We start from the raw sequence: 99,243 nt of genomic DNA on the forward strand, positions 1-99,243 counted from the left end.
AGTTCGGCCTCGGCGCCGGCCTCTGGACCCGCGACATCAACCGCGCCTACCGCATGGGCCGCGCCATCAAGGCCGGTCGCGTGTGGACCAACTGCTACCACCTGTACCCGGCGCACGCCGCGTTCGGCGGCTACAAGAAGTCCGGCGTCGGCCGTGAAACCCACAAAATGATGCTCGACCACTATCAGCAGACCAAAAACCTGCTGGTGAGCTACGACATCAATCCGCTGGGCTTCTTCTAATCGCGTAACGGCTATTCGCCAGCAAGCCGGCTCCTACAGACCGCGTAAACCTGTAGGAGCCGGCTTGCTGGCGATGGCGCCCTATATGACACAACACCAAAGGCTGGCCGCTCTGGCACGGGCCTTGCGTACCCGTCATTCGGCATTTACCCCAACCCGTCGTACCCGAAAGTCCAAAAGATCGAACAATAAAAAATAGAGAGGACTTATGACTACTTCTTCCACACAGCTCAAACCCACACTCGGCACCCTGCATTTATGGGGCATTGCCGTCGGCCTGGTGATTTCCGGCGAGTACTTCGGCTGGAGTTACGGCTGGGGCACCGCAGGCACGCTGGGTTTTCTCGTCACCGCGCTGATGGTGGCGACGATGTACACCTGCTTCATTTTCAGCTTCACCGAACTGACGACGGCGATTCCCCACGCTGGCGGGCCGTTTGCCTACAGCCGCCGGGCCTTTGGTGAAAAAGGCGGATTGATCGCCGGCATCGCCACCCTGATCGAATTCGTTTTCGCACCGCCGGCCATCGCCATGGCCATCGGCGCCTACCTCAACGTGCAATACCCGGAACTGGACCCGAAGATCGCCGCCGTTGGCGCCTATTTCGTGTTCATGGGTCTGAACATCCTCGGCGTCAGCATCGCGGCCACCTTCGAGTTGGTCGTCACCGTGCTGGCGGTCGCAGAACTGCTGGTGTTCATGGGAGTGGTCGCGCCAGGCTTCAGCTTCAGCAACTTCGTGCTCAATGGCTGGTCGGGCGCCAATGAGTTCACGATGGCCTCGATTCCCGGCATTTTTGCCGCCATTCCCTTTGCGATCTGGTTCTTCCTCGCCATCGAAGGCGCTGCCATGGCCGCCGAAGAAGCCAAGGATCCGAAACGCACCATCCCCAGGGCCTACGTCAGCGGCATTCTGACCCTGGTGTTCCTGGCCATCGGCGTGATGGTCATGGCGGGCGGCGTCGGAGACTGGCGTCAACTCTCGAACATCAACGATCCACTGCCCCAGGCGATGAAAGCCGTGGTTGGCAATAATTCGACCTGGATGCACATGCTGGTATGGATCGGCCTGTTCGGCCTGGTGGCAAGTTTCCACGGGATCATTCTTGGTTACTCACGGCAGTTTTTCGCCCTGGCTCGCGCTGGTTACCTGCCAAAGGGCCTGGCCAAACTCTCGCGTTTCCAGACGCCGCACCGGGCGATCCTGGCGGGTGGCGTGATCGGCATTGCAGCCATCTACAGCGATGGCCTGGTCAATCTGCAAGGCATGACCCTGACGGCGGCGATGATCACCATGTCGGTATTCGGTGCCATCGTGATGTACATCATCAGTATGCTGAGCCTGTTCAAGTTGCGTAAAACCGAACCGAACCTGGAACGCACCTTCCGCGCACCCGGTTATCCGATCGTACCGGGGATCGCGCTGTTTCTGGCGGTGGTGTGCCTGGTGGCGATGGCGTGGTTCAACACCGTGATCGGCCTGGTTTTCCTCGGCTTCATGGTTGCCGGTTACCTGTACTTCCAGTTGACCGCCAAGCAACGGTCCGAGGCACCGGCGGACGCTATGCTCGAAGGTATCTAGATGCACCGGCACCGGGATTTTTGCCGGTGCCTGCCTAATCAAGGTGCACGCAGTCGTGAATTGAAGACTTGAACATAACAGGAGGACACCGCCCCATGGCCGCATTCGCCCATACCGTCGGCGCCCAGACTTACCGCTTCGACAACCTCAAGGAAGTGATGGCCAAGGCCAGTCCGGCGCGCTCCGGCGATTTCCTGGCTGGCGTCGCCGCGCTCAACGATGGCGAGCGGGTGGCCGCACAGATGGCGTTGGCCGACACTCCGCTGAGCCACTTCCTGCAGGAAGCACTGATTCCCTACGAATCCGATGAAGTCACCCGGCTGATCATCGATACCCACGACAAACAAGCCTTCGCGGTCGTCAGCCATCTCACCGTCGGCGGCTTTCGTGACTGGCTGCTCAGCGATGCCGCCGACGAACAGGTCCTGCGCGCCCTCGCACCCGGCCTGACGCCGGAAATGGTTGCCGCGGTCTCGAAGATCATGCGCGTGCAGGACCTGGTACTGGTGGCGCAGAAAATCCGCGTGGTCACGCAGTTTCGCGGCACCCTGGGCCTGCGCGGTCGACTGTCCACCCGCCTGCAACCGAATCACCCCACCGACGAACCGGCCGGCATCGCCGCGAGCATTCTCGACGGCCTGCTGCATGGCAATGGCGACGCCATGATCGGCATCAACCCGGCCACCGACAGCATCGCCTCGATCTGCGCCATGCTGGAAATGCTCGACGCGATCATCCAGCGCTACGAGATTCCGACCCAGGCTTGCGTACTGACCCATGTCACCACGTCGATCGAAGCGGTCAATCGCGGCGTACCGCTGGACCTGGTGTTCCAGTCGATCGCCGGCACCGAAGCGGCCAATGCCAGTTTCGGCATCAACCTGAGTCTCTTGAAGGAAGGCCATGAGGCCGGTTTGAGCCTGAATCGCGGCACGCTGGGCCGCAACCTCATGTATTTCGAAACCGGCCAGGGCAGCGCCCTGTCGGCCAACGCCCACCATGGCGTCGATCAACAAACCTGCGAAACACGCGCCTATGCCGTTGCGCGTCATTTCAACCCGTTCCTGGTCAACACCGTCGTCGGCTTCATCGGCCCGGAATACCTGTACAACGGCAAGCAGATCATCCGTGCCGGCCTGGAAGACCACTTCTGCGGCAAATTGCTCGGTGTGCCCATGGGTTGCGACATCTGTTACACCAACCATGCCGAAGCCGACCAGGACGATATGGACACCCTGCTGACCTTGCTGGGCGTCGCCGGGATCAACTTCATCATGGGCATCCCGGGTTCCGACGACATCATGCTCAACTACCAGACCACCTCGTTCCATGATGCGCTCTACGCCAGGCAAACACTGGGGCTGAAGCCCGCGCCGGAGTTCGAGCAGTGGCTGGCGAAAATGGGCATCTTCACTCAATCGGACGGCCGGGTTCTCTTCGGCGACAGCCTGCCACCGGCCTTTCGACAGGCCCTGGCGCAATTGGGATGAGTCACGACATGGATAAATTACCCTTCGATCCGCACAACCCATGGCTGGAACTACGGCGACTGACACCGGCGCGAATTGCCCTGGGCCGAACCGGCACCAGCATTCCCACGCGCGCCCAACTGGACTTCCAATACGCCCACGCCCAGGCGCGGGATGCGGTGCACCTGCCGTTCGATCATGCAGCACTCGGTTCACAACTGACCGAGCGCGGGCGCGAAAGCCTTCTGCTGCACAGCGCGGCGATCGACCGCAACAGCTACCTGCAACGCCCGGACCTGGGGCGAAAGTTGAGTGAGGCGTCGACAAAGACCCTGCGCGAATACACTTCGGCACACCCTGGCGGGGTCGACCTGGTGATCGTCATCGCCGACGGACTGTCGGCATTGGCCGTTCATCGCCATACACTGCCCTTTTTGGCACGCCTGGATGAACAGATTGCAGCCGAAGGCTGGACGGTAGCGCCGGTGATACTGGTGGAACAGGGGCGCGTGGCGGTCGCTGATGAAATCGGTGAGTTGCTGGGTGCAAAAATGACCGTGATCCTCATCGGCGAACGCCCCGGCCTCAGCTCCCCGGACAGCCTGGGGTTATATTTCACCTACAATCCCAAGGTCGGTCTTACGGATGCTTACCGTAATTGCATCTCCAACGTGCGGCTCGAAGGCTTGAGTTACGGCATGGCGGCGCACCGCCTGCTGTACTTGATGCGCGAAGCCTGCCGGCGGCAGTTGTCAGGGGTCAATCTGAAGGACGAAGCGCAGGTTCAGACATTGGAGTCGGACGCAGGAACCGACATGAAAAGCAATTTCCTGCTCGACCCGCCGAAGGCCTGAACCGCTTCCGCATTGCACATTCGTACCAGTTTCAGGCAGGATCGTTGCACGGCCGCCAAGGGTTTCCCATCGCCGTCAGAGATGCAAGACAGCCACTTGAAGACGAGACCTACCATGCGGATTATTCAAGCGACCCTCGAACACCTGGACCTGCTGACCCCGTTGTTCGTCAAATATCGCGAGTTTTATGGCTCCCTGCCGTATCCGGACTCGTCGCGAGCGTTCCTCGAAAAACGCCTGCGTCGCAAGGAGTCGGTGATCTACCTGGCGCTGTCCGATGACGACAGCAACAAACTGATGGGTTTTTGCCAGCTGTACCCGAGCTTCTCCTCGTTGTCCCTCAAGCGCGTTTGGATCCTCAACGACATTTATGTCGCCGAAGACGCGCGCCGCCAGTTGGTCGCCGACAACCTGATCCGTACCGCGAAAAAAATGGCCAAGGAAACCAATGCCGTACGCATGCGTGTTTCCACCAGCAGCAACAATGAAGTCGCGCAGAAAACCTACGAGTCCATCGGATTCAAGGAAGATACCGAATTCAAGAACTACGTGCTGCCGATCAGCGACGAACTCTGAATCACCTGCACCCTGCTCGCGATGGCATCGACTGGATTACACTGGTCCAACGAGGCAACGGCATCGCGAGCAGGCTCGCTCCCACCTGATCGTTATCAAACATCAGCCCTGCGATGACATTCCCCGCTACAATCTCGACGCGATTTTCACCACTCGCCTCGTATAATCCCGATATTCCCGGCTTGTAAGAAAAACTACCCCTATCCGTAGTCTTACGCGAAGTCATCCGCACAGGCCTGCCGAGTCGGGCCGTCACCACAGGTGCTATCCATGGATTTCAACCCGATCGACATCGTCCTGCATCTGGACGTGTACCTCGACATGCTTGTAGCCAACTACGGGGCATGGATCTACGCCATTCTGTTCATGGTCATCTTTTGTGAAACGGGCCTTGTGGTCATGCCCTTCCTGCCGGGCGATTCCCTGCTGTTCATCGCCGGCGCCGTGGCGGCCGGTGGCGGCATGGACCCGGTACTGCTCGGCGGCCTGCTGATGCTGGCGGCGATTCTGGGCGACAGTACCAACTACATCATCGGACGAACGGCGGGTGAAAAACTGTTCAGCAATCCGAACTCGAAGATCTTCCGCCGCGACTACCTGCAACAAACCCACGACTTCTACGACAAGCATGGCGGCAAAACCGTGACCCTGGCGCGCTTCCTGCCCATCATCCGTACCTTTGCGCCCTTCGTCGCCGGTGTGGGGAAAATGCCCTACCCGCGCTTCTTTGCCTTCAGTGTGCTGGGTACCATCCTGTGGGTCGGCGGCCTGGTGACGCTTGGTTATTTCTTCGGCAATGTGCCGTTCATCAAGAAGAACCTGTCGCTGCTGATCGTGGGCATCATCCTGCTCTCGCTGGTGCCGATGATCATTGGCATGGTGCGTGGCCGCCTGGGCGGTTCAAGCTCAAAAGCCGAATCGCGCTGACACGATGTGGTCTCTGAGCGCCTGGCGTCGCCAGCGCACCCTGGCAAAGCACCCGATTGCCGATGACATGTGGCAACGGGTGCGCCATCACCTGAGCTTTCTCGATGGCATCAGTGCAGCCGAAGACCAATGGCTGCGCGAAGCCTGCGTACTGTTCCTTGAAGACAAACACCTGACCGCCCTGCCCGGCGTCGAACTGCATCAGGAGCAGCGCTTGCTGCTCGCTGCCCAGGCGCAACTGCCGTTGCTGAACCTCGGCGACCTGAACTGGTATCAGGGCTTCCACGAAATCATTCTCTACCCTGACGACTTCCTCAGCCCCCAGCGCCATCGCGATGCCAGCGGCGTCGAGCACGAATGGGACGGTGAACACAGCGGTGAAGCCTGGCAACAAGGCCCGATCATTCTTGCCTGGCCCGGTGTGATGGCCAGTGGCGGTTGGGAAGGCTATAACCTGGTGATCCACGAACTGGCGCACAAACTCGACATGCTCAATGGCGTCGCCAACGGCCTGCCGCCGTTGCACCCGGACATGCGCGTCAGTGACTGGGCCAGCGTCATGCAAGAGGCCTACGACGACCTCGACCGGCAACTGGAACGCAATCCCGATGCCGAAACGGCCATCGACCCCTATGCCGCCGAAAACCCTGCCGAGTTCTTCGCCGTCACCAGCGAATACTTCTTCAGTGCCCCGGATTTGCTGCACGAAGCTTATCCACAGGTGTATCAACAGTTGAAGTTGTTCTATCGCCAGGACCCGCTGGCGAGGCTGAAGCAACTTCAGGCGCATGACCCTGTCTATCAGGCACACCAGTGAGCGCCATACGACTTCTGGTACATGGCGTCGACCCAGGAATATGCCTATAATCGCCGCCACTTTTTGGTCAATCCGGCCAAGTGTTTCTGGTCAACTAACGGGGGCAACGCCCAATGAGCTACAGCAAGATTCCGGCTGGCAAAGACCTGCCGAACGACATCTACGTCGCGATCGAGATTCCGGCCAACCACGCGCCGATCAAATACGAAATCGACAAAGACAGCGATTGCCTGTTCGTTGACCGTTTCATGGCCACCCCAATGTTCTACCCGGCCAACTACGGTTACATCCCGAACACCCTGGCTGATGACGGTGATCCCCTCGACGTGCTGGTCGTGACCCCTTACCCGGTTGCTCCAGGTTCGGTGATCCGCGCCCGTCCGGTGGGCATCCTGAACATGACCGACGACGGCGGCGGCGATGCCAAAGTCATCGCAGTCCCACACGACAAGCTGTCCCAGCTGTACGTCGATGTGAAGGAATACACCGACCTGCCAGCCCTGCTGATTCAGCAGATCGAGCACTTCTTCGCGAACTACAAAGATCTCGAAAAAGGCAAATGGGTGAAAATCGAAGGCTGGGCCGGCGCAGACGCCGCTCGCGACGCCATCACCAAGTCGGTTGCGGCCTACAAAGGCTAAGCCCGGCTGCAGCCTTTAGCTGCAAGCGGCAAGAAAAACCCCGGTTGATCCGGGGTTTTTTGTGGGCGCCTGATTCGCACGCCAAACATCCCGTTTAAACAAATTCAATCTCGGTTTTTTCTCGTTTAAAATTCCCCGGGAACGTCTTACATCCCGTCGTAAATTTCCCTCGAAATTTGAACGAGGCGTTTATTCAAACCCTTACCAGCCGCCAGTAGACTCGTGTTCATGAAAAAGAACACTAGCGGCCCACGCTTCAAGGCGCTCCTCGAAGCAGCGAGCATCACGACCACCGGATTTGCCGAATTCCTGGATACGGCTCCGCAAAATGTACATAACTGGTACACCCGCGGCGTGCCCGCTCATTGCATGGAAGAGGTCGCCAGAAAGCTCTCCGTCAGCAGCAACTGGCTGAAAACCGGCGAAGGCTCGAAAGATGCCCAGCACCTGCGTCTGCTCGACGAGTCCGGCAACACCTTCGATGCCCAGACCATCCGCGGTATCTACACGGTCATCGAGCCTGTCGACGTAGAGCTGCCGCTCTACAAGGAAGCTGTCACCGCCCCTGGCTCGAACAAAACCCACGTCATACAAGACGCCGAGCAATCCATCCGGCTGCCCCGCAGCCACCTTGACTCCCTGGAAATCAACCACGCTGACGCCATTTGTGCCCTCATGAGCGGCAACAGCATGGGAGAGAAAATTGAAGACGGTTCGACCCTGGCGATTGACCGTGGCCTGACCCAGATTGTCGATGGCGAGATCTACGCCATCGAACATGACGGCATGCTGCGCATCAAGTACCTGCACCGACTACCGGGCAACTCCCTGCGCCTGCGCAGCCACAACCGCGCCGAGTACCCGGATGAAATCTTCAGGGCCGCACAAATCGAAGAGCAGAACATCAGGGTACTGGGCTGGGTGTTCTGGTGGTCGACCCTGAACAAACGGCGGCCGGCGGTACCGTTTCTTTAAGCGTTCCAGAATGCCCGTCGGCCACCCACCCGAGTGGCCGAGCGGCTCTGCGCGGCACTTCCCGCTGGGAATTTGCGTCAAACCTGCGTATGCTGCGCCCCACATTTGCGCATCAACCCGCCTCGCGGCTCTGATCGCACTGACCTGGCAGATGATTTTCTCCCCAGGTCCCACAGCCGGACGCAAGATCCGGGTGTACGTTTTGAAGGCTGGCGCGGTTTACCAAAAATGATCCAAGCCAGTCCCCGAGAAGCCGGCCACAAGCCGGCTTTTTAATGCCTCAAAGAAAGTGATTCAAAAAATCACTCAGCCTCTTGCGCATTCAGCGCATAAAACTCCTGGAGCTTGGCTTGCAACAGCTTCTTGTCCGGCAACTGAGTGTGGTACTCCGCGATCAAGGCAGGCGACAGTGATCGGTTCAGGGCGTACTCGACGATTTCGTCCTCTTTGCTCGCGCACAGCAATACCCCGAGCGCCGGGTTTTCGTGTGTCTTGCGGACATTGCGGTCCAACGCTTCAAGGTAAAAATCCATCTTCCCCAGGTATTCCGGCTCGAAGCGCCCGACCTTGAGTTCGATTGCCACCAGGCAGTTCAGCCCACGGTGGAAGAACAACAGATCCAGCGCAAAGTCCCGCCCACCTACCTGCAACGGATATTGCGAACCCACAAAGCAGAAGTCCCTGCCCAGTTCGATCAGAAAATCCCTGAGCTTGTGCAGCAGGCCACCATGCAAATCCATCTCTGCATGGCCACGCTCCAGAGCCAGAAACTCGACCACATAGGCATCCTTGAACACGTCCAGGGCCTGGGGATGAATTTGTCTCAGCGGTGCTGACACTTTTGCCGGGCTGACCACTGAACGTTCAAACAGAGCCGCCTTGAACTGACGCTCCAGTTCGCGGCTCGACCATTTTTCCTGGATTGCCATGCGCAGGTAAAACTCACGCTCCTCCGGGTGTTTGCTCTGGTTGAGAATGATCATGTTGTGTGTCCAAGGCAATTGTCTCAGCAGTGCTGAGACTTTTACGTCATGCCTGTACGCTTCGAAAAATTGACGCATACGAAACAAATTAGGCCGGGTGAAGCCCCTCAGTCCGGGCTGAGTACGAGCGAGGTGAGTGGCCAATCGAGCCACCACCCCATCCCCCCACTCCGCTGCTTCAATTTTTCGACTGATGTAGGCCCCTACCTGCCAGTGCAACTCGATCAGTTCGGTGTTGACCGCCTGCATGGCGCGTTGTCGCGCAGTCACAATCAGTTGGGTGATTTCGTTGAAAGCAGAATCGAGAGAGGTATCGCTACGAAGATCATTCACGTCAGGGCATTTCCATGTCGGTTGCAGGGCCCTTTTAACTACTCCTGATACCGGCGCAGGAACATTCACGATGTATTTCTGCATGAAACAACGCGAACAAGCCTCCATCTCGCCCAGAGAACACTTGCCAAGCCAAAATGGCCGATGCTAAATCCACCCCGTCCAAAGACCGCTACCCTTACCCCGGAAGAAGCTCTGTCGGTCGGACTTCGCTTTCAAGCTCAACGGGAACCTTCGCAATGGATCTGCACATCCCGACCCTGCTGGTAGTCTCGGTCTTCGTTTTTATTCTGATGGGTTTGTTGACCTGTCATGCCTGGTGGCGTGAAACCCGTGAGCGTCCGCTGGCTTATCTGGGTGCCATGATGTTGCTCGCCGCCCTGGGTGTGGTGCTGGTCAGCTGGCGTGGGCGCGGGGTCGACTTTGTCCCGCTGATTTTCGGCAACGTGGCCCTGTTGCTGAGCGCCGCAATGAACTGGACGGCCATGCGCGTACTGGTCGGGCGCGCGCCGTCGGTGCCGGGAATCGTTGCCGGCGCAGGCATCTGGCTGATCCTCTGCCTGATTCCGGCGTTCTATGACGCCATGCCTGTGCGCGTCGTGGTGTATTCCCTTCTGGCGGCCGGCTATGGCGTGCTGACAGCCTCGGAGTTCTGGCGCAACCGTCAGAGCCTTGATGTCGCGTACATGCCCGCGCTGGTTCTGACCCTGTTGCATACCGCTTTCTATCTCGTGCGCAGTGTGATCGACAAGAGCTTGCCGCTGGATCAGGCCCTGTCGGGCGTCGGCGAGGGTGTGCGGTTTTTCTCCTTCATGCTGTTCGAATCCATGCTCTATGTCATAGGCATTGCTTATGTGACGCTGGCCATGGTCAAGGAGCGCACCGAGCTCAAATTCAAGGCGGCGGCATTCTGTGATTCGCTCACCGGGATCGGTAACCGGCGCGCCTTCATGTCCCACGGGGAGCGTTTGCTGGCGGATAGCCAACGCCGAACGGAGTCTGTCGCCCTGCTGTTGTGCGACCTGGATCACTTCAAGCGCTTGAACGATAGCTTCGGCCATCCAGCGGGGGATCAGGCGCTGATCGCGTTCAGCCAGATTCTGACGGGCAATCTGCGCCATCACGATGTATTCGGTCGCATCGGCGGAGAAGAGTTTGCCTGTCTGCTCAAAGGGGCGGATGAGCGGGAGGCGGTTCAGGTTGCCGAACGTATCCGCCAGGCGTTTTCCCGGCTGTCGATGCTGGAGCCGGGGATGCTCAGTGTCAGCATCGGCGTCGTCACCACCCGCGAGGCGGGCTACGACCTTTCGAGCCTGCTTTCACAGGCCGATGAAGCCCTGTATGGCGCCAAGGATCACGGGCGCAATCGAGTGCAAACCCTGCGCAAGTTGTACCTCAACCTCACGGATAACTGAACGACTTCACCAACGTCAACTCCCCGACCGCGCGCATCGGCACCAGGAACGTCTCCATTTTCTCGCTCGGCGTTCCTTCTTCGGTAATCACCGTCACCTGCGCGGTGGTCAGCGGTTGGACCGCGTCTTCCTGCCCTTCTTCATCACTGCTGTAGCCACCGCCGAAGTAGTTCACATAAACCAGATACTGCCCCTTGATCGGTGCGGGCATGGCGAAGATTTCCGGACCATAGCCGGTGGTGACGTCGACGTCGAGCGCGGCGCCGTTGGGGGCGACGCGGTCGCCGTACCAGATGTGCGCACCGTCGGGAGTGATCAGGTGCAGGTCGAGGTCGGTGCCGTCGCTGTCCCACGCCAGCAATACTCGCAATTTGGCCGGGGTGGCGCCGCCGCTGCTGTTGAGGAACTGCGTGCGTTTACGTTGTTGGCCATCCGGGCTGCGAACTTCGACGCTGTTGCTGCCGTTGGGGAATGAGAACGGGCGATCGAAACGGCCGGCTGGGTCGATCTTCAGGGGCATGCTGACGCCGTTGACGATCAAGCGACCGGGCTCAGCGGATTTGGGCGTGGCTTTGATCTGCCCACTGATGCGAGCGGTGTTGGCCTGCCCTGCCGGAGTATTCACCGACGAGGCCGGGTAGTTGACGACCTGCCGGAAACTTTCCCCTTCACCTTCGGATGCTCCGGTGCGCCAGCCGCCTGCGGGGGTGTCGAGTTTGACGCTGTCAGCCGCCATCAACGATGGCAACGCCATCAGCGAACAGAAAAACAGCAAGACCTGTGGATAACGGAGTTTCATGGTCTATTCCAGCAAGAGGTGGCGGGCGAGCCCTTCGATGTAGGTTTCATCCTGGCCGTTGGGGTGTGCCTCGAAGGCCAGGTGCAGGTATTCGTGGGTCAGGTCGAGGCGGTCTTGCAGCGTCAGCACACCGCGCACATAGATGCGCTGGCGTTCGCGGTCGACATAGGGGCGGCCGAAGGCCAGGCGGCACACGGCGAAGGTGCTGACTTCGTTGTAGCCGGTTTCGCTTTCAAGCTGCGGGCGCCAGCCGCGCCGTTGCTTGTGCAGCCAGTCTTGTGCGGCGGGCAACGCTTCGCAGGACGCGACCGGGTTGTCCCAGCGACTGAGGCTGGCGCGCGGGTAGGCGTGCAGCAGGATGGCGTCGTAACGCTGGCCGGCGCGGGCCTGCTCGACGGCTTGCTGCCAGGACAGTTTGTCCGGGCCGGGTTGATCGGAATGGTAGGTCACGGTACTGCCGGCCAAGACCAGGTCGCTGGTCCACGCGGCGATGTCGCGAGCCCCGGGTGACGCCGGACGCGGTGCGACGCGCTGACGGTTGCTGCTGTCGTCGATGCTCAGGCAATCGCCACTGCGCGTGGCGTTTTGCAGCAGGTATGTACGAATGGCCACGGCCAGGGCTTTGGCGGCTTCGACCGGTTCGGCGCTGGCTTCGCGCTGGAGAACCCGGGCGACGTATTCTTCGCGATCCAGCCGGGCGACGAGCTTGTCGTTGAGCAGAAACAGTTCGCCGTCGCTGTGGATATCCAGCGCATTGCCGTTGGCGAATTCAACACGATAGTCACCCTGCAATGCTCCGGAAGTCACCGCCGCGCCCCCTGACAGCACGCGCCGAAGCGGATAGCGCGAGAACAGATCGACTTCTACGCACCTCCCCGCCTCCACAGGCCATGCAACAGGAAGCACCGTCGACATTGCTTGCGCGTAATCACTTAGTACCCGCTGACTGGTGCCACGCCCGCCGGCCCAGACCGGTGTACCGTCCGCCGTCCAACCGGCAAACCCGCCCTGACGCGATGTTGCATCCTGATCCGCCAGCCAGCTCCAGGTCTTCACCCGCAGGCGGCTGCCGAGCTCGCCGACGACATGGCCGTCGGCGGCATTGAGCACCACATCGAGTAACACACGCCGGGCTTGATCCTGTGCCGGCAGCACCGCCAGCACCTTCAACAGCTCTGCTACCGAAACCCGCGTAGCCGGTTGCAACGAAGGCAAATCCAGCAACCATGGCGGCGCCTGCCGCGTCTGCCAATAGGCTCGCCAGTCGCCATCACTGATGCCCAGTCGCGTGGGTTCGAAATACAGACCGCATGACTTCACCAACGCCTGATCACGTTCGATCCTGCCGCCCGCCGTGCAGCAATACATCTCTTCCTTCGATTGGCCACGACATTCATACGCCGGCTCTCGGGCGCCGGTGTCCACCAGCCAGGCGTAGACGAATATCTTCCACACACTGCCCAGCGGCGTCTGCAAGGTCTGCGGCAACGGCTCGCGGGCGATCACCTGCGTTCGGCTCAGGGACAACAAATCGCCCTTGAAGGCAAGGCGCAAAGGCTCGTCCTGCGCTGTCGCCAGCGCAGGGAGCAAACACAGCAGCCAACCCATCAGCAGCCTGTGCACGTCAGTGAACCGTGACCTGGCCGAGGGCTGCCTTTTGCTCCATGGCCTGATGTTGCGGCGCATAGACCTGAGTGAAACGCACCGGCGGCAAGTTGAACTGGCCCTTCTGCGAGAAACGCACCAAGTGCCGCAAGCGCAATTCGCCACTCAAGGCATCGACCGGAACGGCATAAGCCATTTGCCCCGGCTCGAAACGCGCCTTCTCCAGCGCCGTCGGCTCGGTACCGTCCTTGCCCATGAGCTTGATGCCCCAGGTCGTGCGCTCGACATCGGCGCCCGGTGGCAACGGCACTTCCAGCAGGCCGTAGCGCAACGGTTTGGTGGCTTTGCTGGTGACGATCACTTCATCGAGATAGAGGTTGTCGCTGGACAACGGGGCGTTGCCGACCGCTTCGAGTTTGAAGGTGAAGGCCTCGTCCCCCGGCACCAGTCGCGACAGGCGACGGGTGATGGTCACAGCCATCGGATCGACCGCCGGCTGCTGGCTGCGATAGCTCAATGCCGCGCGCAGCGGACGCTCTTGCGCACCGGCCAGGGTCAATACCGCCGGCACTGGCGCAGGCCCCTGCCACGTCCAGTACATCTCACCAGACACCCCGTACTGCTTCTTCCAGCCTTCACCCGGCGCCAATGCAATGGTGGGCGATGCCTGCTCGATGCTGCGTTGCAGCCAGGTCAACGCCAATGCACGTTCCAGGGTCGATTGCTGCGGCAACAGACGTTGCAGCAAGGCCTGGGCGTGAGCCTGATCGATGGGTTGCAGCGACAGGTTCAGCGCTTCGGCAAACGGCTGGGAACTGACCGCCAGGCGCTGCTGCGCATCGCTCAGTTGCCGATTGAACGCATCCGGCAACGCGACCTTCACTTGCCTGGCCAGCGATGCCGTCAGCACGCGTGCGGCCGCCAGCCCCAAGGTTGAATCCGGATCGCTCATGACCAGGCTGTCTTCGCCGCCTTCCATCAGGTTCGCCGCCGTGCCCTCGCCCGCTTTCGCCAGGTCGTCCATCAAGCCGCTGAGCAAGGTGTTGACCGGCAACTGCATCTGCCTGGCGAACGACAGGATCAGCGCCCGCTGCAGCAGCGGCGTGTTCTTCGCCTGCTTGGCGTAGACCTCCAGCACCCGCTGCCAATGCTCCGGCGGCAGGCTCAGTTCCAGCACTTGGCTGGCGTGCCAGTCGGCGTAATAGGCGTAGGCGGTGAGAAATGCATCCGGCTCGCCGTCCATGCCCCACCAGGTGAAACTCGCCGAAGGACCGGCCATTTGCACCAGGCGCAGGCGACTGTTTTGCATGATCAGGCGCAGGCGATCGCGGATCTGCGGATTCGCCGCCAGCGTCGGGTAAGCAATGCTCAACGGCAACAGACGACTGGCGGTCTGCTCGACGCCACCGTAGGGGTAGCTCAACAGGTCGTCGAGAGCCGAACGGAACAACGCTTGCGGACTGTCATCCAGGCGCAGGCGGATATCACTGGCGTCTGCCGGCAACGTCAGCGGCGTATCGCCCTCGGCCACATCAAGACTCTGCGACTGCGTCACCTGCCACCCTTCCCCGCTGGCGCTCAGGCGCACCGTCAACGCGTCAGCGGTTTTGCCGTCCTGCACCAGTTCGGCGCTCCACTCGCCATTGGCCAGTTCAAAGGCCGGCAACGGGAGGTAGTTGATGCCGCTGTTGAGGGTCACAGGTACGCGCTGTTCGTTGCCGGCGTAATGGGTCACCAGTTCGGCCTTGAGCGGTTTCTCGGCCTGGTTGAAAGCGAACACGCCGAGGTCCGGTTTGTCGCCAGCGCGGAATCGAGTCGGACCGCTCCACTTCAGGTACAGCGGTTTTTCCGAGCGTACGAATTGCTTCTTCTGCCCGACCTGACCGTCATCGGCGATGGCCCTGGCGGTGATGCGCCAGCGGGTCAGGGAGTCCGGCATCTTGAAGGTGAAGCGGGTTTTGCCGTTGGCATCGCTCAGCAATTCCGGTTGCCAGGCTGCCGTGTCGACATCCTCACGACGCGGCCGCTCCAGCACCTTCACCCCGCGTTCACTGCGATTGGCCTTGCCCGGCGCACCGGGGCTGCCTGGCAAGGCGACGTCATAGCTGATGAACGACAAACTGGCGCTGGTGCGCACGTTGTTGCGCCGTGGGTGATAGAAAAACTGGTCGATGCTTGGCGCGACTTCCGGTTGCAGCACGTAGACCATTTCATCGACCACGCTGACCGTCAGGTGCGCGGGAATCGCTTTGCCGGCGAACCGGGTGGTCAGGTCCACCGAGACGGTTTCACCCGGTTGATAGTTTTCTTTGTCGGTGGCGATCACAACGTCGATCTGTGGCGTGACTACCTTGATGCCGGCGTTCTGGAAACTGTATTGGCCGCCCTTGGTGTACAGCACCGAGAAGGTCAGGTTCGGCGCGAAACCGTCCTTCACCGGGATGCGCGCGCGGTACTGGGTATCGCTGAGCTTTTCCATTTTCAGCCAGTCGCCGCCCCTGGACAGCAGCGCAGTCGCTTCGACCTTGTCGCGCTCCAGGGACAGCAGCGCATCGCTCACGGGTTCCGGGAAAGTGATCAGCGCCAGCGCTTCATCGCCAGCAATGTACTCGGGTTTGTCGAGGACGATTTCCACGGTACCGGGTACGGCTTTGACACCTTCACCGGTTACCGAATGGCCGGTGGCGCCAACCACCCGGCCATGATCATCCTTGAGCGTCAGGTTGTAGGTGCCCGGCCGGTCGAAGGCCAGGGTGAAGCCCTTGTCGGTTGCCGCGAGCTTGCCTTCGCCGGTGCTCTGGTCTTCCAGGCGCACCCAGGCGTAACTGCCGGGCGAAACGGCTTGGGCCTGCTCGCCCTCACGGGTGTAGCTGAAGGCAACCTTGTCACCCACCGCGCTGAAACGTTGAGGCGCGCTCAAGCGGAAATTCGCCGCGCCACGGTCGATGAGGATTTCCTTGGTGGTTTTCACGCGATAGGCTGCACCGTCGCTGGCAAACACCGTGAGCATGTAGCGACTCGGCTTGTCCGCTGCCGGCAAGTCAAGGGACGCATTGCCCTTGGCATCGGTGGTCAATTCGGTGCTGGTCAGCTCCACCGGAAATTGCCCGAGGTATTGCAGTTCGTTGTCGACCATCGACAGCTGCTGGGCACGCAGGCTCAGGCTCAACTTCGCATTGGCCACCGGCTTGCCGTCCGGGTACAGCAGCACCAGGTTGCCCTTGACCGGTTCGCCGGTACGGTAATCCTGCTTGGCCAGATTGAGCGAAATCTCGAAGTGCGGCTTGATGTACTCAGCCACCCGGAAGGCGCTGCTGTAGGCCTGATCCTTGTAGTTGAAACGCAGTTCATATCCACCGGCCACGGCGTTATCGGGCAGCTGGAATCGGCCCTGGGTGCCAGCCTTGGAATCGAGTTTCAGATCGAGGGATTGCAGCGCCGTACCGGTCGCATCCAGCACGGTCACGTTGACATCGGCTGCACTTGGCTGCACCGAGTCCCGGGCATTCTTGAATTCACGGCCGACGATTTTCAGTGACACCCAATCCCCCGGTCGATACAGCGGCCGGTCGGTGAAGGCATAGAGTTTGGTGTCGTAGATTTCACTGTCGTAGTAGAAATTCTCGGAGACGAACACCCCGCCCTCTTCGTCCTCGCCGATCACGAACGAACGTTCGGGGCTGACGTGTTTCAGGCGCAGCAAGCCGTCGGTATCGGTGGCGCCGCTGCTCATCACGCCGAGGCCATCGGTCCACAGCACATTGACCTTCGGCACCGAACTGCCTTCGTGTTTGCGCGCAGCCCACACCAGCAATTCGTCACCGGCGATCTTGCTCACCGCCACGGTGTTGGAGACGAACACCATGGTGGTCGCGCGGTACTTGCCGATCAGCGCTTCCACCAGATACAGGCCCGGTTTGAGATTGCCCAACGGGATGTACACGTTGCCCGGCGCGACGCTGACGAACTCGCTGGAAGACCCGGCCAGGTTCACCCCGGCTGGTGGCTGGATCGGCTTGGCCTGCCACAACGGATAGCGGAACTGGCTGACCACCGGCAAGCCCGGTATCAGCGCGAATTGCGGCTGCGCATCGTAGGGCGTTGGCGCGGCCATCGCATTGCCCATCTTCAGTTCCGGCACTTCCTCGGTGACTTGTTTACGCGACTCGTAGGAAAACGCCCGCTGCATCACCCGACGGGATTTGCGGTACCAGTTGTCCCACAGGTACGCGAGCGTGTTGGACAGGCCTTCACCCTTGAACTGGCCATCGCTGACCACCCGATGCAGGTTCTTCTGGCGTTTGAGAAAATCCAGCGGTTTGTCGATGCGGTACACGCGAATGTCGGCGCCGCCGTAGGGTTCCATGCGAAACCGGCGATAGTCGCGGCCCGGCGCTTCGAGTCGGACCATCGCCTGTTCATCGCTGGCAAAACTGCTGTCGGCCAGCAGGAAAAAACTCTCGCCGGCTACCGGCGTATAGCCGCTCGGTGCGACCGTGTCTTCGGCGTTGACCACTGAAAATGGCAGCACCAGCAACAACAGCAGAGGCAGAAAACGCAGCATGCGGGCACCGGTCATTGGGAGAGAAAATTCAGTCGATAGAGGCCGATGAAGTTGGGGTTGGCTGCGTCGGGTATCCATCGGGTGTCCTTCCATGTCATGAGTTGCTGCAGGCTTGCCGAACGCATGCCGTTGTCGGTGGGGGTGCTGGTGCCGGTGTGGTAGGCGATGTAACGGCCCATCCAGATCATCAGGTGCTGGTCGTCGCCCTGATCGAAAAACATCAGGTCGCCGGGGCGCGCCTGTGACACGTCGCGACTGACCAGGTGGCTGTTGAACTGGATCAATTTGATTGCGTTGACGTACGGCCCGACCTTGCCTGCGCCCTGCTGCCATTGCCGGGCGAGACCACGCTGGGCATCGCTCAATTGCAGCTCCGGCGGCAGGTAACGATTGGTCAGGCCATTGCTGCGCAGCCATTTGTCGTCATGGACTTTCAGCGCTTCGTTGGCGGCGAAACGCACCAGTCCCGCGCAGTCCTGCTGATACCAGCGCGGGCTCGGGCCCTGGCTCAGTTGCTCTTGGGCGATGCGCACGAACCAGGCGCGGAACACCTGGGATTGCTGTGGGTCGAGCGAAGGTGCCTCGACAGCGCGGGCGCCCGCGCTCAGCAACAGCGCCAGCAGGCCAAGACTGCGGATCAATGCCGTCACAGCGCTTTCCACTCCAGCGGCAGCCACTGCCAGTGGCCGTCTGGCTCGGTGCCTTCGGGCAAGGTCAGGGCGTATTTGCCGTAACCGCCAAGCTTGCGCAGTTTCGGGATCAGATAGGTTTGCGCGGCGTTGTAGAACACCGGCTCCATGTCCTGGGGCAGGCTGTCGAGGGTTTCCTGCTGCATCAGTTGCGCCATGGAATCGGGGCCGAAATAAATCGGCATCAGCAGGTCTTTGGGCACCACGTCGGCCATCGGTGGGAAGCGCTTGTCGAGGGTGCCGAGGGCCTTGTCCACCAGCTTGTCGTCGAGGGAAAACAGCAGCGTCGAGCCATGGCGCGCGAGGCTGACCTTCATGAACGCCTTGCCGGTGATGGCGTCAGGGTCTGACGCCTCCTTGGCCGCATAAGGACCGAAATTGGAGCTGACCTGGCGTTGCCACTGGTGGCTCTGCCCTGCCTGGTTTTCCACCACCGGGAAGGCACCTTCCTCGACGTTGCCCTCGTGGGCACCGACCATCGAGCCGAACAGGCTGCCCAGATCCCCATCGAGCTTGCCGGTGTCGTCATCGTTCAGGCTGGCCACCAGCAAGGGGGTGTACAGGCGTGAATCGGCATACCAGCACAGGCCCGCCGCGCCGGCCATGTGCTCGGTCAACGCCTGGGCCACCTGCTCCTGCGCACCGAGTTTCACCAGCAGCGGTTTCTGTTGTTCGGCCGCCAGCGGCAACGCCACGCAAGCACTGGCCCCCATGGGCATGGCTTGCCAGATCGGCTTGAAATCGAAGTCCGGCTGACTTTCCAGTTCATCCATGGCCAGGAAGCTGTGCCAGCCCTTGTCATCCATATCGAAACGCAGCCCGGCGAAGTTCGGGATAAAACGCTGGTAACCCATGGCCAGCACGCTGGCATTCACCGACAGGCGCTGCTTCACCTCCGGCGGGCGAGGCGGCAGGCCGAAGGCTTCGGGAAACAGTTTTTCGCCGTTGAGCAACGCGGCAATGGCCGTGGTCGACACGCCGCCCGGTTCTTGCGTTGCACCGTTTTGTGGATCGTAGAGTTTCACCGGATTGGACAGCACCACCAGCTTGTCGCCATGGGATGCGAACAGCAGCGCCTTGCTGGCGTTGTAATTGAGTTGATAGAGCGCCACGTCGTCGCTGCCGACCTTCACGTCAGCCACCTTGCTCAGCTGCGAGTCGTCCAGCGCCACTTTGGCCAGCGGTTCCAGCACCTTGGCCAGCCCGCCGCGATCCATCACCAGCAGAAAATCCTTGAGCCGGCCATCCGCACCGCGCCACAACGCCACGTCGGCAGGCTGATCGAATAACTGCTCGATCAAGCTGTCCTGCAGTTTCAGGTCATGTTCGTAGATGATCCGCCGCAGGCTGCCGATCAAGCCCAGGCGATCGGCGTGGGTTTCGTAATAGAAGACGAAATCTTCGGTCAGGGTTTCCTTGAGGAACGGCACTGCCAACAAGTCCTTGGGCAACTGGCTCAGGGAATGGGTTTCCAGCAGGCCATCCGGGCGACTCATGCCCAGTTTGTCACTGGCCAACGCAGGCGCCGGGGCCTTGGGCTTGTGCATGAACCACCCCATGCCGCCGGCCACGGCCGCGACCAGGCATAACCCGATCAGCAGCGTCGGCCAATGCAATGAAGCTTTGGCCGGCGCTGCGCCAGCGGCTGGAGTAACAGTGTTATCACTCATGTTCACAAAACCCGAATTTCATCCGTGGAGCGGGATGCTTAGTAGTTGAAAGTCTTGACCAGCAGCAGGTCGCCGATTGCGCGCAGGGGCACGATGAAGGTCTCGCGTTTTTCATCGACGGTGTTTTCGTTGAGCACCAGGTTGATCTGCGAGGTAATCACCTCGTTCTGGTTGCTGGTCTCATCGAAGTTATAGCCGCCGCTGCCAAAGTTGCCCCAATAGTTCACGTAAACCAGATAGGTGCCACGCAGGGGGGCGGTCATGGTGAACATTTCCGGCCCCGGGCCATCGACGCCGTCAGGGTCGAGGCCGCCGCCATTGGTCAAGGCCGGGCGCGACCAGAAGGCATGCTGGCCATCGGGCGTGACGATGTGCAGATCGAGTTCGGCCTTCGGGTCATCCCACCCCAGCACCACGCGAATCTTCGCCGGAGTGCGCAGGTTGTTGGCTTCATAGAATTGAACGCGCTTGAGCGACTGGCCTTGGGCGCTGCGGATTTCCACGCTGTTGGAACCGGCACCAAAGGCATAGGGCCGGGCAAAACGCCCTTGCTCGTCGGTATAGAGATTCAGCGGATTGCCGTTGACTGCCAGGGTGTGCGGCCCACGCTGGGTGCCCAAGGCCTTCAGTTGGCCTTCGATCATCGTGCGATTGCGCTGCACACCCCGATCAATCGGCGGTGTGGGATAGGCGACTTGCGGGTTTTCGCTCCGGTCCAGCAGACCGTTGTAACGCCAGCCACCCACCGGCTCCGACAGCTCGGCATTCGGCGCGGCCAGCATCACAGGCGCGAAAACCAGCCCGGTCAGCAGCAAAAGAAATGAGCGCATGCGACGCCTCCTGCCATGCATGACGAAACCTTGCGCCTGATCCTGAGCGCGTTACAGGTGTGAATACTGCGTTTCGTCTGAAAGACCCGTGACTGTCGGGTCGTAGATGGCGCGAAGGTTAGCCAGTTGGGTGTTTTTTAACAATCGGACGAATCCGAAATTGCTGCAGCAGTCTCGGTAACGGGTGGACGGTGAGCCGAATAGCGATGTTATTCGGCTCACGAAATGAGCCGAATAATCCATAGACGCCACCCCGCTCATTTGCCCATGAACCCCCTATCTGCTAGTGTCGCGCCGGTTTAACGTCAACCGGAAATCGCCGCCATGGCCCGCAAAAAAGCTGCACTGGATTTCGAACAGTCCCTCGCCGACCTGCAAACGCTGGTGGAGCGTCTGGAGAATGGCGAATTGTCGCTGGAGGACTCGCTGGCCGCTTTCGAGCAAGGCATCGGTCTGACCCGCGATTGCCAGGCGGCGCTGGCCCAGGCCGAGCAAAAGGTTCAGGTGCTGCTCGAGCGTGATGGCGAGTTGGCCGAGGAACCCTTCGAAGCGGACCAGCCAGAATGATTGCAGCGTACTCGGCGACCAGCCAGGCCCGCGTCAATGCGGCTCTGGAAACCCTGTTCACGGCACCCGGCCCGGAGCTGGCGCGGTTGTACGAGGCCATGCGCTACAGCGTGATGAACGGCGGCAAACGCGTGCGTCCACTGCTGGCCTACGCCGCGTGCGAAGCCTTGGGTGGCCAGCCTGAACAAGCCAACGGCGCGGCCTGTGCGGTAGAACTGATCCACGCCTATTCGCTGGTGCATGACGACTTGCCGGCGATGGACGATGACGATCTGCGCCGTGGCCAGCCGACCACCCACAAGAAATTCGATGAAGCCTGCGCGATCCTTGCCGGCGACGGTTTGCAGAGCCTGGCCTTCAGCGCCCTGCTCGATCCGCGCCTGAGCGCCCCGGATGCCGAAATCCGCCTGCAAATGGTCGGCGCCCTGGCACTGGCGGCAGGCCCGGCGGGCATGGTCGGCGGCCAGGCCATCGACCTCGGCTCGGTCGGCCTCAAGCTTGACCAGAAAGCCCTGGAGTACATGCACCGGCACAAGACCGGTGCGCTGATCGAAGCCAGCGTCAAGCTCGGCGCCCTGGCCAGTGGCCGAGCCGAGAAAGACGAGCTGAAATCCCTGCAGGCTTATGCACAGGCCATCGGCCTGGCCTTCCAGGTGCAGGACGACATTCTCGACGTCGAAAGCGATACCGCAACCCTGGGCAAACGCCAGGGCGCCGACATTGCCCGGGACAAACCGACCTACCCGGCCCTGCTCGGCCTCGACGCCGCCAAGGCCTATGCCTTGGAGCTGCGCGACCAGGCCCTGCACGCGCTGCGACCGTTTGACGCGGCGGCCGAGCCATTGCGTGATCTGGCCCGGTATATCGTCGATCGCCGCAGCTGACGGCGAATCCGCCAAAAAGGACCAACGCGTGGGCAGGGGACGATGCATCAGGTAAACTGCCGCATCTTTTATACCTATAACGATTCGCCTGATGCCCACGACGTTTCATGAGATTCCCCGCAAGCGCCCGACCACGCCCCTGCTCGACCGCGCGAACACGCCGGACGGCCTGCGCCGGTTAGGCGAAGCCGAGCTGGAAACCCTGGCCGATGAGTTGCGCCTGGAATTGCTCTACACGGTCGGCCAGACCGGTGGGCATTTCGGTGCAGGCCTGGGCGTGATCGAGCTGACCATCGCGCTGCATTACGTCTTCGACACCCCGGACGACCGGCTGGTGTGGGACGTGGGTCATCAGGCTTATCCGCACAAGATCCTCACCGGTCGTCGCGAGCGCATGGGCACCCTGCGCCAGAAGGACGGCATCGCAGCCTTCCCGCGCCGCTCCGAGAGCGAGTACGACACCTTTGGCGTCGGCCACTCCAGCACCTCGATCAGTGCCGCGCTGGGCATGGCGATCGCCGCCCGCCTGCAGAACAGTGACCGCAAGGCCATCGCGGTGATCGGCGACGGCGCGTTGACCGCGGGCATGGCGTTCGAGGCGCTCAACCATGCGCCGGAAGTGGACGCCAACATGCTGGTGATCCTCAACGACAACGACATGTCGATCTCGCGCAACGTCGGCGGCCTGTCGAACTATCTGGCGAAGATCCTTTCCAGTCGCACCTACGCAAGCATGCGCGAAGGCAGCAAAAAGGTCCTGTCGCGCCTGCCCGGTGCCTGGGAAATCGCCCGTCGTACCGAAGAATACGCAAAAGGCATGCTGGTTCCCGGCACGCTGTTCGAAGAGCTGGGCTGGAACTACATCGGCCCGATCGATGGCCACGACCTGCCAACCCTGATTGCCACGCTGCGCAACATGCGCGACCTGAAAGGTCCGCAGTTCCTGCACATCGTCACCAAGAAAGGCAAAGGCTTCGCCCCGGCGGAAGTCGACCCGATCGGTTACCACGCCATCACCAAACTCGAACCGCTGGACGCCCCGGCTGCCGCGCCGAAAAAGGCCAGCGGGCCGAAATATTCCGGTGTGTTCGGCGAATGGCTGTGCGACATGGCGGCTGCCGATCCGCGCCTGGTCGGGATTACCCCGGCGATGAAGGAAGGCTCGGACCTGGTCGCTTTCAGCGAACGGTTCCCGCTGCGTTACTTCGACGTGGCCATTGCCGAGCAGCACGCCGTCACCCTCGCGGCCGGCATGGCCTGCGAAGGCGCCAAACCCGTGGTGGCGATTTATTCGACCTTCCTGCAGCGCGGTTATGACCAGTTGGTGCATGACGTCGCGGTGCAGAACCTCGACGTACTGTTCGCCATCGACCGCGCAGGCCTGGTGGGCGAAGACGGTCCGACCCACGCCGGCAGTTTCGATCTTTCGTACCTGCGCTGCATCCCCGGCATGCTGGTGATGACCCCGAGCGATGAAAACGAGCTGCGCAAAATGCTTACCACCGGTCACCTGTATGAAGGTCCGGCGGCGGTGCGTTACCCACGCGGCAACGGCCCGAACGCGACCATCGAGAAAGACCTCGAGCCGATCGAGATCGGCAAGGGCGTAGTTCGCCGCCAGGGCAGCAAAGTCGCCTTGCTGGTGTTCGGCGTGCAACTAGCCGAAGCGCTGAAAGTCGCCGAGACGCTGGATGCAACCGTGGTCGACATGCGTTTCGTCAAACCGCTGGATGAAGCACTGGTTCGCGAAATCGCCGGCAGTCATGAGCTGTTGGTCACTGTCGAGGAAAACGCGATCATGGGCGGCGCCGGTGGCGCGGTCAGCGAATTCCTCGCCCGCGAAAACATCCTCAAGTCGATGTTGCACCTCGGCTTGCCGGACATTTACGTCGAACACGCCAAACCTGCGCAAATGCTGGCCGAGTGTGGGCTGGATGAAGCCGGGATCGAGGCCTCGATCCGCGAACGCCTGCAACTGCTCAACCGCTAAACACACTATCCCTGTGGGAGCGGGCTTGCCCGCGAAGAGGCCGGCACATCCAACATCAATGTTGAGTGTGCCGACGCCTTCGCGGGCAAGCCCGCTCCCACAGTGTTTTGTGGGCCTCTCAAAATTGTATTCGCCTCAAAGCACCATCGGACTACCCATGAAGTTCTCCCGCCTCGCCCTCCCCCTATTCCTGCTGCCCACCACCCATGCCCTCGCCGACACCTTCGAGCGCGACCAGGCCCTGAAGCTGCCCGACGTGCTGATCAGCGCCAACCGCCAGGTGGAGGCGCGCAACGACAGCAGCGCCGCCAATACCGTGTTCACCCGCGAAGACATCGATCGCCTGCAACCCGATAGCGTCACCGACCTGCTGCGCCGGGTGCCGGGCGTGCAGGTTTCGCAGACCGGCGGACGCGGCAGTCTTCCGGGGGTGTACATCCGCGGCACCCAGTCGGCCCAGAGCCTGGTGCTGGTGGACGGCCAGCGCATCGGCAGCTCGACCTCCGGTGACAGCAACCTGCAACACATCAACATCGAGCAGGTCGAGCGCGTGGAAGTGCTGCGCGGCTCCCGTTCGGTGATTTACGGCAGCGATGCGATTGGCGGGGTGATCCAGATCTTCACCCGTCGTGGCGGCGAGCAGGGTCTGCAACCTCGACTGCACACGGGCTTTGGCAGCAACCAAACCTGGGAGCGCAGCCTTGGCCTGTCCGGTGGTGATGAGCGAACCCGCTTCAACCTCGGCGCCAGCCTCGATGAAACCGCCGGGATCGATCGTACCCACGAGTCATACCCCAGCGACGGCGACCATGACGAATACCGCAACAAGTCGCTCAGCCTGAGCCTGAGCCACGCCTTGAGCGATGACATCGAGATCGGCGCCAACGTGCTGGATAACCGCGGCAAGAGCGAGTTCGACAACCCGTTCGGCCGCTTCGACATGAATACGTTCGAGTCGGTCCAGCAACAGCCCTACAGCGAATTCGATGTGAGCAGCGTCAGTAGCCATGTCGATGCACGGGTCAACGATCTCTGGAAAACCCGCATTGATTTCGGCCACAGCGAAAACCGCGAGAAGACCCTCGACAAGCTCAGCGATGAACGCGCGGTGTTCAACACCTACCGCGACTCGGTGACCTGGCAGAACGACCTGACGCTCAACGAGCGCAACAGCCTGATGCTGGGGGGCGACTGGTACGAGGACCGGATCAACAGCACCACGGCGTTCGACGAAGACAGCCGCTGGAACCGCGCCGCATTCATCCAGCATCGCTATCAGGCCGACAGCTTTTCCACGGAACTGGGCCTGCGCCACGACGACAACCAGCAGTTCGGCAGCCAGAACACCTGGAGCGGCACCTTCACCCTGCCGCTGAACCCGGACAACGAAGTGCTGCTGACCTACAGCGAAGGCTTCCGCGCACCGACGTTCAACGATCTGTATTACCCGGACTTCAGCAACCCGGACCTGAAGCCTGAAACCTCGAAAAGCTACGAGCTGCAATGGCGCAGTCAATTGACCGAGAGCAGCCGCCTGGAGACGTCGCTGTATCGCACCGACCTTGAAGACGCGATCATCTTAAGCAGCAACTCACGCCCCGAAAACGTTGCCTCGGCGCGGATCAACGGTTTCGAAGCGACACTCAAGCAAGAACTGTTCGACTGGCAGAGTAATCTCGGCGTGGCGATCATCGACCCGCGCGACCGTGACTCGGGCCACACCCTGGCCCGTCGTGCACGGCGTACCCTGAGCTGGGACCTGGATCGACAGTTCGATCGCCTGGGCCTCGGCGCCAGTTGGCAAGCCATCAGCAGCAGCTACGACGACCTGAACAATCAACAGCCGTTGGGGGGCTATGCGTTGCTGGGGTTACGTAGCAGTTGGCAGCTCAATCGTGAAGTCAGGCTGGACCTGAAGGTCGATAACCTGCTGGACAAGGGTTACAGCCGGACGCTGTACAGCTACCAGGGCAGCCAGTACGGGTATCGCGAAGAAGGTCGGGCGTGGATGTTCGGGGTGACCTGGACGCCGGGGATCTAAAGCCCCACTCGATCATTTGTGGCGAGGGGGCTTGGCGGATCGCCGCACCGTCCCGTTCGACTGCGCAGCAGTCGCAATCACTGCTGAGCGGATCAATCAGAAAGATCGCAGTGCTTGTTTTTTGGGGCCGCTTCGCAGCCCAACGGGGGCAAGCCCCCTCGCCACAGGTCAGCGATCGGGCGCGATCAACCGGCACAGCTTGGCAGTGGCCTCGATCATCTGCCCGCTCGGCCGCTCCAGGCCTTTGTCCGTTACCAGACGCAATTGCCCTTGCTCCACCGCCGCCACCTGCGGCCAGGCTTTCCACGCATCGAGCTGCGCCTGATCGCTGGCCAGAATCACCTCGGGATTACGCTGCAACACGGCTTCCACGCTGACTTGCGGTGCCGGCGGTTTCAGGTCGGCAAACACGTTTTGCGCACCGCAAACCTGCAGCGCATCGCTGATGATCTGCTCACCGCCGACGGTGTACAGCGGCCGATCCCAGACCTGATAGAACACTCGTAGCGGTTCGTCCCGTCGATAGCGTTGGCGCAGTTCGTCCAGTCGTCGACGCAGATCGCTGGCCAATGCAATCCCGCGTTCAGGTCGCCCGAGTTGAGCGGCAATGACCTCGATCTGCGCGGTGAGCTGGCCCAGGCTATGGGGTTCGACGACGTAGGTGGGAATGTTCAGGCGCTTGAGCTGGTCGCGCTGGGCCGGGCCGACGCTGCCGGGCCATAGCAGCAACAGATCGGGCTTCAGGCTGAGCAGTCGCTCCATGTCCAACTGGCCATAACGGCCAACGGAGGGCAATCCGTTGAGTTCTGCAGGCCGCTCACCGGCGTCCAGCACACCGACCAGGAGATCGGCGGAACCCAGTTCGACGACTATTTCCGAGAGCGACGGTGCCAGGCTGACAACTCGCTCGACCGCGATGGCCGAGGGGCTGGCGGCCAGCAGCAAAACCGCCAGCCAGAGCGCGCGCATCAACCGAGTTGACGCGGAATACGGTAGAGGTAGAACAGCACGGCGGTCGACAGCGCCAGCAACATCAACGGCACGGCTTCAAGACCGACGAACACCGCCAGGGCACCGATCCACGCCGGCAGGCCGGCGGCCAGGAACGCCGCACGACGTTTCGCCGCCAGGCTGATCCACGCGCCAGGTTCTTCAGCGGTATCGAGGGCTTTCTGGGTGGCGATCAGTGCGTGTTTGTAGGCGCCGAAAAACTTCAGGCTGACAAACATCGAGGCGACCCCGGCGATGAACAACGGCATCGCCAGAACCGGCAGGATGGCTTCGCTCTGGCCGAACACCGCGTTGATCACAAACAGCGGCAACAGGGCCAGGGCCAGGTATTGCCACCAACTGACGGACAGTCGCCGCCGAACCTGACCGCGGGTCACGCCCGGTCTACCTCGCCCTGATGTTCATTGCCCATCATGTGGTCGAGTTTGCTGGCCTTGGTTGCCAGGTAGAGTCGGTTGTGCGGGTTGTGGCCGGTATGCAGCGGCACGCGTTCGGCGACCGCGATACCCATGTCGGTCAAGGCTTTGACCTTGCGTGGGTTGTTGGTCATCAGGCGCAAGGACTTCACGCCCAGGTGCTCCAGCATCGGCAGGCACATGGCGTAGTCACGCTGGTCGGCGGCAAAGCCCAGGCGCTCGTTGGCTTCGACGGTATCGGCGCCACCGTCCTGCAACTCATAGGCGCGGATCTTGTTCAGCAGGCCAATGCCACGACCTTCCTGACGCAAGTACAGCAGTACGCCACGACCTTCACGGGCGATGGCCTGCAAAGCGGCCTCCAGTTGCGAGCCGCAGTCGCAACGCTGGCTGAACAGGGCGTCGCCCGTCAGGCATTCGGAGTGCAACCGGCCGAGTACCGGGGCACCGTCGTCGAACTCACCCAGGCTCAGCACAACGTGCTCGCGGCCAGTGCCTTCATCGAGAAAGCCATGCATGGTGAATTGCGCAAAAGGCGTTGGCAGCTTGGAAGCGGCGACAAAAACGACAGGCACCGGTGTGCTCCTGATCTAAAAGTTCTGAAGATTCGCAGAGCCGGCATTGTAACAGCAGGTTCCAAGCGACGCTTAGGCTGAATTATCGGCGATAACTATCAAATAGTTTGATATTCGCCCTGAAGACGCTCCCACAAGGTTCTGTGTCGGTCATTGGATCCGGGAAGCATTCGAATCAAACGGATACGGCTGTTTCCAGCGTTCGAAGATCGGTTTCAACTCGCCGCTTTTGACCAACTGCTCCATGCGCTGATCGAACAGGGTCATCAGGCTACGCGCCTTCGACGTTTTGGCAAAGCACAGGTACAGCGGCAGCTCGGCGATATGGGTGCTGCGCAACTGTGAAGGATCTTTGGCACGGTTGCGCACGTAATCGACTTCGGTCTGCGCATCGATGTAAAAGTCGGCGCGGTTGTGGGTCAGCATCGACACGATGCCGGTACGCCGCAACACCTCGTCAAAGTGGCGCACATTGGGCAGGTAATCCTGATAATCGTAGCCGCGGACCCAGGCCAGTCGATAATTGCCCAGGGTTTCCGGGGTCGGCACCGGACTGCTCGCCAGGCCCAGGGCATAGATGTGATCGGTGTCGAAGTTCCAGTGGGGATAAAGCACACCCTCTGACTCGTCGCGATAGGAACCGACGCAGGCATCGACTTCACCCCGCTCGGCAAGGCCCAGCGAACGCAGGTAGGGCTCGGTGCGGATGTCGACCTTGACGCCCGCCGGCTCGAACACCTGTCGCAGCACGTCCCAGCCCAGTCCATGACCGTCGGCGGCGGTGTAGTCTTCCCAGTCTTCACTGGCCAGATGAATCACCGACGGCGGCGTGGCACTCCCTCCTCCCGCCTGGGCAAAGGAGCAAAACATCGAGAACGCCATCACCATCAATCCACGTAGAACCATCCCTGCTTCCCTCGATTAACAGTTGTGCTGGTCAACACCTGGAAACCCCGTTCAGGCGAAAAACCAAACCAGCCCCTGCATCGCCAACCAGGCGAAAACTCCTGCCAGGACATCATCGAGCATGATGCCGACACCACCATGTACGTGCCGGTCAATCCAGCGAATCGGCCACGGCTTGAGGATATCGAAGAAGCGGAACATCAAGAAACCCGCCAGCAACCACTGCCAACCTTCCGGCACCAGCCACAGGGTGATCCACATCCCGACCATCTCGTCCCAGACGATGCCTTCATGGTCGTGTACCCGCAAATCGTCGGCCACTTTGCCGCACAGCCAGAAACCGAACAGCATGGTGATGCCCAGCATCAGCCAGTATCCCCAGTCGGGCAGCATCTGCCACAACGGGATAAAGGGTAGCGCAACCAACGACCCCCAAGTGCCGGGCGCCTTTGGCAAGGTGCCCGAGCCGAAGCCGAACGCCAGGAAATGCCATGGATTGCGCCAGACCGACGGCGGTACGAATTCCGCCGGGACCTGTTTGGGATGATCTGTCACGGTGACTCCCGAAAATGTTGATAACCCCGGGTTTGCGGGGTGATGTCTTTGCCATCGGCGTCCAGCAGCGTCACACCTTGCCCCGCTACCACCCGCCCAATCACATGGATCGGCCAGCCATCGGCCAGCAACAGCGGCAACTCGACGGACGGTAGGGTGAAGGCCAGGACGTAATCGTCGCCGCCACTCAGGGCCGCGACCTGTGCCTGCGATCGGCCGAGAAAGTCGACCAGGCTCTGCGACAGCGGCAAACGCTCCCGTTCGACTTCGATGGCGACCTTCGAGGCCAGCGCGATATGCCCGCAATCGGCCAGCAGGCCGTCGGAGATATCCATCGCCGAAGTGGCCTTGCCCCGCAGCGCCTGACCCAGGCCGAGCTGCGGTTGCGGCGACCAGTAATGCGCCAGCAACGGCTCGGCAATGCTCGCGTCGGCCGTGCGCTGACCGAGCACCAAGGGCAAGGCACCGGCGGCATTGCCCAACTCGCCACCGACGCACAGCAGATCGCCCGGCCGTGCGCCGCTGCGGGTCAACGCCAGGCCACTCGGTACGCGACCGAACACGGTCATGGTCAGGCTCAATGGCCCCCGGGTGGTGTCGCCGCCCACCAGCGCCACGCCACAGCTTTGCGCCATCTGGTTCAAACCACGGGCGTAGGCTTGCAGCCAATCGGCGGTCACCGTCGGCAAGGTCAGGGCAAGGGTAAAGGCAATCGGGGTGGCGCCCATGGCGGCCAGATCGCTGACGGCCACGGCCAGCGAGCGCTGACCGAGCAGAAACGGATCGCAGGGGTCGGCGAAATGCACACCGGCCACCAGCGTATCGGTAGAAATCGCCAACTGCTCCCCAGGGGGAACCGCCAGCAAGGCGCAGTCATCGCCAATCCCGAGGGCAACGCCTTCGCCGCCCTGCGCACAAGGCGCGGCGGCGAAGAAATTGCGGATCAGCTCAAACTCGCCCATCGCAGTTTCAAGCGCTGGTTAGCGCTTGAACGCCTTCACTTCAGCTTCACGCAGACGTGGCGCCAGTTTGTCGAGCACACCGTTGACGAACTTGTGGCCGTCGGTGGAACCGAAGACCTTGGCCAGTTCGATACCTTCGTTGATCACAACGCGGTACGGCACGTCGACGCGCTTGAGCAGTTCCCAGGTGGACAGGCGCAGAACCGCCAGTTCAACCGGGTCGAGCTCTTCGATGGTCAGATCGAGGCAAGGCGTGAGGGCGGTATCGATTTCGCTCTTGAACTGCGGAACCCCGTGCAGGATTTCGCGAAAGTACGCGCCATCGACATCGCTGAAATCGTTATCGACCCGGAACTGCGCTTCGATTTCGTTCAGCGATTGCTTGGCCATGTGCCATTGGTACAGCGCCTGGGTCGCGAGCTGACGGGCTTCGCGACGCTTGACGCTTTTCGATGGCTTGCCGGCATCCGCAGGCTTTGGATCGCGCGGGTTGAAACGATCGCTTTCGTCGCTAATCACTTGGCCTCCAACTGCGCCAGCAGGCTGACCATTTCCAGAGCGGACAGGGCAGCTTCAGCACCTTTGTTGCCGGCCTTGGTGCCGGAACGTTCGATGGCTTGCTCGATGGAATCAACGGTCAGGACGCCGAAAGCGACCGGAACGCCGAACTCCATGGACACCTGGGCCAGGCCCTTGGTGCATTCGCCAGCCACGTATTCGAAGTGCGGAGTACCGCCACGAATGACCGCGCCCAGGGCGATGATTGCCGCGAACTCGCCCTTCTGAGCGACTTTCTGCGCAACCAGCGGGATTTCGAAGGCGCCAGGCGCACGGATGATGGTGATGTCGCTTTCGCTCACGCCATGGCGAACCAGGGCATCAACTGCACCGCTGACCAGGCTTTCAACGACGAAGCTGTTGAAACGGCCCACTACCAGAGCGTAGCGGCCTTTAGGGGCGATGAAGGTACCTTCGATGGTCTTCAGGGTCATTCGTTAGATCTCTTAAAGAGCCGGGACGCGTCTCGTACGCGTCCCTCAGTGATATTTGAACCGCGAATTCAAGGCCGGGGACAACCGGTCATTATTCGGAGGGCACGTATTCTACAACTTCCAGATCGAAACCGGATATCGCATTAAACTTCATCGGTGCCGACATCAGGCGCATTTTGCGCACACCGAGGTCACGCAGGATCTGCGAACCGGCACCGACAATGCTGTAGGTGGTCGGTTTTTTCACGGCTGTGTGGTCGGCGGTTTCGCGGATATGCGCCAGCAACACGTCGCCATCCAGCGGGTGACCGAGCAGCAGCACCACGCCACTGCCAGCCTCGGCAACCGCAGCCATGGCGGCGCGCAGGCTCCAGCGGCCTGGCTGCTTGACCATCAGCAGGTCGCGCAGCGGGTCCATGTTGTGCACGCGAACCAGGGTCGGTTCTTCGGCGCAGACATTGCCCAGGGTCAGTGCCATGTGCACGTCGCCTTCCACGGAATCACGATAGGTCACCAGGTTGAATTGGCCCAGTTCGCTGTCCAGCGGCTGCTCGGCAATCCGCTGAACGGTACGTTCGTGGATCATCCGGTAGTGAATCAGGTCGGCGATGGTGCCGATCTTGATGTCGTGTTCGGCGGCAAAGGCTTCCAGCTCGGCGCGACGGGACATGGTGCCGTCGTCGTTCATCACTTCGCAGATCACACCGCTCGGCTCGAAACCGGCCATGCGCGCCAGGTCGCAGGCAGCTTCGGTGTGGCCGGCACGGGCCAGGGTACCGCCGGCCTGGGCCATCAGCGGGAAGATGTGGCCCGGGCTGACGATGTCTTCGGCCTTGGCATCACGGGCGGCCGCCGCTTGCACGGTACGCGCGCGGTCGGCGGCGGAGATGCCGGTGGTCACACCGGTGGCCGCTTCGATCGAGACGGTGAACTTGGTACCGAAACCGGAACCGTTGCGCGGCGCCATCAACGGCAACTTGAGCAGTTCGCAACGCTCGCGGCTCATCGGCATGCAGATCAGGCCACGGGCGTGCTTGGCCATGAAGTTGATGTGCTCGGGCTTGCAGCACTCTGCGGCCATGATCAGGTCGCCTTCGTTCTCGCGGTCTTCGTCATCCATGAGGATGACCATCTTGCCTTGGCGGATGTCTTCAACCAGTTCTTCGATGCTATTGAGCGCCACAAGGCACCCCCTTTTTGCGAAATTTGAGCTTCAGGATTTGAGGTAGCCGTTTTGGGCCAGAAAGCTTTCGGTGATGGTGCTGCCGGCAGTCGGCTCTGCGGCCTTGTCGCCCAACAGCAGGCGCTCCAGGTAACGGGCCAGCAAGTCCACTTCCAGGTTCACCCGGCGACCCGGCTGATACGACGCCATGATGGTTTCGCTCAGAGTGTGCGGAATGACGGTCAGCAGGAACTCGGCGCCATCGACTGCGTTCACGGTCAGGCTGGTGCCGTCGACGGTGATCGAGCCTTTATGGGCGATGTACCTGGCCAGTTCTTTCGGTGCGCGGATACGGAATTCCACGGCACGTGCGTTCTCGGTGCGGGCAACCACTTCGCCCACGCCATCGACATGACCGCTGACCAGATGCCCGCCGAGGCGAGTGGTCGGGGTCAGGGCTTTTTCCAGATTGACCGGGCTGCCGCTTTTCAGGTCGTTCATGGCGGTGCAGTCGAGGGTTTCGCGACTGACGTCGGCGGCGAAACCGTTGCCCGGCAATTCAACAGCGGTCAGGCACACGCCGTTGACCGCGATGCTGTCGCCCAGCTTGACGTCGCTCAGGTCGAGCTTGCCGGTTTCTACGTGAACCCGCACATCACCGCCCTTTGGGGTCAATGCACGAATACTGCCGATGGATTCGATGATGCCGGTAAACATGAGGTTCTCCTCGAGAACTAAGCCAACGCTGTAGCGTGGCCGGAAATTATACGCTTGCTGCTGGCAAAGGAATGGCAGTGACCCGCCAGTCATCGCCAATTGCACGAATTTCGGTGATTTTGAGTTCCGGCGCATCCTTCATTTGCGCGAGCGGCCAGTCCAGCAGCGGCCGCGCCGAGGAGCCCAGGAACTTGCCGGCGATGAATATCTGGAACTCGTCCACCAGCCCGAGCTGGGCAAACGCACCGGCCAGGCGCGGGCCGGCCTCGACCAACACCTCGTTGACGCCGCGGGCGGCGAGTTCGACCAGCAGTTGATGCAGATCGACCTGGCCATCGTAGCCCGGCACGATCAGGCACTCCGGGCCGTTGGCGTACTGCTCTTCCACTGCCACGCAGGTGGCGACCAGCGCCGGGCCAGCCTTGAAGAATGGCGCATCCAGCGGCACCCGCAGGCGGCCGTCGACCAGCACCCGCAGCGGCGGGCGGCTCATGGCCAGGGCCGTTTGCCCGGCATCCAGGCCCAGTTCATCAGCGCGCACGGTCAGCCGCGCGTTGTCCGCCAGCACCGTATCGGCGCCGGTCAGTACCACACTGGCTTGCGCGCGCAGACGCTGGACGGCCGAGCGCGCCGCCGGGCCGGTGATCCACTGGCTTTCGCCGCTTTCCATCGCCGTGCGCCCGTCCAGGCTCATGGCCAGCTTGACCCGCACGAACGGCAAGCCGTGTTCCATGCGCTTCAGAAAGCCTTGATTAAGCTTGCGCGCTTCGCCTTCCAGCACGCCGCTTTCGCTGGCGATACCGGCCTGGGCCAGGCGTTGCAGACCGCGACCGGCAACTTCCGGGTTCGGGTCCTGCATCGCCGCGACCACCCGGGCCACACCGGCGTTGACCAGTGCATCGGCGCAAGGCGGTGTGCGGCCGTGGTGGCTGCAAGGTTCAAGGGTCACGTAAGCGGTGGCGCCCCGGGCCAGTTCACCGGCGGCACGCAGAGCGTGGACTTCAGCGTGAGGCTCGCCGGCGCGCTCGTGCCAGCCTTCGCCGACAATCTGCCCGCCCTGCACGATCACGCAACCGACCCGCGGATTGGGGTGCGTCGTGTAATGCCCCTTGCGCGCCAGTTCCAGGGCACGGGCCATGAAATGAGCATCGAGGATGGCTTGTTCTGCGGGCGTGGTCATTCTTTCACCGGTTCACGGGCCAGGCGATCGATCTCTTCGCGGAACTCGTTGAGGTCCTGGAAGCGGCGATATACCGAAGCGAAGCGGATGTAGGCGACTTCATCGAGCTTCTGCAGCTCGGCCATCACCAGTTCGCCGACCACGAGGGATTTGACCTCGCGCTCGCCGGTGGCGCGCAGTTTGTGTTTGATGTGCACCAGCGACGACTCGAGACGCTCGACACTCACCGGGCGCTTTTCCAGCGCGCGCTGCATGCCGGCGCGGAGTTTTTCTTCGTCGAACGGCTGGCGACTGCCGTCGGTTTTGATCAGGCGCGGCAACACCAGTTCAGCCGTCTCGAACGTCGTGAAGCGCTCGCCGCAGGCCAGGCATTCACGCCGGCGGCGCACCTGTTCGCCCTCGGCGACCAGACGCGAGTCGATGACCTTGGTGTCGTTGGCACCGCAGAAGGGACAGTGCATGGTGGCAGGCAACAAAAAAAGGGAGGGCCATGGTAGCGCATCCCGGTGGCAAGACAAGCCATAGGGTTTGCGGTATACAGACGGGATGATCACTTGATCCATGGAATTCAGCTTTATGGAGCCACCAATGTCGTTACGTCCGCTCATTTTGCTCAGTGTTTTCAGCCTGCTGGTGGCTTGCGGCAGCGATGCACCCAAGCCCCAGCCGCCAACGCCTGGCCCGGCGCCGCAGCAAGCGCAGAAGAAGGCCCGGGAGGCCGCCGACCTTGGCCCGCTGCCTGCGTATCAGCGCGAATTGAGCGGCACCCTGCAAGGCGTGCCGGCCGGCGCTGAAGTCGAACTGGCATTGCTGGTGATCGACGAAAAAGACCGCCCGCAACAATTGCTCGCCAGTTCCAGCCTGATCGGCAACAACCAGGTGCTGCCGTTTCACCTGCGCTTCAATCCGGAATCCTTCCCGGCCGGGGCCCGCGTTGAACTGCGCGGTCGCGCCAGCCAGTCCGGCCAGTTGATCCTGCACCTGCCATCGCAGCAGATTACCCAGCCGACCACCCAGGCCCTTGGCCAACTGCAATTCGTCAAAGCCCCATGAGTGCACCGCTCGACCTGCAACGGGCCTTGGCTGACCTGCTGGGTGATGCGCAACTGGTGGCCTGCCCGTTGCCGGAAACAGATTTAAAGCTGTGGCTGATCGACGGCGACAAGATGGACCGCGCCTTCAGCCCGGAAGAAACCCGGCGCATCCTGCATGAGCCGCCGTACTGGAGTTTCTGCTGGGCCAGTGGCCTGGCCGTGGCCCGCTATCTGGCCGCCAACCCGCATTGGGTCGATGGCAAGCGGGTACTGGATTTCGGTGCCGGTTCCGGCGTGGCGGGCATTGCCGCGGCGAAGGCCGGGGCGCTCGAAGTGCTGGCCTGCGACCTCGACCCGCTGGCGATTGCCGCGTGTCGGGCCAATGCCGAACTCAATGACGTAGAGCTCAACTACTCGACGGATTTTTTCGCCGAGGCCGATCGCTTCGATCTGATTCTGGTGGCGGACGTGCTGTACGACCGGGCGAACCTGCCGCTGCTCGACCAGTTCCTCAGCCGCGGCCGAGAGGCGCTGGTCGCGGATTCCCGAGTGCGGGACTTCCGTCATCCGTTGTACCAACGCATCGAAATGCTCGAAGCCATGACGCTGCCGGATCTGGCCGAGCCCCACGAGTTTCGGCATGTGAGCCTCTACCACGCTGCCCGCGCCTGACCGTATAGTTGCCCTATTCACGCTTTTACGAGATTGCCCATGAGTCAGGAAACGCCGTACATCTTCGACGCCACGACTGCCGATTTCGACCAGTCGGTGATCGAGAACTCTTTCCACAAACCGGTGCTGGTGGATTTCTGGGCCGAATGGTGCGCGCCCTGCAAAGTGCTGATGCCGATGTTGCAGAGCATTGCCGAGAGCTATCAGGGCGAATTGCTGTTGGCCAAGGTCAATTGCGACCTCGAACAAGACATCGTCGCCCGCTTCGGTATTCGCAGCCTGCCGACCGTGGTGCTGTTCAAGGACGGCCAGCCTGTCGATGGTTTTGCCGGAGCGCAGCCGGAATCCGCCGTGCGCGCCCTGCTCGAACCCCATGTGCAGATGCCGCCACCGGCCGCCGCCGATCCGTTCGAACAGGCCCAGGCGCTGTTCGATGACAGCCGTTTTGCCGATGCCGAAGCGCTGCTCAAAGTGATCCTGGGTGAAGACAACACCAACGCCAAGGCACTGATCCTGTACGCCCGTTGCCTGACCGAGCGCGGTGAACTGGGCGAAGCGCAAGCCGTGCTCGATGCGGTCAAGAGCGACGAGCACAAGGCTGCACTGGCCGGAGCCAAGGCGCAGATCAAGTTTCTCGGCCTGGCCAGGGACCTGCCGGATGCCGCCGATCTGAAGGCGCGGCTGGCGAAAGACCCGCAGGACGATGAAGCGGTTTATCAACTGGCGATCCAGCAACTGGCCCGTCAGCAGTACGATGCCGCGCTGGATGCCTTGCTGAAGTTGTTCACCCGCAACCGCAGCTACAGCGAAGGCTTGCCGCACAAGACCTTGCTGCAGGTGTTCGAGTTGCTGGGCAATGACCACCCGCTGGTGACCACGTACCGCCGCAAGTTGTTTGCCGCGCTGTACTGACCTGTAGGAGCCGGCTTGCTGGCGATGCAGACGCCGCGCTCCATCAGGTGAACCGCGTCATCGTTCATCGCCAGCAAGCCGGCTCCTACAACCAGCGGTAGATCGGCGTATCGGCGCCGCTTTCCACCTTCACGTCCGGACTGTGGCGCAAGCGCACCAACAGGCGCTTGCCCGCCGCCGCACTGCCGGTCAGGCCTTCGAGTTGATCGAGCAGGTCCGGCCCACTGAGCTGCCCGGCCTTGCGTAGTAAATCCCTGGCAATCTGCCACAGCGCATCATCCTGATTCAGCGGTTTCGCCGCCGGGGCGCTGACTGCGGTTTTTTCCACCTGCACCTGCGCCCCCAGTCGCGCCCAGTCCGCGTCGTCCATCTCCAGGGTCAAATCCACCGGCCAGTCGCCGATGCTTCCGCGAATTCGCAACATAGGTCTGCTCCCGCACATTTCTTCTATGCATGCTCCCATGGGGCTTGTGCAACGCCAAGCAGGCAGTCAAACTCTTCGCACTTACGTTATAAGATTACATAACATTTTCTTCATTTTACTATTCGGAGACTCGCCATGCGTCGTCTGCTTCTCGCCCTGCCGTTTGCCATGTTGCCGTTGACTGTCGCCCATGCCGCCACCGAACACGATCATGAGCATGCCAGCCTCGGCGCCCACGAACATGGTGTCGGACGCCTGAATGCGGCGCTGGACGGCAAGACCCTGGAGCTGGAGCTGGAAAGCCCGGCGATGAACCTGGTGGGTTTCGAGCATGTCGCCAGCAGCGATGCCGACAAAGCCAAAGTCGCCGCCGCCCGTGCTCTGCTCGAGCAACCGCTGGCCCTGTTCAACCTGCCGAAAGCCGCCGGTTGCGTGGTGGAAAACCAGGAACTGGAAAGCCCGTTGTTCGGCGATGCCCCGGATGCCGACGATGACCACGATGAAGACGCCAAGGATGAACATCATCACGATCACAGCGAAATCCACGCCCACTACCAGTTCACCTGTGCCACTCCAGCGGCGTTGAAGACCCTGGACCTGGCGAACATTTTCAACTCGTTCCCGGCCACCCAGAAAATTCAGGTACAACTGATTGGCCCGAGCGGGCAGCAAGGGGTTGAAGTGAAGTCCAAGTCTGCAGCCCTCAAATTCTGAATCCACCCTGTTCCGTAGGAGCCGGCTTGCTGGCGATCGCCACGCCGCGGTCTGTCAATGAAACCGCGTTATCGTTCATCGCCAGCAAGCCGGCTCCTACACAGGTCATCAACATTCATGAAATCGGCTAAATGACCCAAGCACTCATCGAACTGTCCGACCTGGGCTTCAGCTGGCCCGGTCACCCGCCGCTGCTGGACATCCCGGCGTTTCGCCTGGAGCGCGGGGAAACCCTGTTCCTCAAAGGCCCCAGCGGCAGCGGCAAGACCACCTTGCTCGGCCTGCTCGGCGGCGTACAAAAACCCGATCGCGGCAGTATCCGCCTGCTCGGCCAGGAGCTGACGCAACTCTCGGCCGGCGCCCGCGACCACTTCCGCGTCGATCACACCGGCTACATCTTCCAGCAGTTCAACCTGCTGCCGTTCCTGTCGGTGCGTGAAAACGTCGAACTGCCCTGCCACTTCTCGAAGCTGCGTGCCGAACGGGCGAAACAACGCCACGGCAGCGTCGACAAAGCCGCCGCCACGCTGCTCGCCCACTTGGGCCTGAAGGATGAAAACATCCTCGGTCGCCGTGCGGACTCGCTTTCCATCGGCCAGCAGCAGCGGGTCGCCGCCGCCCGCGCGCTGATCGGGCAACCGGAACTGGTGATCGCCGACGAGCCGACCTCGGCCCTCGATTACGACGCCCGCGAGAACTTCATTCGCCTGTTGTTCGCCGAGTGCCGCGAAGCCGGGTCGAGCCTGTTGTTCGTCAGTCACGACCAGAGCCTGGCGCCGCTGTTCGATCACAACCTGTCGCTGGCCGAACTCAATCGCGCCGCCACCCCGTCCGAGGTCTGAGATGTATCTGTTTCGTCTAGCCATGGCCAGCCTGGCTAACCGCCGCTTCACCGCGATCCTCACCGCATTCGCCATCGCCCTGTCGGTGTGCCTGCTGTTGGCGGTGGAGCGCGTGCGCACCGAAGCCAAGGCCAGCTTCGCCAGCACCATCAGCGGCACCGACCTGATCGTCGGCGCCCGCTCTGGCTCGGTGAACCTGTTGCTGTACTCGGTGTTCCGCATCGGCAACGCCACCAACAACATCCGCTGGGACAGCTTCGAACACTTCGCCAGCAACCCGAAAGTGAAGTGGGCAATCCCGATGTCCCTCGGCGACTCCCATCGCGGCTACCGGGTGATGGGCACCACCGAAGCCTACTTCGAGCATTACCAGTACGGCCGCCGGCAACACCTGGAACTGGCCGATGGCAGGCCGTTTGCCACTGACCCGTTCGAAGTGGTGCTCGGCGCCGAAGTGGCCGAGGCGCTGCACTACAAACTCGGCGACAAACTGGTGCTGGCCCACGGCGTGGCGGCGATCAGCCTGGTCAAGCACGACGACAAACCGTTCACCGTGGTCGGCATACTCAAGCGCACCGGCACGCCGGTGGACCGCACGCTGCACATCAGCCTCGGTGGCATGGAAGCGATTCACATCGACTGGCATAACGGCGTGCCTGCCCGGGGCGAGGGGCGCATCACGGCCGATCAGGCGCGCAACATGGACCTCACGCCGCAAGCGATCACCGCGTTCATGCTCGGCCTCAACAACAAGATTTCGACCTTTGCCCTGCAACGGGAAATCAACGAATTCCGCGGCGAGCCGATGCTGGCGATCCTGCCGGGCGTGGCGTTGCAAGAGCTGTGGAGCCTGATGGGCACGGCGGAAAAAGCGCTGTTCGTGGTCTCGCTGTTTGTGGTCCTGACCGGATTGATCGGCATGCTCACGGCCATTCTCACCAGCCTCAATGAACGCCGCCGGGAGATGGCGATCCTGCGTTCGGTGGGCGCACGACCCTGGCATGTCGCGACGCTGCTGGTGCTCGAAGCCTTCGCCCTCGCGCTGTCGGGCGTGATCGCCGGTGTGGCGTTGCTGTATGTGTGCATCGCGGCGGCCCAGGGTTATGTGCAGGCCAACTATGGCTTGTTCCTGCCTCTCTCCTGGCCGAGCGAGTATGAATGGACACTGCTCGGTGGCATCCTGATCGCCGCGCTGCTGATGGGTAGCGTGCCGGCCTGGCGGGCCTATCGCCAATCCCTGGCCGATGGCCTGTCGATCCGTTTATGAGGACGTTGAAAATGCCCCGCGCTGTACTTGCGCTGTTGATGCTGGTCGCCCTGCCCCTCTGGGCGGCCCAGCCAAAAGACCTGACCTGGTCGGAGATGATCCCGCCCGACGCGCCGAAAGAAGTGCCGAACATGACGCCGCTGCATGATCTGTCGCAGATGAGCAATGCGCTGTCGGCCGAATCGGCGCCCGCCGCCAAGCAAGACCTGCCCAATGCACCGGTGGTCAAGACCCTCGATGGCCAGAACATTCGCCTGCCGGGTTATATCGTGCCGCTGGAAGTGAGCGAGGAAGGACGCACCACGGAGTTCCTGCTGGTGCCGTATTTCGGCGCCTGCATCCATGTGCCGCCACCGCCGTCGAACCAGATCGTGCACGTCAAGAGCGAAGTCGGTGTGAAGCTCGACGAGTTGTATCAGCCTTACTGGATCGAAGGCGCATTGCAGGTCAAGGCGTCCACCAGCGAACTGGCGGATGCCGGGTATCAGATGGAGGCGGACAAGATTTACCTGTATGAATTGCCGGAGTGAATCCGACAGTCATGTAGCGTCTGATCGACAGCCATCGCGGGCAAGCCCGCTCCCACATTGGAATGCGTTCCCCTGTGGGAGCGGGCTTGCCCGCGATGGGGCCATCAAAAACAACACAAGAACCAGTCATCCCTCACTTTCATTGAGCTGCATCAAAAGACTGGATAGTTAGCCGGCTTACCATTGGACATCGAAAACTTTTAACGTCCTCTGGAGCCCCCATGAACAAGTCCATGCTCAGCGCTTCGCTGGTTGCCCTCGCGCTCGCAGCCCCGCTCGCCCACGCCCACGAGGCCGGTGACATCATCCTTCGTGCGGGCGCCATCACCGTTAACCCGAAAGCCGACAGTTCCAGCGTGAAGGTCGATCAAGGCCCGCTGGCGGGCGCCGACCTGGGCGGCAAGGCGACCATGAGCAGCGACACCCAACTGGGCCTGAACGTCGCCTACATGCTCACCAACAATTGGGGGATCGAATTGCTGGCGGCCACGCCGTTCGAGCATGACGTCAAACTCAAAGGCACCGCCCTGGGCGCCGCCAACGGCAAACTCGGCACGCTCAAGCACCTGCCGCCAACCCTGAGCGTGGTGTATTACCCGCTGGACGCGAAGTCCGCGTTTCAGCCGTACGTCGGCGCCGGTATCAACTACACCTGGATCTACGACGAACACGTCGGCAGCGAAGCCCAGTCCGCCGGCTTCAGCAACTTCAAGGCGAAGAACTCCTGGGGCATGGCCTGGCAGGTCGGTGCCGACTACATGCTGACCGAGCACGTCATGCTCAACGCCCAGGTGCGTTATATCGATATCGATACCCGCGCCACCGTTGAAAACAACTCGATTGCCCCGGGCACCCGTGCCAAGGTCGACGTGGATGTGGATCCGTTCATCTACATGGTTGGTCTGGGTTACAAGTTCTAAAGAACGTTCACGTGGTGGTGAATGAGGCTTGCTGGTGAGCAGACTAAATACTGATGGCGACTGCTGCGCAGTTGAACGGGACGGTGCGGCGATCCGCCAAGCCCCCTCGCCACAGGGAATCTACCCGCTTCAAGGTAAATTCCGGCCGTGAAAAAGGCGCCTGTAAAAAGGCGCCTTTTTCATGTCCGCAGGGCAGTCATCTATCGACCCAGCAATCGCGCCAACCCTATACGCATCGGAGTCTGCTCCGCGGTAGTGAAGCGCTCCAACAGACGCCGGTTGTTGGCCCGGGAGTGACGGATATCACCGGAGCGCGCCGGGCCGTAGCTCACCGGTGGCAGCGTGCCGACCACGGCTTCGAGCGCTTCGAGCATTTGCTTGAGGGTCGTCGCCTGGTTCCAGCCGACGTTGACCGCACCGACTTCGACCCGGGGCTTCTCGATGGCCTGCACCAGTAAGTCAACCAGGTCTTCGACGTAGACAAAATCCCGGGTCTGCTCGCCATCGCCGAACACCGTGATCGGCAGGCCGTTCTGTGCGCGCTCGCTGAAAATGCTGATCACCCCGGAATACGGCGAGGACGGATCCTGGCGCGGGCCGAAGATGTTGAAGAAGCGGAAAACCACCGGCTCCAGCGCATGCTGGCGACGGTAGAAATCGAAGTAGTGCTCACCGGCCAGCTTGTCCGCCGCATAAGGCGTCAGCGGGGCCTTGGGCGTGTCTTCGTCAATCGACTCGCCCTCGCCATTGTTGCCGTACACCGCCGCGCTGGAGGCGAACAACACGCGTTTGACGCCAGTCTGGCGCATGGCTTCGCAGACGTTCAGCGTGCCGATGAAGTTGCTTTGGTGCGTGCGTACCGGATCGTCCACCGAAGCCTGCACCGACGCCACGGCCGCCAGGTGCGCCACGGCGCTGCAGTCGGTCATGGCCCGGGCAACCACGGCCGCATCGGCCACGTCACCGACGATCAGTTCGACCCGGGGATTGTCCAGCGGCAGGTTGCTGCGCTTGCCGGTGGACAGGTCATCGAGAATCCGCACCGCATGCCCCTTGGCAAGCAGGGCGTCGGTCAGGTGCGAACCAATGAAACCGGCACCACCGGTGATCAAAACGGGACCGTCAGCCATGGCGATAGAACCTGTCCAGTAGACCGGGAAGCGCCGCACGCCAGGCGCGTGGTTTGATCCCGAAAGTGTGCAGAATTTTTTTGCAGGCCAGTACCGCGTGTTGTGGCTCTTCCGCCGCATCCGGACGCGCGGCGTGGGCCTGGGCGGTCGGGGCTTCGATGGCCAACTGATGCAGGCTGCGCGCTTCGGTCAGAATCGCCTGCCCCAGCGCCAGCGGCGTGGTCGCCTCATGCCCGGCGTAATGGTAGGTGCCCCACAGCGGCGCGGCGCAATCGAGTTGCTTGAGCACGGAAATGATTACCCGGGCGGCATCGTCGACCGGCGTCGGATTGCCGCGCCGGTCATCGGCCATCAACAGTTCTTCGGGTTGTTCGGCGCGGGCGAGGAAGCGGCCAAGGGCGCCATCCGGACTGTCGTCCAGCAGCCAGCCGAAACGCAGCAGCACGTGTTGCGGGCAGGTGGCGCGAACGCTTTGCTCGATCCGCCACAATGCCTGGCCGCGCAGGCCCAAGGGCACCGGTTCGTCTTTTTCGCTGTAGGCGGTGGCGCGGGAGCCGTCGAACACGCGATAGCTGGAAGGTTGCAGCAGCACGATGTTGTGGTGCTGGCACAGTTCCGCCAGACGCTCGATCGCACGCTCCTGGCCGGCCAGGCGCTGTTCGCTGACTGCCTCGGCCTGAAACCAGTCGAAGTAGTACGCAAGGTTGATCAATGCATCGGGACGGGTGTCGTCGAGCAGTTGTGTCAGGCTCGCGGCATCCCAGCCGTCTTGCGGCGGGCGGGGGGCGAGGAAACCGATGTCTTCCTCCGCACCGAGGCGAATCAGCGCCTGCCCAAGGGCATTTCCGCCGCCCAGTAACATAAGGCGCATTCGCATAGAGTCAGCAGGCCCAGTCTGATTGGAACGATGGCTATATCGACAACGCGCCCAGGCGATGTCGTTGGTAATTGCCGGAATCGTTGCATTTTGCGGGTTTAGTGCGCAACCGTCATCCGTAAAGTGTAGTTGCCTGAGTTTTGCAGTGTCGCCACTGGCCTCATCGCGAGCAAGCTCGCTCCCACAAAGGTCTTGTGTACACCGGCACACTGTGTGGGCTTGCCCGCGAAGGGGCCCTGTCAGCCAATGGAGATCCCCAAGTGGTACTTGCATCTTGGCCCACCCACCCGCATAACTTGCAGCATGAACCTGCCCATCCCCGCAGACAGTGCCCTGAGCGGCTTCCACCCTGCCGTCAGCGCCTGGTTCAGCCACACATTCGCAGCGGTCACCGCCGCCCAGGCCCGGGCGTGGCCGTTGATCCGCCAGCGCCGTTCGACCCTGGTCGCCGCGCCCACCGGCTCCGGCAAGACCCTCACCGCTTTTCTCGCCGTCATCGACGACCTGGTGCATCGCGGCCTGGAAAACCCCGAGGGCCTGCCCGACGCCACCCTGGTGGTCTACGTCTCGCCGCTCAAGGCGCTGTCCAACGACATCCGTATTAATCTGCAAAACCCGCTGGCCGGGATTACCGAGCAATTGCGCGTGATGGGCCTGCCCGAATTGCAGATCACCACCGCCGTACGCACCGGTGATACCGCGCAAAAAGACCGCTCGGCGATGCGCAAGACGGCACCGCACATTCTGGTGACCACGCCGGAATCCCTGTACGTGCTGCTCGGTTCCGATTCCGGTCGGCAGATGCTCGGCACCACACAAACGGTGATCATCGACGAAATCCATGCGATGGCCGCGAGCAAGCGCGGCAGCCATCTGGCCCTGAGCCTGGAACGCCTGCAGGCACTCTGCCCCGAGCCGCTGCTGCGCATCGGTCTGTCGGCCACGCAAAAACCCATTGAAGCCGTCTCGCGCTTCCTGGTCGGTCACGACCGTCCGTGCGAGATCATCGACATCGGCCACGCCCGCCCCCGCGACCTGGACATCGAGGTGCCGCCCGTTCCGCTGTCGGCGGTGATGGCCAACGATGTCTGGGAACTGGTCTACGACCGCCTCGCCGCCCTCGCCCGCGAACACCGGACCACGCTGATTTTCGTCAACACCCGGCGCCTGGCCGAGCGCCTGAGCCGGCACCTGAGCGAACGCCTGGGCAAAGACGCCGTGGCGGCCCATCACGGCAGCCTGGCCAAGGAGTTTCGCCTCGATGCCGAGCAGCGACTCAAGCGCGGCGACCTGCAAGTGCTGATCGCCACGGCATCGCTGGAACTGGGGATCGACATCGGCGACGTCGACCTGGTGTGCCAGATCGCCTCGCCGCGTTCGATTGCCGGATTTCTACAACGGGTCGGCCGTTCCGGGCACCAGGTCGGCGGCACGCCCAAGGGCCGTTTGTTCGCCACCACCCGCGACGACCTGATCGAATGCGCCGCGCTGCTCGACTGCGTGCGCCGGGGTGAACTCGACACCTTGCTGATCCCGCAAGCGCCGCTGGACGTGCTGGCGCAGCAGATCATCGCCGAGGTCAGTTGCCAGGAATGGCCGGAGCAAGCGCTGCTGGAGATGCTGCGCCGCGCCTCGCCCTACGCCGCATTCGACGACAAACATTACCAGGCGCTGCTGCACATGCTCGCCGAGGGCTACAACGGGCGCCAGGGTATGCGCAGCGCCTACCTGCACCGTGACGCCGTAAGCCGCACCCTGCGCGGTCGTCGGGGCGCGAAACTGACGGCGGTGACCAGTGGCGGGACCATTCCGGACAACGCCGACTACGCCGTGCTGCTGGAGCCTCAAGGGCTGAACATCGGCACCATCAACGAAGACTTCGCAGTGGAGAGCATCGCCGGGGACATCTTCCAGCTGGGCAACACGTCCTATCGGATCCTGCGCGTGGAAACCGGCAAGGTGCGGGTCGAGGATGCCCAGGGCCAGCCGCCGACCATTCCGTTCTGGCTCGGTGAAGCACCGGGGCGCAGCGCCGAATTGTCCTCGGCGGTGGCGCGCTTGCAGGCGCAACTCGATGACCTGCTGGGTGCCGCGCCAGGCCACTTGCAGCCCGCACTCGACTGGCTGACCGATACCCTCGGCCTGAACCTCGCCAGTGCCGAGCAACTGGTGGATTACCTGGCCCGTGCGCGGCAAGCACTGGGCGCCCTGCCCTCGCAAGACACGTTGTTGATGGAGCGTTTTTTCGACGAATCCGGCGGCACCCAACTGGTCATTCACACGCCGTTCGGCAGCCGCATCAACCGCGCCTGGGGCCTGGCCCTGCGCAAGCGTTTCTGTCGTACCTTCAACTTCGAATTGCAGGCCGCCGCCAGCGAAGACGCCATCGTGCTGTCGCTGTCCACCAGCCACAGTTTTGAACTGGACGACGTCTGGCGCTACCTGCACAGCAACAGCGCCGAGCACATCCTGGTCCAGGCCGTGCTCGACGCGCCGCTGTTCGGCGTGCGCTGGCGCTGGAATGCCGGCGTAGCGCTGGCCCTGCCACGCTACAGCGGCGGGCGAAAAGTGCCGCCGCAGATCCAGCGGATGAAAAGCGAAGACCTGATCGCCAGTGTGTTTCCCGATCAGATCGCCTGCGTGGAGAACCTCGCCGGCGAACGGGAGATTCCCGACCACCCACTGGTGGAGCAAACTCTCGACGATTGCCTGCACGAAGCCATGGACACCGAAGGCTGGCTGGTCTTGTTGCGGCGCATGGAGCGCGGCGACATCCGCCTGATCAGCCGCGACTTGCCGGCGCCCTCGCCACTGGCCGCGGAGATTCTCAGTGCCCGACCCTATACCTTTCTCGACGACGCGCCGCTGGAGGAACGCCGCACCCAAGCCGTACTCAACCGGCGCTGGAGCGACCCGCAATCCACCGACGACCTCGGCGCGCTGGACGCCGAGGCGATTGCCGCCGTGCGCGACGAAGCCTGGCCGGCACCCGGCAATATCGATGAAATGCACGAGGCCTTGATGAGCCTGGCATGCATCACCGATGCCGAGGCCGGCGCCAACCCACAGTGGCTCGACTGGCTCAGGACCCTGGCCGACAGTGGACGCGCCAGCCGTTTGCGGATCAACGCCGGGCAATCGCTGTGGCTGCCACTGGAGCGCCTGACCTGCCTGCAGGCGATTTATCCACAGGCCGAATGGGCTCCCCCGCTGCAAGCCCTGCCGGGATTCGATGAAGCCTGGGAACCTGACGAAGCCGTTCTTGAACTGATCCGCGCGCGGCTCAGCGCCTTCGGACCACTCGCGCTCGATCGGATTGCCGAACCGCTCGCCTTGCCCGCTACGCAGGTCAACCAGGCCCTGGCGCAGCTGGAGCGCGAAGGCTACGTACTGCGCGGCCGCTTCACCCCGGGCACCGCCCAGGAAGAATGGTGCGAGCGGCATTTGCTGGCGCGAATCCACCGCTATACGGTCAAGCGCCTGCGTCGGGAAATCGAACCGGTGGCGCTGCAGGATTTCATGCGTTTCCTGTTCGACTGGCAGCATGTGTCGAGTGCAAGCCAGGGCCAGGGCGCGGCGGTATTACCTGCCATCATCGCGCAATTCGAAGGCTACCCCGCCGCCGCTTCAGCCTGGGACAGTGACATCCTGCCAGCGCGAATCAAAGACTACTCGGCGACCTGGCTGGATGAGTTGTGCCGCAGCGGCAGACTGGTGTGGACGCGCCTGACGGCGCCCCACAAAACCGCCGGCACTGCGCTGCGCAGCACGCCGATTGTGTTGCTGGCACGCAACCGGGTCGGTCTATGGAGCGATTTGACCGAACAGACGCCGGTCAGCGAACTGTCGCCGAAAACGCAAAAAGTCCACGCCGCCCTCAGCCAGCACGGCGCGCTGTTTTTCGACGAATTGATCCATGAAGCCCACCTGCTTCGTTCTGAGCTGGAAATCGCCCTGCAGGAACTGGTGGGCGCGGGGCTGGTGAACGCCGACAGCTTTGCCGGGTTGCGCGCCCTGATCACCCCGGCCAGCAAGCGCCAGCCGCGCAACAGTCGGCGTGGGCGCGGGGCATTCATCGGCGGCATGGATGACGCCGGGCGCTGGGCCCTGCTGCGACGCGCACCTGCCGCGCCCGTGGTGGAAAACCGGCGCACGCCCGCCGACACTCTGGAACACATCGCCATGACCCTGCTGCGCCGCTACGGCGTGGTGTTCTGGCGCTTGCTGGAGCGTGAGGCGGACTGGTTGCCGAGTTGGCGCGAACTGCTGCGCACTTTCCATCGTCTGGAGGCACGCGGCGAGATTCGCGGCGGGCGGTTTGTCAGTGGCCTGGCGGGCGAGCAGTTTGCGTTGCCGGAGGCGATTCCATTGCTGCGCGAGGTGCGGCGTCGGCCGCATGACGGCAGCCTGGTCGCGGTGTGTGGGGTCGATCCGCTGAACCTCGCCGGTACGCTATTGCCCGGCGTGAAAGTCCCGGCGCTCGCGAGCAATCGGCTGGTGTTCCGCGACGGGCTGCCGGTGGCGGCCGAGATTGCCGGCAAGCAGCAGTTCTGGGGTGAGCTGGATCAGCAACTCAGTGCCGAGGTGCGCAACAAACTGATCCGGCACTGAGGTTGCCTGGTCTGGCGCCTTCGCGGGCAAGCCCGCTCCCACAGTGAGCTATGTCGTTCACAAATTCTGTGCTCACAAAAAAATCTGTGGGCTTGCCCGCGATGAGGCCATCTCAGCCTCCGAAGATTTCCTTGACGACTTACTGAGACCGCGGCCGATCCGGCATCAACACCGCCGAATGATCAGGCTCAACCTCGGGCGGCGCTTCGACCGGATACCTCGGCACCAGTGCCTGCTGTGGATAAGTCTGCGCGAAATGCACCCACGGGGAGTTATCCACAAGCTTTTTCAAACGCTGGTTGAAAGCCCGGCTCACCGCATACTGACCACCGGACACCGTGCGAAATTGCGCGGTCAGCACCACGCCGTTGAGGTCCATCTTGTCCACGCCGAACACATCCAGCGGGCCTTGCAGGTTATAGCGCAGGAACGGATCGCTGCTGATGGAATGCCCCGCCTCGCGGATCAGTTCGATGGCCTTGTCGACATCGGTGTCATAGGTGAATTGCACCGAGAAAAACGCGTAGGCGAATTGCCGTGATTGGTTGGTCACGGCCTTGATCTGCCCGAACGGTACCGAGTGCACGAAGCCCTTGCCGTCGCGCAGGCGCAAGGTGCGGATGGTCAGGCCCTCGACCGTGCCGGCATGCCCGGAGTCGAGCACCACCCAGTCGCCGATGGACAGGGTGTCCTCGATGATGATGAACAGTCCGGTAATCACGTCCTGCACCAGTTGCTGGGAACCGAAACCGATGGCCAGGCCGATGACCCCGGCACCGGCCAGGAACGGCGCGACGTTGATGCCCAGGTTGGCCATGGTGGTGATCGCGCAGATCACCACCAGGATGATTTTGATCGCGTTGCGCAGCAACGGCAGGATGGTTTTCACCCGCGTGCTCGGCTGACGCGCCGAGCGTTTGTTGGTCGGTGGTTTCAGGGCCTCCTGGATCGCCGTGTCGAGCAATACCCAGACCATCCAGGTCACCAGCAGGATCAGGCCGATGTGGCCCAGGGAATCACTGATCGCCCGGCCCACGGCATTGCTCACTGCGAATTCGAACAACGACACGCCCCAGATCCGCCCAAGGATGTCGATGAACACGATGGCCATGGCGATGCGCAGCAAGGCATGGGACAGATTGAGAAAGCGCTCCTTGTAGGCGCTGCTGCGGCGCAGGTCCGCTTCGCTGCGCGCCTTGAACAGATGGTGCAGCGTGGTACTGAGAAACACCGTGGCAATCAGCAATACCGTGGTGAACAAGGCGCTGCGCAGCACTCTCTGGTTGTCTGCCCCGGCACCGATCAGGTTGATGATCGAGACCAGCACCATCAGCAGAATCGGCCAGTACCAGAGCCCGGAAAATATCCGCAGGGTCTCGCGCAATGCCGGTTGGCTGAGGCGTTGGGCCAGCGGCAGGATGCGGATGACCTGGGCGACCGGGCGACGCATGCGGATCACCAGCAAGCCGAAGGAAATCGACGCTGCCAAGCCAGTGAACACGGCGATGCTGCTGGTGAGATTGCTGCCCAGTTGATGGGCGATCTGCGGGCTGGTCAGGGCATCGCTCAAGGCCACCAGAAAGCCGATAACGAACAAGGGTCGGGGACTCTTCTCGCGGATGATCTGCACCGCCCGCCGCTTGTGCCCGACATTGAACACCACCACCAGCGACAGCACCAATGACGCAGCGAATACCCCGGCGCTGGCGGCATAAGCCAGGCACAGCGCCAGCGCCCGTCCCGCCGATATCGGCAAAAACTGGCTGGCATAGATGGTCAACGGCAGACTCACCACCGCCGCCAGGGTGTAGGGCAGCACGTAACCGAGCAACGCCTGGCCCCGTTCGCGGCTGAGCAGCAAACGGTGTTCACACAAGCGCCTGACGGTCAGCCGCCCAAGCAGCCAAAGCCCAGCAAACACGGCTGCCCACACGCAGGTCAGTATCAGGAAATCGCCGGCCACGCTCCACGGTGAACGGGCCGATGGCTGATTGACCAACTGATCCACTTCATCGGCCGCGCGATCGGCACGCAAGCGCCAGACGTCGACGAGGTTTTCGTTGAGATCGAGTTTGGTCTGCACCTCGTCGATGCTTGAACTGATGGCACCCAGCAAGCCGCCTTGTACCAGCGGTTCGGGGTGTGCCGGCGGCGTTGCGGCGGTCGCGGCGGCCGGCAGCCCGGGGATCGCGGCGGCCTCCAGTTGCTCGCTGCCCAGAAACAGCAGCGCTCCCAGCAATATCGCGGTCTTGAGCCTGATCAAAACACCCGCTCCTTTGGCTGTGTCGGTAAGGAACTGATCGGGAAATGCCGGGCAAGTTCGGACATTGCCCGCAGAAAGCAGAACGGTGACGCCGTCGTGGTGCGCAGACTAACACTCGCGCTCGCGACTTTTGCGTTCAAAGCAAAATGGTTGGCCTGTTACCCACCATTGGCGCCGACCTCGGCGCTGGCGTGGCAAGCACCGGGCTATAAGTCGTTGATCCTCGCACGGATCGTCACCGGCCTGGCTCACGCGGGTTTTTTTTCGATCGGTTCGACCATCGCCACCAGTCTAGTGCCGAATTTCGCTCCCACAGTTGTTCGGTGGCGCCCTGTACAGAATGTACCGTCCGTAGCCCCATCGAAACTTTCGCCACCACCCCAGAGTCATCCAAAAACAGTAGCCGTCAGGCGGGAGGCGACATGACAGCGAATCACACCGATATTCCCGCACACTCAAACGCAACCGACATGCGGGTACAGGGTTCGTCCGTCACTTGCCGCTTCACGGTGCTGACGGTCAACACTCATAAGGGATTCACCGCGCTCAACCGGCGCTTCATCCTGCCGGAACTGCGTGAAGCGGTGCGCAGTGTGTCTGCCGACGTGGTGTTTTTGCAGGAGGTCCACGGCACCCACGAACAGCATCCCAAGCGCTACAACAACTGGCCGGCGATGCCGCAATACGAATTCCTCGCCGACACCCTGTGGCCGCAGTTCGCCTATGGTCGCAATGCGGTGTATCCCGCGGGCGATCACGGCAATGCGCTGCTGTCGAAATTCCAGATCATCCGTCACGACAACCTCGATGTGTCCATCAGCGGCCACGAGAACCGCGGGCTCCTGCATTGCGTGTTGCGCTTGCCCGGCGACGACCGGGAAGTGCATGCCATTTGCGTGCACCTGGGCTTGCGCGAAAGCCACCGCACGGCGCAATTGAAGTTGCTCGCCCAATGTCTTGGTGCCCTGCCCGAAGACACCCCGGTGATCGTCGCCGGGGACTTCAACGACTGGCGCCAGCGCGCCGATGTACTGCTCAGGCCCTGCGGTCTGCGCGAAGTCTTCGCCGCGCATCATGGCAAACCGGCGCGCAGTTTCCCCGCGCGCATGCCGGCATTGCGCCTGGACCGCATCTACGTGCGCAACCTCAAGGCCAGCCATCCGCAAGTGCTGTCCACCCGGCCCTGGTCGCACCTCTCCGACCATGTCCCGCTTTCGGTGGAGATCGAGCTATGAGCAGCCAGTCGATGGAAAAGAACACGCTGGACCACATCCCCGCTCCACCCATCCGCGAGCCGACGACGGTCGATGTCGAATATGGCTGGCAAGGCAGCAATCGCGTCGAATTGCTGGAAAACGGCGAAGCGTATTTTCCCCGGGTATTTGACGCCCTGCGCCAGGCGCAAAGTGAAATCCTGCTGGAAACCTTCATTCTGTTCGAGGACAAGGTGGGCAATGAGCTGCAACAGATCCTGATCGACGCCGCCAAGCGCGGTGTACGCACCACCGTCAGCCTCGACGGCTTTGGCTGCGGCGAACTGAGTACCGGGTTCCTCACCGCCATGACCGCAGCCGGCGTGCACCTGCAAATGTTCGACCCGGCACCCAAACGCCTGGGCATCCGCACCAACTGGTTCCGGCGCCTGCACCGCAAGATCGTGGTGGTGGACGGCAGCATTGCGTTCATCGGCGGGATCAACTTTTCTGCCGATCACCTGGCCGACTTCGGCCCCGAGGCCAAGCAGGACTATTCCGTGGAGGTGCAAGGCCCGGCGGTGGCCGACATCCATCACTTCGCCCTGCTGCAATGCGGTCGGCCGGTGCGGGCCAAATACTGGTGGCAACGACGGCGGATACGGCGCTCGGAACTGGCCGTCAGCGATCACGATGGCCAGGTGCGGCTGGTGTACCGCGACAACGGCGAGCACCCGACCGACATCGAAGAGGTGTATCGCCAGGTGTTGCGCCAGGCACAGCGGCGGGTGGTGATCGCCAACGCCTACTTCTTTCCCGGTTTCCGCCTGCTGCGCGAGATCCGCAATGCGGCCCGTCGAGGCGTGGATGTGCGGCTGATCCTGCAAGGGCAACCGGACATGCTGGTGGCCAAGCTCGCCGCGCGCATGACCTACGATTACCTGCTCAAGTCCGGGGTAAAAATCTACGAATATTGCGACCGCCCGCTGCACGGCAAGGTCGCCCTGGTGGACGAGGACTGGAGCACCGTCGGCTCCAGCAATCTCGACCCGTTGAGCCTGTCGATGAACCTGGAAGCCAACGTGCTGATCCGCGACCGTGGCTTCAATCGCCTGCTGTTCGACCGCCTGGAAGACCTCAGCGACAACCACTGCAAGGCCATGTCGTGCGACATCACGCCACGCGGGCGTGTCTGGCACATGACCATCGGTTTCCTGGTATTTCACTTCCTGCGGCATTTCCCGGCGTGGGCCGGCTGGTTGCCGGCGCATAAGCCTCGTCTGAAACCCTTCATCCCTCCGATCGGGAGTGCTGACCATGGACCGCGCTGAGCCCCACTCGGAAACTCACGCCAAAAGCGCCGGGAAGTCGCACTGGAGCCGCTGGAAGCGACCACTGACGATGCTGTTTTTCCTGATGCTGATCGTGCTGTTCGCGACGCTCGCCCAGCGCCTCGAATGGAGCGAAGTGTTCGATAACCTGGCCGATTTCAAGGTGCGCACGCTGATCATTGCATCGGGGCTGACCCTGTTGAGTTTTCTGGTGTACGCCTGCTTCGACCTGATTGGCCGCACCTACATCCGCCAGGACCTGACATGGAAGCAGATCCTGCCCGTGGGGATCATCAGCTATGCCTTCAACCTGAACCTGAGCGCCTGGGTCGGCGGCATCGCCATGCGTTACAGGCTGTATTCGCGGCTCGGGGTGAGCAAGAGCAACATCGCCAAAATCCTTGGCCTGAGCCTGGCGACCAACTGGTTCGGCTACATGGTCATTGCCGGCGCCGTGTTCAGCAGCGGCCTGGTGCGCATGCCGCCGGGCTGGAAGCTCAGCAGCAGCGCACTGCAAGGCGTAGGGGTTTTGCTATTGCTGCTGAGCGCCGGGTACCTGGCGGCGTGCCGGTTTGCCAAACGGCGGGAGTGGGCGATTCGCGGCATCGAGATTGATCTGCCGTCGCTACGCATGGCGGTGCTGCAACTGGCCCTCGGGGCCCTGAACTGGTCACTGATGGCAGCGGTGATTTTCACCTTGCTGCCGAGCAAGCTGGACTATCCACTGGTGCTTGGCGTGTTGTTGATCAGCGCCATCGCCGGGGTCATCACGCACATCCCGGCCGGGCTCGGCGTACTCGAGGCGGTATTCGTTGCGCTGCTGCAACACGAGGTTTCGCGGGGCAGCCTGGTGGCGGGCCTGCTGGCCTATCGGGCGATTTACTTCATCCTGCCGCTGTTGATTACGCTGGTGATGTATTTGCTGGTGGAGGCCAAGGCCAAGTCATTGCGGATCTCAAAGAAACCCAAGTGATTTTGTGCTGTTTGTGAGGACGCCATCGCGGGCAAGCCCGCTCCTACATAGATCGGTAGAGCACCCGAAGCCCCTGTGGGAGCGGGCTTGCCCGAGATGAGGCCCGCAAGAACACCCCGATATCAGGATGATTGAATAATGCTCAACCGTTCCCCCACCACCATCTCGGTAATCCAGTCGACCAGGATCGAGGTGTACGCCTGCTGGGAAACCGGATCGCTCAAGGCATGGTCGGCGCCGTCGAGGATGCGGTGAGTCAGTGAATGCGTCTGCTGGCAGGCCGCCCGGTAGCTCATGATCGTCGCGTGGGGCACATAGTCGTCGGTCTCGGACTGCACCAGCAGGACATCCCCGGTGAACTGTGAGCAGGCATGCAAGGCCCGGTTGCTGTCGGCACGCACCAGGGTGCTTCGATAATCGCGCAGATCCAGCTTGTCCAGATCGCGTTTCGGCGCGTGCCATAGCTCGTCGCGATACAGCGCCGGCACCCGCAGCGCCAGCCAGCGCACCGGCCTGAGCGACGTCAGGATCGAGGCCAGGTACCCCCCGTAACTGGTGCCGACCACGGCAATCGCCGAGGTATCGAGGGCCGGGTGCGCGAGCAGGCGGTCATAGGCCGCCAGCAGGTCGCGCAGGTTGTCTTCGCGGGTCACCCGGGACAATGGAATGCCGGTGCCGCCGGTGTGCCCCCGCAGGTCGAAGGTCAGGCACACGCAACCCAGACCGGCGATGCCCTTGGCGCGTTCCAGGTCCCTCTCCTGGCTGCCGCCCCAACCGTGCACGAAGAGCACGCCGGGGACTTTCGATTTGGGGCTCAGAAAAGTCCCGCTCATCTGTTCGTTGTCGATGTCGATCTGAATGGATTCGCTTCTAGCCGTCATAGGATTTAACCGTTACGTACTTGAGGAGAAAGTCACTGCTCTGCGCCGGCCCGCGGTACACCTCGATGGCGTCTGCCGGCAGCGGTTGATCGATGTAGGTCTCCACCGAAGACACGCGGATAGCGCCCATCCCCGGATCGTTGACGAAACTCTGCAGGGCCGCCACTTCGGCGCTGCTGGCACCGCCCATGCGCCAGGATTGTTCGAGCACGCCGCTGCGCTGTTTGCCGTCGCTATCGATGCCCTGAGCGATGTCGTAGTTGCGCCGTGACGCATAGAACCGCGGATAGGCTTCATCCGCGGCGCTGTCGAACACCTGTGCCTGCCGGATAGCCACCCGCACGTCATCGGCCAGGTCCAGCTTGAGCAGATCGTCGTAGCCGCCCTGTACCACCAACAGGTTCGAGCCGCCATACACCTCTTCGCCCTCTGCATCCTTGGTCAAGTATTGATCACCGCAGTAACTCAGCACCCTGTCGCCGATGAAACTCTGGCCGACGCTGTGGGTGATCACTTGATCCAGGTCCTGTTCCAGCACCACGCCTTCGCTGAACAACTTTTGGGCTTCGGGCCGGGCGAGTACTTCGTCGAACCGGTCGAGGCTGTCGATCACTTCCTGACCGCGCCCGGCGCAGGCGTGAATCGGCTTGAGGCGGATCGGGCCGGTATACAGCAGATGCTCCGCCGCCGGGCGTGCATCCTTCAGCGAGAACACACTTAGACCGTCGAGCACAACGCTGCGCACCCGCTCGGAAAACAACGGTGCCCAGCCTTGCGGCGCATGGGCGTTGTGGTTGAGCAAGCCATGGCTGATGGCTTTGGTGCAGATGAAATCGTGGTCGACATAACCGCCCCACAGATCCCCCGGCCCCTTGACCCCCAGTTGTCGGGCAGCTGCGGCGCCCACCAGGGTCTGGGTCGGCAACAGGTAGAGGTCGCGCCCCTCGTGTCGTTGCGGGTCGTAACTGCCGCCGTACTTGAGCCCCAGTATCTGCGCCAGCCAGCGAGCCAGCGCACGGTTGGTCTCGACTTCGTGCAGTGGCGCTTGGGCGAACACCGAATGGGCGACCACCAGTTTCTTGCGGTTTGTCGGGGTCATGCATCCCCCTTCCATCGACGCTTGATGAATGTAGCTGAAGGGGGTGCAGGGATCAGGCCAAGGCCCGTTGCGGGGTAAGGCGATTTAAATCAGCCGGTTACGCAAAAAGTGATGGCATGGGGCCTGTTTTATTCTGCACGACGCGCTTCGGTATTCCGGCATTTTGCACGATGCCAGCCAGCACACCCAACCCTGTGGGAGCGAGCTTGCTCGCGATAGCGGTGGGTCAGGCACATCAATGTATGGAATTTGGTGATGGGCCTATCGTGCCGCGGCCCCCGGCGTCACCCCGAACCGAGTCCGATAATCACTCGGCGCCAGCCCGGTGATTTTCTTGAACGTCGCACGAAACGCCCCCGGGTCCTGATAACCCACGGTCCAGGCAATATGATCGATGGTGCCGTTGGTGAATTCGAGCATTTCCCGGGCCTTGCCGACTCGCAGATGCTGGCAGTACTCGGTGGGTTTGAGCCCGGTGGCCGTACGGAATCGGCGCAGGAGGGTGCGCTCTTCCAGGCCTGCCTTTTCGGCCATCGCCGCCAGCGAGACGTCGGTCGCCCCGGTGCTTTGCAGCCAGTGCTGCACCTTGAGGATCGCCGCATCGCCATGACTGAGAATCGGCGCAAAATTGCTTCCGCACTCACTGGCGCTGTCGCTGTGCTCAACCACCAGAAACCGCGCGGTGCTGGTGGCGATGCTTGGCCCCAGCAGCCTGTTGACCAGGCGCAACCCCAGCTCGGACCAGGCCATCAGTCCGGCGGTGGTGATCAGATCTCCGTCATCGACAATCGGCGTATCGGCCTTGAGCCGGATCGCCGGATAACGCTCGGCGAAGGCTTTGGCCGAGGTCCAGTGAGTGGTGGCGCTGCGACCGTCGAGCAGACCGCTTTCAGCCAGCAGGATAGAGCCCACGCACACCCCGCCCAGCGTTGCGCCGCGGGCATGTTGCTCACGCAACCAGCGGATCAATCCCTGTGGCGCCTGGCCCTCGGAAAATCCGCCGATCGACGGTGGAATCAATACCGCCACCAGGGCGCGCTCCGTGCCGGGATGGCTGTCGAACACCCGAACCGGCATCTGATCGCCCTCGACCTGCCAATGGCTGACCCGCAGCAGCGGCAACCGGGCGCTCTGATGCTCGGCAGCGATCCGGTTGGCCACCCCGAACAAGTCCGTCAAGCCATGCACCGCCGCCATCTGTGCGCCGGGATAGATCAGCACACCGAGCTCGGCGATTGCCCTTTCTGCGTCCATTGTCAGTTTTCCCCCTCTTAATGTCGGTGCGGCCAATCCCCGGACCGCCCGCCAGAGCCAATACTTCATTCCACACCAACACACACTTCGAGGAAACAGTCATGGCCAAGCAAGCGCTCATCGTAGTCGATATCCAGAACGACTACTTCCCCCAAGGCAAGTGGCCGCTGGTCGGTGCCGATGTCGCCGCAGACAACGCCGTTCGCTTGATCGAGGCCTTCCGCAAGGCCGGTGATTCGGTGGTGCACATCCGCCACGAATTCACTTCCGAAGAAGCGCCGTTTTTCACCCCGAACTCCGAAGGCGCCAAGCTGCACCCGAAAGTGCTCAACCGCGCCGACGAACCGGTAGTACTCAAGCACTTCGTCAACTCGTTCCGCGAAACCGCGTTGAAGTCGATCCTCGACGAGCAAGGCATCAAGGAGCTGGTGGTCGTGGGCAGCATGAGCCACATGTGCGTCGACGGCATCACCCGTGCGGCGGCGGACTTTGGCTACAAGGTGACCGTGATCCATGACGCCTGCGCCACTCGTGACCTGGAATTCAATGGCGTGACGGTGCCGGCGGCGCACGTCCATGCGGCGTTCATGGCGGCCCTGGCGTTTGCTTATGCCAGCGTGGTGTCGGCCAACGATTTCCTCGCGGCCTGAATCTGCGACTAAATATCACCGCTCATAAAAAACCCGCACTTCAGATCGAAGTGCGGGTTTTGTTTTTCAGCTTGCCGTTTGCAGGCTTTCAGCAGCTTTAAAACGGAATATCGTCATCAAAGCTGTCGAAATCCGGAGCTGGCTGAGGAGCCGCCTGCTGTGGAGCCGGGCGCGACTGCTGCGGCGCCGACTGCTGTGGACGCGGAGCCTGCTGGCGCGGAGCGGATTGCTGGTAGTTGTTACCGCCGCCCTGGCCCTGCTGGTCGCCCTGTGGACGGCCGCCGAGCAATTGCATGGTGCCTTGCATGTCGACCACGATTTCGGTGGTGTAACGCTTGATACCGTCTTTTTCCCACTCGCGGGTCTGCAGCTTGCCTTCGATGTACACCTGCGAACCTTTACGCAGGTATTCGCCGGCGATTTCCGCAACCTTGCCGAACATCGACACACGGTGCCATTCGGTCTTTTCGACTTTCTGACCGGTTTGCTTGTCGGTCCACTGTTCGCTGGTTGCCAGACTCAGGTTGGTCACGGCGTTGCCGTTCGGCAGATAACGAACTTCAGGATCCTGGCCGCAAGTGCCGACCAATATGACTTTGTTAACCCCACGGGCCATTGCGTTCTCCTAGGCTTCGCACGCTGTCGCGGCCGGGTTGTTCACCAGACGCTCGAGAGTGGTGCGATCCAATAATTCTGTGTCCAGTTTGATGTAAATGGCGGCTTCATCGGCAACGACAATTGCATCTGTTACCCCTACGACGGCCTTGAGGCGCTCGATCAGGCCAGCTTCACGAATCGCTTCGGGCGACAACGGCAAGCGCAGGCTCGTTACATAGGGAGGTTCGCGCATGGTAACAGCAAAGACCAACCAAAGTGCAGCCAGACCGGCGCATCCGAGGAACACAACCGACAGACCGCCATGCTGGAACAGCCAGCCACCGAGGATTCCCCCCAGTGCCGAGCCGAGGAACTGGCTGGTGGAATAAACCCCCATCGCCGTGCCCTTCCCGCCTGCCGGTGAAACCTTGCTGATCAGCGACGGCAGTGAAGCCTCCAGCAGATTGAACGCGGTGAAAAACACCACCGTACCGATCACCAGAGCCCGCAAGCTGTCGCCGAACTGCCAGAAGAATAGCTCAGTGAGCAGCAGCGTCACGACGGCGCCGAGCAAAACTCGTTTCATTTTGCGTTTCTTTTCGCCGTAGATAATGAACGGGATCATGGCGAAGAAAGAAATCAGCAGCGCGGTCAGGTACACCCACCAGTGCTGCTCTTTGGGCAGCCCGGCCTTCTCGACCAGCGCCAGTGGCAAGGCGACGAAGCTGGACATCAACATCGCGTGCAACACAAAAATGCCCAGGTCCAGGCGCAACAGGTCCGGATGCTTGAGCGTCGGGATCAGCGCCTGGCGCGCAACGCCGGATTCGCGATGCTGCAACGGGCCGGTGGAGCGCGGCACCATGAACATCACGATCACGATGCCGAACAGCGCCATGCCACCGGTGGCCAGAAACAGCCCGGACAGCCCGAAGGCACGGGTCAGCAGCGGTCCAACCACCATGGCCACCGCAAACGACAGGCCGATGGTCATGCCGATCATGGCCATGGCCTTGGTCCGGTGCTGCTCGCGGGTCAGGTCGGACAGCAAGGCCATGACCGCCGCGGAAATCGCCCCGGCACCCTGCAGGATTCGTCCGGCGATCACGCCCCAGATCGAATCGGCCTGCGACGCCAGCACACTGCCCAGGGCGAAGACGATCAGCCCCAGGTAAATCACCGGACGGCGGCCGATGCGGTCGGAAATGATCCCGAACGGAATCTGGAAAACCGCCTGGGTCAGGCCATAAGCGCCAATCGCCAGGCCGATCAGGGCCGGCGTGGCTCCGGCCAGATCCATCCCATAGGTCGCCAGTACCGGCAACACCATGAACATGCCAAGCATACGGAAGGCGAACACCAGGGCCAGACCGCTTGCTGCGCGGGTCTCGCTGCCACTCATGCGCTCGCTGTGGGGATCGTGCATGGAAAAACCTCATGTGAACCGGCGGCGATTCTACCAGTCCCATCGATTGGCGGGGTATATCGCGACGCTTTGACGCGCATTGCTGACACACTCTTCATGCAAGACAGTAACTCACTCGTTTGATAGTGTGCATCCATCCAGTATTTGGCCGTATACTCCTACGTTTTCGACGCCCGCCGAGCGAGGCCACCTTGGACAAGATCCTGATTCGTGGGGCTCGAACCCACAACCTGAAGAACATCGACCTGACCCTGCCACGGGACAAGCTGATCGTCATCACCGGCCTGTCCGGATCCGGCAAGTCATCCCTGGCATTCGACACCCTGTACGCCGAAGGCCAGCGCCGCTACGTCGAATCGCTGTCGGCCTACGCCCGGCAGTTCCTGTCGATGATGGAAAAGCCTGACGTCGACACCATTGAAGGCCTGTCGCCGGCAATTTCCATCGAACAGAAGTCAACCTCGCACAACCCGCGTTCGACGGTCGGCACCATCACCGAAATCTACGACTACCTGCGTCTGCTTTATGCACGCGTGGGTATTCCGCGTTGCCCGGATCACGACATTCCGCTGGAAGCGCAGACCGTCAGCCAGATGGTCGACCTGGTCCTCGCCGAACCGGAAGGCAGCAAGCTGATGCTGCTGGCGCCGGTCATCCGCGAGCGCAAAGGCGAGCACCTGTCGGTTTTCGAAGAGCTGCGCGCGCAAGGCTTCGTGCGTGCCCGGATCAACGGCAAGCTCTATGAGCTGGACGAAGCGCCGAAGCTCGACAAGCAGAAAAAGCACACCATCGATGTCGTGGTCGACCGCTTCAAGGTGCGCGCCGACCTGCAACAACGCCTGGCCGAATCCTTCGAGACTGCGCTGAAGCTGGCGGACGGCATCGCCCTGGTGGCGCCGATGGACGACGAAACTGGCGAAGAGATGATCTTCTCCGCACGCTTCGCCTGCCCGATCTGCGGCCACGCCATCAGCGAGCTGGAACCCAAGCTGTTCTCCTTCAACAACCCGGCCGGCGCTTGCCCGACCTGCGATGGCCTGGGGGTGAAGCAGTTCTTCGATATCAAGCGTCTGGTCAACGGCGAACTGACCCTGGCCGAAGGAGCGATTCGCGGATGGGACCGGCGCAACGTCTATTACTTCCAGATGCTCGGGTCGCTGGCCGCCCACTATAAATTCAGTCTGGAAGTGCCATTCAACGAATTGGCCGCTGATCAGCAGAAAAACATCCTGCACGGCAGCGGCACGCAAAACGTCGATTTCAAGTACCTGAACGACCGTGGCGACATCGTCAAACGCTCGCACCCGTTCGAAGGCATCGTGCCGAACCTGGAACGCCGTTACCGCGAAACCGAATCGGCATCGGTGCGCGAAGAACTGGCCAAGTTCCTCAGCACCCAGTCGTGCCCGGACTGCCGTGGCACCCGTCTGCGTCGCGAAGCGCGGCACGTTTGGGTTGGCGAGAAAACCCTGCCGGCGGTGACCAACCTGCCGATCGGCGATGCATCCGAGTACTTTGGCGGGCTCAAGCTCACCGGCCGGCGTGGCGAAATCGCCGACAAGATCCTCAAGGAAATCCGCGAGCGTTTGCAGTTCCTGGTCAACGTCGGCCTCGACTATCTGTCGCTGGATCGCAGCGCCGACACCTTGTCCGGTGGCGAGGCCCAGCGCATTCGTCTGGCCAGCCAGATTGGCGCCGGCCTGGTGGGCGTCCTGTACATCCTCGACGAACCCTCCATCGGCCTGCATCAGCGCGATAACGACCGGCTGCTGGGCACCCTCAAGCACCTGCGCGATATCGGCAACACGGTCATCGTGGTCGAGCACGACGAAGATGCCATTCGTCTGGCCGACTACGTGGTGGACATCGGCCCGGGCGCCGGCGTGCACGGCGGGCATATCGTCGCCGAAGGCACACCGGCAGAAGTCATGGCCCATCCGGATTCGCTGACGGGCAAATACCTGTCGGGCCGGGTGAAGATCGAAGTCCCGGCCAAACGCACACCGCGCAACAAGAAGCTGACGCTGGCGCTCAAGGGCGCGCGTGGCAACAACCTGCGCAATGTCGACCTGGAGATTCCGATCGGTTTGCTGACCTGCGTGACCGGCGTGTCCGGCTCCGGCAAGTCGACGCTGATCAACAACACGCTGTTCCCGTTGAGCGCCACTGCACTCAACGGCGCCACAACGCTTGAAGCGGCCGCACACGACAGCATCAAGGGCCTGGAGCACCTGGACAAGGTGGTCGACATCGACCAGAGCCCTATCGGCCGGACTCCGCGTTCCAACCCGGCGACCTACACCGGGTTGTTTACGCCAATCCGCGAATTGTTCGCCGGCGTGCCGGAATCACGCTCCCGTGGCTACGGGCCGGGGCGCTTCTCCTTCAACGTCAAGGGCGGCCGTTGCGAAGCCTGCCAGGGCGATGGCCTGATCAAGGTGGAAATGCACTTCCTGCCGGACATCTACGTGCCGTGCGACGTGTGCAAGAGCAAGCGCTACAACCGCGAAACCCTGGAGATCAAGTACAAGGGCAAGAGCATCCACGAAACCCTCGAGATGACCATCGAGGAAGCACGGGTGTTCTTCGATGCCGTACCGGCCCTGGCGCGCAAGCTGCAAACCTTGATGGATGTAGGCCTGTCGTACATCAAGCTGGGGCAATCGGCGACCACGCTCTCCGGCGGTGAAGCCCAGCGGGTGAAACTGTCACGCGAACTGTCCAAGCGTGATACCGGCAAGACCCTGTACATCCTCGATGAACCGACCACCGGCCTGCACTTCGCGGATATCCAGCAACTGCTGGACGTGTTGCATCGCCTGCGCGACCACGGCAACACCGTGGTGGTGATCGAGCACAACTTGGACGTGATCAAGACCGCTGACTGGCTTGTGGACCTCGGTCCGGAAGGGGGTTCCAAGGGCGGGCAGATCATTGCCGTCGGCACGCCGGAGGAAGTAGCCGAGATGAAGCAGTCTCATACCGGTTACTACCTCAAACCTTTGCTGGAGCGCGATCGGGCTTAACCGGGCGCCATGAAAAAGCCCCTGTCACTTCATCAGTGACAGGGGCTTTTTTGTATCCGCGATATCAGGCGTGGGATTGCAGGTAGTTCTCTAGCCCGATCAACTTGATCAGACCCAACTGCTTCTCGAGCCAGTAGGTGTGATCTTCTTCAGTGTCATGCAACTGAACCCGCAGCATCTCGCGGCTGACATAGTCCTTGTGCTGCTCGCAGAGCTTGATGCCCTTGCACAGCGCAGCACGAACCTTGTACTCCAGGCGCAGATCCGCTTCGAGCATCTCGGTCACCGTAGTGCCGACATCGAGATCGTCCGGACGCATGCGCGGCGTGCCTTCTAGCATCAGGATACGGCGCATCAGCGCATCGGCGTGCCCTGCTTCTTCTTCCATCTCGTGGTTGATACGTTCGTAGAGCTTGGTGAAACCCCAGTCCTCATACATCCGCGAGTGGACGAAATATTGATCACGCGCGGCCAGTTCGCCGGTCAGCAACGTGTTGAGGTAATCGATTACGTCTGGGTGGCCTTGCATCGCCCTACATCTCCCTGCTTGAAAGTTATAGTTTGAACCAACCCGGCCATAACGTCACTCGCAAGACGCAATAAAAGCGAAGATATTCTGAGAAAACCAGCCGAAATAACGCAAAAACCGCCCAAACAAGGGCGGTTCTGCTTCTCATTTAGACTTCGTTAAGCTGTACGTTGAGCAGCTTTGCGATTGCTTCTCCATACGCCGGATCAGCCTTGAAGAAATGCTGCAACTGACGGTCAACCACATCACTCGATACACCCGCCATCGCACCGGCGATGTTGCTGACCAGCAATGATTTCTGCTGGTCGGACATCAGGCGGAACAATGCACCGGCGTGACTGTAGTAGTCGGTATCCTCGCGGTGATCGTAACGATCGGCCGCACCACTGAGGGCCAACGCAGGCTCTGCGTAACGAGGCGCCTGCTTGGGCGACTCTACGTAGCTGTTTGGCTCGTAGTTCGGCGCCGCACCGCCATTGTTGCCAAAGGCCATCGAACCATCGCGCTGATAAGTGTTGACCGGGCTGCGCGGAGCATTGACTGGCAGTTGTTGATGGTTGGTGCCGACACGGTAGCGGTGTGCGTCCGCATAGGCGAACACACGCCCTTGCAGCATGCGATCCGGCGACAGACCAACGCCTGGCACCATGTTGCTGGGGCCGAACGCCGCTTGCTCGACTTCCGCGAAGTAATTCTGCGGATTGCGATTGAGCTCCAGTTCACCCACTTCAATCAGCGGGAACTCTTTCTGCGACCAGGTCTTGGTTACATCAAAGGGGTTCTCGTAATGCGCAGCCGCCTGAGCCTCGCTCATGATTTGAATGCATACGCGCCATTTCGGGAAATCACCCTGCTCGATGGCATTGAACAGGTCACGCTGGGCGTAATCCGGATCAGTACCCGCCAGGCGTGCAGCCTCGGCAGGAGCCAGGTTCTTGATTCCTTGTTTGGTCTTGTAGTGCCACTTCACCCAGTGACGCTCACCTTGAGCGTTGATGAGGCTGTAAGTGTGGCTACCAAAGCCGTGCATGTGCCGGTATCCGTCAGGGATACCCCGATCAGAGAACAGGATGGTGACCTGGTGAAGCGCCTCGGGCGAATGCGACCAGAAGTCCCACATCATCTGGGCACTCTTCAGGTTGCTTTGCGGCAAGCGCTTCTGGGTGTGGATAAAGTCGGGAAACTTCAGCGGATCACGAATGAAGAACACTGGCGTGTTGTTGCCGACAATGTCCCAGTTGCCTTCCTCGGTATAGAACTTCAGGGCAAACCCGCGCGGATCACGCTCGGTATCGGCCGAACCACGCTCACCACCCACAGTGGAAAACCGCAGGAAAGTGGGAGTTTGCTTGCCGACTGCGTCAAACAGCTTGGCACTGGTGTACTGGGTGATATCGCGCGTCACGGTGAACGTACCGTAGGCACCCGAGCCTTTGGCGTGCACTCGGCGTTCCGGGATGTTTTCACGGTTGAAGTGGGCAAGCTTCTCGATCAGGTGAAAGTCGTCGAGCAGCAGCGGGCCACGAGGGCCGGCGGAGCGGGAATTCTGGTTATCGGCAACAGGAGCGCCGCTGGCGGTGGTAAGCGTTGTGTTCTGGCTCATGCGATCTTCCTTCATCTGTCGGTCTTGAACTGCCGGCTAATCGGCTGAGAAGGAGTATTGACCATCAATATGACAGCTACAAATTCATTAACTTGCATGAATCGATAGATAAATACTAATGATCGTCCCCATCTCATAATGAAGACACAGACACAGAAGATGCTTGTACAAACAGCGCGTTTCTTACAGGCACAAAAAACCGGGCACTAGGCCCGGTTTTTTGTATTTTGACGTCTTACTCGGCGGATACAGCTTCGCCAGCAGTAGCACGATCAACCAACTCGACGTACGCCATAGGCGCGTTGTCGCCAGCGCGGAAACCGCACTTGAGGATGCGCAGGTAGCCACCCTCACGGGTAGCGTAACGCTTGCCCAGGTCGTTGAAGAGCTTACCAACGATAGCTTTCGAACGAGTACGGTCGAAAGCCAGACGACGGTTAGCAACGCTATCTGTCTTGGCCAGAGTGATCAGCGGCTCGGCAACGCGGCGCAGTTCTTTGGCTTTTGGCAGAGTAGTTTTGATCAGCTCGTGCTCGAACAGCGACACCGCCATGTTTTGGAACATGGCCTTGCGGTGCGAGCTGGTGCGGCTCAGGTGACGACCACTTTTACGATGACGCATGGTTCATTCCTTACCAAACACTACGTTCGGTGATTACGACGATCAGGCAGTCGCCTTGTCGTCCTTCTTAAGACTTGCAGGCGGCCAGTTGTCGAGGCGCATGCCGAGGGACAGACCGCGGGAGGCCAGAACGTCCTTGATTTCAGTCAAGGATTTCTTGCCCAGGTTCGGAGTCTTCAACAGTTCCACTTCGGTACGCTGAATCAGGTCACCGATGTAGTAAATGTTTTCCGCCTTAAGGCAGTTAGCCGAACGTACAGTCAGTTCCAGATCGTCAACCGGGCGAAGCAGGATCGGATCGATCTCGTCTTCCTGCTCGACAACCACTGGCTCACTGTCACCCTTGAGGTCGACGAACGCAGCCAACTGCTGTTGCAGGATGGTTGCAGCGCGGCGAATTGCCTCTTCAGGATCCAGAGTACCGTTGGTTTCCAGATCAATAACCAGCTTGTCCAGGTTAGTACGCTGCTCGACACGGGCGTTTTCCACCACGTATGCGATACGGCGAACCGGGCTGAACGAAGAGTCAAGCTGCAAGCGACCGATGCTGCGGCTTTCGTCTTCATCGCTCTGACGCGAGTCTGCCGGTTCATAACCACGACCACGAGCTACTACGAGCTTCATGTTCAGGGCGCCGTTAGACGCCAGGTTAGCGATTACGTGATCGGGATTAACGATCTCGACATCATGATCCAGCTGAATATCGGCAGCGGTAACCACCCCCGAACCCTTCTTCGACAAGGTCAGCGTAACTTCGTCACGACCGTGCAGCTTGATAGCCAGACCTTTAAGGTTCAACAGGATTTCAATTACGTCTTCCTGTACACCTTCGATGGCGCTGTACTCGTGGAGCACACCGTCAATCTCGGCCTCGACTACTGCACAGCCGGGCATTGAGGACAACAGGATGCGGCGCAGCGCGTTGCCCAGGGTATGGCCGAAACCACGCTCGAGAGGCTCGAGAGTGATCTTGGCGCGGGTTGGACTGACAACCTGCACATCAATGTGGCGGGGTGTCAGGAACTCATTTACCGAAATCTGCATGGATGCACCTATTTTCTAGCCCTTACTTGGAGTAGAGCTCGACAATCAGGCTTTCGTTGATGTCGGCGGACAGATCACTGCGAGCTGGAACGTTCTTGAAAACGCCCGACTTCTTCTCAGTGTCTACTTCTACCCATTCTACGCGGCCACGTTGGGCACACAGATCGAGAGCTTGGACAATGCGAAGTTGATTTTTTGCTTTCTCGCGAACAGCGACCACGTCACCAGCACGAACCTGGTAGGACGGAACGTTAACGGTCTGACCGTTTACGCTGATCGACTTGTGCGATACCAGCTGACGGGATTCGGCACGAGTCGAACCAAAGCCCATACGGTATACAACGTTGTCCAGACGGCATTCGAGCAGTTGCAGCAGGTTTTCACCGGTTGCACCTTTCTTGCCAGCAGCTTCTTTGTAGTAGCCGCTGAATTGACGCTCGAGAACGCCGTAGATACGACGGACCTTCTGCTTTTCACGCAGTTGGGTGCCGTAGTCGGACTGGCGACCGCGGCGTTGGCCGTGGATACCAGGTGCTGCTTCAATGTTGCACTTCGATTCGATCGCGCGCACGCCGCTCTTCAGGAAGAGATCGGTGCCTTCGCGACGAGCGAGTTTGCATTTTGGACCAATGTAACGAGCCATTCTTTACAATCTCCTGGATTACACGCGGCGCTTCTTCGGCGGACGGCACCCGTTGTGCGGGATTGGCGTCACGTCGGTGATGCTGGCGATCTTGTAGCCACAGCCGTTCAAAGCGCGGACTGCGGATTCACGACCTGGACCTGGACCTTTGACATTGACGTCGAGGTTTTTCAGGCCGTATTCCAGCGCAGCTTGACCAGCACGTTCAGCAGCTACTTGAGCAGCAAACGGGGTGGACTTGCGGGAACCGCGGAAACCCGAACCACCGGAGGTAGCCCAGGAAAGAGCGTTACCTTGACGGTCGGTGATGGTCACGATGGTGTTGTTAAAAGATGCATGGATGTGGGCGATGCCATCAACCACTGTCTTTTTAACTTTTTTACGAGGACGAGCAGCAGGTTTTGCCATGATTAAATTCCTGTCGATTCGCTGGGGCGATTACTTGCGGATCGGCTTACGCGGACCTTTACGGGTACGCGCGTTGGTCTTGGTACGCTGACCGCGTACTGGAAGACCGCGACGATGACGCAGACCGCGATAGCAACCGAGGTCCATCAAGCGCTTGATTTTCATGTTGATTTCGCGACGCAGGTCACCTTCAGTGGTGAACTTCGCCACTTCGCCACGCAGCTGTTCAATCTGCTCGTCGCTCAGATCTTTGATCTTTGCTGCTGGGTTTACCCCAGTCTCTGCACAAATTTTCTGTGCAGTAGTGCGACCAACACCATAGATGTAGGTCAGCGAGATAACAGTATGCTTGTTATCTGGAATGTTGACGCCTGCAATACGGGCCATTCAGTGGGACTCCAATTGACAGCTACCTACGCCCCGGAAGCCAAGAAATAGGGCGCGAGATAATATCGCTGTAATAACAAATAATCAACCCGGCAGCGCACTAGCTGCCGGGCTTGAAGCACAATCACACTCAGCCTTGGCGCTGTTTGTGACGCGGTTCCGCGCTGCAAATTACTCGAACAACACCTTCGCGGCGAATAATCTTGCAGTTACGGCACAGCTTTTTCACCGATGCACGAACTTTCATCACCAACTCCTCGAACCTTATGGGTCAGCGCAGCATGCCGCTGCCGTAACCCTTCAGGTTGGCTTTCTTCATCAGGGATTCGTACTGGTGCGAAACGAGGTGCGATTGTACTTGGGACATGAAGTCCATCACAACCACGACGACGATCAGCAACGAGGTCCCGCCAAGGTAGAACGGTACGTTGGCTGCAACCACCAGGAACTGGGGCAACAGGCAGACGGCCGTCATGTAAAGAGCACCGAACATGGTCAAGCGAGTCAGAACGCCATCAATGTAGCGCGCAGACTGCTCACCTGGACGGATGCCCGGAATAAAGGCACCGGACTTCTTCAGGTTTTCCGCTACGTCTTTCGGATTGAACATCAACGCCGTATAGAAGAAGCAGAAGAAAATAATCCCTGCACTAAACAGCAGAATATTCAACGGCTGACCAGGAGCGATCGACTGCGAGATGTCCTGCAACCAGCCCATACCTTCAGACTGACCGAACCAGGCACCCAACGAAGCCGGGAACAGCAAAATGCTGCTCGCGAAAATAGCCGGAATAACACCGGCCATGTTCACCTTCAGCGGCAAGTGGCTAGTCTGCGCAGCGAAGACCTTGCGGCCCTGCTGACGCTTGGCGTAGTGAACAGCAATACGACGCTGACCACGCTCAATGAACACCACGAAACCGATAATCGCTACTGCCAGCAAACCGATGGCAACCAGGGCGAAGATGTTGATATCACCCTGACGTGCAGACTCGAAAGACTGCCCGATCGCTCTCGGAAGACCGGCGACGATACCCGAAAAAATCAACATCGAGATACCGTTGCCAACACCACGCTCAGTAATCTGCTCACCCAGCCACATCATGAACATCGCACCAGCCACAAAAGTGGATACCGCGACGAAATGGAAGCCAAAGTCACCAGTGAACGCAACGCCCTGCCCCGCCAGACCAATGGACATGCCAATAGCCTGAACGAGAGCGAGGACGACAGTGCCGTAGCGGGTGTACTGGCTGATCTTGCGACGGCCAGCTTCACCTTCCTTCTTCAACTGCTCCAGCTGCGGGCTGACGGCTGTCATCAGTTGCATGATGATCGATGCCGAGATGTACGGCATGATCCCCAGTGCAAAGATGCTCATCCGTTCCAGCGCGCCGCCGGAAAACATGTTGAACAAGCTAAGAATGGTCCCCTCATTCTGTCGAAACAGGTCCGCGAGTCGGTCCGGGTTGATACCTGGAACCGGGATGTGTGCGCCTATTCGGTAGACGATAATCGCCAGGAACAGAAAACGCAGACGAGCCCAGAGTTCAGACATACCGCCTTTGCCGAGCGCAGAGAGAGCACCTTGCTTAGCCATTTATTCCTCGAACTTGCCGCCAGCTGCTTCGATAGCCGCACGCGCACCTTTGGTGGCGCCGATTCCCTTGCCGATAGTGACAGCGCGAGTCACTTCACCGGACAGCATGATTTTCACACGCTGTACGTTGACGTTGATCACGTTGGCATCTTTCAGGGACTGCACGGTGACGATGTCGCCTTCCACTTTAGCCAGCTCGGACAGACGCACTTCTGCGCGGTCCATGGCCTTCAGGGAAACGAAACCGAACTTCGGCAGGCGACGATGCAGCGGCTGTTGACCGCCTTCAAAGCCTGGAGCAATGGTGCCACCGGAGCGGGAGGTCTGACCTTTGTGGCCACGGCCACCAGTCTTACCCAAACCGCTACCGATACCACGGCCCGGACGATGCTTTTCGCGACGGGAACCCGGCGCTGGACTCAGATCATTGAGTTTCATCGATTAACCCTCGACACGCAGCATGTAGTAAGCCTTGTTGATCATCCCGCGATTCTCGGGAGTATCCTGGACTTCTACAGTGTGACCGATGCGACGCAGACCCAGACCCTTAACGCACAGTTTGTGGTTAGGGATGCGGCCGGTCATGCTTTTGATCAGCGTTACTTTAACGGTAGCCATGATCAGAAGATCTCCTTGACGCTTTTGCCACGCTTGGCGGCAATGGATTCAGGAGACTGCATTGCTTTCAAACCCTTGAAAGTGGCGTGAACCACGTTTACCGGGTTAGTCGAGCCGTAGCACTTGGCCAGAACGTTCTGAACGCCAGCAACTTCGAGGACAGCACGCATAGCGCCGCCAGCGATGATACCGGTACCTTCAGAAGCAGGCTGCATGTACACCTTCGAAGCGCCGTGAGCGGACTTCATTGCGTACTGCAGAGTGGTGCCGTTCAGATCAACCTGGATCATGTTGCGGCGAGCAGCTTCCATTGCCTTCTGGATCGCAGCAGGCACTTCACGCGACTTGCCACGGCCGAAGCCAACACGGCCCTTACCATCACCAACCACGGTCAACGCGGTGAAAGTGAAGATACGGCCGCCTTTAACGGTTTTGGCTACGCGGTTAACTTGAACCAGCTTCTCGATGTAGCCTTCGTCGCGCTTTTGGTCGTTATTTGACATAACTTAGAACTCCAGCCCAGCTTCACGAGCAGCATCAGCCAGCGCTTTAACGCGGCCGTGGTACTTGAAGCCAGAGCGGTCGAAAGCCACTTGCGAGACGCCAGCGGCCTTAGCACGCGTAGCGACCAGCTGGCCAACCTTAGTGGCCGCGTCGATGTTGCCGGTGGCACCATCACGCAGTTCTTTATCCAAAGTCGAGGCGCTTGCCAGGACTTTGTTGCCGTCGGCCGAAATGACCTGGGCGTAGATGTGCTGCGAAGAGCGGAACACGCAGAGACGCACGACTTCGAGTTCGTGCATTTTCAGGCGTGCTTTGCGAGCGCGACGCAGTCGAGTAACTTTTTTGTCGGTCATTTGCTATGCCCTACTTCTTCTTGGCTTCTTTACGACGGACGACTTCGTCCGCGTAGCGCACACCTTTGCCTTTGTACGGCTCTGGTGGACGGAAGTCGCGGATCTCGGCGGCCACTTGACCTACCAGCTGCTTGTCGATGCCCTTGATCAGGATATCGGTCTGGCTAGGAGTCTCAGCGGTGATGCCTTCCGGCAGTTCATAATCCACTGGGTGCGAGAAGCCAAGAGCCAGGTTCAGCACTGTGCCTTTTGCTTGCGCTTTGTAACCAACACCGACCAGCTGGAGCTTGCGCTCGAAGCCTTGGCTTACGCCTTGGACCATGTTGTTTACCAACGCACGAGTGGTACCAGCCATTGCGCGAGTCTGTTGATCGCCATTGCGAGCAGCGAAACGCAGCTCACCAGCTTCTTCAACGATCTCAACGGACGAATGGATGTTCAGTTCGAGAGTGCCCTTGGCACCCTTCACCGAAAGCTGTTGGCCTGCGAATTTTACTTCGACACCGGCTGGCAGCTTAACGGGGTTCTTAGCGACGCGAGACATGCTTATCCCCCCTTAGAACACAGTGCAAAGAACTTCGCCGCCGACACCGGCAGCGCGCGCAGCACGATCAGTCATCACACCCTTGTTGGTGGAGACGATAGACACACCGAGACCGCCACGAACTTTTGGCAGATCATCGACGGACTTGTACTGACGCAGGCCTGGACGGCTAACGCGCTTCACTTCTTCGATAACCGGACGGCCTTCGAAGTACTTCAGCTCGATGGACAGCAGTGGTTTGATTTCGCTGCTGATCTGATAACCCGCAATGTAACCTTCGTCCTTCAGGACTTTGGCAACAGCTACCTTCAACGTGGAAGATGGCATGCTTACGACGGACTTTTCAGCCATCTGGGCATTACGGATACGAGTTAGCATGTCCGCTAACGGGTCCTGCATACTCATGGGCTAGACGCTCCTAATACAAAAAAATTAGCCTTGCGGCTATTACGTGTCGCCGAGAATCTCCGGGCATGAAAAACACGGGCTCAGGCGAGCCGGGTATTCTAGACACACCGCAGAAATGAATCAAGCCCCAAAAGGGGCTTGATCCAGATTCAAGGCCACCGGTGGTCAGGATCTTGCGATCCTGGACACCGAGACTTTGACAGTACTTACCAGCTGGCTTTAACCAGACCCGGTACGTCACCACGCATGGCAGCTTCACGCAGCTTGTTACGGCCGAGGCCGAACTTGCGGTAAACACCGTGTGGACGACCGGTCAGGCGGCAGCGGTTACGCATGCGCGAAGCGCTTGCGTCACGTGGCTGCTTCTGCAGGGCTACTGTAGCTTCCCAACGCGCTTCTGGACTTGCGTTCAGATCAACGATGATAGCTTTCAGTGCTGCACGCTTCTTGGCGTACTTGGCAACCGTGAGCTGACGCTTCAGCTCGCGGTTTTTCATGCTCATCTTGGCCATAGTCCTACTCCAATCAGTTGCGGAACGGGAATTTGAACGCACGCAGCAGAGCGCGGCCTTCATCATCGTTCTTGGCAGTGGTGGTCAGGGTGATGTCCAGACCGCGGAGAGCATCGATCTTGTCGTAGTCGATTTCCGGGAAGATGATCTGCTCTTTCACGCCCATGCTGTAGTTGCCACGACCATCGAAGGACTTGGCATTCAGGCCGCGGAAGTCGCGAACCCGAGGCAGGGAGATCGACAGCAGACGATCCAGGAACTCGTACATACGCTCACGGCGCAGGGTCACTTTGACGCCGATCGGCCAACCTTCACGGACTTTAAAGCCAGCGATGGATTTGCGAGCGTAGGTCACAACGACTTTCTGGCCGGTGATCTTTTCCAGGTCAGCAACAGCGTGCTCGATGACTTTTTTGTCGCCGATCGCTTCGCCCAGACCCATGTTCAGGGTGATTTTGGTAACGCGCGGAACTTCCATCACGTTCGAAAGCTTAAGTTCTTCCTTAAGTTTCGGAGCAATTTCCTTCCGGTAAATCTCTTTTAGTCGTGCCATGGTCTCATCTACCTAGCAGTGTTCAAGCATCAACCGCTTTTTGGGTCGACTTGAAGACACGAATTTTCTTGCCGTCTTCTACTTTGAAACCAACGCGGTCAGCCTTGTTGGTTTCGCCGTTGAAAATGGCGACGTTAGAAGCATCCAGTGGAGCTTCTTTTTCGACGATACCGCCCTGCACGCCCGACATCGGGTTAGGCTTGGTATGACGCTTGACCAGGTTCAGACCACCAATAACCAGACGGTTGTTAGCGAGAACCTTAAGCACCTTACCGCGCTTACCTTTGTCTTTGCCGGCGATCACGATGATCTCGTCGTCACGACGAATCTTTTGCATGTCGGATCTCCTTACAGCACTTCTGGGGCGAGCGAGACGATCTTCATGAACTTCTCAGTACGAAGTTCACGGGTCACTGGCCCAAAGATACGGGTGCCGATCGGCTCTTGCTTGTTGTTCAACAGAACAGCAGCGTTGCCATCAAAGCGGATAATGGAGCCATCAGCACGACGTACGCCGTGACGAGTGCGGACTACAACAGCAGTCATCACTTGGCCTTTTTTCACTTTACCGCGAGGAATTGCTTCCTTCACGGTAACTTTGATGATGTCACCGATACCAGCGTAACGACGATGGGAGCCACCCAGCACCTTGATGCACATAACACGGCGAGCGCCGCTGTTATCGGCCACATCGAGCATGGATTGAGTCTGAATCATATAATTTCTCCGACCCCTAGTCCTTAGACTTCCACAGCGCGTTCGAGAATATCAACCAGCGCCCAAGACTTGGTCTTGGCCAAAGGACGAGTTTCACGAATAGTGACTTTGTCGCCGATGTGGCACTGGTTGGTTTCGTCGTGCGCGTGCAGCTTAGTCGAACGCTTAACATATTTACCGTAGATCGGGTGCTTAACGCGACGCTCGATCAGAACGGTGATGGTTTTGTCCATCTTGTCGCTGACAACACGGCCAGTCAGCGTACGGACAGTTTTTTCGGCTTCAGCCATGATTACTTACCTGCCTGCTGGTTGAGCACAGTCTTCACGCGAGCGATGTCACGCTTAACTTGCGAGAGCAGATGAGACTGCCCCAACTGGCCAGTTGCTTTCTGCATGCGCAGATTGAACTGGTCGCGCAGCAGGCCGAGCAGTTGCTCGTTCAGCTGCTGTGCGGATTTTTCACGAAGTTCATTCGCTTTCATCACATCACCGTCCGTTTAACAAAGGAGGTGGCGAGCGGCAGCTTTGCAGCAGCCAGGGCGAAAGCCTCACGCGCCAGCTCTTCAGAAACACCCTCGATTTCATACAGGACTTTGCCTGGCTGAATCTGGGCAACCCAGTATTCCACGTTACCCTTACCTTTACCCATCCGAACCTCGAGAGGTTTTTTGGAGATCGGCTTGTCCGGGAATACACGGATCCAGATCTTGCCGCCACGTTTTACGTGACGGGTCAGAGCACGACGTGCTGACTCGATCTGACGAGCGGTGAGACGACCACGAGCAACAGACTTCAGCGCGAACTCGCCGAAGCTGACTTTGCTACCGCGCAATGCCAGGCCACGGTTGTGACCAGTCATTTGCTTGCGGAACTTCGTACGCTTTGGTTGCAACATTTGGCGTACCCCTTACTTAGCAGCTTTTTTACGAGGCGCTGGTGCTTGTGGTTTCAGTTCTTCTTGGCGACCACCAATTACTTCGCCTTTGAAGATCCAAACCTTTACACCGATCACACCGTAAGTGGTGTGAGCTTCGTAGTTGGCATAGTCGATGTCGGCACGCAGGGTGTGCAATGGCACACGACCTTCGCGATACCATTCAGTACGTGCGATTTCAGCACCGCCGAGACGACCGCTCACTTGGATTTTGATGCCTTTGGCACCAATGCGCATGGCGTTCTGTACAGCGCGCTTCATAGCGCGACGGAACATTACGCGACGCTCCAGCTGCTGAGCTACGCTCTGCGCAACCAGCATACCGTCGAGTTCCGGCTTGCGGATCTCTTCGATATTGATGTGCACAGGCACACCCATTTGCTTGGTCAGGTCCTGACGCAGTTTCTCAACATCTTCACCTTTCTTCCCGATAACGATACCTGGACGAGCGGTGTGGATGGTGATGCGTGCAGTTTGGGCCGGACGATGGATATCGATACGGCTTACGGACGCGCTTTTTAGTTTGTCTTGGAGGTACTCACGCACATTCAGATCTGCGAGCAAATAGTCCGCATAAGTCCGACCGTCTGCGTACCAGACGGAGGTGTGCTCCTTGACGATTCCCAGGCGAATGCCAATGGGATGTACTTTCTGACCCATCTCTTCGACTCCGTTACTTGTCAGCAACCTTGACAGTGATATGGCAAGACCGCTTGACGATGCGATCAGCACGGCCTTTGGCACGTGGCATGATGCGCTTCAGCGAACGCCCTTCGTTGACGAAAACAGTGCTGACCTTCAGGTCATCAACGTCTGCGCCTTCGTTATGCTCGGCGTTGGCTACGGCCGACTCCAGCACTTTCTTCATGATCTCGGCGGCTTTCTTACTGCTGAAAGCCAACAGGTTGAGCGCTTCGCCCACCTTCTTCCCGCGGATCTGGTCGGCGACCAAGCGGGCTTTCTGGGCGGAGATTCGAGCGCCCGACAACTTAGCGGCTACTTCCATTTCCTAACCCCTTAACGCTTGGCTTTCTTGTCTGCCACGTGCCCGCGATAAGTGCGGGTACCGGCGAACTCGCCCAGTTTGTGGCCGACCATGTCTTCGTTCACGAGAACTGGGACGTGCTGACGACCGTTGTGTACTGCGATGGTCAAACCGACCATTTGTGGCAGGATCATCGAACGGCGCGACCAGGTTTTCACTGGTTTGCGATCGTTCTTTTCCGCCGCCACTTCGATCTTCTTCAGTAGGTGAAGATCGATAAAAGGACCTTTTTTCAGAGAACGTGGCACTGTCGTATCCCTCTATTTACTTGCGACGACGGACGATCATTTTGTCGGTACGCTTATTACCACGAGTCTTCGCGCCCTTAGTCGGGAAGCCCCATGGCGATACCGGATGACGACCACCAGAGGTACGACCTTCACCACCACCATGTGGGTGGTCAACCGGGTTCATGGCAACACCACGAACGGTTGGGCGAACGCCACGCCAGCGTTTGGCACCAGCTTTACCCAGCGAACGCAGGCTGTGCTCGGAGTTCGAGACTTCGCCCAGGGTCGCACGGCATTCAGCCAGGACTTTACGCATTTCACCGGAACGCAGACGCAGGGTAACGTACACACCTTCACGAGCGATCAGCTGAGCCGAAGCACCAGCGGAACGAGCGATCTGTGCGCCTTTACCTGGCTTCAGTTCGATGCCGTGTACGGTAGAACCGACTGGAATGTTGCGCAGTTGCAGAGCGTTGCCTGGCTTGATTGGAGCCAGAGCGCCTGCGATCAGCTGGTCGCCAGCACTCACGCCTTTAGGGGCGATGATGTAGCGGCGCTCGCCGTCTGCGTAGCAGAGCAGTGCGATGTGAGCAGTACGGTTTGGATCGTATTCGATACGCTCGACAGTGGCGACGATGCCATCTTTGTCGTTGCGACGGAAATCGACCATACGGTAATGCTGCTTATGACCACCACCGATGTGACGAGTGGTAATACGGCCATTGTTGTTACGACCACCAGTCTTCGACTTCTTCTCGAGCAGCGGTGCGTGAGGAGCGCCTTTATGCAGCTCCTGGTTGACCACCTTGACCACAAAACGGCGGCCAGGGGAAGTCGGTTTGCATTTAACGATTGCCATGATGCACCCCTTCCTTACTCAGCACTGCTGCTGAAATCGAGATCTTGGCCTGGCTGAAGGGAGATAACTGCCTTCTTCCAGTCATTACGCTTGCCCAGACCGCGAGCAGTGCGCTTGCTCTTACCCAGAACGTTCAGGGTAGTGACGCGCTCTACTTTCACGCTGAACAGGCTTTCGACGGCCTTCTTGATTTCCAGCTTGGTTGCATCAGTAGCAACCTTGAAAACGAACTGGCCTTTCTTGTCTGCCAGAACCGTAGCCTTCTCGGAAACGTGCGGGCCAAGCAGAACTTTAAATACGCGTTCCTGGTTCATCCCAGCAGCTCCTCGAATTTCTTCACGGCCGACACGGTGATCAACACCTTGTCGTATGCGATCAGACTAACTGGATCGGAACCTTGCACGTCACGTACATCAACGTGTGGCAGGTTACGAGCAGCCAGGTACAGGTTCTGATCAACAGCGTCGGACACGATCAGAACGTCGGTCAGGCTCATGTTGTTCAGTTTGCCCAGCAGGTCTTTGGTTTTCGGCGTTTCAACGGCGAAATCCTGAACCACGACCAGACGATCAGTACGCACCAGCTCAGCAAGGATGGAACGCATTGCTGCGCGATACATCTTCTTGTTCAGCTTCTGGGAGTGATCCTGAGGACGAGCTGCGAAAGTGGTACCGCCGCCACGCCAGATTGGGCTACGGATAGTACCGGCACGAGCACGGCCAGTACCTTTCTGACGCCATGGGCGCTTGCCGCCACCACGAACGTCGGAACGGGTCTTTTGCTGCTTGGAACCCTGACGGCCGCCGGCCATGTAGGCCACGACTGCTTGGTGAACCAGCGTCTCGTTGAATTCGCCGCCAAATGTCAGTTCGGAAACTTCGATCGCTTGAGCGTCATTTACATTTAATTGCATGTCAGCTTCCCCTTAACCGCGAGCCTTGGCTGCTGGACGTACAACCAAGTTGCCGCCAGTAGCGCCAGGAACAGCGCCCTTGACCAACAACAGATTGCGTTCAGCGTCCACGCGCACTACTTCGAGGGACTGCACGGTCACGCGCTCAGCGCCCATATGACCGGACATTTTTTTGCCCTTGAATACACGACCAGGAGTCTGGCACTGGCCGATAGAGCCTGGAACGCGGTGGGATACGGAGTTACCGTGGGTGTTATCTTGCCCGCGGAAATTCCAACGCTTGATCGTACCCTGGAAGCCTTTACCCTTGGACTGACCGGTTACATCAACCAGTTGACCAGCGGCGAAGATTTCAGCGTTGATCAGATCGCCGGCCTGGTACTCGCCTTCTTCAAGGCGGAATTCCATTACGGTACGACCAGCGGCAACGTTCGCTTTAGCGAAGTGGCCAGCCTGAGCTGCTGTTACACGCGAAGCACGACGCTCGCCGACAGTGACTTGCACTGCACGATAGCCATCGGTCTCTTCAGTTTTGAACTGGGTGACGCGATTCGGCTCGATCTCAATGACCGTGACCGGAATGGAGACACCTTCTTCGGTGAAAATACGGGTCATACCGCATTTACGACCGACTACACCAATAGTCATGTTGTAAACCTCATGAGTGTACGGGGCTTTCACCCGCTATGGCCGCCCATTTCAGAGCGTTACACGACTAAGACCGAGTCTTAGCCGAGGCTGATCTGCACTTCCACACCGGCCGCAAGATCAAGCTTCATAAGAGCATCAACGGTTTTATCCGTTGGTTGGACGATGTCCAGAACGCGCTTATGAGTACGGATCTCGTACTGGTCACGCGCGTCTTTGTTGACGTGCGGGGAGACCAGAACGGTGAACCGCTCTTTACGGGTAGGCAGTGGAATTGGACCACGCACTTGAGCACCAGTACGTTTCGCGGTTTCCACGATTTCCTGGGTTGATTGGTCGATCAGGCGATGGTCGAAAGCCTTCAACCTGATACGGATTTGCTGATTTTGCATTGGATTTCAGACTCCGGCTGCTATTCCCACCGGGCGCAATACGCCCGTTAAAAGGAGGCGCAATTCTATAGACGCCCCAGATGGGTGTCAACCCAATAAAAAAGCCCCCGCTGAGCGGGGGCCTTTCAAAGCATCGAAGCTATCTCAAAAGAGATGCTTACTCGATGATTTTAGCTACGACGCCAGCGCCGACGGTACGACCGCCTTCACGGATAGCGAAACGCAGGCCGTCTTCCATTGCGATGGTCTTGATCAGGGTAACTTCCATTTGGATGTTATCACCTGGCATTACCATTTCAACGCCTTCTGGCAGCTGGCAGTTACCAGTCACGTCAGTAGTACGGAAGTAGAACTGTGGACGGTAGCCTTTGAAGAACGGAGTGTGACGGCCGCCTTCTTCCTTGCTCAGAACGTAAACTTCTGCGGTGAACTTGGTGTGCGGCTTAACCGAACCCGGCTTAACCAGAACCTGGCCACGCTCAACGTCGTCACGCTTGGTACCACGCAGCAGAACGCCGCAGTTCTCGCCAGCACGACCTTCGTCGAGCAGCTTGCGGAACATTTCAACACCGGTGCAGGTGGTGGTGGTGGTGTCACGCAGACCAACGATTTCCAGCGAATCCTGAACGCGAACGATACCGCGCTCGATACGACCAGTCACAACAGTACCACGACCGGAGATCGAGAATACGTCTTCGATTGGCATCAGGAATGGCTTGTCGATAGCGCGCTCTGGTTCTGGGATGTAGCTGTCCAGGGTTTCAACCAGTTTACGAACGGCAGTGGTGCCCATTTCGTTGTCGTCTTTGCCTTCCAGCGCCATACGAGCCGAACCGATGATGATTGGAGTGTCATCGCCCGGGAAGTCGTAGGTGGACAGCAGGTCGCGAACTTCCATCTCGACCAGTTCCAGCAGCTCAGCGTCGTCTACCAGGTCAGCCTTGTTCAGGAAAACCACGATGTACGGAACGCCTACCTGACGGGACAGCAGGATGTGCTCACGGGTTTGTGGCATCGGACCATCAGCGGCCGAGCAAACCAGGATCGCGCCGTCCATCTGGGCAGCACCGGTGATCATGTTCTTCACATAGTCAGCGTGACCTGGGCAGTCAACGTGAGCGTAGTGACGGATCTTCGAGTTGTACTCGACGTGCGCGGTGTTGATGGTGATACCACGAGCTTTTTCTTCTGGAGCGCTGTCGATTTTATCGAAATCAACGATTGCGGAACCGAAAACTTCGGAGCAAACGCGAGTCAGAGCTGCGGTCAGAGTGGTTTTACCGTGGTCAACGTGACCGATGGTGCCAACGTTGACGTGCGGTAGGGAACGATCAAATTTTTCTTTAGCCACGACAATTAACTCCTTGCCTAAAGGACTGAATCAGCCTTGTTTTTTGGTTACAGTTTCGACGATGTGCGACGGAGCTGTATTGTATTTTTTGAATTCCATAGAGTAGCTTGCGCGACCCTGGGACATCGAACGAACGTCAGTTGCATAACCGAACATCTCGCCCAACGGAACTTCAGCACGGATCACCTTACCGGAGACCGTGTCTTCCATACCCAGAATCATGCCGCGACGACGGTTAAGGTCGCCCATCACGTCACCCATATAGTCTTCAGGCGTAACAACCTCTACCGCCATGATCGGCTCGAGCAACTCACCACCGCCCTTCTGGGCCAGTTGCTTGGTCGCCATGGAAGCAGCCACCTTAAACGCCATCTCGTTCGAGTCGACGTCGTGGTAAGAACCATCAAACACGGTAGCCTTCAGGCCGATCAGCGGATAGCCGGCAACTACGCCGTTCTTCATCTGCTCTTCGATACCCTTCTGGATAGCCGGGATGTATTCCTTAGGAACCACACCACCCACTACTTCGTTCACGAATTGCAGACCTTCCTGACCTTCGTCAGCAGGAGCAAAACGGATCCAGCAATGGCCGAACTGGCCACGACCGCCGGACTGGCGAACGAACTTGCCTTCGATTTCGCAATTCTTCGTGATGCGCTCACGATACGAAACCTGAGGCTTACCGATGTTGGCTTCGACGTTGAACTCACGGCGCATCCGGTCAACCAGGATGTCCAGGTGCAACTCGCCCATGCCAGAGATGATCGTTTGACCAGTCTCTTCATCAGTCTTGACGCGGAAAGACGGGTCTTCCTGAGCAAGTTTGCCCAGAGCGATACCCATTTTTTCCTGGTCATCCTTGGTCTTTGGCTCAACGGCAACCGAAATAACCGGCTCCGGGAAGTCCATGCGAACCAGGATGATTGGCTTGTCAGCGTTGCACAAAGTTTCACCAGTGGTGACGTCCTTCATGCCGATCAGGGCCGCGATGTCACCAGCGCGTACTTCCTTGATCTCTTCACGGGCGTTTGCGTGCATTTGCACCATACGACCCACGCGCTCTTTCTTGCCTTTGACCGAGTTGATCACGCCGTCGCCGGAGGCCAACACGCCCGAGTAAACGCGGACGAAGGTCAAGGTACCCACGAATGGGTCGGTAGCGATCTTGAACGCCAGAGCCGAGAACGGCTCGTTGTCGTCTGCATGACGCTCCATCTCTTCTTCCTCGTTATCAGGGTTGGAACCCTTGATAGCAGGAATGTCGACAGGAGCCGGCAGGTAGTCGATAACGGCGTCGAGAACCAGGGGAACACCCTTGTTCTTGAAGGAAGAACCGCAAACAGCCAGAACGATCTCACCAGCGATAGTACGCTGACGCAGAGCGGCCTTGATTTCCTCGATGGTGAGTTCCTCACCCTCAAGGTACTTGTTCATCAGTTCTTCGTTGGCTTCGGCCGCAGCCTCGACCATGTTGTTGCGCCACTCTTCAGCCAGCTCCTGCAGTTCAGCAGGGATAGCTTCACGACGAGGAGTCATGCCTTTGTCAGCATCGTTCCAGTAAACCGCTTCCATGGTCATCAGATCGATCTGACCCTGGAAGTTGTCTTCGGAACCGATAGCCAACTGGATCGGCACCGGAGTGTGACCCAGACGCTGCTTGATCTGAGCGATCACGCGCAGGAAGTTCGCACCGGCACGGTCCATCTTGTTCACGTAAACAATACGTGGAACGCCGTACTTGTTGGCTTGACGCCATACGGTTTCGGACTGAGGCTCAACGCCGGAGGTGCCGCAGAACACAACGACCGCGCCGTCGAGTACACGCAGGGAACGTTCAACTTCAATGGTGAAGTCTACGTGACCCGGGGTATCGATGACGTTGAAGCGGTACTGGTCTTTGTGCTGCTTGGCGGAACCCTGCCAGAAGGCGGTAATGGCAGCAGAAGTAATGGTAATACCACGCTCCTGCTCCTGAACCATCCAGTCGGTGGTCGCAGCGCCGTCATGCACTTCGCCCATCTTGTGGCTTTTGCCAGTGTAAAAAAGGACGCGCTCGGTGGTGGTGGTTTTACCAGCATCCACGTGAGCAACGATACCGATGTTACGGTAGCGATTAATCGGTGTAGTACGAGCCATAAAGCCCTCGCAAAATGAGTGACGCTAGAATTAGAAGCGGTAGTGCGAGAAAGCCTTGTTGGCTTCAGCCATACGGTGCACGTCTTCACGCTTCTTAACTGCAGCACCTTTGCCTTCAGCGGCGTCCAACAGTTCGCCAGCCAAACGCAGAGCCATAGACTTCTCGCCGCGCTTGCGGGCGAAGTCTACCAACCAGCGCATTGCCAGAGCGTTACGGCGGGAAGGACGAACTTCGACCGGAACCTGGTAAGTAGCACCACCAACGCGGCGCGACTTCACTTCGACCAGCGGAGCGATGGCGTCGAGTGCTTTTTCGAAGAGTTCCAGGGGATCGGTGCCGGCCTTACGAGCCTTCACGGTATCCAGGGCACCATAAACGATACGCTCGGCAACGGCTTTCTTGCCGCTTTCCATTACGTGGTTCATGAATTTGGCGAGGATTTGGCTTCCGTATTTCGGATCGTCCAGAATCTCACGCTTGGCTGCTACGCGACGTCTTGGCATTGATAAGCCCTCAAACGGTCTTCAGGTTAGCCCGGGACAGATCCTGTGGATACGTGCCCGACCTTACTCTTATCGACTCAATAAAATGAAAAACTGCAAAACGGCCGATTACTTCGGACGCTTGGTACCGTACTTCGAACGACCCTGGTTACGACCTTTAACACCGGAAGTATCCAACGAACCGCGAACGGTGTGGTAACGAACACCTGGCAAGTCTTTTACACGACCGCCGCGGATCAGTACCACGCTGTGCTCTTGCAGGTTGTGGCCTTCACCGCCGATGTACGAGGAAACCTCGAAACCGTTGGTCAGGCGCACACGGCATACTTTACGCAGTGCCGAGTTAGGTTTTTTCGGCGTGGTGGTGTACACACGGGTGCACACGCCACGGCGTTGCGGGCAGTTCTGCAGCGCAGGCACGTCGGATTTCTCGACGATACGCTTACGCGGCTGACGTACCAGCTGGTTGATAGTTGCCATCTACTAGCTCCACTGTTGTCTTGCGACGCTATTGTCTTGCAAGAAAAGCAAAATGGCAGGAACGAGTTCCCGCCAAATTTAGGGGTACAAGAGTCTAAAGAGGATCTTGTCCCCAGTCAAGGCAAAGCCCCGCCCTCCCCGCTCATCCAATCTCGACAATTTGTCTCGATTCGATGAACGGAGCGACCAGGGCCTCACACTCATTTATCGCAGAACTCAGTTACCGCTCGAGTTCAGCGCTTCGGTCAGTGCAGCTTCCACTTCACTGGCGCTTACGCGCAACGGCTTGTCTGCTTCACGACGACGCTTACGCTCGCTGTGATATGCCAGGCCGGTACCGGCCGGGATCAGACGACCCACGACCACGTTTTCTTTCAGGCCGCGCAGGTAATCGCGCTTGCCGGTTACCGCCGCTTCGGTCAGTACGCGGGTGGTTTCCTGGAAGGAAGCCGCCGAGATGAACGATTCGGTGGACAACGACGCCTTGGTGATACCCAGCAGAACGCGAGTGAACTTGGAGACAAACTTGTCTTCGCCGCTCAGACGCTCGTTCTCTACCAGAACATGAGTCAATTCCATCTGGTCGCCCTTGATGAAACTGGAATCGCCGGATTCAGCGATTTCAACTTTACGCAGCATCTGACGCAGGATGGTCTCGATGTGCTTGTCGTTGATCTTCACGCCTTGCAGACGGTAAACGTCCTGGATCTCGTTAACAATGTACTTGGCCAGCGCACTCACACCCAGCAGACGCAGGATGTCGTGTGGATCGCTCGGACCGTCGGAGATAACTTCGCCGCGGTTTACCTGTTCGCCTTCGAACACGTTCAGGTGACGCCACTTCGGAATCAGCTCTTCGTACGGATCGCTACCGTCGTTCGGGGTAATAACCAGACGGCGCTTGCCCTTGGTTTCCTTACCGAACGCGATGGTGCCGCTGACTTCAGCCAGAATCGACGCTTCTTTCGGACGACGAGCTTCGAACAAGTCGGCAACACGCGGCAGACCACCGGTGATGTCACGGGTCTTCGAAGTCTCTTGCGGAATACGAGCGATAACATCACCGATCGCAATCTTCGCACCGTCCGCTACACCGACCAGGGCGTTGGCTGGCAGGAAGTACTGAGCGATGACGTCAGTGCCTGGCAGCAACAGATCCTTGCCGTTGTCGTCGACCATCTTCACGGCAGGACGAATGTCCTTGCCGGCAGCTGGACGATCTTTGGCGTCGAGTACTTCAATGTTGGTCATACCGGTCAATTCGTCAGTCTGACGCTTGATCGTGATGCCTTCTTCCATGCCCACGTAGGTCACGGTACCTTTCATTTCGGTAACGATCGGGTGAGTGTGCGGATCCCACTTGGCCACGATTGCGCCAGCGTCGACCTTGTCACCTTCTTTAACCGAAATCACGGCACCGTACGGCAGCTTGTAACGCTCACGCTCACGACCGAAGTCATCAGCGATGGCCAGCTCACCGGAACGGGACACAGCAACCAGGTGACCATCCACTCGCTCTACGTGCTTCAGGTTATGCAGACGGACGGTACCGCCATTCTTCACCTGAACGCTGTCGGCTGCGGAGGTCCGGCTTGCCGCACCACCGATGTGGAACGTACGCATCGTCAGCTGGGTACCTGGCTCACCGATCGACTGTGCAGCGATAACGCCGACAGCTTCACCGATGTTCACCTGGTGACCACGAGCCAAGTCACGGCCGTAGCACTTGGCGCAAATGCCGTAGCGGGTTTCGCAACTGATCGGCGAACGCACGATCACTTCGTCGATGCTGTTCAGCTCGATGAACTCGACCCACTTCTCGTCTACCAGGGTGCCGGCAGGAACGATGACGTCCTCGGTACCTGGCTTGAATACGTCACGGGCGATAACACGACCCAATACGCGCTCACCCAACGGCTCTACAACGTCACCGCCTTCAATGTGCGGAGTCATCAGCAGACCGTGTTCGGTGCCGCAATCGATCTCGGTTACAACCAAATCTTGTGCAACGTCCACCAGACGACGAGTCAGGTAACCGGAGTTAGCCGTTTTCAACGCGGTATCCGCAAGACCCTTACGAGCACCGTGAGTGGAGATGAAGTACTGGAGTACGCTCAAACCTTCACGGAAGTTCGCAGTAATCGGCGTTTCAATGATGGAACCGTCCGGCTTGGCCATCAGGCCACGCATACCGGCCAGCTGACGAATCTGTGCTGCGGAACCCCGCGCACCCGAGTCGGCCATCATGTACATCGAGTTGAACGATTCCTGGTCGACTTCGACGCCATGGCGGTCGATGACCTTCTCTTTCGAGAGGTTGGCCATCATCGCCTTGGAAACTTCGTCGTTCGCCTTGGACCAAAGGTCGATCACTTTGTTGTACTTCTCGCCCTGGGTTACCAGGCCGGAGGCGTACTGGCTTTCGATCTCTTTCACTTCATCAGTAGCAGCATTGATGATGCGGGCTTTTTCATCCGGGATAACGAAGTCGTTAACACCGATGGAAACGCCGGAAATGGTCGAATAAGCAAAACCGGTGTACATCAACTGGTCAGCGAAGATCACGGTCTCTTTCAGACCAACCACGCGATAGCACTGGTTGATCAGCTTGGAGATCGCCTTTTTCTTCATCGGCAGGTTGACGACGTCGTACGACAGACCCTTTGGCACAACCTGGAACAACAGCGCACGGCCGACGGTGGTGTCGACGATACGGGTGTTGCTCACGCTGCCGCCATCACGGTCGTTGACGGTTTCGTTGATCCGCACTTTGACCTTGGCATGCAGTGCGGCTTCGCCGGCACGGAACACACGGTCAACTTCCTGCAGATCCGCGAACACACGACCCTCGCCCTTGGCGTTGATCGCTTCACGAGTCATGTAGTACAGACCCAATACAACGTCCTGCGAAGGAACGATGATTGGCTCACCGTTGGCTGGCGACAGAATGTTGTTGGTGGACATCATCAACGCACGCGCTTCGAGCTGGGCTTCCAGCGTCAGCGGTACGTGCACGGCCATTTGGTCGCCGTCGAAGTCGGCGTTGTACGCGGCGCAGACCAGCGGGTGCAGCTGGATAGCCTTACCTTCGATCAGTACCGGTTCAAACGCCTGGATACCCAGACGGTGAAGGGTCGGTGCACGGTTGAGAAGAACCGGGTGTTCGCGAATCACTTCAGCGAGAACGTCCCAAACCTCTGGCAGTTCGCGCTCGACCATCTTCTTGGCAGCTTTGATGGTGGTAGCGAGACCACGCATTTCCAGCTTGCCGAAAATGAACGGCTTGAACAGCTCGAGAGCCATCTTCTTCGGCAGACCGCACTGGTGCAGACGCAGGGTCGGACCTACGGTAATTACCGAACGACCCGAGTAGTCAACACGCTTACCGAGCAAGTTCTGACGGAAACGACCCTGCTTACCCTTGATCATGTCAGCCAGGGACTTCAGAGGACGCTTGTTGGAACCGGTGATAGCGCGGCCACGACGACCGTTGTCGAGCAGTGCGTCGACGGCTTCCTGCAACATACGCTTTTCGTTGCGCACGATGATGTCCGGAGCGGACAGATCAAGCAGACGCTTCAAACGGTTGTTACGGTTGATCACTCGACGATACAGATCGTTGAGGTCGGAAGTCGCGAAGCGACCGCCATCCAGCGGGACCAGTGGACGCAGATCTGGCGGCAGAACCGGCAGAACGGTCAGCACCATCCACTCTGGCAAGTTGCCGGAACCCTGGAAGGCTTCCATCAACTTCAGACGCTTGGACAGCTTCTTGATCTTGGTTTCGGAGTTGGTTTGCGGAATTTCTTCACGCAGACGGCCAATCTCGTGTTCCAGGTCGATAGCGTGCAGCAGTTCGCGGACAGCTTCGGCACCCATGCGGGCATCGAAATCGTCGCCGAACTCTTCCAGCGCTTCGAAGTACTGCTCGTCGTTCAGCAGCTGACCTTTTTCAAGGGTGGTCATGCCTGGATCGATAACGACATAGCTCTCGAAGTAGAGAACGCGTTCGATATCACGCAGGGTCATGTCCATCAGCAAGCCGATACGGGACGGCAGCGATTTCAGGAACCAGATGTGGGCAACCGGCGAGGCCAGTTCGATGTGCGCCATGCGCTCACGACGAACTTTTGCCAGCGCGACTTCAACGCCGCACTTCTCGCAGATCACACCGCGGTGCTTCAAGCGCTTGTACTTACCGCACAGGCACTCGTAATCCTTTACCGGGCCAAAGATCTTGGCGCAGAACAGGCCGTCACGCTCAGGTTTGAACGTACGGTAGTTGATGGTTTCCGGCTTTTTAACTTCACCGAACGACCACGAACGGATCATCTCAGGCGATGCCAGTCCGATACGGATGGCGTCGAACTCTTCGACTTGACCCTGGTTTTTCAGCAAATTCAGTAGGTCTTTCAAGGCCTTTCCTCCTGGCGGAGCAGAGAGCGGGCAATCCTGCCCCGCTCTCGATTCGCGTCACGTGTTATTCGGTTTCCAGATCGATATCGATGCCGAGGGAACGAATTTCCTTGATCAACACGTTGAAGGACTCGGGCATGCCCGGCTCCATACGGTGATCGCCATCCACGATGTTCTTGTACATCTTGGTACGGCCGTTCACATCGTCCGACTTCACTGTGAGCATTTCTTGCAGAGTGTAAGCGGCACCGTATGCTTCCAGTGCCCAGACCTCCATCTCCCCGAAACGCTGACCACCGAACTGCGCCTTACCACCCAGCGGCTGCTGGGTAACCAGGCTGTACGAACCGGTAGAACGCGCGTGCATCTTGTCGTCTACCAAGTGGTTCAGCTTCAGCATGTACATGTAGCCAACGGTTACCGGGCGCTCGAACTTATTGCCGGTACGGCCGTCGGTCAGCTGCATCTGGCCGCTTTCTGGCAGGTCTGCCAGTTTCAGCATGGCCTTGATTTCGCTTTCCTTGGCGCCGTCGAACACTGGAGTGGCCATTGGAACGCCGCCACGCAGGTTTTGAGCCAGGTCCAGGATTTCCTGGTCCGAGAAGTCATCGAGGCTTTCCTGACGACCGCCGATCTCGTTGTAGATCTCGTGCAGGAATTTACGCAGCTCGGCAACTTTACGCTGCTCTTCAATCATGCGGTTGATCTTCTCGCCCAGACCCTTGGCCGCGAGGCCCAGGTGGGTTTCGAGGATCTGACCAACGTTCATACGCGAAGGTACGCCCAACGGGTTGAGGACGACGTCGACCGGGGTGCCATTGGCATCGTGCGGCATGTCTTCAACCGGCATGATCACGGAGACCACACCCTTGTTACCGTGACGACCGGCCATCTTGTCGCCCGGCTGGATGCGACGACGGATTGCCAGGTAAACCTTGACGATCTTCAGCACGCCTGGAGCCAGGTCATCGCCCTGCTGCAGTTTGCGCTTCTTGTCTTCGAACTTGTCGTCCAGCAGACGGCGACGATCAACGATGTAGGCCTGAGCCTTCTCGAGCTGCTCGTTCAGAGCATCTTCAGCCATGCGCAGTTTGAACCACTGGCCGTGCTCAAGACCGTCGAGAACTTCGTCGGTGATGTCCTGGCCTTTCTTCAGACCGGCGCCGCCTTCGGCTTTATGGCCGACCAGAGCGGAACGCAGACGTTCGAAAGTAGCACCTTCAACAATGCGGAACTCTTCGTTCAGGTCCTTGCGGATCTCGTCCAGCTGGGACTTCTCGATCGACAGTGCACGAGCATCACGCTCAACGCCATCGCGGGTGAAGACCTGTACGTCGATGACAGTACCTTTGGTACCGGTAGGTACACGCAGGGAGGTGTCTTTAACGTCGCTGGCTTTTTCACCGAAGATCGCACGCAGCAGTTTTTCTTCCGGAGTCAGCTGGGTCTCGCCTTTCGGAGTGACCTTACCCACCAGGATGTCGCCTGCGCCAACTTCAGCACCTACGTAAACGATACCGGCTTCGTCCAGCTTGTTCAGTGCCGCTTCACCCACGTTCGGGATGTCGGCAGTGATTTCCTCTGGGCCAAGCTTGGTGTCACGGGCCACACAGGTCAGTTCCTGGATGTGGATCGTGGTGAAGCGGTCTTCCTGAACAACACGCTCGGACAGGCAGATGGAGTCTTCGAAGTTGAAGCCGTTCCATGCCATGAACGCGATGCGCATGTTCTGACCCAGTGCCAGTTCACCCATGTCGGTGGACGGGCCGTCGGCCATGATGTCGCTGCGCTGAACCCGATCACCCTTACGCACCAGCGGACGCTGGTTGATGCAGGTGTTCTGGTTGGAGCGGGTGTATTTGGTCAGGTTGTAGATGTCGACACCGGCTTCACCGGTTTCAACTTCGTCATCGGCAACACGAACCACGATACGGCTGGCGTCGACGGAGTCGATCACGCCGCCACGACGCGCCACGACGCAAACGCCGGAGTCACGGGCTACGTTACGCTCCATGCCGGTACCTACCAGCGGCTTGTCAGCGCGCAGGGTTGGTACAGCTTGACGCTGCATGTTCGAACCCATCAACGCACGGTTGGCGTCGTCGTGCTCGAGGAACGGAATCAGCGACGCAGCAACCGAAACTACCTGCTTCGGCGATACGTCCATCAAGGTGACGTCTTCCGGCGCCTTGACGGTGAATTCGTTCAGGTGACGAACAGCTACCAGCTCGTCGATCAGGACTTTCTTGTCGTTCATCGTGGCCGAAGCCTGAGCGATCACGTGATCAGCTTCTTCGATGGCGGACAGGAATACGATCTCGTCGGTGACCAGAGCGTCTTTCACCACACGGTACGGGCTCTCGAGGAAGCCGTACTGGTTGGTGCGCGCATAGGCGGCCAGGGAGTTGATCAGACCGATGTTCGGACCTTCCGGCGTTTCAATCGGGCATACACGACCGTAGTGAGTCGGGTGTACGTCACGCACTTCAAAGCCAGCACGCTCACGAGTCAGACCGCCAGGGCCGAGTGCAGAAACACGACGCTTGTGGGTGATCTCGGACAGCGGGTTGTTCTGGTCCATGAACTGCGACAGCTGGCTGGAACCGAAGAACTCTTTCACCGCCGCAGCCACTGGCTTGGCGTTGATCAGGTCTTGCGGCATCAGGCCTTCGCTTTCAGCCATCGACAGACGCTCTTTGACCGCACGCTCAACACGCACCAGGCCAACGCGGAACTGGTTCTCGGCCATTTCGCCTACGCAGCGAACGCGACGGTTACCCAGGTGGTCGATGTCATCGACGATGCCTTTACCGTTACGGATGTCGACCAGGGTCTTCAGTACCGCGACGATGTCTTCCTTGCACAGCACGCCCGAACCTTCGATCTCGGTACGACCGATACGACGGTTGAACTTCATCCGGCCGACCGCAGACAGGTCATAGCGCTCTGGGCTGAAGAACAGGTTGTTGAACAGGGTCTCGGCAGCGTCTTTGGTTGGCGGCTCGCCAGGACGCATCATGCGATAGATCTCGACCAGCGCTTCCAATTGGTTACTGGTGGAGTCGATCTTCAAGGTGTCGGAGACGAACGGACCGCAGTCGATATCGTTGGTGTACAGAGTTTCGATGCGAACGACCTGAGCCTTGGCGATTTTGGCCAGGATCTCGGTGTTCAGCTCGGTGTTGCACTCTGCCAGGATTTCGCCGGTTGCCGGGTGCACGATGACCTTGGCGGTTGTGCGACCCAGGACGTAGTCCAGAGGCACATCCAGCTCTTTGATCCCGGCTTTTTCCAGCTGGTTGATGTGGCGAGCGGTGATACGACGACCCTGCTCGACAATAACCTTGCCTTTGTCATCCAGAATATCGAGGACAGCGATTTCACCGCGCAGGCGCTGAGGCACCAGCTCCAGGCTCAGGGTCTCGCCCTTCACGTGGAATACGTTGGTGGTATAGAACGCGTCCAGCACTTCTTCAGTGGTATAGCCCAGCGCGCGCAGCAGTACCGAGGCAGGCAGCTTGCGACGACGGTCGATACGCACGAATACGCAGTCTTTCGGGTCGAACTCGAAGTCCAGCCACGAACCGCGGTAAGGAATGATGCGCGCGGAGTACAGCAGTTTACCGGAGCTGTGCGTCTTGCCACGGTCGTGGTCGAAGAACACGCCCGGGGAACGGTGCAGCTGGGAAACGATTACACGCTCGGTACCGTTGATTACGAAGGTACCGTTTTCAGTCATCAGGGGGATTTCACCCATGTAGACTTCTTGCTCTTTGATGTCCTTGATCGCTTTGTTCGACGATTCTTTGTCGAAAATGATCAGGCGCACTTTTACCCGCAAAGGTACGGCGTAAGTTACACCGCGCAATACGCATTCTTTGACATCAAATGCCGGTTCGCCCAGACGATATCCGACGTACTCCAGCGCAGCATTGCCGGAGTAGCTGATGATCGGGAAAACGGATTTGAAGGCCGCATGCAGGCCCACGTCGCGGAACTGATCTTTAGTCGCTCCCGCTTGCAAGAATTCACGATACGAATCCAGCTGGATGGCCAGGAGGTACGGCACATCCATGACGTCCGGCAACTTGCTAAAGTCCTTGCGGATACGTTTTTTCTCAGTATATGAGTAAGCCATCAGCGTTCCCCAGCTTGGTCACCTGCTTGTTTGGCCCCTCCCGACGGGAGCAGCCAGAAAATCGTGCAAACCCCATGGTTTGCGCCACCGCATCGGGTGGTTACAGCTCGTTATCGGCACCGACCCAGTCGGCTGCCAATAACGGAAAAAGGCCGGTGGCAAGAGCCACCAGCCATCAGCCTGTCGCTTAACGCTCGGGCTGGAGGAGCAAAGTCGATGCTTACTTCAGCTCGACTTTAGCGCCTGCTTCTTCCAGAGTTGCTTTGGCTTTGTCAGCTGCTTCTTTGGCAACAGCTTCCAGAACCATGGCAGGAGCGCCGTCAACTACAGCCTTGGCTTCTTTCAGGCCCAGACCGGTCAGTTCACGTACTGCCTTGATCACGTTAACTTTCTTCTCGCCAGCTTCGGTCAGCATGACGTTGAATTCAGTTTGCTCTTCAACAACGGCGGCAGCAGCAGCTGGACCAGCCGATGCAGCAGCAGCGGTAACACCGAATTTTTCTTCGAAAGCTTTGATCAGCTCAACAACTTCCATTACGGACATGTTGCCAACTGCTTCAAGGATATCGTTCTGAGAGATAGACATGAATCTAATTCCTGATATTGGGGACGGCCTACGCGACCATCGAAAAAAACAAAAAACGCGAGAAGTTGACGAGCCTTAGGCTGCAGCAGCTTCTTTCTGGTCGCGAATTGCCGCCAGAGTACGAGCCAATTTGCTGGTAGCGCCTTGAATCACGCTCATCAGCTGAGAAATTGCTTCGTCACGGGTCGGCAGAGTTGCCAGTACGTCGATTTGGTTAGCTGCGAGGAACTTGCCCTCGAACGCAGCTGCCTTGATCTCGAACTTGTCCTGACCCTTTGCGAATTCCTTGAAGATCCGGGCAGCAGCGCCTGGATGTTCCTTGGAGAACGCAATCAGGGTAGGGCCAGTGAACACGTCGTTGAGGACACTGAATTCAGTGTCAGCAACAGCGCGCTTGAGCAGGGTGTTACGTACAACACGTACGTAAACGCCAGCTTCACGAGCCTCTTTACGGAGTCCGGTCATCGCGCCTACTGTTACGCCACGGGCATCAGCCACGACAGCGGACAGAGCGACTTTGGCAGCCTCGTTGACTTCAGCGACGATGGCCTTCTTGTCTTCGAGTTTAATTGCCACGGGTTTAACTCCTGCTTGTTACCGTTTCATCTGGTCGAAACCGGATGTCGTTTTGGTGTCTGATTCGGTAAGGAACCGGGAGCACCATCTGCGTAGGCTTGTGGTTTAAGACTTGCGTCGCCTACGGTCTTGGATAGCCCCCGCCAGGCAGGGACCCCAATTTTTCAATTGGCGCAATCGCTTGCGCCAATTTGTGTCTTACGCGTCGAGCGAGCTTTGGTCGATGACCAGACCTGGGCCCATAGTGGTGCTCAGGGTAACGCGCTTGACGTAGATGCCTTTCGAGGAAGCTGGCTTGATACGCTTCAGATCAGCGATCAGGGCTTCAACGTTTTCCTTCAGCTTGACGGCGTCGAAACCGATCTTGCCAACGGAAGTGTGGATGATGCCGTTTTTGTCGGTGCGATAACGAACCTGACCAGCCTTGGCGTTTTTAACCGCGGTAGCTACGTCTGGAGTTACGGTGCCGACTTTAGGGTTAGGCATCAGGCCACGTGGACCGAGGATCTGACCCAACTGACCTACAACGCGCATTGCATCCGGGGATGCGATAACTACGTCATAGTTCAGGTCGCCGCCTTTCATTTCGGCAGCCAGGTCGTCCATGCCTACACGGTCAGCGCCGGCAGCCAGAGCGGCCTCAGCAGCTGGACCCTGGGTGAACACAGCAACGCGAACGGTCTTGCCAGTGCCGTGTGGCAGCACGGTAGCGCTACGAACGACCTGGTCGGATTTACGCGGGTCAACACCCAGGTTTACAGCTACGTCGAACGACTCGCTGAACTTGACAGTCGACAGCTCGGCCAGCAGGGCAGCAGCGTCTACAAAGTTGTAGGCCTTGCCTGCTTCGATTTTGCCGGCGATAGCCTTTTGACGCTTGGTCAGCTTAGCCATTACACACCCTCCACGTTAAGGCCCATGCTACGAGCAGAACCGGCGATGGTACGCACGGCTGCTTCCATATCAGCTGCAGTCAGATCCGCGTTTTTGGTTTTCGCGATTTCTTCCAGCTGAGCACGAGTCACGGTGCCAACCTTAACGGTGTTCGGACGAGCGGAACCGCTGGTCAGACCGGCCGCCTTCTTCAGCAGAACCGAAGCAGGGGTGGATTTGGTTTCGAAAGTGAAGCTACGGTCGCTGTAGACAGTGATGATCACTGGAGTCGGCAGACCTGGCTCAAGACCCTGAGTACGGGCGTTGAAAGCCTTGCAGAATTCCATGATGTTCACGCCGTGCTGACCCAGAGCAGGACCAACAGGTGGGCTTGGGTTAGCCTGAGCGGCCTTCACTTGCAGCTTGATGTAAGCGGTAATCTTCTTGGCCATGAGGCACTCCAATTACGGGTTCGAACGCCTCGAGAGGCTCCCCGGTTACTTGCGCGTTTATCCCAGTGACGACAAAACCCCACAGCCTATGGCTGCGGGGTTGGGATTTTTGCTCAACTAGACCTTTTCGACCTGGCTGAACTCGAGCTCCACCGGAGTAGAGCGACCGAAAATGAGCACTGCGACCTGGATCCGGCTCTTTTCGTAGTTAACTTCTTCAACAACACCGGTAAAGTCCGCAAACGGACCGTCATTGACACGTACCGACTCGCCCGGCTCGAACAACGTCTTCGGCTTCGGCTTGTCGCTACCATCAGCAACACGGCGCAGAATCGCTTCTGCTTCTTTATCGGTGATCGGTGCAGGCTTGTCGGCAGTACCGCCGATAAAGCCCATCACCCGAGGAGTGTCCTTGACCAAGTGCCAAGTACCCTCGTTCATATCCATCTGCACCAGCACGTAGCCAGGGAAGAATTTGCGTTCGCTTTTGCGCTTCTGGCCATTACGCATTTCAACCACTTCTTCAGTGGGAACCAGAATCTCGCCGAAGCCGTCTTCCATACCGGCCAGCTTTACGCGCTCGACCAGCGAGCGCATTACATGCTTCTCGTAACCGGAGTAAGCATGCACAACATACCAACGCTTAGCCACGGGACACCCTTAGCCGACAATCAAGGAAACAAGCCAGCCGAGCAGGGAATCAAGACCCCACAACAGCAACGCCATAACCAGAACAACAGCCACCACAATCAGGGTGGTCTGCGTGGTTTCTTGGCGAGTTGGCCAAACGACTTTACGAATTTCGGTGCGTGCTTCCTTAACCAGTACAAAGAAAGACTTGCCCTTGACTGTCTGCAGGCCTACAAAGGCAGCTACAGCAGCAATGGCGAGCAATGCGAGTACGCGGTACAGGATCGGCGAAGCAGAGAAGTACTGATTGCCAACAACGCCAACAACCACCAGAGCGACTACTACAAGCCACTTGAGGAGGTCGAAACGAGAGCCTTGAGCTTCAGCTTTAGGAGTCATCTATGAAGATCCTGTGAAAAGAAAGCCAGACACACCAGGTGAATCTGGCAGGTCAGGAGGGAATCGAACCCCCAACCTACGGTTTTGGAGACCGTCGCTCTGCCAATTGAGCTACTGACCTAAAACAAAATCAGGCCGACCATTATGCCGACCCGAAAAAGACTTTACAACCACTACCAGGCAACTCCAGCTGCAATACCAGCACCTCAGCACCGGCAAACCCCGACAACACAACGAGGCGCAACCACAACCACCTAAAACAAAGGCAGATATTTTCATATCTGCCTTGTTATATGGAGCTCTTGAGCGGATTTGAACCGCTGACCTCACCCTTACCAAGGGTGTGCTCTACCAACTGAGCTACAAGAGCGTAACACTGTGCAAAATCTGTAAACCTGGAGCGGGTAGCGGGAATCGAACCCGCATCATCAGCTTGGAAGGCTGAGGTTCTACCACTAAACTATACCCGCGAGCGCTTACAGCTCTCGCTAAAAATGGTGGAGGGGGAAGGATTCGAACCTTCGAAGTCGTAGACGTCAGATTTACAGTCTGATCCCTTTGGCCGCTCGGGAACCCCTCCTAAGCGAGCCGGCATTCTACATCATGCCAGCCTTCTGTCAAGCATTTTCTCAATTAAATCTTGAGGTTAGCTGCGTTGACCTCGCTTCACATCGCTAACCGTTTCCGGTGTTCGCTGTGGAGCGGGCGCCATTCTATGCAAACTATTCAGTGGGCGCAACCCCCTCGCACGGCATTATTTTATGTTTTAACTCATTGAATTCTTTAGAAAGGTTTTGCAGCTGCAGATCGTCCAGCCAACGCCGGCTTTCCGGTGCGATACGCACCCAATACCCTGCACTTTCCGAGCCCTTGGGCAGGGACTGGTACTTGACCTCCATCCCGCTCAGCCGGCGCTCAACCGCCTGAGCGGCGTCCTGGCGCGTGTAGCCGCCCAGATAAAGACAGCCATTGTCTGGCGACACGGCCTTAGCCTTGTCCTTGGACGCATCGCCCGCCTCGCTCAACAGGCGAATATCTTGCTGAGACCCGCGATACAGACTTAGAGGCGTGACATCCTTGGCGCGCAATGGCGCCTCTTGTTGATGCCAGATGTAGTAGAACCCGTTGAGGACAAGCAGCAGCAAAAACAACCAACGCATAAAAACCTCAGGACAAGGGACAGGCCATGGCCAATCCGACAAACACCAGGTCCGGAACCACCCTGGCTTGAGGCACCACCTCAGAAACCAGACTCGCATCCCCCCCGGTGAGGAATACGACAAAGTCCTCACCCCAGTAGCTGCGCGCCAACTCGAGCTGGGTCAGTACGAAGCCGCGCAACATCAATAAACAGCCACGCTCTACAGCCTGAACAGTCGCGCGCCCCGGAACAAGGCTTTCCAGAGCCAGCTCCGCTGCCTGATCGCCATATCGGATTTTACGGGTGTGGGTGCGCAATTGATTGCGCATCAACGGCATTCCCGGACAGATGAAACCACCCAGGTGCTCTCCATCCACAGCGATAAAGTCAGCAGTCACGGCCGTACCGAAGTCGAGCACCAGGCACGCACCCGAAGCCAGATGAAAGCCCCCAAGCATCGCGAGCCACCGATCCAGCCCCAACCGCTCGAATTCCTCATACCCATTGCGCACGCCGGACATTTCGCGCGCAGGCGTTGCACACACAACCGGCACGCCAAAGGTTTCCTTCAACAAGGAAGTCAGCGCGCCGGTCTCCTGCGCAGTCCTGACGCTCACTAGCCGGCAAAACGCGAGAGCAAGCCCTTTGAGCTCCCCCAGCCCTTCAAGCAATGCGAGATCGGAATCGACGACCCCCTCACCCAGCACCTGCCCGGCACTCACCGCAAGCACGCGCCATTTGATGAAGCTATTGCCACAATCGAGCTCAAGAATCATCACGCAACCTCAGGCTCAACTCACCACCGCTGAAAACTTTTTCCACACCATCCACCTTCAGGCGCAGGGCACCCTGACCATCAATACCAAGCACCTCGCCATCAATCTGATTGACGCCGGCAATCAATGACACGCTTCGCCCCTGCCACAGGTGATTTTGCTCCCACTCGGATTGGATGGCCACAAAACCACCTGCCTGATGGCGAACAAGGTATTGCTGCAGCATCCCCCCCAACATTGCGACCAGTTGGTTGCGATCAAACAATCTGCCAGATTCGAGCCGCATGGAAGTCCATTGCTGGTCGACCTCGTCAGCAGACTGCATGTTCACATTGATCCCCACCCCGAGAACGACGTGACACACATCGGCAGGGTCACCAACCAGCTCGAGCAGTATCCCTGCGATTTTTTTCTGCCCCACAAGGACATCGTTGGGCCACTTCAGCCCAGCGGCCGCGATGCCGAACTCACGCAGCGTCTGCTGAACAGCGAGCCCAACGACAAGACTCAAGCCTTCCAGCTGACGCATCCCGCCATCAATACGCAGTACCAGGCTGTAATAGACGTTTTCCGCGAATGGACTGACCCACTTGCGACCACGCCGCCCGCGCCCGGCAGTCTGGCGCTCTGAAAGCACAAGAAAAGGTGCCGCCTGCCCCCGATCTATGGCGCGCAGTGCCTCGGCGTTCGTGGAGTCGATCGAGTCGAAAACCTGGACGGGCCAGTCGCAAGAAATCGCCCGGGCACTTATCTCGCCAGGATCGAGCAGCGCCAATGGCGCGGACAATTGATAGCCGCGCCCACGAACCTTGTGAATAGACAAACCCAGCTCAGCTTCCAAATGCTGAAGCTGCTTCCACACGGCACTACGACTGACGCCCAGGGCAGCACCCAATGCTTGACCCGAATGGAATCGGCCATCTTTAAGAAGCTTTAACAACGTCAGCATGCAGGTCTCGCCTCACAATGAGGCCCGCATGATAGCCACGCGCCGAGCTATTGCATAGAAATCCAGTAGCCGTGACTTTTCTGCGGACAAAAACAAAACCCCAACTGCTTTCGCAATTGGGGTTTCGGAATTTAATCTTGACGATGACCTACTCTCACATGGGGAAACCCCACACTACCATCGGCGATGCATCGTTTCACTGCTGAGTTCGGG

At 59.6% G+C, this 99,243-nt stretch carries 101 protein-coding genes and 4 tRNA genes; 28 read left to right on the plus strand and 77 right to left on the minus strand.

Annotated elements, in window-relative coordinates:
* The 9 genes from EI969_RS26160 to EI969_RS26200 all read left to right on the plus strand — a co-directional run.
* Positions 1-242 (plus strand): aldehyde dehydrogenase family protein (locus EI969_RS26160; RefSeq protein ID WP_160388081.1); only part of this gene is annotated, 242 nt, incomplete at its 5' end.
* Positions 243-450: 208 nt separating this feature from the next.
* Entirely contained in the window at positions 451-1,824 is a 1,374-nt protein-coding gene (eat, locus tag EI969_RS26165) for an ethanolamine permease (protein WP_160390304.1), read from the plus strand.
* Between the two features lie 95 nt (positions 1,825-1,919).
* Entirely contained in the window at positions 1,920-3,314 is a 1,395-nt protein-coding gene (locus tag EI969_RS26170; protein ID WP_160390305.1) for an ethanolamine ammonia-lyase subunit EutB, read from the plus strand.
* Between the two features lie 8 nt (positions 3,315-3,322).
* Positions 3,323-4,147 carry an ethanolamine ammonia-lyase subunit EutC gene (gene eutC / locus EI969_RS26175; protein WP_160390306.1) on the plus strand — a complete coding sequence of 275 codons (825 nt, stop codon included), beginning with the start codon at positions 3,323-3,325 and terminating at the stop codon, positions 4,145-4,147.
* 114 nt (positions 4,148-4,261) lie between these two features.
* Positions 4,262-4,723, plus strand: a complete 462-nt coding sequence (locus tag EI969_RS26180) for an N-acetyltransferase (RefSeq protein WP_007990572.1) — start codon at positions 4,262-4,264, stop codon at positions 4,721-4,723.
* Between the two features lie 270 nt (positions 4,724-4,993).
* On the plus strand, positions 4,994-5,650 hold the full coding sequence (locus tag EI969_RS26185; RefSeq protein ID WP_160390307.1) for a DedA family protein: 657 nt from the start codon (positions 4,994-4,996) through the stop codon (positions 5,648-5,650).
* A 4-nt stretch (positions 5,651-5,654) separates the two neighbouring features.
* Positions 5,655-6,467, plus strand: coding sequence for a zinc-dependent peptidase (locus EI969_RS26190; RefSeq protein ID WP_160390308.1), 813 nt, complete (start codon positions 5,655-5,657; stop codon positions 6,465-6,467).
* Between the two features lie 113 nt (positions 6,468-6,580).
* Entirely contained in the window at positions 6,581-7,108 is a 528-nt protein-coding gene (gene ppa, locus EI969_RS26195) for an inorganic diphosphatase (RefSeq protein WP_007894323.1), read from the plus strand.
* A gap of 228 nt (positions 7,109-7,336) precedes the next feature.
* Entirely contained in the window at positions 7,337-8,083 is a 747-nt protein-coding gene (locus EI969_RS26200) for a helix-turn-helix transcriptional regulator (protein ID WP_160390309.1), read from the plus strand.
* A 302-nt stretch (positions 8,084-8,385) separates the two neighbouring features.
* Here the strand turns inward: EI969_RS26200 and EI969_RS26205 are convergent, their stop codons facing one another.
* Complete coding sequence (locus EI969_RS26205; protein ID WP_160390310.1) at positions 8,386-9,399, minus strand: PDDEXK nuclease domain-containing protein; 1,014 nt, start codon at positions 9,397-9,399, stop codon at positions 8,386-8,388.
* 239 nt (positions 9,400-9,638) lie between these two features.
* Between EI969_RS26205 and EI969_RS26210 the strand changes: the two genes are divergently transcribed.
* Positions 9,639-10,814 carry a diguanylate cyclase gene (locus tag EI969_RS26210; protein ID WP_160390311.1) on the plus strand — a complete coding sequence of 392 codons (1,176 nt, stop codon included), beginning with the start codon at positions 9,639-9,641 and terminating at the stop codon, positions 10,812-10,814.
* On the opposite strand, the gene EI969_RS26215 is transcribed toward EI969_RS26210, so the two are convergent.
* Genes EI969_RS26215 through EI969_RS26240 form a run of 6 tightly spaced genes read right to left on the minus strand, consistent with a single transcriptional unit; the run spans position 10,801 to position 20,971 of the window.
* On the minus strand, positions 10,801-11,613 hold the full coding sequence (locus EI969_RS26215; RefSeq protein WP_160390312.1) for a YfaP family protein: 813 nt from the start codon (positions 11,611-11,613) through the stop codon (positions 10,801-10,803). The two genes, EI969_RS26210 and EI969_RS26215, sit on opposite strands and share 14 nt — an antisense overlap.
* Before the next feature lie 3 nt (positions 11,614-11,616).
* Entirely contained in the window at positions 11,617-13,221 is a 1,605-nt protein-coding gene (locus tag EI969_RS26220) for a DUF2300 domain-containing protein (protein ID WP_178120838.1), read from the minus strand.
* Between the two features lie 16 nt (positions 13,222-13,237).
* On the minus strand, positions 13,238-17,797 hold the full coding sequence (locus EI969_RS26225) for an alpha-2-macroglobulin (RefSeq protein WP_160390314.1): 4,560 nt from the start codon (positions 17,795-17,797) through the stop codon (positions 13,238-13,240).
* Positions 17,794-18,432: a DUF1175 family protein gene (locus tag EI969_RS26230; RefSeq protein ID WP_160390315.1), complete on the minus strand. Its 639-nt coding sequence runs from the start codon at positions 18,430-18,432 to the stop codon at positions 17,794-17,796. Before EI969_RS26230 ends, EI969_RS26225 begins: the two co-directional genes overlap by 4 nt.
* Positions 18,429-20,141: a DUF2138 domain-containing protein gene (locus EI969_RS26235; protein ID WP_160390316.1), complete on the minus strand. Its 1,713-nt coding sequence runs from the start codon at positions 20,139-20,141 to the stop codon at positions 18,429-18,431. Before EI969_RS26235 ends, EI969_RS26230 begins: the two co-directional genes overlap by 4 nt.
* 38 nt (positions 20,142-20,179) lie before the next feature.
* A complete protein-coding gene (locus EI969_RS26240; protein WP_160390317.1) occupies positions 20,180-20,971 on the minus strand; it encodes a YfaP family protein in 792 nt (263 codons plus the stop codon).
* A 324-nt stretch (positions 20,972-21,295) separates the two neighbouring features.
* Here EI969_RS26240 and EI969_RS26245 point away from each other — a divergent pair, with 324 nt between their 5' ends.
* The 4 genes from EI969_RS26245 to EI969_RS26260 all read left to right on the plus strand — a co-directional run bounded on the left by EI969_RS26245 (position 21,296) and on the right by EI969_RS26260 (position 26,453).
* A complete protein-coding gene (locus EI969_RS26245) occupies positions 21,296-21,538 on the plus strand; it encodes an exodeoxyribonuclease VII small subunit (RefSeq protein ID WP_056728915.1) in 243 nt (80 codons plus the stop codon).
* Positions 21,535-22,422, plus strand: a complete 888-nt coding sequence (gene ispA, locus EI969_RS26250) for a (2E,6E)-farnesyl diphosphate synthase (RefSeq protein ID WP_160390318.1) — start codon at positions 21,535-21,537, stop codon at positions 22,420-22,422. Before EI969_RS26245 ends, ispA begins: the two co-directional genes overlap by 4 nt.
* Before the next feature lie 91 nt (positions 22,423-22,513).
* Positions 22,514-24,412, plus strand: a complete 1,899-nt coding sequence (gene dxs, locus EI969_RS26255) for a 1-deoxy-D-xylulose-5-phosphate synthase (RefSeq protein ID WP_150716019.1) — start codon at positions 22,514-22,516, stop codon at positions 24,410-24,412.
* A gap of 157 nt (positions 24,413-24,569) precedes the next feature.
* Positions 24,570-26,453, plus strand: coding sequence for a TonB-dependent receptor domain-containing protein (locus EI969_RS26260; protein WP_160390319.1), 1,884 nt, complete (start codon positions 24,570-24,572; stop codon positions 26,451-26,453).
* 168 nt (positions 26,454-26,621) lie between these two features.
* Here EI969_RS26260 and EI969_RS26265 read toward each other — a convergent pair whose 3' ends face one another.
* From EI969_RS26265 to nrdR, 12 genes are all read right to left on the minus strand, one after another.
* Positions 26,622-27,422: a cobalamin-binding protein gene (locus tag EI969_RS26265; protein WP_160390320.1), complete on the minus strand. Its 801-nt coding sequence runs from the start codon at positions 27,420-27,422 to the stop codon at positions 26,622-26,624.
* Complete coding sequence (locus tag EI969_RS26270; RefSeq protein WP_160390321.1) at positions 27,422-27,841, minus strand: MFS transporter; 420 nt, start codon at positions 27,839-27,841, stop codon at positions 27,422-27,424. Before EI969_RS26270 ends, EI969_RS26265 begins: the two co-directional genes overlap by 1 nt.
* A complete protein-coding gene (ribA, locus tag EI969_RS26275; protein ID WP_007970170.1) occupies positions 27,838-28,455 on the minus strand; it encodes a GTP cyclohydrolase II in 618 nt (205 codons plus the stop codon). The genes EI969_RS26270 and ribA overlap by 4 nt, the downstream gene beginning before the upstream one ends.
* Before the next feature lie 150 nt (positions 28,456-28,605).
* Positions 28,606-29,361, minus strand: a complete 756-nt coding sequence (locus EI969_RS26280; protein ID WP_160390322.1) for an ABC transporter substrate-binding protein — start codon at positions 29,359-29,361, stop codon at positions 28,606-28,608.
* A gap of 51 nt (positions 29,362-29,412) precedes the next feature.
* Complete coding sequence (locus EI969_RS26285; protein ID WP_007970166.1) at positions 29,413-29,916, minus strand: phosphatidylglycerophosphatase A; 504 nt, start codon at positions 29,914-29,916, stop codon at positions 29,413-29,415.
* A complete protein-coding gene (gene thiL, locus EI969_RS26290) occupies positions 29,913-30,878 on the minus strand; it encodes a thiamine-phosphate kinase (RefSeq protein WP_160390323.1) in 966 nt (321 codons plus the stop codon). Before thiL ends, EI969_RS26285 begins: the two co-directional genes overlap by 4 nt.
* An 18-nt stretch (positions 30,879-30,896) precedes the next feature.
* Positions 30,897-31,397, minus strand: coding sequence for a transcription antitermination factor NusB (gene nusB / locus EI969_RS26295; RefSeq protein WP_160390324.1), 501 nt, complete (start codon positions 31,395-31,397; stop codon positions 30,897-30,899).
* Positions 31,394-31,870, minus strand: a complete 477-nt coding sequence (gene ribE / locus EI969_RS26300; RefSeq protein WP_003228649.1) for a 6,7-dimethyl-8-ribityllumazine synthase — start codon at positions 31,868-31,870, stop codon at positions 31,394-31,396. The genes nusB and ribE overlap by 4 nt, the downstream gene beginning before the upstream one ends.
* 91 nt (positions 31,871-31,961) lie before the next feature.
* The gene (gene ribBA, locus EI969_RS26305; protein ID WP_160390325.1) at positions 31,962-33,053 is read right to left on the minus strand and encodes a bifunctional 3,4-dihydroxy-2-butanone-4-phosphate synthase/GTP cyclohydrolase II; all 1,092 of its coding nucleotides are present in this window, start codon (positions 33,051-33,053) and stop codon (positions 31,962-31,964) included.
* A gap of 30 nt (positions 33,054-33,083) precedes the next feature.
* Positions 33,084-33,749, minus strand: coding sequence for a riboflavin synthase (locus EI969_RS26310; protein ID WP_160390326.1), 666 nt, complete (start codon positions 33,747-33,749; stop codon positions 33,084-33,086).
* Positions 33,750-33,795: 46 nt separating this feature from the next.
* Entirely contained in the window at positions 33,796-34,929 is a 1,134-nt protein-coding gene (gene ribD, locus EI969_RS26315; protein WP_160390327.1) for a bifunctional diaminohydroxyphosphoribosylaminopyrimidine deaminase/5-amino-6-(5-phosphoribosylamino)uracil reductase RibD, read from the minus strand.
* Positions 34,926-35,390, minus strand: coding sequence for a transcriptional regulator NrdR (nrdR, locus tag EI969_RS26320; RefSeq protein WP_003228656.1), 465 nt, complete (start codon positions 35,388-35,390; stop codon positions 34,926-34,928). Before nrdR ends, ribD begins: the two co-directional genes overlap by 4 nt.
* Positions 35,391-35,517: 127 nt before the next feature.
* Between nrdR and EI969_RS26325 the strand changes: the two genes are divergently transcribed.
* The 3 genes from EI969_RS26325 to trxA are packed head-to-tail and all read left to right on the plus strand — an operon-like array spanning position 35,518 to position 37,547.
* Positions 35,518-35,982, plus strand: a complete 465-nt coding sequence (locus tag EI969_RS26325) for a YbaY family lipoprotein (RefSeq protein WP_160390328.1) — start codon at positions 35,518-35,520, stop codon at positions 35,980-35,982.
* Positions 35,979-36,635 (plus strand): methyltransferase, encoded by a 657-nt coding sequence (locus EI969_RS26330; protein ID WP_160390329.1) that lies wholly within the window; start codon positions 35,979-35,981, stop codon positions 36,633-36,635. The genes EI969_RS26325 and EI969_RS26330 overlap by 4 nt, the downstream gene beginning before the upstream one ends.
* Positions 36,636-36,674: 39 nt before the next feature.
* On the plus strand, positions 36,675-37,547 hold the full coding sequence (gene trxA, locus EI969_RS26335) for a thioredoxin (RefSeq protein ID WP_160390330.1): 873 nt from the start codon (positions 36,675-36,677) through the stop codon (positions 37,545-37,547).
* Between the two features lie 85 nt (positions 37,548-37,632).
* On the opposite strand, the gene EI969_RS26340 is transcribed toward trxA, so the two are convergent.
* A complete protein-coding gene (locus EI969_RS26340; protein WP_160390331.1) occupies positions 37,633-37,971 on the minus strand; it encodes a hypothetical protein in 339 nt (112 codons plus the stop codon).
* 135 nt (positions 37,972-38,106) lie between these two features.
* Between EI969_RS26340 and EI969_RS26345 the strand changes: the two genes are divergently transcribed.
* The 5 genes from EI969_RS26345 (at position 38,107) to EI969_RS26365 (ending at position 42,244) form a co-directional block, all read left to right on the plus strand.
* Positions 38,107-38,685 (plus strand): DUF2796 domain-containing protein, encoded by a 579-nt coding sequence (locus tag EI969_RS26345; RefSeq protein ID WP_160390332.1) that lies wholly within the window; start codon positions 38,107-38,109, stop codon positions 38,683-38,685.
* A 131-nt stretch (positions 38,686-38,816) separates the two neighbouring features.
* Positions 38,817-39,527, plus strand: a complete 711-nt coding sequence (locus tag EI969_RS26350; protein WP_057713120.1) for an ABC transporter ATP-binding protein — start codon at positions 38,817-38,819, stop codon at positions 39,525-39,527.
* Between the two features lies 1 nt (position 39,528).
* Positions 39,529-40,794: an ABC transporter permease gene (locus EI969_RS26355; protein ID WP_160390333.1), complete on the plus strand. Its 1,266-nt coding sequence runs from the start codon at positions 39,529-39,531 to the stop codon at positions 40,792-40,794.
* 11 nt (positions 40,795-40,805) lie between these two features.
* Entirely contained in the window at positions 40,806-41,324 is a 519-nt protein-coding gene (locus tag EI969_RS26360) for a DUF3299 domain-containing protein (RefSeq protein ID WP_056728945.1), read from the plus strand.
* A 221-nt stretch (positions 41,325-41,545) separates the two neighbouring features.
* Positions 41,546-42,244, plus strand: a complete 699-nt coding sequence (locus EI969_RS26365) for an OmpW family protein (protein WP_160390334.1) — start codon at positions 41,546-41,548, stop codon at positions 42,242-42,244.
* Between the two features lie 200 nt (positions 42,245-42,444).
* On the opposite strand, the gene EI969_RS26370 is transcribed toward EI969_RS26365, so the two are convergent.
* On the minus strand, positions 42,445-43,374 hold the full coding sequence (locus EI969_RS26370) for an NAD-dependent epimerase/dehydratase family protein (RefSeq protein ID WP_160390335.1): 930 nt from the start codon (positions 43,372-43,374) through the stop codon (positions 42,445-42,447).
* Entirely contained in the window at positions 43,367-44,251 is an 885-nt protein-coding gene (locus EI969_RS26375) for a sugar nucleotide-binding protein (protein WP_160390336.1), read from the minus strand. The genes EI969_RS26370 and EI969_RS26375 overlap by 8 nt, the downstream gene beginning before the upstream one ends.
* A gap of 303 nt (positions 44,252-44,554) precedes the next feature.
* Here EI969_RS26375 and EI969_RS26380 point away from each other — a divergent pair, with 303 nt between their 5' ends.
* A complete protein-coding gene (locus tag EI969_RS26380) occupies positions 44,555-48,862 on the plus strand; it encodes a DNA glycosylase AlkZ-like family protein (RefSeq protein ID WP_160390337.1) in 4,308 nt (1,435 codons plus the stop codon).
* 139 nt (positions 48,863-49,001) lie between these two features.
* On the opposite strand, the gene EI969_RS26385 is transcribed toward EI969_RS26380, so the two are convergent.
* Complete coding sequence (locus tag EI969_RS26385; RefSeq protein WP_160390338.1) at positions 49,002-51,125, minus strand: mechanosensitive ion channel family protein; 2,124 nt, start codon at positions 51,123-51,125, stop codon at positions 49,002-49,004.
* Positions 51,126-51,595: 470 nt separating this feature from the next.
* Here EI969_RS26385 and EI969_RS26390 point away from each other — a divergent pair, with 470 nt between their 5' ends.
* From EI969_RS26390 to EI969_RS26400, 3 genes are read left to right on the plus strand one after another with little or no spacing between them, the layout of a single operon-like run.
* Positions 51,596-52,360, plus strand: a complete 765-nt coding sequence (locus tag EI969_RS26390) for an endonuclease/exonuclease/phosphatase family protein (protein WP_256678371.1) — start codon at positions 51,596-51,598, stop codon at positions 52,358-52,360.
* Entirely contained in the window at positions 52,357-53,649 is a 1,293-nt protein-coding gene (gene clsB / locus EI969_RS26395; protein WP_160390340.1) for a cardiolipin synthase ClsB, read from the plus strand. The genes EI969_RS26390 and clsB overlap by 4 nt, the downstream gene beginning before the upstream one ends.
* Positions 53,636-54,622: a lysylphosphatidylglycerol synthase domain-containing protein gene (locus tag EI969_RS26400; RefSeq protein ID WP_160390341.1), complete on the plus strand. Its 987-nt coding sequence runs from the start codon at positions 53,636-53,638 to the stop codon at positions 54,620-54,622. The genes clsB and EI969_RS26400 overlap by 14 nt, the downstream gene beginning before the upstream one ends.
* Before the next feature lie 122 nt (positions 54,623-54,744).
* Here EI969_RS26400 and EI969_RS26405 read toward each other — a convergent pair whose 3' ends face one another.
* The 3 genes from EI969_RS26405 to EI969_RS26415 form a co-directional block, all read right to left on the minus strand.
* The gene (locus EI969_RS26405; RefSeq protein ID WP_150716045.1) at positions 54,745-55,503 is read right to left on the minus strand and encodes a S9 family peptidase; all 759 of its coding nucleotides are present in this window, start codon (positions 55,501-55,503) and stop codon (positions 54,745-54,747) included.
* Positions 55,493-56,602, minus strand: a complete 1,110-nt coding sequence (locus EI969_RS26410; protein ID WP_160390342.1) for a DUF3182 family protein — start codon at positions 56,600-56,602, stop codon at positions 55,493-55,495. Before EI969_RS26410 ends, EI969_RS26405 begins: the two co-directional genes overlap by 11 nt.
* Before the next feature lie 261 nt (positions 56,603-56,863).
* Positions 56,864-57,856 (minus strand): GlxA family transcriptional regulator, encoded by a 993-nt coding sequence (locus tag EI969_RS26415; protein WP_160390343.1) that lies wholly within the window; start codon positions 57,854-57,856, stop codon positions 56,864-56,866.
* 101 nt (positions 57,857-57,957) lie between these two features.
* Between EI969_RS26415 and EI969_RS26420 the strand changes: the two genes are divergently transcribed.
* Positions 57,958-58,506 carry a cysteine hydrolase family protein gene (locus tag EI969_RS26420; protein WP_160390344.1) on the plus strand — a complete coding sequence of 183 codons (549 nt, stop codon included), beginning with the start codon at positions 57,958-57,960 and terminating at the stop codon, positions 58,504-58,506.
* Positions 58,507-58,603: 97 nt separating this feature from the next.
* On the opposite strand, the gene EI969_RS26425 is transcribed toward EI969_RS26420, so the two are convergent.
* On the minus strand, positions 58,604-59,122 hold the full coding sequence (locus EI969_RS26425) for a single-stranded DNA-binding protein (protein ID WP_007984430.1): 519 nt from the start codon (positions 59,120-59,122) through the stop codon (positions 58,604-58,606).
* 9 nt (positions 59,123-59,131) lie between these two features.
* The gene (locus EI969_RS26430) at positions 59,132-60,529 is read right to left on the minus strand and encodes an MFS transporter (protein ID WP_160390345.1); all 1,398 of its coding nucleotides are present in this window, start codon (positions 60,527-60,529) and stop codon (positions 59,132-59,134) included.
* Between the two features lie 191 nt (positions 60,530-60,720).
* Here EI969_RS26430 and uvrA point away from each other — a divergent pair, with 191 nt between their 5' ends.
* Positions 60,721-63,555, plus strand: coding sequence for an excinuclease ABC subunit UvrA (gene uvrA / locus EI969_RS26435; RefSeq protein WP_160390346.1), 2,835 nt, complete (start codon positions 60,721-60,723; stop codon positions 63,553-63,555).
* A gap of 64 nt (positions 63,556-63,619) precedes the next feature.
* Here the strand turns inward: uvrA and bfr are convergent, their stop codons facing one another.
* The 49 genes from bfr to birA form a co-directional block, all read right to left on the minus strand.
* On the minus strand, positions 63,620-64,084 hold the full coding sequence (gene bfr / locus EI969_RS26440; protein ID WP_007970123.1) for a bacterioferritin: 465 nt from the start codon (positions 64,082-64,084) through the stop codon (positions 63,620-63,622).
* A 148-nt stretch (positions 64,085-64,232) separates the two neighbouring features.
* On the minus strand, positions 64,233-65,687 hold the full coding sequence (locus tag EI969_RS26445; RefSeq protein WP_160390347.1) for a catalase: 1,455 nt from the start codon (positions 65,685-65,687) through the stop codon (positions 64,233-64,235).
* Positions 65,688-65,922: 235 nt separating this feature from the next.
* On the minus strand, positions 65,923-66,309 hold the full coding sequence (gene rplQ, locus EI969_RS26450; protein ID WP_007970429.1) for a 50S ribosomal protein L17: 387 nt from the start codon (positions 66,307-66,309) through the stop codon (positions 65,923-65,925).
* Between the two features lie 42 nt (positions 66,310-66,351).
* A complete protein-coding gene (gene rpoA, locus EI969_RS26455; RefSeq protein ID WP_007970428.1) occupies positions 66,352-67,353 on the minus strand; it encodes a DNA-directed RNA polymerase subunit alpha in 1,002 nt (333 codons plus the stop codon).
* Between the two features lie 22 nt (positions 67,354-67,375).
* Positions 67,376-67,996 carry a 30S ribosomal protein S4 gene (gene rpsD, locus EI969_RS26460; protein WP_003176404.1) on the minus strand — a complete coding sequence of 207 codons (621 nt, stop codon included), beginning with the start codon at positions 67,994-67,996 and terminating at the stop codon, positions 67,376-67,378.
* An 18-nt stretch (positions 67,997-68,014) separates the two neighbouring features.
* The gene (gene rpsK / locus EI969_RS26465) at positions 68,015-68,404 is read right to left on the minus strand and encodes a 30S ribosomal protein S11 (RefSeq protein WP_002555466.1); all 390 of its coding nucleotides are present in this window, start codon (positions 68,402-68,404) and stop codon (positions 68,015-68,017) included.
* Positions 68,405-68,434: 30 nt separating this feature from the next.
* Positions 68,435-68,791, minus strand: a complete 357-nt coding sequence (gene rpsM / locus EI969_RS26470; RefSeq protein WP_009045849.1) for a 30S ribosomal protein S13 — start codon at positions 68,789-68,791, stop codon at positions 68,435-68,437.
* 130 nt (positions 68,792-68,921) lie between these two features.
* Positions 68,922-69,038: a 50S ribosomal protein L36 gene (gene rpmJ / locus EI969_RS26475; protein ID WP_002555468.1), complete on the minus strand. Its 117-nt coding sequence runs from the start codon at positions 69,036-69,038 to the stop codon at positions 68,922-68,924.
* Between the two features lie 24 nt (positions 69,039-69,062).
* The gene (gene secY, locus EI969_RS26480) at positions 69,063-70,391 is read right to left on the minus strand and encodes a preprotein translocase subunit SecY (protein ID WP_003228718.1); all 1,329 of its coding nucleotides are present in this window, start codon (positions 70,389-70,391) and stop codon (positions 69,063-69,065) included.
* Positions 70,392-70,829 carry a 50S ribosomal protein L15 gene (gene rplO / locus EI969_RS26485; RefSeq protein ID WP_003228720.1) on the minus strand — a complete coding sequence of 146 codons (438 nt, stop codon included), beginning with the start codon at positions 70,827-70,829 and terminating at the stop codon, positions 70,392-70,394.
* Positions 70,830-70,832: 3 nt separating this feature from the next.
* The gene (rpmD, locus tag EI969_RS26490; protein ID WP_003176408.1) at positions 70,833-71,009 is read right to left on the minus strand and encodes a 50S ribosomal protein L30; all 177 of its coding nucleotides are present in this window, start codon (positions 71,007-71,009) and stop codon (positions 70,833-70,835) included.
* A gap of 2 nt (positions 71,010-71,011) precedes the next feature.
* The gene (rpsE, locus tag EI969_RS26495; RefSeq protein WP_003186035.1) at positions 71,012-71,512 is read right to left on the minus strand and encodes a 30S ribosomal protein S5; all 501 of its coding nucleotides are present in this window, start codon (positions 71,510-71,512) and stop codon (positions 71,012-71,014) included.
* A gap of 3 nt (positions 71,513-71,515) precedes the next feature.
* Positions 71,516-71,866, minus strand: coding sequence for a 50S ribosomal protein L18 (gene rplR / locus EI969_RS26500; protein WP_003186037.1), 351 nt, complete (start codon positions 71,864-71,866; stop codon positions 71,516-71,518).
* A gap of 10 nt (positions 71,867-71,876) precedes the next feature.
* Positions 71,877-72,410: a 50S ribosomal protein L6 gene (gene rplF / locus EI969_RS26505; RefSeq protein WP_003176412.1), complete on the minus strand. Its 534-nt coding sequence runs from the start codon at positions 72,408-72,410 to the stop codon at positions 71,877-71,879.
* Positions 72,411-72,422: 12 nt separating this feature from the next.
* Positions 72,423-72,815 carry a 30S ribosomal protein S8 gene (gene rpsH / locus EI969_RS26510; protein WP_003186040.1) on the minus strand — a complete coding sequence of 131 codons (393 nt, stop codon included), beginning with the start codon at positions 72,813-72,815 and terminating at the stop codon, positions 72,423-72,425.
* A gap of 209 nt (positions 72,816-73,024) precedes the next feature.
* Positions 73,025-73,330, minus strand: a complete 306-nt coding sequence (gene rpsN / locus EI969_RS26515) for a 30S ribosomal protein S14 (protein ID WP_003176414.1) — start codon at positions 73,328-73,330, stop codon at positions 73,025-73,027.
* 13 nt (positions 73,331-73,343) lie between these two features.
* Positions 73,344-73,883 carry a 50S ribosomal protein L5 gene (gene rplE / locus EI969_RS26520; protein ID WP_003210069.1) on the minus strand — a complete coding sequence of 180 codons (540 nt, stop codon included), beginning with the start codon at positions 73,881-73,883 and terminating at the stop codon, positions 73,344-73,346.
* Positions 73,884-73,905: 22 nt separating this feature from the next.
* Positions 73,906-74,220: a 50S ribosomal protein L24 gene (gene rplX, locus EI969_RS26525; RefSeq protein ID WP_003176416.1), complete on the minus strand. Its 315-nt coding sequence runs from the start codon at positions 74,218-74,220 to the stop codon at positions 73,906-73,908.
* Positions 74,221-74,231: 11 nt separating this feature from the next.
* Positions 74,232-74,600: a 50S ribosomal protein L14 gene (rplN, locus tag EI969_RS26530; RefSeq protein ID WP_002555479.1), complete on the minus strand. Its 369-nt coding sequence runs from the start codon at positions 74,598-74,600 to the stop codon at positions 74,232-74,234.
* A gap of 23 nt (positions 74,601-74,623) precedes the next feature.
* Complete coding sequence (gene rpsQ, locus EI969_RS26535) at positions 74,624-74,890, minus strand: 30S ribosomal protein S17 (protein ID WP_003444370.1); 267 nt, start codon at positions 74,888-74,890, stop codon at positions 74,624-74,626.
* A 2-nt stretch (positions 74,891-74,892) separates the two neighbouring features.
* A complete protein-coding gene (rpmC, locus tag EI969_RS26540) occupies positions 74,893-75,084 on the minus strand; it encodes a 50S ribosomal protein L29 (protein ID WP_002555481.1) in 192 nt (63 codons plus the stop codon).
* The gene (gene rplP, locus EI969_RS26545) at positions 75,084-75,497 is read right to left on the minus strand and encodes a 50S ribosomal protein L16 (RefSeq protein ID WP_003228729.1); all 414 of its coding nucleotides are present in this window, start codon (positions 75,495-75,497) and stop codon (positions 75,084-75,086) included. The genes rpmC and rplP overlap by 1 nt, the downstream gene beginning before the upstream one ends.
* Positions 75,498-75,509: 12 nt before the next feature.
* Entirely contained in the window at positions 75,510-76,196 is a 687-nt protein-coding gene (gene rpsC / locus EI969_RS26550; RefSeq protein WP_007970424.1) for a 30S ribosomal protein S3, read from the minus strand.
* A gap of 13 nt (positions 76,197-76,209) precedes the next feature.
* Positions 76,210-76,542, minus strand: coding sequence for a 50S ribosomal protein L22 (rplV, locus tag EI969_RS26555; RefSeq protein ID WP_003103908.1), 333 nt, complete (start codon positions 76,540-76,542; stop codon positions 76,210-76,212).
* Between the two features lie 11 nt (positions 76,543-76,553).
* Entirely contained in the window at positions 76,554-76,829 is a 276-nt protein-coding gene (rpsS, locus tag EI969_RS26560) for a 30S ribosomal protein S19 (protein ID WP_002555486.1), read from the minus strand.
* Positions 76,830-76,845: 16 nt separating this feature from the next.
* A complete protein-coding gene (gene rplB / locus EI969_RS26565) occupies positions 76,846-77,670 on the minus strand; it encodes a 50S ribosomal protein L2 (protein WP_003228734.1) in 825 nt (274 codons plus the stop codon).
* A gap of 14 nt (positions 77,671-77,684) precedes the next feature.
* Positions 77,685-77,984 (minus strand): 50S ribosomal protein L23, encoded by a 300-nt coding sequence (gene rplW, locus EI969_RS26570; protein ID WP_002555488.1) that lies wholly within the window; start codon positions 77,982-77,984, stop codon positions 77,685-77,687.
* The gene (rplD, locus tag EI969_RS26575; RefSeq protein WP_003228735.1) at positions 77,981-78,583 is read right to left on the minus strand and encodes a 50S ribosomal protein L4; all 603 of its coding nucleotides are present in this window, start codon (positions 78,581-78,583) and stop codon (positions 77,981-77,983) included. Before rplD ends, rplW begins: the two co-directional genes overlap by 4 nt.
* A gap of 12 nt (positions 78,584-78,595) precedes the next feature.
* On the minus strand, positions 78,596-79,231 hold the full coding sequence (rplC, locus tag EI969_RS26580; RefSeq protein WP_003186059.1) for a 50S ribosomal protein L3: 636 nt from the start codon (positions 79,229-79,231) through the stop codon (positions 78,596-78,598).
* A gap of 80 nt (positions 79,232-79,311) precedes the next feature.
* On the minus strand, positions 79,312-79,623 hold the full coding sequence (gene rpsJ / locus EI969_RS26585) for a 30S ribosomal protein S10 (protein ID WP_003186070.1): 312 nt from the start codon (positions 79,621-79,623) through the stop codon (positions 79,312-79,314).
* A 157-nt stretch (positions 79,624-79,780) separates the two neighbouring features.
* A complete protein-coding gene (gene tuf / locus EI969_RS26590; protein ID WP_150716055.1) occupies positions 79,781-80,974 on the minus strand; it encodes an elongation factor Tu in 1,194 nt (397 codons plus the stop codon).
* Positions 80,975-81,004: 30 nt separating this feature from the next.
* On the minus strand, positions 81,005-83,110 hold the full coding sequence (gene fusA / locus EI969_RS26595) for an elongation factor G (RefSeq protein ID WP_160390348.1): 2,106 nt from the start codon (positions 83,108-83,110) through the stop codon (positions 81,005-81,007).
* Positions 83,111-83,140: 30 nt separating this feature from the next.
* On the minus strand, positions 83,141-83,614 hold the full coding sequence (rpsG, locus tag EI969_RS26600; protein WP_007970418.1) for a 30S ribosomal protein S7: 474 nt from the start codon (positions 83,612-83,614) through the stop codon (positions 83,141-83,143).
* A gap of 108 nt (positions 83,615-83,722) precedes the next feature.
* Positions 83,723-84,094 (minus strand): 30S ribosomal protein S12, encoded by a 372-nt coding sequence (gene rpsL, locus EI969_RS26605; RefSeq protein WP_003186084.1) that lies wholly within the window; start codon positions 84,092-84,094, stop codon positions 83,723-83,725.
* Positions 84,095-84,310: 216 nt separating this feature from the next.
* Positions 84,311-88,510 (minus strand): DNA-directed RNA polymerase subunit beta', encoded by a 4,200-nt coding sequence (gene rpoC, locus EI969_RS26610; protein ID WP_160390349.1) that lies wholly within the window; start codon positions 88,508-88,510, stop codon positions 84,311-84,313.
* A 64-nt stretch (positions 88,511-88,574) separates the two neighbouring features.
* Positions 88,575-92,648 (minus strand): DNA-directed RNA polymerase subunit beta, encoded by a 4,074-nt coding sequence (gene rpoB / locus EI969_RS26615; RefSeq protein ID WP_108218341.1) that lies wholly within the window; start codon positions 92,646-92,648, stop codon positions 88,575-88,577.
* A gap of 220 nt (positions 92,649-92,868) precedes the next feature.
* The gene (gene rplL / locus EI969_RS26620) at positions 92,869-93,234 is read right to left on the minus strand and encodes a 50S ribosomal protein L7/L12 (protein WP_053162838.1); all 366 of its coding nucleotides are present in this window, start codon (positions 93,232-93,234) and stop codon (positions 92,869-92,871) included.
* Positions 93,235-93,309: 75 nt separating this feature from the next.
* Positions 93,310-93,810, minus strand: coding sequence for a 50S ribosomal protein L10 (gene rplJ, locus EI969_RS26625; RefSeq protein WP_007970413.1), 501 nt, complete (start codon positions 93,808-93,810; stop codon positions 93,310-93,312).
* Positions 93,811-94,008: 198 nt separating this feature from the next.
* Complete coding sequence (gene rplA / locus EI969_RS26630) at positions 94,009-94,704, minus strand: 50S ribosomal protein L1 (RefSeq protein ID WP_003186095.1); 696 nt, start codon at positions 94,702-94,704, stop codon at positions 94,009-94,011.
* Positions 94,704-95,135, minus strand: a complete 432-nt coding sequence (gene rplK / locus EI969_RS26635) for a 50S ribosomal protein L11 (protein ID WP_007933726.1) — start codon at positions 95,133-95,135, stop codon at positions 94,704-94,706. Before rplK ends, rplA begins: the two co-directional genes overlap by 1 nt.
* A gap of 117 nt (positions 95,136-95,252) precedes the next feature.
* Positions 95,253-95,786 (minus strand): transcription termination/antitermination protein NusG, encoded by a 534-nt coding sequence (nusG, locus tag EI969_RS26640; RefSeq protein ID WP_046041611.1) that lies wholly within the window; start codon positions 95,784-95,786, stop codon positions 95,253-95,255.
* Positions 95,787-95,795: 9 nt separating this feature from the next.
* Positions 95,796-96,164, minus strand: coding sequence for a preprotein translocase subunit SecE (secE, locus tag EI969_RS26645; protein ID WP_007984402.1), 369 nt, complete (start codon positions 96,162-96,164; stop codon positions 95,796-95,798).
* Between the two features lie 45 nt (positions 96,165-96,209).
* Positions 96,210-96,285: transfer RNA gene (locus EI969_RS26650), tRNA-Trp, on the minus strand.
* Between the two features lie 173 nt (positions 96,286-96,458).
* Positions 96,459-96,534: transfer RNA gene (locus EI969_RS26655), tRNA-Thr, on the minus strand.
* A gap of 26 nt (positions 96,535-96,560) precedes the next feature.
* Positions 96,561-96,634: transfer RNA gene (locus EI969_RS26660), tRNA-Gly, on the minus strand.
* Between the two features lie 25 nt (positions 96,635-96,659).
* Positions 96,660-96,744, minus strand: a tRNA-Tyr gene (locus tag EI969_RS26665).
* A gap of 142 nt (positions 96,745-96,886) precedes the next feature.
* Complete coding sequence (locus EI969_RS26670; RefSeq protein WP_160390350.1) at positions 96,887-97,324, minus strand: hypothetical protein; 438 nt, start codon at positions 97,322-97,324, stop codon at positions 96,887-96,889.
* A gap of 7 nt (positions 97,325-97,331) precedes the next feature.
* Entirely contained in the window at positions 97,332-98,081 is a 750-nt protein-coding gene (locus EI969_RS26675; protein WP_160390351.1) for a pantothenate kinase, read from the minus strand.
* On the minus strand, positions 98,071-99,030 hold the full coding sequence (gene birA / locus EI969_RS26680; RefSeq protein ID WP_160390352.1) for a bifunctional biotin--[acetyl-CoA-carboxylase] ligase/biotin operon repressor BirA: 960 nt from the start codon (positions 99,028-99,030) through the stop codon (positions 98,071-98,073). Before birA ends, EI969_RS26675 begins: the two co-directional genes overlap by 11 nt.
* Positions 99,031-99,243 lie beyond the last annotated feature (213 nt).

The organism is Pseudomonas sp. PB101 (genome assembly GCF_009764265.1).
GTDB lineage: Bacteria > Pseudomonadota > Gammaproteobacteria > Pseudomonadales > Pseudomonadaceae > Aquipseudomonas.

Coding starts and splice junctions, on each gene's coding strand:
- rpsH (WP_003186040.1), bottom strand. CDS start 72,815: ATGAGTATGCAGGACCCGTTAGCGGACATGCTAACTCGTATCCGTAAT.
- rpsQ (WP_003444370.1), bottom strand. CDS start 74,890: ATGGCTGAAGCCGAAAAAACTGTCCGTACGCTGACTGGCCGTGTTGTC.
- rplV (WP_003103908.1), bottom strand. CDS start 76,542: ATGGAAGTAGCCGCTAAGTTGTCGGGCGCTCGAATCTCCGCCCAGAAA.
- EI969_RS26445 (WP_160390347.1), bottom strand. CDS start 65,687: ATGAGCCAGAACACAACGCTTACCACCGCCAGCGGCGCTCCTGTTGCC.
- rplB (WP_003228734.1), bottom strand. CDS start 77,670: ATGGCAATCGTTAAATGCAAACCGACTTCCCCTGGCCGCCGTTTTGTG.
- secY (WP_003228718.1), bottom strand. CDS start 70,391: ATGGCTAAGCAAGGTGCTCTCTCTGCGCTCGGCAAAGGCGGTATGTCT.
- rpsL (WP_003186084.1), bottom strand. CDS start 84,094: ATGGCAACTATCAACCAGCTGGTACGTCAGCCGCGTAAGCGTATCGTC.
- EI969_RS26405 (WP_150716045.1), bottom strand. CDS start 55,503: ATGACGGCTAGAAGCGAATCCATTCAGATCGACATCGACAACGAACAG.
- EI969_RS26375 (WP_160390336.1), bottom strand. CDS start 44,251: ATGCGAATGCGCCTTATGTTACTGGGCGGCGGAAATGCCCTTGGGCAG.
- EI969_RS26185 (WP_160390307.1), top strand. CDS start 4,994: ATGGATTTCAACCCGATCGACATCGTCCTGCATCTGGACGTGTACCTC.
- rplX (WP_003176416.1), bottom strand. CDS start 74,220: ATGCAAAAGATTCGTCGTGACGACGAGATCATCGTGATCGCCGGCAAA.
- rplN (WP_002555479.1), bottom strand. CDS start 74,600: ATGATTCAGACTCAATCCATGCTCGATGTGGCCGATAACAGCGGCGCT.
- ispA (WP_160390318.1), top strand. CDS start 21,535: ATGATTGCAGCGTACTCGGCGACCAGCCAGGCCCGCGTCAATGCGGCT.
- rpmJ (WP_002555468.1), bottom strand. CDS start 69,038: ATGAAAGTTCGTGCATCGGTGAAAAAGCTGTGCCGTAACTGCAAGATT.
- EI969_RS26675 (WP_160390351.1), bottom strand. CDS start 98,081: ATGATTCTTGAGCTCGATTGTGGCAATAGCTTCATCAAATGGCGCGTG.
- EI969_RS26340 (WP_160390331.1), bottom strand. CDS start 37,971: ATGTTGCGAATTCGCGGAAGCATCGGCGACTGGCCGGTGGATTTGACC.
- EI969_RS26260 (WP_160390319.1), top strand. CDS start 24,570: ATGAAGTTCTCCCGCCTCGCCCTCCCCCTATTCCTGCTGCCCACCACC.
- rpmC (WP_002555481.1), bottom strand. CDS start 75,084: ATGAAAGCGAATGAACTTCGTGAAAAATCCGCACAGCAGCTGAACGAG.
- rplF (WP_003176412.1), bottom strand. CDS start 72,410: ATGTCTCGCGTCGCTAAGAACCCCGTTAAGCTGCCAGCCGGTGTCGAA.
- EI969_RS26370 (WP_160390335.1), bottom strand. CDS start 43,374: ATGGCTGACGGTCCCGTTTTGATCACCGGTGGTGCCGGTTTCATTGGT.
- EI969_RS26215 (WP_160390312.1), bottom strand. CDS start 11,613: ATGAAACTCCGTTATCCACAGGTCTTGCTGTTTTTCTGTTCGCTGATG.
- EI969_RS26245 (WP_056728915.1), top strand. CDS start 21,296: ATGGCCCGCAAAAAAGCTGCACTGGATTTCGAACAGTCCCTCGCCGAC.
- ppa (WP_007894323.1), top strand. CDS start 6,581: ATGAGCTACAGCAAGATTCCGGCTGGCAAAGACCTGCCGAACGACATC.
- rpsE (WP_003186035.1), bottom strand. CDS start 71,512: ATGTCAAATAACGACCAAAAGCGCGACGAAGGCTACATCGAGAAGCTG.
- ribD (WP_160390327.1), bottom strand. CDS start 34,929: ATGACCACGCCCGCAGAACAAGCCATCCTCGATGCTCATTTCATGGCC.
- rplL (WP_053162838.1), bottom strand. CDS start 93,234: ATGTCTATCTCTCAGAACGATATCCTTGAAGCAGTTGGCAACATGTCC.
- rpmD (WP_003176408.1), bottom strand. CDS start 71,009: ATGGCTACCGTTAAAGTAACGCTGATCAAAAGCATGACCGGCCGCATC.
- eat (WP_160390304.1), top strand. CDS start 451: ATGACTACTTCTTCCACACAGCTCAAACCCACACTCGGCACCCTGCAT.
- trxA (WP_160390330.1), top strand. CDS start 36,675: ATGAGTCAGGAAACGCCGTACATCTTCGACGCCACGACTGCCGATTTC.
- rplQ (WP_007970429.1), bottom strand. CDS start 66,309: ATGCGTCATCGTAAAAGTGGTCGTCACCTGAGCCGCACCAGCTCGCAC.
- rplR (WP_003186037.1), bottom strand. CDS start 71,866: ATGACCGACAAAAAAGTTACTCGACTGCGTCGCGCTCGCAAAGCACGC.
- eutC (WP_160390306.1), top strand. CDS start 3,323: ATGGATAAATTACCCTTCGATCCGCACAACCCATGGCTGGAACTACGG.
- EI969_RS26170 (WP_160390305.1), top strand. CDS start 1,920: ATGGCCGCATTCGCCCATACCGTCGGCGCCCAGACTTACCGCTTCGAC.
- EI969_RS26400 (WP_160390341.1), top strand. CDS start 53,636: ATGGACCGCGCTGAGCCCCACTCGGAAACTCACGCCAAAAGCGCCGGG.
- EI969_RS26235 (WP_160390316.1), bottom strand. CDS start 20,141: ATGAGTGATAACACTGTTACTCCAGCCGCTGGCGCAGCGCCGGCCAAA.
- EI969_RS26365 (WP_160390334.1), top strand. CDS start 41,546: ATGAACAAGTCCATGCTCAGCGCTTCGCTGGTTGCCCTCGCGCTCGCA.
- EI969_RS26325 (WP_160390328.1), top strand. CDS start 35,518: ATGTCGTTACGTCCGCTCATTTTGCTCAGTGTTTTCAGCCTGCTGGTG.
- rpsD (WP_003176404.1), bottom strand. CDS start 67,996: ATGGCTCGTTACATTGGTCCAAAATGCAAACTCGCTCGTCGCGAAGGC.
- EI969_RS26420 (WP_160390344.1), top strand. CDS start 57,958: ATGGCCAAGCAAGCGCTCATCGTAGTCGATATCCAGAACGACTACTTC.
- EI969_RS26410 (WP_160390342.1), bottom strand. CDS start 56,602: ATGACCCCGACAAACCGCAAGAAACTGGTGGTCGCCCATTCGGTGTTC.
- EI969_RS26240 (WP_160390317.1), bottom strand. CDS start 20,971: ATGCGCTCATTTCTTTTGCTGCTGACCGGGCTGGTTTTCGCGCCTGTG.
- rplC (WP_003186059.1), bottom strand. CDS start 79,231: ATGACTATTGGTGTAGTCGGTCGTAAATGCGGTATGACCCGTATTTTC.
- EI969_RS26355 (WP_160390333.1), top strand. CDS start 39,529: ATGTATCTGTTTCGTCTAGCCATGGCCAGCCTGGCTAACCGCCGCTTC.
- EI969_RS26380 (WP_160390337.1), top strand. CDS start 44,555: ATGAACCTGCCCATCCCCGCAGACAGTGCCCTGAGCGGCTTCCACCCT.
- bfr (WP_007970123.1), bottom strand. CDS start 64,084: ATGCAAGGCCACCCAGACGTAATCGATTACCTCAACACGTTGCTGACC.
- EI969_RS26190 (WP_160390308.1), top strand. CDS start 5,655: ATGTGGTCTCTGAGCGCCTGGCGTCGCCAGCGCACCCTGGCAAAGCAC.
- rpsJ (WP_003186070.1), bottom strand. CDS start 79,623: ATGCAAAATCAGCAAATCCGTATCAGGTTGAAGGCTTTCGACCATCGC.
- EI969_RS26265 (WP_160390320.1), bottom strand. CDS start 27,422: ATGCGCGCGCTCTGGCTGGCGGTTTTGCTGCTGGCCGCCAGCCCCTCG.
- rplP (WP_003228729.1), bottom strand. CDS start 75,497: ATGTTGCAACCAAAGCGTACGAAGTTCCGCAAGCAAATGACTGGTCAC.
- rpoA (WP_007970428.1), bottom strand. CDS start 67,353: ATGCAGATTTCGGTAAATGAGTTCCTGACACCCCGCCACATTGATGTG.
- rplW (WP_002555488.1), bottom strand. CDS start 77,984: ATGAACCAGGAACGCGTATTTAAAGTTCTGCTTGGCCCGCACGTTTCC.
- ribE (WP_003228649.1), bottom strand. CDS start 31,870: ATGACCCTGAAGACCATCGAAGGTACCTTCATCGCCCCTAAAGGCCGC.
- nrdR (WP_003228656.1), bottom strand. CDS start 35,390: ATGCACTGTCCCTTCTGCGGTGCCAACGACACCAAGGTCATCGACTCG.
- EI969_RS26280 (WP_160390322.1), bottom strand. CDS start 29,361: ATGGTTCTACGTGGATTGATGGTGATGGCGTTCTCGATGTTTTGCTCC.
- thiL (WP_160390323.1), bottom strand. CDS start 30,878: ATGGGCGAGTTTGAGCTGATCCGCAATTTCTTCGCCGCCGCGCCTTGT.
- EI969_RS26225 (WP_160390314.1), bottom strand. CDS start 17,797: ATGACCGGTGCCCGCATGCTGCGTTTTCTGCCTCTGCTGTTGTTGCTG.
- rplO (WP_003228720.1), bottom strand. CDS start 70,829: ATGAAACTCAATGATCTGAGTCCAGCGCCGGGTTCCCGTCGCGAAAAG.
- rpsN (WP_003176414.1), bottom strand. CDS start 73,330: ATGGCCAAGATGAGCATGAAAAACCGCGAGCTGAAGCGTCAGCTCACG.
- EI969_RS26345 (WP_160390332.1), top strand. CDS start 38,107: ATGCGTCGTCTGCTTCTCGCCCTGCCGTTTGCCATGTTGCCGTTGACT.
- EI969_RS26415 (WP_160390343.1), bottom strand. CDS start 57,856: ATGGACGCAGAAAGGGCAATCGCCGAGCTCGGTGTGCTGATCTATCCC.
- EI969_RS26310 (WP_160390326.1), bottom strand. CDS start 33,749: ATGTTTACCGGCATCATCGAATCCATCGGCAGTATTCGTGCATTGACC.
- rplK (WP_007933726.1), bottom strand. CDS start 95,135: ATGGCCAAGAAGATTACCGCTTACATCAAGCTGCAAGTGAAGGCCGCT.
- rpsM (WP_009045849.1), bottom strand. CDS start 68,791: ATGGCCCGTATTGCAGGCGTCAACATTCCAGATAACAAGCATACTGTT.
- rpsC (WP_007970424.1), bottom strand. CDS start 76,196: ATGGGTCAGAAAGTACATCCCATTGGCATTCGCCTGGGAATCGTCAAG.
- EI969_RS26180 (WP_007990572.1), top strand. CDS start 4,262: ATGCGGATTATTCAAGCGACCCTCGAACACCTGGACCTGCTGACCCCG.
- EI969_RS26430 (WP_160390345.1), bottom strand. CDS start 60,529: ATGCACGATCCCCACAGCGAGCGCATGAGTGGCAGCGAGACCCGCGCA.
- rpoB (WP_108218341.1), bottom strand. CDS start 92,648: ATGGCTTACTCATATACTGAGAAAAAACGTATCCGCAAGGACTTTAGC.
- birA (WP_160390352.1), bottom strand. CDS start 99,030: ATGCTGACGTTGTTAAAGCTTCTTAAAGATGGCCGATTCCATTCGGGT.
- EI969_RS26330 (WP_160390329.1), top strand. CDS start 35,979: ATGAGTGCACCGCTCGACCTGCAACGGGCCTTGGCTGACCTGCTGGGT.
- rpsG (WP_007970418.1), bottom strand. CDS start 83,614: ATGCCAAGACGTCGCGTAGCAGCCAAGCGTGAGATTCTGGACGATCCG.
- dxs (WP_150716019.1), top strand. CDS start 22,514: ATGCCCACGACGTTTCATGAGATTCCCCGCAAGCGCCCGACCACGCCC.
- rplD (WP_003228735.1), bottom strand. CDS start 78,583: ATGCAATTAAATGTAAATGACGCTCAAGCGATCGAAGTTTCCGAACTG.
- EI969_RS26425 (WP_007984430.1), bottom strand. CDS start 59,122: ATGGCCCGTGGGGTTAACAAAGTCATATTGGTCGGCACTTGCGGCCAG.
- EI969_RS26210 (WP_160390311.1), top strand. CDS start 9,639: ATGGATCTGCACATCCCGACCCTGCTGGTAGTCTCGGTCTTCGTTTTT.
- fusA (WP_160390348.1), bottom strand. CDS start 83,110: ATGGCTCGTACTACACCGATTAATCGCTACCGTAACATCGGTATCGTT.
- EI969_RS26220 (WP_178120838.1), bottom strand. CDS start 13,221: ATGGGTTGGCTGCTGTGTTTGCTCCCTGCGCTGGCGACAGCGCAGGAC.
- EI969_RS26200 (WP_160390309.1), top strand. CDS start 7,337: ATGAAAAAGAACACTAGCGGCCCACGCTTCAAGGCGCTCCTCGAAGCA.
- EI969_RS26390 (WP_256678371.1), top strand. CDS start 51,596: ATGCGGGTACAGGGTTCGTCCGTCACTTGCCGCTTCACGGTGCTGACG.
- EI969_RS26350 (WP_057713120.1), top strand. CDS start 38,817: ATGACCCAAGCACTCATCGAACTGTCCGACCTGGGCTTCAGCTGGCCC.
- EI969_RS26360 (WP_056728945.1), top strand. CDS start 40,806: ATGCCCCGCGCTGTACTTGCGCTGTTGATGCTGGTCGCCCTGCCCCTC.
- clsB (WP_160390340.1), top strand. CDS start 52,357: ATGAGCAGCCAGTCGATGGAAAAGAACACGCTGGACCACATCCCCGCT.
- secE (WP_007984402.1), bottom strand. CDS start 96,164: ATGACTCCTAAAGCTGAAGCTCAAGGCTCTCGTTTCGACCTCCTCAAG.
- EI969_RS26670 (WP_160390350.1), bottom strand. CDS start 97,324: ATGCGTTGGTTGTTTTTGCTGCTGCTTGTCCTCAACGGGTTCTACTAC.
- rplE (WP_003210069.1), bottom strand. CDS start 73,883: ATGGCACGACTAAAAGAGATTTACCGGAAGGAAATTGCTCCGAAACTT.
- rpsK (WP_002555466.1), bottom strand. CDS start 68,404: ATGGCAAAACCTGCTGCTCGTCCTCGTAAAAAAGTTAAAAAGACAGTG.
- rplA (WP_003186095.1), bottom strand. CDS start 94,704: ATGGCTAAGCTGACCAAGCGTCAAAAGGCTATCGCCGGCAAAATCGAA.